The organism is Bacillus sp. SG20033 (assembly GCF_044570195.1).
Classification (GTDB): Bacteria; Bacillota; Bacilli; order Bacillales; family Bacillaceae; genus Bacillus; species Bacillus subtilis.
Genome location: NZ_CP172606.1, coordinates 2,699,460 through 2,812,233, shown reverse-complemented (window position 1 = coordinate 2,812,233; position 112,774 = coordinate 2,699,460). Strand labels below are relative to the sequence as shown.

120 protein-coding genes and 19 pseudogenes (1 of these 139 running past the window's edge) are annotated in these 112,774 nt (G+C 38.6%); 89 read left to right on the top strand and 50 right to left on the bottom strand.

The annotated features are described in order from the left end of the window. Window positions 1-35: 35 nt before the first annotated feature. From yraA to ACFVP7_RS14945, 3 genes are all read right to left on the bottom strand, one after another. Window positions 36-545: a cysteine protease YraA gene (gene yraA, locus ACFVP7_RS14955; RefSeq protein ID WP_003229836.1), complete on the bottom strand. Its 510-nt coding sequence runs from the start codon at window positions 543-545 to the stop codon at window positions 36-38. Between the two features lie 133 nt (window positions 546-678). Continuing rightward, a complete protein-coding gene (adhA, locus tag ACFVP7_RS14950; RefSeq protein ID WP_396582395.1) occupies window positions 679-1,728 on the bottom strand; it encodes a formaldehyde dehydrogenase AdhA in 1,050 nt (349 codons plus the stop codon). A gap of 130 nt (window positions 1,729-1,858) precedes the next feature. Beyond that, the gene (locus ACFVP7_RS14945) at window positions 1,859-2,053 is read right to left on the bottom strand and encodes a carboxymuconolactone decarboxylase family protein (protein WP_041850119.1); all 195 of its coding nucleotides are present in this window, start codon (window positions 2,051-2,053) and stop codon (window positions 1,859-1,861) included. 182 nt (window positions 2,054-2,235) lie between these two features. Here ACFVP7_RS14945 and adhR point away from each other — a divergent pair, with 182 nt between their 5' ends. Beyond that, entirely contained in the window at window positions 2,236-2,658 is a 423-nt protein-coding gene (gene adhR, locus ACFVP7_RS14940; protein ID WP_004398725.1) for an aldehyde stress transcriptional regulator AdhR, read from the top strand. A gap of 262 nt (window positions 2,659-2,920) precedes the next feature. Here adhR and ACFVP7_RS14935 read toward each other — a convergent pair whose 3' ends face one another. The 5 genes from ACFVP7_RS14935 to ACFVP7_RS14915 are packed head-to-tail and all read right to left on the bottom strand — an operon-like array spanning window position 2,921 to window position 5,238. Further along, window positions 2,921-3,220 carry a spore coat protein gene (locus ACFVP7_RS14935; protein WP_003246006.1) on the bottom strand — a complete coding sequence of 100 codons (300 nt, stop codon included), beginning with the start codon at window positions 3,218-3,220 and terminating at the stop codon, window positions 2,921-2,923. A gap of 15 nt (window positions 3,221-3,235) precedes the next feature. Beyond that, window positions 3,236-3,433 carry a hypothetical protein gene (locus ACFVP7_RS14930; protein ID WP_014480384.1) on the bottom strand — a complete coding sequence of 66 codons (198 nt, stop codon included), beginning with the start codon at window positions 3,431-3,433 and terminating at the stop codon, window positions 3,236-3,238. An 18-nt stretch (window positions 3,434-3,451) separates the two neighbouring features. After that, on the bottom strand, window positions 3,452-4,588 hold the full coding sequence (locus ACFVP7_RS14925; RefSeq protein ID WP_077671559.1) for a zinc-dependent alcohol dehydrogenase: 1,137 nt from the start codon (window positions 4,586-4,588) through the stop codon (window positions 3,452-3,454). An 18-nt stretch (window positions 4,589-4,606) separates the two neighbouring features. Then, the gene (locus tag ACFVP7_RS14920; protein ID WP_009967868.1) at window positions 4,607-4,975 is read right to left on the bottom strand and encodes a spore coat protein; all 369 of its coding nucleotides are present in this window, start codon (window positions 4,973-4,975) and stop codon (window positions 4,607-4,609) included. A 17-nt stretch (window positions 4,976-4,992) separates the two neighbouring features. Next, the gene (locus ACFVP7_RS14915) at window positions 4,993-5,238 is read right to left on the bottom strand and encodes a spore coat protein F-like protein YraG (protein ID WP_003229845.1); all 246 of its coding nucleotides are present in this window, start codon (window positions 5,236-5,238) and stop codon (window positions 4,993-4,995) included. A gap of 262 nt (window positions 5,239-5,500) precedes the next feature. On the opposite strand from ACFVP7_RS14915, the gene ACFVP7_RS14910 reads away from it, so the two are divergent. From ACFVP7_RS14910 to ACFVP7_RS14895, 4 genes are all read left to right on the top strand, one after another. Further along, window positions 5,501-5,887 (top strand): VOC family protein, encoded by a 387-nt coding sequence (locus ACFVP7_RS14910; RefSeq protein ID WP_004398984.1) that lies wholly within the window; start codon window positions 5,501-5,503, stop codon window positions 5,885-5,887. A gap of 142 nt (window positions 5,888-6,029) precedes the next feature. After that, a complete protein-coding gene (locus ACFVP7_RS14905) occupies window positions 6,030-6,131 on the top strand; it encodes a hypothetical protein (protein ID WP_119123071.1) in 102 nt (33 codons plus the stop codon). 271 nt (window positions 6,132-6,402) lie between these two features. Further along, complete coding sequence (locus ACFVP7_RS14900) at window positions 6,403-6,762, top strand: SH3 domain-containing protein (protein ID WP_004399021.1); 360 nt, start codon at window positions 6,403-6,405, stop codon at window positions 6,760-6,762. A 52-nt stretch (window positions 6,763-6,814) separates the two neighbouring features. Next, on the top strand, window positions 6,815-7,171 hold the full coding sequence (locus ACFVP7_RS14895; protein ID WP_396582391.1) for an SH3 domain-containing protein: 357 nt from the start codon (window positions 6,815-6,817) through the stop codon (window positions 7,169-7,171). Between the two features lie 406 nt (window positions 7,172-7,577). Here the strand turns inward: ACFVP7_RS14895 and ACFVP7_RS14890 are convergent, their stop codons facing one another. Continuing rightward, window positions 7,578-8,393, bottom strand: a complete 816-nt coding sequence (locus ACFVP7_RS14890) for an alpha/beta hydrolase (RefSeq protein WP_070547575.1) — start codon at window positions 8,391-8,393, stop codon at window positions 7,578-7,580. Window positions 8,394-8,529: 136 nt separating this feature from the next. After that, window positions 8,530-8,793, bottom strand: coding sequence for a CD3324 family protein (locus ACFVP7_RS14885; protein WP_032726262.1), 264 nt, complete (start codon window positions 8,791-8,793; stop codon window positions 8,530-8,532). 443 nt (window positions 8,794-9,236) lie between these two features. Between ACFVP7_RS14885 and csn the strand changes: the two genes are divergently transcribed. Next, window positions 9,237-10,052, top strand: coding sequence for a chitosanase (csn, locus tag ACFVP7_RS14880; protein ID WP_014480377.1), 816 nt, complete (start codon window positions 9,237-9,239; stop codon window positions 10,050-10,052). Between the two features lie 281 nt (window positions 10,053-10,333). On the opposite strand, the gene ACFVP7_RS14875 is transcribed toward csn, so the two are convergent. Next, a complete protein-coding gene (locus ACFVP7_RS14875) occupies window positions 10,334-11,437 on the bottom strand; it encodes a 2-methylaconitate cis-trans isomerase PrpF family protein (RefSeq protein WP_396582388.1) in 1,104 nt (367 codons plus the stop codon). A 142-nt stretch (window positions 11,438-11,579) separates the two neighbouring features. Between ACFVP7_RS14875 and ACFVP7_RS14870 the strand changes: the two genes are divergently transcribed. Together ACFVP7_RS14870 and ACFVP7_RS14865 are read left to right on the top strand one after the other, a co-directional pair. After that, window positions 11,580-12,449, top strand: a complete 870-nt coding sequence (locus ACFVP7_RS14870; RefSeq protein ID WP_015714390.1) for a LysR family transcriptional regulator — start codon at window positions 11,580-11,582, stop codon at window positions 12,447-12,449. Window positions 12,450-12,563: 114 nt separating this feature from the next. After that, window positions 12,564-13,880 carry a citrate:proton symporter gene (locus ACFVP7_RS14865; RefSeq protein WP_049141097.1) on the top strand — a complete coding sequence of 439 codons (1,317 nt, stop codon included), beginning with the start codon at window positions 12,564-12,566 and terminating at the stop codon, window positions 13,878-13,880. A 275-nt stretch (window positions 13,881-14,155) separates the two neighbouring features. Here ACFVP7_RS14865 and ACFVP7_RS14860 read toward each other — a convergent pair whose 3' ends face one another. Further along, window positions 14,156-15,136 (bottom strand): aldo/keto reductase, encoded by a 981-nt coding sequence (locus ACFVP7_RS14860; protein WP_004398762.1) that lies wholly within the window; start codon window positions 15,134-15,136, stop codon window positions 14,156-14,158. Window positions 15,137-15,270: 134 nt separating this feature from the next. Here ACFVP7_RS14860 and sigZ point away from each other — a divergent pair, with 134 nt between their 5' ends. The 3 genes from sigZ (at window position 15,271) to ACFVP7_RS14845 (ending at window position 16,915) form a co-directional block, all read left to right on the top strand. After that, the gene (gene sigZ / locus ACFVP7_RS14855; RefSeq protein WP_021480181.1) at window positions 15,271-15,801 is read left to right on the top strand and encodes an RNA polymerase sigma factor SigZ; all 531 of its coding nucleotides are present in this window, start codon (window positions 15,271-15,273) and stop codon (window positions 15,799-15,801) included. Between the two features lie 133 nt (window positions 15,802-15,934). Then, on the top strand, window positions 15,935-16,690 hold the full coding sequence (locus tag ACFVP7_RS14850) for a metal-binding protein ZinT (RefSeq protein ID WP_396582385.1): 756 nt from the start codon (window positions 15,935-15,937) through the stop codon (window positions 16,688-16,690). 63 nt (window positions 16,691-16,753) lie between these two features. Next, window positions 16,754-16,915, top strand: a complete 162-nt coding sequence (locus tag ACFVP7_RS14845; protein WP_033881351.1) for a hypothetical protein — start codon at window positions 16,754-16,756, stop codon at window positions 16,913-16,915. A gap of 287 nt (window positions 16,916-17,202) precedes the next feature. Here the strand turns inward: ACFVP7_RS14845 and ACFVP7_RS14840 are convergent, their stop codons facing one another. The 4 genes from ACFVP7_RS14840 to ACFVP7_RS14825 form a co-directional block, all read right to left on the bottom strand. Beyond that, window positions 17,203-17,280 (bottom strand): YjcZ family sporulation protein, encoded by a 78-nt coding sequence (locus ACFVP7_RS14840; protein ID WP_072175780.1) that lies wholly within the window; start codon window positions 17,278-17,280, stop codon window positions 17,203-17,205. A 582-nt stretch (window positions 17,281-17,862) separates the two neighbouring features. Beyond that, window positions 17,863-18,570, bottom strand: coding sequence for a YrpD family protein (locus ACFVP7_RS14835; protein WP_032726255.1), 708 nt, complete (start codon window positions 18,568-18,570; stop codon window positions 17,863-17,865). Between the two features lie 379 nt (window positions 18,571-18,949). Beyond that, on the bottom strand, window positions 18,950-19,747 hold the full coding sequence (gene murI, locus ACFVP7_RS14830; RefSeq protein WP_396583266.1) for a glutamate racemase: 798 nt from the start codon (window positions 19,745-19,747) through the stop codon (window positions 18,950-18,952). Between the two features lie 346 nt (window positions 19,748-20,093). Further along, entirely contained in the window at window positions 20,094-21,137 is a 1,044-nt protein-coding gene (locus ACFVP7_RS14825; RefSeq protein WP_396582383.1) for a nitronate monooxygenase, read from the bottom strand. A gap of 395 nt (window positions 21,138-21,532) precedes the next feature. On the opposite strand from ACFVP7_RS14825, the gene aadK reads away from it, so the two are divergent. Continuing rightward, on the top strand, window positions 21,533-22,390 hold the full coding sequence (aadK, locus tag ACFVP7_RS14820; protein ID WP_326353613.1) for an aminoglycoside 6-adenylyltransferase AadK: 858 nt from the start codon (window positions 21,533-21,535) through the stop codon (window positions 22,388-22,390). Window positions 22,391-22,605: 215 nt separating this feature from the next. After that, window positions 22,606-23,109 (top strand): DinB family protein, encoded by a 504-nt coding sequence (locus ACFVP7_RS14815; protein WP_015251612.1) that lies wholly within the window; start codon window positions 22,606-22,608, stop codon window positions 23,107-23,109. Window positions 23,110-23,339: 230 nt separating this feature from the next. On the opposite strand, the pseudogene ACFVP7_RS14810 reads toward ACFVP7_RS14815, so the two are convergent. Beyond that, window positions 23,340-23,465: pseudogene (locus tag ACFVP7_RS14810) on the bottom strand (TetR-like C-terminal domain-containing protein); the annotation flags it as partial. A gap of 506 nt (window positions 23,466-23,971) precedes the next feature. Here ACFVP7_RS14810 and ACFVP7_RS14805 point away from each other — a divergent pair. From ACFVP7_RS14805 to ACFVP7_RS14760, 10 genes are all read left to right on the top strand, one after another. Beyond that, window positions 23,972-24,343, top strand: coding sequence for a YrdB family protein (locus ACFVP7_RS14805; RefSeq protein ID WP_072174161.1), 372 nt, complete (start codon window positions 23,972-23,974; stop codon window positions 24,341-24,343). A gap of 224 nt (window positions 24,344-24,567) precedes the next feature. Continuing rightward, window positions 24,568-25,134: a cysteine hydrolase family protein gene (locus ACFVP7_RS14800; protein ID WP_338730617.1), complete on the top strand. Its 567-nt coding sequence runs from the start codon at window positions 24,568-24,570 to the stop codon at window positions 25,132-25,134. A 681-nt stretch (window positions 25,135-25,815) separates the two neighbouring features. Beyond that, a complete protein-coding gene (locus ACFVP7_RS14795; RefSeq protein WP_338730616.1) occupies window positions 25,816-27,048 on the top strand; it encodes a cytochrome P450 in 1,233 nt (410 codons plus the stop codon). A 272-nt stretch (window positions 27,049-27,320) separates the two neighbouring features. Continuing rightward, the gene (locus tag ACFVP7_RS14790; RefSeq protein WP_124072923.1) at window positions 27,321-27,596 is read left to right on the top strand and encodes a barstar family protein; all 276 of its coding nucleotides are present in this window, start codon (window positions 27,321-27,323) and stop codon (window positions 27,594-27,596) included. A 333-nt stretch (window positions 27,597-27,929) separates the two neighbouring features. After that, window positions 27,930-28,403, top strand: coding sequence for an azlBCD operon transcriptional regulator AzlB (gene azlB / locus ACFVP7_RS14785; RefSeq protein WP_338730615.1), 474 nt, complete (start codon window positions 27,930-27,932; stop codon window positions 28,401-28,403). A gap of 12 nt (window positions 28,404-28,415) precedes the next feature. Continuing rightward, window positions 28,416-29,180, top strand: a complete 765-nt coding sequence (gene azlC, locus ACFVP7_RS14780) for an azaleucine resistance protein AzlC (protein WP_338730614.1) — start codon at window positions 28,416-28,418, stop codon at window positions 29,178-29,180. After that, window positions 29,177-29,509: a branched-chain amino acid transporter AzlD gene (gene azlD / locus ACFVP7_RS14775; protein ID WP_041517953.1), complete on the top strand. Its 333-nt coding sequence runs from the start codon at window positions 29,177-29,179 to the stop codon at window positions 29,507-29,509. The genes azlC and azlD overlap by 4 nt, the downstream gene beginning before the upstream one ends. A gap of 160 nt (window positions 29,510-29,669) precedes the next feature. After that, on the top strand, window positions 29,670-30,992 hold the full coding sequence (gene brnQ, locus ACFVP7_RS14770) for a branched-chain amino acid transport system II carrier protein (RefSeq protein WP_161619578.1): 1,323 nt from the start codon (window positions 29,670-29,672) through the stop codon (window positions 30,990-30,992). Between the two features lie 404 nt (window positions 30,993-31,396). After that, window positions 31,397-32,344 (top strand): CDF family zinc transporter CzcD, encoded by a 948-nt coding sequence (czcD, locus tag ACFVP7_RS14765; protein WP_161986218.1) that lies wholly within the window; start codon window positions 31,397-31,399, stop codon window positions 32,342-32,344. Window positions 32,345-32,431: 87 nt separating this feature from the next. Then, the gene (locus ACFVP7_RS14760; RefSeq protein WP_338730613.1) at window positions 32,432-33,469 is read left to right on the top strand and encodes an NAD(P)/FAD-dependent oxidoreductase; all 1,038 of its coding nucleotides are present in this window, start codon (window positions 32,432-32,434) and stop codon (window positions 33,467-33,469) included. Window positions 33,470-33,589: 120 nt separating this feature from the next. Here the strand turns inward: ACFVP7_RS14760 and czcR are convergent, their stop codons facing one another. Further along, window positions 33,590-34,456: a LysR family transcriptional regulator CzcR gene (gene czcR, locus ACFVP7_RS14755; protein WP_014480355.1), complete on the bottom strand. Its 867-nt coding sequence runs from the start codon at window positions 34,454-34,456 to the stop codon at window positions 33,590-33,592. Window positions 34,457-34,581: 125 nt separating this feature from the next. Between czcR and ACFVP7_RS14750 the strand changes: the two genes are divergently transcribed. The 3 genes from ACFVP7_RS14750 to ACFVP7_RS14740 all read left to right on the top strand — a co-directional run bounded on the left by ACFVP7_RS14750 (window position 34,582) and on the right by ACFVP7_RS14740 (window position 37,293). Beyond that, a complete protein-coding gene (locus ACFVP7_RS14750) occupies window positions 34,582-35,547 on the top strand; it encodes a DMT family transporter (protein WP_038829688.1) in 966 nt (321 codons plus the stop codon). Window positions 35,548-35,564: 17 nt separating this feature from the next. Next, on the top strand, window positions 35,565-35,708 hold the full coding sequence (locus ACFVP7_RS14745; RefSeq protein ID WP_017697705.1) for a YrzO family protein: 144 nt from the start codon (window positions 35,565-35,567) through the stop codon (window positions 35,706-35,708). 280 nt (window positions 35,709-35,988) lie between these two features. Further along, window positions 35,989-37,293, top strand: a complete 1,305-nt coding sequence (locus ACFVP7_RS14740) for a hemolysin family protein (protein ID WP_396582376.1) — start codon at window positions 35,989-35,991, stop codon at window positions 37,291-37,293. 156 nt (window positions 37,294-37,449) lie between these two features. Here the strand turns inward: ACFVP7_RS14740 and bltD are convergent, their stop codons facing one another. Together bltD and blt are read right to left on the bottom strand one after the other, a co-directional pair. Beyond that, on the bottom strand, window positions 37,450-37,908 hold the full coding sequence (bltD, locus tag ACFVP7_RS14735) for a spermine/spermidine acetyltransferase (RefSeq protein WP_283933588.1): 459 nt from the start codon (window positions 37,906-37,908) through the stop codon (window positions 37,450-37,452). 199 nt (window positions 37,909-38,107) lie between these two features. Continuing rightward, window positions 38,108-39,310 carry a multidrug efflux MFS transporter Blt gene (gene blt, locus ACFVP7_RS14730; protein ID WP_338730611.1) on the bottom strand — a complete coding sequence of 401 codons (1,203 nt, stop codon included), beginning with the start codon at window positions 39,308-39,310 and terminating at the stop codon, window positions 38,108-38,110. 116 nt (window positions 39,311-39,426) lie between these two features. Between blt and bltR the strand changes: the two genes are divergently transcribed. The 14 genes and pseudogenes from bltR to ACFVP7_RS14660 all read left to right on the top strand — a co-directional run bounded on the left by bltR (window position 39,427) and on the right by ACFVP7_RS14660 (window position 48,481). Continuing rightward, entirely contained in the window at window positions 39,427-40,248 is an 822-nt protein-coding gene (gene bltR, locus ACFVP7_RS14725; RefSeq protein WP_338730610.1) for a multidrug efflux transcriptional regulator BltR, read from the top strand. Window positions 40,249-40,291: 43 nt separating this feature from the next. Next, window positions 40,292-40,405: pseudogene (locus ACFVP7_RS14720) on the top strand (N-acetylmuramoyl-L-alanine amidase); the annotation flags it as partial. Next, window positions 40,359-40,531 (top strand): annotated as a pseudogene (locus ACFVP7_RS14715) (hypothetical protein). The pseudogenes ACFVP7_RS14720 and ACFVP7_RS14715, both read left to right, overlap by 47 nt. A 222-nt stretch (window positions 40,532-40,753) precedes the next feature. Continuing rightward, entirely contained in the window at window positions 40,754-41,314 is a 561-nt protein-coding gene (locus ACFVP7_RS14710; RefSeq protein WP_029318137.1) for a cupin domain-containing protein, read from the top strand. Between the two features lie 379 nt (window positions 41,315-41,693). Then, window positions 41,694-42,029 carry a sulfurtransferase gene (locus tag ACFVP7_RS14705; RefSeq protein ID WP_124058699.1) on the top strand — a complete coding sequence of 112 codons (336 nt, stop codon included), beginning with the start codon at window positions 41,694-41,696 and terminating at the stop codon, window positions 42,027-42,029. Between the two features lie 3 nt (window positions 42,030-42,032). After that, on the top strand, window positions 42,033-42,293 hold the full coding sequence (locus ACFVP7_RS14700; protein ID WP_003237170.1) for a metal-sensitive transcriptional regulator: 261 nt from the start codon (window positions 42,033-42,035) through the stop codon (window positions 42,291-42,293). Window positions 42,294-42,427: 134 nt separating this feature from the next. Further along, the gene (locus ACFVP7_RS14695) at window positions 42,428-42,910 is read left to right on the top strand and encodes a DsrE/DsrF/DrsH-like family protein (RefSeq protein ID WP_024572226.1); all 483 of its coding nucleotides are present in this window, start codon (window positions 42,428-42,430) and stop codon (window positions 42,908-42,910) included. A 42-nt stretch (window positions 42,911-42,952) separates the two neighbouring features. After that, entirely contained in the window at window positions 42,953-43,321 is a 369-nt protein-coding gene (locus ACFVP7_RS14690) for a rhodanese-like domain-containing protein (protein WP_130572597.1), read from the top strand. Between the two features lie 65 nt (window positions 43,322-43,386). Continuing rightward, on the top strand, window positions 43,387-43,944 hold the full coding sequence (locus ACFVP7_RS14685; RefSeq protein WP_338730609.1) for a sulfurtransferase TusA family protein: 558 nt from the start codon (window positions 43,387-43,389) through the stop codon (window positions 43,942-43,944). 20 nt (window positions 43,945-43,964) lie between these two features. Next, window positions 43,965-44,347, top strand: a pseudogene (locus ACFVP7_RS14680) (DsrE/DsrF/DrsH-like family protein). Window positions 44,348-44,376: 29 nt separating this feature from the next. Beyond that, window positions 44,377-45,511: pseudogene (locus ACFVP7_RS14675) on the top strand (MBL fold metallo-hydrolase). Window positions 45,512-45,544: 33 nt separating this feature from the next. Beyond that, the gene (locus tag ACFVP7_RS14670) at window positions 45,545-45,772 is read left to right on the top strand and encodes a sulfurtransferase TusA family protein (protein WP_012116896.1); all 228 of its coding nucleotides are present in this window, start codon (window positions 45,545-45,547) and stop codon (window positions 45,770-45,772) included. A 59-nt stretch (window positions 45,773-45,831) separates the two neighbouring features. Then, window positions 45,832-46,608 carry a sulfite exporter TauE/SafE family protein gene (locus ACFVP7_RS14665; protein ID WP_024572221.1) on the top strand — a complete coding sequence of 259 codons (777 nt, stop codon included), beginning with the start codon at window positions 45,832-45,834 and terminating at the stop codon, window positions 46,606-46,608. 775 nt (window positions 46,609-47,383) lie between these two features. Further along, window positions 47,384-48,481: a glycosyl hydrolase gene (locus tag ACFVP7_RS14660; RefSeq protein WP_338730608.1), complete on the top strand. Its 1,098-nt coding sequence runs from the start codon at window positions 47,384-47,386 to the stop codon at window positions 48,479-48,481. A 523-nt stretch (window positions 48,482-49,004) separates the two neighbouring features. Here the strand turns inward: ACFVP7_RS14660 and ACFVP7_RS14655 are convergent. Beyond that, window positions 49,005-50,348 (bottom strand): MATE family efflux transporter, encoded by a 1,344-nt coding sequence (locus tag ACFVP7_RS14655; RefSeq protein ID WP_038429355.1) that lies wholly within the window; start codon window positions 50,346-50,348, stop codon window positions 49,005-49,007. A gap of 130 nt (window positions 50,349-50,478) precedes the next feature. Here ACFVP7_RS14655 and ACFVP7_RS14650 point away from each other — a divergent pair, with 130 nt between their 5' ends. Beyond that, complete coding sequence (locus tag ACFVP7_RS14650) at window positions 50,479-51,159, top strand: TetR/AcrR family transcriptional regulator (RefSeq protein WP_043856860.1); 681 nt, start codon at window positions 50,479-50,481, stop codon at window positions 51,157-51,159. A 572-nt stretch (window positions 51,160-51,731) separates the two neighbouring features. On the opposite strand, the pseudogene ACFVP7_RS14645 reads toward ACFVP7_RS14650, so the two are convergent. Both ACFVP7_RS14645 and ACFVP7_RS14640 read right to left on the bottom strand, forming a co-directional pair. Next, window positions 51,732-52,130 (bottom strand): annotated as a pseudogene (locus ACFVP7_RS14645) (sigma-70 family RNA polymerase sigma factor); the annotation flags it as partial. Continuing rightward, a pseudogene (locus tag ACFVP7_RS14640) lies at window positions 52,130-52,492 on the bottom strand (ImmA/IrrE family metallo-endopeptidase); the annotation flags it as partial. The pseudogenes ACFVP7_RS14645 and ACFVP7_RS14640, both read right to left, overlap by 1 nt. Before the next feature lie 316 nt (window positions 52,493-52,808). Between ACFVP7_RS14640 and ACFVP7_RS14635 the strand changes: the two are divergent. Next, window positions 52,809-53,345, top strand: coding sequence for an AAA family ATPase (locus tag ACFVP7_RS14635; RefSeq protein WP_181217211.1), 537 nt, complete (start codon window positions 52,809-52,811; stop codon window positions 53,343-53,345). 195 nt (window positions 53,346-53,540) lie between these two features. Here the strand turns inward: ACFVP7_RS14635 and ACFVP7_RS14630 are convergent, their stop codons facing one another. Next, window positions 53,541-54,083 carry a PadR family transcriptional regulator gene (locus ACFVP7_RS14630; RefSeq protein ID WP_038429351.1) on the bottom strand — a complete coding sequence of 181 codons (543 nt, stop codon included), beginning with the start codon at window positions 54,081-54,083 and terminating at the stop codon, window positions 53,541-53,543. Then, window positions 54,080-54,922 (bottom strand): sialate O-acetylesterase, encoded by an 843-nt coding sequence (locus tag ACFVP7_RS14625; protein WP_338730607.1) that lies wholly within the window; start codon window positions 54,920-54,922, stop codon window positions 54,080-54,082. The genes ACFVP7_RS14630 and ACFVP7_RS14625 overlap by 4 nt, the downstream gene beginning before the upstream one ends. 423 nt (window positions 54,923-55,345) lie before the next feature. Between ACFVP7_RS14625 and ACFVP7_RS14620 the strand changes: the two genes are divergently transcribed. The 5 genes and pseudogenes from ACFVP7_RS14620 to ACFVP7_RS14600 all read left to right on the top strand — a co-directional run bounded on the left by ACFVP7_RS14620 (window position 55,346) and on the right by ACFVP7_RS14600 (window position 57,146). Beyond that, window positions 55,346-55,747 carry a hypothetical protein gene (locus ACFVP7_RS14620; protein ID WP_396582369.1) on the top strand — a complete coding sequence of 134 codons (402 nt, stop codon included), beginning with the start codon at window positions 55,346-55,348 and terminating at the stop codon, window positions 55,745-55,747. 145 nt (window positions 55,748-55,892) lie between these two features. After that, window positions 55,893-56,198, top strand: a pseudogene (locus ACFVP7_RS14615) (ATP-binding protein); the annotation flags it as partial. Further along, window positions 56,189-56,338: a hypothetical protein gene (locus ACFVP7_RS14610; RefSeq protein WP_076458162.1), complete on the top strand. Its 150-nt coding sequence runs from the start codon at window positions 56,189-56,191 to the stop codon at window positions 56,336-56,338. The pseudogene ACFVP7_RS14615 and the gene ACFVP7_RS14610, both read left to right, overlap by 10 nt. Window positions 56,339-56,433: 95 nt before the next feature. Next, window positions 56,434-56,853 (top strand): annotated as a pseudogene (locus tag ACFVP7_RS14605) (RusA family crossover junction endodeoxyribonuclease). A gap of 82 nt (window positions 56,854-56,935) precedes the next feature. After that, window positions 56,936-57,146, top strand: a pseudogene (locus tag ACFVP7_RS14600) (XtrA/YqaO family protein). Between the two features lie 147 nt (window positions 57,147-57,293). Here ACFVP7_RS14600 and ACFVP7_RS14595 read toward each other — a convergent pair. Beyond that, window positions 57,294-57,653: a hypothetical protein gene (locus ACFVP7_RS14595; protein WP_338730605.1), complete on the bottom strand. Its 360-nt coding sequence runs from the start codon at window positions 57,651-57,653 to the stop codon at window positions 57,294-57,296. Window positions 57,654-57,915: 262 nt separating this feature from the next. On the opposite strand from ACFVP7_RS14595, the gene ACFVP7_RS14590 reads away from it, so the two are divergent. The 4 genes and pseudogenes from ACFVP7_RS14590 to cotD all read left to right on the top strand — a co-directional run bounded on the left by ACFVP7_RS14590 (window position 57,916) and on the right by cotD (window position 60,426). Then, the gene (locus ACFVP7_RS14590; protein WP_040082421.1) at window positions 57,916-58,584 is read left to right on the top strand and encodes a hypothetical protein; all 669 of its coding nucleotides are present in this window, start codon (window positions 57,916-57,918) and stop codon (window positions 58,582-58,584) included. Window positions 58,585-58,652: 68 nt separating this feature from the next. Beyond that, complete coding sequence (locus ACFVP7_RS14585) at window positions 58,653-59,105, top strand: hypothetical protein (RefSeq protein WP_338730604.1); 453 nt, start codon at window positions 58,653-58,655, stop codon at window positions 59,103-59,105. Window positions 59,106-59,197: 92 nt separating this feature from the next. Beyond that, window positions 59,198-59,652 (top strand): annotated as a pseudogene (locus ACFVP7_RS14580) (sigma-70 family RNA polymerase sigma factor). A gap of 558 nt (window positions 59,653-60,210) precedes the next feature. Further along, window positions 60,211-60,426 (top strand): spore coat protein CotD, encoded by a 216-nt coding sequence (cotD, locus tag ACFVP7_RS14575; RefSeq protein ID WP_076458314.1) that lies wholly within the window; start codon window positions 60,211-60,213, stop codon window positions 60,424-60,426. 184 nt (window positions 60,427-60,610) lie between these two features. Here the strand turns inward: cotD and ACFVP7_RS14570 are convergent, their stop codons facing one another. Together ACFVP7_RS14570 and ACFVP7_RS14565 are read right to left on the bottom strand one after the other, a co-directional pair. Continuing rightward, complete coding sequence (locus tag ACFVP7_RS14570) at window positions 60,611-60,703, bottom strand: YjcZ family sporulation protein (RefSeq protein WP_029318114.1); 93 nt, start codon at window positions 60,701-60,703, stop codon at window positions 60,611-60,613. A gap of 40 nt (window positions 60,704-60,743) precedes the next feature. Next, window positions 60,744-60,830, bottom strand: a complete 87-nt coding sequence (locus ACFVP7_RS14565) for a YjcZ family sporulation protein (protein ID WP_073991391.1) — start codon at window positions 60,828-60,830, stop codon at window positions 60,744-60,746. 181 nt (window positions 60,831-61,011) lie between these two features. Here ACFVP7_RS14565 and terS point away from each other — a divergent pair. Together terS and ACFVP7_RS14555 are read left to right on the top strand one after the other, a co-directional pair. Next, window positions 61,012-61,587 (top strand): annotated as a pseudogene (gene terS, locus ACFVP7_RS14560) (phage terminase small subunit); the annotation flags it as partial. Between the two features lie 5 nt (window positions 61,588-61,592). Further along, window positions 61,593-61,930: pseudogene (locus tag ACFVP7_RS14555) on the top strand (phage tail tube protein); the annotation flags it as partial. Between the two features lie 366 nt (window positions 61,931-62,296). Here the strand turns inward: ACFVP7_RS14555 and ACFVP7_RS14550 are convergent. Further along, complete coding sequence (locus ACFVP7_RS14550; RefSeq protein ID WP_072592549.1) at window positions 62,297-62,383, bottom strand: putative holin-like toxin; 87 nt, start codon at window positions 62,381-62,383, stop codon at window positions 62,297-62,299. A gap of 176 nt (window positions 62,384-62,559) precedes the next feature. Between ACFVP7_RS14550 and ACFVP7_RS14545 the strand changes: the two are divergent. Then, a pseudogene (locus ACFVP7_RS14545) lies at window positions 62,560-62,731 on the top strand (peptidoglycan-binding protein); the annotation flags it as partial. A gap of 897 nt (window positions 62,732-63,628) precedes the next feature. Here the strand turns inward: ACFVP7_RS14545 and ACFVP7_RS14540 are convergent. From ACFVP7_RS14540 to ACFVP7_RS14530, 3 genes and pseudogenes are all read right to left on the bottom strand, one after another. Next, entirely contained in the window at window positions 63,629-63,919 is a 291-nt protein-coding gene (locus ACFVP7_RS14540; protein WP_338730603.1) for a contact-dependent growth inhibition system immunity protein, read from the bottom strand. A 109-nt stretch (window positions 63,920-64,028) separates the two neighbouring features. After that, a pseudogene (locus tag ACFVP7_RS14535) lies at window positions 64,029-64,607 on the bottom strand (suppressor of fused domain protein). Between the two features lie 206 nt (window positions 64,608-64,813). Next, window positions 64,814-65,125, bottom strand: coding sequence for a hypothetical protein (locus ACFVP7_RS14530; RefSeq protein ID WP_338730602.1), 312 nt, complete (start codon window positions 65,123-65,125; stop codon window positions 64,814-64,816). A gap of 84 nt (window positions 65,126-65,209) precedes the next feature. Here ACFVP7_RS14530 and ACFVP7_RS14525 point away from each other — a divergent pair, with 84 nt between their 5' ends. After that, entirely contained in the window at window positions 65,210-65,434 is a 225-nt protein-coding gene (locus ACFVP7_RS14525) for a hypothetical protein (RefSeq protein ID WP_162868992.1), read from the top strand. 317 nt (window positions 65,435-65,751) lie between these two features. Here ACFVP7_RS14525 and ACFVP7_RS14520 read toward each other — a convergent pair whose 3' ends face one another. From ACFVP7_RS14520 to rapE, 11 genes and pseudogenes are all read right to left on the bottom strand, one after another. Next, entirely contained in the window at window positions 65,752-66,198 is a 447-nt protein-coding gene (locus tag ACFVP7_RS14520) for a hypothetical protein (protein ID WP_250629349.1), read from the bottom strand. A 104-nt stretch (window positions 66,199-66,302) separates the two neighbouring features. After that, window positions 66,303-66,662 (bottom strand): ribonuclease toxin immunity protein CdiI, encoded by a 360-nt coding sequence (gene cdiI, locus ACFVP7_RS14515; RefSeq protein WP_338730601.1) that lies wholly within the window; start codon window positions 66,660-66,662, stop codon window positions 66,303-66,305. A 96-nt stretch (window positions 66,663-66,758) separates the two neighbouring features. Further along, entirely contained in the window at window positions 66,759-66,884 is a 126-nt protein-coding gene (locus ACFVP7_RS14510) for a hypothetical protein (protein ID WP_396582364.1), read from the bottom strand. Next, window positions 66,863-67,210 (bottom strand): SMI1/KNR4 family protein, encoded by a 348-nt coding sequence (locus ACFVP7_RS14505; RefSeq protein ID WP_396582362.1) that lies wholly within the window; start codon window positions 67,208-67,210, stop codon window positions 66,863-66,865. The genes ACFVP7_RS14510 and ACFVP7_RS14505 overlap by 22 nt, the downstream gene beginning before the upstream one ends. A 98-nt stretch (window positions 67,211-67,308) precedes the next feature. Further along, on the bottom strand, window positions 67,309-67,749 hold the full coding sequence (locus ACFVP7_RS14500) for an SMI1/KNR4 family protein (protein ID WP_076458156.1): 441 nt from the start codon (window positions 67,747-67,749) through the stop codon (window positions 67,309-67,311). Between the two features lie 60 nt (window positions 67,750-67,809). Then, window positions 67,810-68,145 carry a tRNA-Val4 gene (locus ACFVP7_RS14495; protein WP_076458155.1) on the bottom strand — a complete coding sequence of 112 codons (336 nt, stop codon included), beginning with the start codon at window positions 68,143-68,145 and terminating at the stop codon, window positions 67,810-67,812. 72 nt (window positions 68,146-68,217) lie between these two features. After that, a complete protein-coding gene (locus tag ACFVP7_RS14490; protein WP_076458154.1) occupies window positions 68,218-68,658 on the bottom strand; it encodes an SMI1/KNR4 family protein in 441 nt (146 codons plus the stop codon). A gap of 12 nt (window positions 68,659-68,670) precedes the next feature. Next, window positions 68,671-70,491 carry a T7SS effector LXG polymorphic toxin gene (locus ACFVP7_RS14485; RefSeq protein ID WP_396582359.1) on the bottom strand — a complete coding sequence of 607 codons (1,821 nt, stop codon included), beginning with the start codon at window positions 70,489-70,491 and terminating at the stop codon, window positions 68,671-68,673. Window positions 70,492-70,859: 368 nt separating this feature from the next. Then, a pseudogene (locus ACFVP7_RS14480) lies at window positions 70,860-71,019 on the bottom strand (hypothetical protein). 108 nt (window positions 71,020-71,127) lie between these two features. Beyond that, window positions 71,128-71,262, bottom strand: a complete 135-nt coding sequence (gene phrE / locus ACFVP7_RS14475) for a phosphatase RapE inhibitor PhrE (RefSeq protein WP_014114495.1) — start codon at window positions 71,260-71,262, stop codon at window positions 71,128-71,130. Then, complete coding sequence (rapE, locus tag ACFVP7_RS14470; protein WP_249849483.1) at window positions 71,252-72,379, bottom strand: response regulator aspartate phosphatase RapE; 1,128 nt, start codon at window positions 72,377-72,379, stop codon at window positions 71,252-71,254. The genes phrE and rapE overlap by 11 nt, the downstream gene beginning before the upstream one ends. Window positions 72,380-72,649: 270 nt before the next feature. Here rapE and ACFVP7_RS14465 point away from each other — a divergent pair, with 270 nt between their 5' ends. The 5 genes and pseudogenes from ACFVP7_RS14465 (at window position 72,650) to ACFVP7_RS14445 (ending at window position 82,109) form a co-directional block, all read left to right on the top strand. Then, entirely contained in the window at window positions 72,650-76,960 is a 4,311-nt protein-coding gene (locus ACFVP7_RS14465) for an NACHT domain-containing protein (protein WP_396582356.1), read from the top strand. 1,005 nt (window positions 76,961-77,965) lie between these two features. After that, on the top strand, window positions 77,966-79,780 hold the full coding sequence (locus ACFVP7_RS14460; protein WP_249849481.1) for an ATP-dependent endonuclease: 1,815 nt from the start codon (window positions 77,966-77,968) through the stop codon (window positions 79,778-79,780). A 245-nt stretch (window positions 79,781-80,025) separates the two neighbouring features. Beyond that, a pseudogene (locus ACFVP7_RS14455) lies at window positions 80,026-80,204 on the top strand (hypothetical protein). After that, window positions 80,162-81,622 (top strand): site-specific DNA recombinase SpoIVCA, encoded by a 1,461-nt coding sequence (gene spoIVCA / locus ACFVP7_RS14450; protein WP_326196131.1) that lies wholly within the window; start codon window positions 80,162-80,164, stop codon window positions 81,620-81,622. The pseudogene ACFVP7_RS14455 and the gene spoIVCA overlap by 43 nt, the downstream one beginning before the upstream one ends. Window positions 81,623-81,689: 67 nt before the next feature. Next, window positions 81,690-82,109, top strand: coding sequence for an NUDIX domain-containing protein (locus ACFVP7_RS14445; RefSeq protein ID WP_249849480.1), 420 nt, complete (start codon window positions 81,690-81,692; stop codon window positions 82,107-82,109). Window positions 82,110-82,130: 21 nt separating this feature from the next. On the opposite strand, the pseudogene ACFVP7_RS14440 reads toward ACFVP7_RS14445, so the two are convergent. Beyond that, window positions 82,131-82,481: pseudogene (locus ACFVP7_RS14440) on the bottom strand (sigma-70 family RNA polymerase sigma factor); the annotation flags it as partial. Between the two features lie 195 nt (window positions 82,482-82,676). On the opposite strand from ACFVP7_RS14440, the pseudogene nucB reads away from it, so the two are divergent. Beyond that, window positions 82,677-83,086 (top strand): annotated as a pseudogene (nucB, locus tag ACFVP7_RS14435) (sporulation-specific Dnase NucB). Window positions 83,087-83,118: 32 nt separating this feature from the next. On the opposite strand, the gene ACFVP7_RS14430 reads toward nucB, so the two are convergent. Continuing rightward, a complete protein-coding gene (locus ACFVP7_RS14430; protein ID WP_396582353.1) occupies window positions 83,119-83,841 on the bottom strand; it encodes a DUF308 domain-containing protein in 723 nt (240 codons plus the stop codon). Window positions 83,842-84,094: 253 nt separating this feature from the next. Here ACFVP7_RS14430 and gnd point away from each other — a divergent pair, with 253 nt between their 5' ends. Further along, window positions 84,095-84,988 (top strand): phosphogluconate dehydrogenase (NAD(+)-dependent, decarboxylating), encoded by an 894-nt coding sequence (gene gnd, locus ACFVP7_RS14425; protein ID WP_396582351.1) that lies wholly within the window; start codon window positions 84,095-84,097, stop codon window positions 84,986-84,988. Window positions 84,989-85,006: 18 nt separating this feature from the next. Here gnd and ACFVP7_RS14420 read toward each other — a convergent pair whose 3' ends face one another. Continuing rightward, window positions 85,007-85,633 (bottom strand): TVP38/TMEM64 family protein, encoded by a 627-nt coding sequence (locus ACFVP7_RS14420; protein WP_181217199.1) that lies wholly within the window; start codon window positions 85,631-85,633, stop codon window positions 85,007-85,009. Window positions 85,634-85,819: 186 nt separating this feature from the next. Between ACFVP7_RS14420 and cwlH the strand changes: the two genes are divergently transcribed. Together cwlH and ACFVP7_RS14410 are read left to right on the top strand one after the other, a co-directional pair. Then, window positions 85,820-86,572: an N-acetylmuramoyl-L-alanine amidase CwlH gene (gene cwlH / locus ACFVP7_RS14415; RefSeq protein ID WP_375059917.1), complete on the top strand. Its 753-nt coding sequence runs from the start codon at window positions 85,820-85,822 to the stop codon at window positions 86,570-86,572. A gap of 251 nt (window positions 86,573-86,823) precedes the next feature. Beyond that, entirely contained in the window at window positions 86,824-87,555 is a 732-nt protein-coding gene (locus tag ACFVP7_RS14410) for an SGNH/GDSL hydrolase family protein (protein WP_003229964.1), read from the top strand. A 305-nt stretch (window positions 87,556-87,860) separates the two neighbouring features. Here the strand turns inward: ACFVP7_RS14410 and ACFVP7_RS14405 are convergent, their stop codons facing one another. Then, on the bottom strand, window positions 87,861-88,001 hold the full coding sequence (locus ACFVP7_RS14405) for a sporulation histidine kinase inhibitor Sda (protein ID WP_003226124.1): 141 nt from the start codon (window positions 87,999-88,001) through the stop codon (window positions 87,861-87,863). Between the two features lie 361 nt (window positions 88,002-88,362). Here ACFVP7_RS14405 and ACFVP7_RS14400 point away from each other — a divergent pair, with 361 nt between their 5' ends. The 8 genes from ACFVP7_RS14400 to ACFVP7_RS14365 are packed head-to-tail and all read left to right on the top strand — an operon-like array spanning window position 88,363 to window position 93,374. Then, window positions 88,363-88,881: a YqeG family HAD IIIA-type phosphatase gene (locus tag ACFVP7_RS14400; RefSeq protein WP_003226126.1), complete on the top strand. Its 519-nt coding sequence runs from the start codon at window positions 88,363-88,365 to the stop codon at window positions 88,879-88,881. A gap of 3 nt (window positions 88,882-88,884) precedes the next feature. Then, window positions 88,885-89,985 carry a ribosome biogenesis GTPase YqeH gene (yqeH, locus tag ACFVP7_RS14395; protein ID WP_003229966.1) on the top strand — a complete coding sequence of 367 codons (1,101 nt, stop codon included), beginning with the start codon at window positions 88,885-88,887 and terminating at the stop codon, window positions 89,983-89,985. Between the two features lie 17 nt (window positions 89,986-90,002). After that, entirely contained in the window at window positions 90,003-90,845 is an 843-nt protein-coding gene (gene aroE, locus ACFVP7_RS14390) for a shikimate dehydrogenase (protein WP_041850031.1), read from the top strand. Further along, entirely contained in the window at window positions 90,839-91,129 is a 291-nt protein-coding gene (gene yhbY, locus ACFVP7_RS14385; protein ID WP_003226133.1) for a ribosome assembly RNA-binding protein YhbY, read from the top strand. Before aroE ends, yhbY begins: the two co-directional genes overlap by 7 nt. Window positions 91,130-91,140: 11 nt before the next feature. Continuing rightward, window positions 91,141-91,710, top strand: coding sequence for a nicotinate-nucleotide adenylyltransferase (locus ACFVP7_RS14380; RefSeq protein ID WP_004398676.1), 570 nt, complete (start codon window positions 91,141-91,143; stop codon window positions 91,708-91,710). Continuing rightward, window positions 91,700-92,260 (top strand): bis(5'-nucleosyl)-tetraphosphatase (symmetrical) YqeK, encoded by a 561-nt coding sequence (gene yqeK / locus ACFVP7_RS14375; RefSeq protein WP_017696284.1) that lies wholly within the window; start codon window positions 91,700-91,702, stop codon window positions 92,258-92,260. The genes ACFVP7_RS14380 and yqeK overlap by 11 nt, the downstream gene beginning before the upstream one ends. Window positions 92,261-92,277: 17 nt before the next feature. Beyond that, entirely contained in the window at window positions 92,278-92,634 is a 357-nt protein-coding gene (gene rsfS / locus ACFVP7_RS14370; RefSeq protein WP_014480315.1) for a ribosome silencing factor, read from the top strand. Next, window positions 92,631-93,374, top strand: a complete 744-nt coding sequence (locus ACFVP7_RS14365) for a class I SAM-dependent DNA methyltransferase (protein WP_396582348.1) — start codon at window positions 92,631-92,633, stop codon at window positions 93,372-93,374. The genes rsfS and ACFVP7_RS14365 overlap by 4 nt, the downstream gene beginning before the upstream one ends. 65 nt (window positions 93,375-93,439) lie before the next feature. Here the strand turns inward: ACFVP7_RS14365 and comER are convergent, their stop codons facing one another. Beyond that, window positions 93,440-94,261, bottom strand: a complete 822-nt coding sequence (gene comER / locus ACFVP7_RS14360; RefSeq protein ID WP_004398597.1) for a late competence protein ComER — start codon at window positions 94,259-94,261, stop codon at window positions 93,440-93,442. Window positions 94,262-94,344: 83 nt separating this feature from the next. Between comER and comEA the strand changes: the two genes are divergently transcribed. The 3 genes from comEA (at window position 94,345) to ACFVP7_RS14345 (ending at window position 97,932) form a co-directional block, all read left to right on the top strand. Then, window positions 94,345-94,962, top strand: a complete 618-nt coding sequence (comEA, locus tag ACFVP7_RS14355; RefSeq protein WP_004398514.1) for a competence protein ComEA — start codon at window positions 94,345-94,347, stop codon at window positions 94,960-94,962. Between the two features lie 66 nt (window positions 94,963-95,028). Then, window positions 95,029-95,598 carry a ComE operon protein 2 gene (locus tag ACFVP7_RS14350; RefSeq protein ID WP_003229978.1) on the top strand — a complete coding sequence of 190 codons (570 nt, stop codon included), beginning with the start codon at window positions 95,029-95,031 and terminating at the stop codon, window positions 95,596-95,598. A 3-nt stretch (window positions 95,599-95,601) separates the two neighbouring features. After that, window positions 95,602-97,932 carry a DNA internalization-related competence protein ComEC/Rec2 gene (locus ACFVP7_RS14345; protein ID WP_396582345.1) on the top strand — a complete coding sequence of 777 codons (2,331 nt, stop codon included), beginning with the start codon at window positions 95,602-95,604 and terminating at the stop codon, window positions 97,930-97,932. Window positions 97,933-97,971: 39 nt separating this feature from the next. Here the strand turns inward: ACFVP7_RS14345 and ACFVP7_RS14340 are convergent, their stop codons facing one another. Next, window positions 97,972-98,106, bottom strand: coding sequence for a YqzM family protein (locus ACFVP7_RS14340; RefSeq protein WP_003229983.1), 135 nt, complete (start codon window positions 98,104-98,106; stop codon window positions 97,972-97,974). 40 nt (window positions 98,107-98,146) lie between these two features. On the opposite strand from ACFVP7_RS14340, the gene ACFVP7_RS14335 reads away from it, so the two are divergent. Both ACFVP7_RS14335 and holA read left to right on the top strand, forming a co-directional pair. Next, window positions 98,147-98,296 carry a hypothetical protein gene (locus ACFVP7_RS14335; RefSeq protein WP_003229985.1) on the top strand — a complete coding sequence of 50 codons (150 nt, stop codon included), beginning with the start codon at window positions 98,147-98,149 and terminating at the stop codon, window positions 98,294-98,296. 39 nt (window positions 98,297-98,335) lie between these two features. Beyond that, window positions 98,336-99,379, top strand: a complete 1,044-nt coding sequence (gene holA / locus ACFVP7_RS14330) for a DNA polymerase III subunit delta (protein ID WP_029317888.1) — start codon at window positions 98,336-98,338, stop codon at window positions 99,377-99,379. A 14-nt stretch (window positions 99,380-99,393) separates the two neighbouring features. Here holA and rpsT read toward each other — a convergent pair whose 3' ends face one another. Beyond that, window positions 99,394-99,660, bottom strand: coding sequence for a 30S ribosomal protein S20 (gene rpsT / locus ACFVP7_RS14325; RefSeq protein ID WP_003229989.1), 267 nt, complete (start codon window positions 99,658-99,660; stop codon window positions 99,394-99,396). Between the two features lie 203 nt (window positions 99,661-99,863). On the opposite strand from rpsT, the gene gpr reads away from it, so the two are divergent. The 12 genes from gpr to mtaB form a co-directional block, all read left to right on the top strand. After that, entirely contained in the window at window positions 99,864-100,970 is a 1,107-nt protein-coding gene (gpr, locus tag ACFVP7_RS14320) for a GPR endopeptidase (RefSeq protein WP_014480309.1), read from the top strand. Window positions 100,971-101,032: 62 nt separating this feature from the next. Further along, complete coding sequence (gene spoIIP / locus ACFVP7_RS14315; protein ID WP_014477383.1) at window positions 101,033-102,238, top strand: spore autolysin SpoIIP; 1,206 nt, start codon at window positions 101,033-101,035, stop codon at window positions 102,236-102,238. Between the two features lie 16 nt (window positions 102,239-102,254). Continuing rightward, window positions 102,255-102,593 carry a YqxA family protein gene (locus tag ACFVP7_RS14310; RefSeq protein ID WP_014477382.1) on the top strand — a complete coding sequence of 113 codons (339 nt, stop codon included), beginning with the start codon at window positions 102,255-102,257 and terminating at the stop codon, window positions 102,591-102,593. A 133-nt stretch (window positions 102,594-102,726) separates the two neighbouring features. After that, entirely contained in the window at window positions 102,727-104,565 is a 1,839-nt protein-coding gene (gene lepA, locus ACFVP7_RS14305; protein WP_003229999.1) for a translation elongation factor 4, read from the top strand. Window positions 104,566-104,617: 52 nt separating this feature from the next. Continuing rightward, window positions 104,618-105,757 (top strand): radical SAM family heme chaperone HemW, encoded by a 1,140-nt coding sequence (gene hemW / locus ACFVP7_RS14300; RefSeq protein WP_029317890.1) that lies wholly within the window; start codon window positions 104,618-104,620, stop codon window positions 105,755-105,757. Between the two features lie 80 nt (window positions 105,758-105,837). Next, window positions 105,838-106,869: a heat-inducible transcriptional repressor HrcA gene (gene hrcA, locus ACFVP7_RS14295; protein ID WP_003246126.1), complete on the top strand. Its 1,032-nt coding sequence runs from the start codon at window positions 105,838-105,840 to the stop codon at window positions 106,867-106,869. A 71-nt stretch (window positions 106,870-106,940) separates the two neighbouring features. After that, window positions 106,941-107,504: a nucleotide exchange factor GrpE gene (gene grpE / locus ACFVP7_RS14290; RefSeq protein WP_003230005.1), complete on the top strand. Its 564-nt coding sequence runs from the start codon at window positions 106,941-106,943 to the stop codon at window positions 107,502-107,504. A gap of 23 nt (window positions 107,505-107,527) precedes the next feature. Beyond that, window positions 107,528-109,363: a molecular chaperone DnaK gene (dnaK, locus tag ACFVP7_RS14285; protein WP_338730591.1), complete on the top strand. Its 1,836-nt coding sequence runs from the start codon at window positions 107,528-107,530 to the stop codon at window positions 109,361-109,363. Window positions 109,364-109,562: 199 nt separating this feature from the next. Beyond that, window positions 109,563-110,690 carry a molecular chaperone DnaJ gene (dnaJ, locus tag ACFVP7_RS14280; RefSeq protein WP_003230010.1) on the top strand — a complete coding sequence of 376 codons (1,128 nt, stop codon included), beginning with the start codon at window positions 109,563-109,565 and terminating at the stop codon, window positions 110,688-110,690. A 24-nt stretch (window positions 110,691-110,714) separates the two neighbouring features. Beyond that, the gene (gene prmA / locus ACFVP7_RS14275) at window positions 110,715-111,650 is read left to right on the top strand and encodes a 50S ribosomal protein L11 methyltransferase (RefSeq protein ID WP_338730590.1); all 936 of its coding nucleotides are present in this window, start codon (window positions 110,715-110,717) and stop codon (window positions 111,648-111,650) included. 22 nt (window positions 111,651-111,672) lie between these two features. After that, entirely contained in the window at window positions 111,673-112,443 is a 771-nt protein-coding gene (locus ACFVP7_RS14270; protein ID WP_326227577.1) for a 16S rRNA (uracil(1498)-N(3))-methyltransferase, read from the top strand. Further along, window positions 112,443-112,774 carry the 5' end (the start) of a tRNA (N(6)-L-threonylcarbamoyladenosine(37)-C(2))-methylthiotransferase MtaB gene (mtaB, locus tag ACFVP7_RS14265; RefSeq protein ID WP_003230017.1) on the top strand. Its footprint extends 1,024 nt past the window's final position, so the window shows 332 of its 1,356 coding nt (coding positions 1-332); the start codon lies at window positions 112,443-112,445; the stop codon falls past the right edge of the window. The genes ACFVP7_RS14270 and mtaB overlap by 1 nt, the downstream gene beginning before the upstream one ends.

The following is a 112,774-nucleotide window of genomic DNA, read 5'->3' as shown; positions in this document are numbered from 1 at the left end:
AAGGCACAGACCCGAACAGTCTGTGCCTTCTCGTTTTATTTTAACAAGTTTAAAGATTCGCGGTTAAATGCTTCCAAATCATCAGGTGTTCTGCTTGTGACAATGTTGTGGCTGACGACTACTTCTGCATCTTTGTAGTTTGCACCGGCATTGATTAAATCTTTGCGGATGCTGCGGTAGCCTGTGATATCTTTGCCTTTTAGAAGATCCGTATCAATCAGTACTTGCGGGCCGTGGCAAATTGCGAAAACAGGTTTTTTGTTTTCGACAAATGCTTTTGCGAATTCACCCGGACGGTCATCTGCACGAAGCAAATCCGGAGAGAATCCCCCAGGAATTAAAAGTGCATCAAAGTCACTTGCATCCACATCTGAGATGGCTTTGTCAATCTTTACTTTCTCGCCATGCTTACCGGTAACTTCTTTGCCGGCTTCCAAATCGATAGCCACAACACTGTAGCCAGCTTCTTCGTATGCTTTTACCGGACTTGTATATTCGATGTCTTCGAATTGGTCTGTAACAAGAACTGCAATTTTTTTGCTCATAAAAAACCCTCCTAATAACTCTCTATTCATAGAATAACAGGAAGATTGACCGACCTTCAAAATATTTGCTTAACGAGATCGTTTTTCGTGAGTTTCAATAAAAGCGGGTCAGCCCCATATAAGGACTAACCTATTACAATGTGGAAATATCAATCACAAATCGATAACGGACATCGCTTCGGAGGATACGTTCGTATGCTTCGTCCACTTGGTCAGCTCCGATGACTTCGATTTTAGGTTCGATGCCATGCTCAGCTGCGAAATCCAGCATCTCTTGAGTTTCTTGAATTCCGCCGACTAGAGAACCTGCAATGCTGCGGCGCCCCATGATTAGGGAAAACACACTGTATGTGTCCGGCTTGGCAGGAGCTCCAACGTTTACAAGTGTCCCGTCTATACGAAGCAATGATAAATAGGCATCTACATCGAGATTTGCCGATACCGTATTTAAGATCACGTCAAAACGCCCGGCCAATGCAGTGAATGTGGCTGGGTCACTTGTTGCAAAGTAATGATTTGCCCCGAGTTCCAGAGCTTCCTCTTTCTTATTCATGGAGCGGCTCAGAACGGTTACCTCTGCACCCATCGCATGTGCAAATTGAATCGCCAAATGTCCAAGGCCACCCACGCCTACAATCGCAACCTTTTTACCAGGGCCAACATTCCAGTGTTTCAGCGGAGAATATGTTGTGATACCTGCACACAACAGCGGACTGGCAACATCCATTTCCAAACGATCTGGGATTCGAACAACAAATCTGTCAGTGACAACGATTTTTTGGCTGTACCCGCCATAAGTGGGGTTTCCGTCGTAGTCTACTGAGTTATACGTTTGAACAACACCCTTCGTGCAGAATTGTTCCTCTCCGTTGAGACAGTATTCGCATTCTCCGCAAGAGTCAACAAAACAGCCGACACCAACGCGGTCTCCGACAGCAAACTTGGTGACTTCTGCTCCAACGGCTGTTACGACACCGGCTATTTCATGTCCAGGCACCATTGGGAAGATGCCACCGCCCCATTCATCAAAAGCGCTATGAATGTCTGAATGGCAAATACCGCTGAATTTAATATCGATTAAGACATCGTGCGGCCGTAATCCTCTTCGCTCAATCGTCGTTTGTTCAAATTTGGCTTTTGCATGTGACACGCTTAATACACGGGTTTGATGTTGATTACACATATGAACCTATCCTTTCTTCATCATAAGTGTTGTAAATAAAAACATGCACTTATTTATGTTTTATGGTGTCTTCAACATAACGATAAACCTTAAAGTCTGCTTTAAGGCAAGGGTTTTTTTAAAAAACCATTTAAAATGAACCTGATTTATAAGGTGAGATACAGTCAGCAATTAATGCAGAAGCTGTAATCATGCTGCGATCCCGGGGTGAAAGTTGTTCCTCTCTTGCCCAAATGCCACCGAATAGAACATCATCATGAAGTTCAGCAAACTTTGGCGTAAATTCTCCTAATTGTTCTCTTCCGGCAGTTTGTTTATTTGCCATTCAGCAATCCCTCCATCTAACCTGTTTTTATTGCATGGAGAAGTATAGAGTTTAAAGTGTGCTTTAAGGCAAGTCCCGAATATATAAACCCAGATTCAGCAGCTAACCACTTGTTTTGAGCTTGACTTAAAGTTAACTTTAAGTGTTACCTTCACAACATACAGGATAGAGAGGTGAAGATCATGAATATTGCTCAGGTGGCAAAGCAGTTTGGCCTGACAGCCGCAACACTCCGATATTACGAACGTGTAGGATTAATCCCGCCTGTAAAACGAAAAGACAGCGGCATTCGCGACTATGATGAAGAAGATATCAAATGGATTGAATTCATTAAATGCATGCGAAATGCGGGACTATCGATAGAAGCGCTAATTGAATATACAACATTATTTACCGAAGGTGACCGTACGGTAGAAGCTCGAAAAAATATCCTGGCTGACGAACGACAGCGGCTGATAGAGAAGCGGAAAGAAATTGATGAAACAATTAAAAGATTAGACACAAAAATTAAAGATTATGATGGGAAATTGCGCGAAAACGAGGCAAAACTCAAAAGCAGGCCTAAAACGGAAAGTCTTCACGGATCAGTGGAGCAAAGAAGGTAGCATTCTTTGCGTGTGAAGAGGGCAGGTCAAAAACGAAGGATTTTGTTTCTGGCCTGTTTTCTCCATCAAGAGATCGCATAAAAAGAGGTGGTTACGATTCCTTATTTGGATTGGAGAATTTGCAAACATTATCGGAGATCAGATGGAGAAAAGCGGTTAATCTATTTACGGTCATAGGACCCGAACAAACAGTGCTCATTTTGAAGCTGAGGAACAGTTGTGGCCAATCAATACTGTTCCTCAGCAAATCAGTCATTGTATGTTAAAGGGTTGGCAATTGAATGGCTGTATCAATATTTTTTAAATTCAGCTTGACTTGTTCGTCAGGGTTCCAAGGATGGTACCAGCCTTTTTCCATCATATAGCTTGAGAGTTGTTCGTGCATATCGAGTGCTTCTTCCAAATGGCGGATAAGGACCTCTTTTACTTCAGGTGTTCCGGCTTCAGTGGCTGCCATCGCATAATTTCTGACTCCGTTCTTTGCTGAAATTAATAAGTCCATAGCAATGATTTGGTCTGTTAGAACATTCATGCCAGTCAGATATTCTATGATAGGATTCATGATTTATTCATCTCCTCATTCGTGCTTTGCATTAGATAAAATAGAGGCAAATTCCTGCAACTGGCGTGTGGTGATATCAACATCTTGCTGCATGATTTCTTTCAGCTTCGGATCAGATACCAGTGCTTTCATTGTTTTAGATTTCGTCAAACAAAGTGTCTTAAATGCAGTCATTTCCTGAACCTCAAGCACTTCGTGTAAGGCGTATTCCATTTCTGTAACCTCCGTTTTTTAAGGCTTTAACACAACTTTGATACAATCATCCATTTTTGAATCAAAAATGTCATAGCCATGCTTGGCTTCACTAAGCGGCAAGACATGGCTGACAACATCTCCCGGATCAATTTTGCCTGTCGATACTAGTTCAAACATGTACGGCATATAGTGGATCACTGGAGCCTGTCCAGAGCGTATATTGACGTTTCGCTGCATAATATCTCCTAACGGAAAACCGTTATATCTGCCTCCATACACACCTGTAATTTGTATGGTTCCTCCTTTGCGAACAGCTTGGGAAGCAATGACCAATGCACTCATCGTTCCGCCATGAAGCTTTAAGCCGCTGGCAAGGAACTCGAGATCGCTCATTTTACCATCCATCCCAACAGCGTCAATGACTACATCCGCTCCGCCTTTCGTGATTTCCTTTAAATAATTCCCTGTATTCTCATGGTCTTCAAAATTAACGATTTCTACTTTGTTTGTACGTTTCGCATGCTGTAAGCGATAGTTTACATAGTCAACTGCTATGACGCGTTTTGCACCTTTTAGCCAACAAAACTTTTGAGCAAACAGGCCGACTGGTCCGCAGCCGAGAACGATAACTGTATCGCCTTTTTTTACGCCGGCATTATCCACACTCCAAAAGCCGGTGGTCATGGCATCGGCAATCACGCTTAATTTCTCATCGGGTTCCTCACAAGATTCAGGGATTTTAAAATGGGTAAAATTCGCAAATGGCACTCTTAAATATTCAGCTTGCCCGCCTGGATAACCGCCAGTTTGCCCTGAATAGCCGAAATAAGCACCCATTTCCCCATTGTCATTAGACTGATCACATTGGCTTTCCAGTTGGTTTTTACAAAAAAAGCATTCACCGCATGCTATATTAAAGGGAATAATTACCCGATCTCCCTTTTTTAGTTTAGTCACACCAGAACCAACTTCTTCGACGATTCCCATCGGTTCATGGCCGATGACATAGTCTTCATGGAGATTAGGAATCAATCCATGGATTAAGTGTAAATCTGATCCGCAAATGGCTGTACTGGTGACTTTGATAATCATGTCATCGGATTTTTCAATCTTTGGATCGGGGACATCTTTGACAACAACATTTTTAATGCCTTGATACGTTACTGCCTTCATGCTGTAAAACCTCCAGTGTTAGTGTTCATCAGGTGTCCGGTCAAACATCCCTTTGCGATTTGTTTCATCAGGAAAAAGGTTCATATTGCCGACCATGATCGTGTTTTTTGCAGAGAGCTGATCCAGCTTATACTGTTCGCTCAGCTCATATGGATGGAACCACTTTTTGCTGATCATCAGTTCCGTAATCTCTTGGTGCATCGCAATTCCTTGCATCAGCTGTTTCCGAAGCAGTGCTCTTACATCTGGTGAAGCGGTTTCTGTCAAAGCTACAGCAGTATTCCTTACGCCTTCCTTAGCTCGTATAAGAAAATCCATCGCGAATGTAGTGTCTGCTAGTTCAGGCACATTCAGCGAATTAATGGGGTCTAAATGATCATTATTCAAAGAGGCTTACCTTCCTTTCAATTGATGATTGGCGTTGGGCGGCTTTGAGGGACAGGGGCCTGAAATGAGGCACGCTCATAAACCGCTTGTAATTCAGTAAGGTCTTGAATGGATTGCTGTACATCTTTTTCCATCAAGTCCTTCAGTTCTTGGTCAAACACAAGCCCTTGCATTAACTTTGATTTCGCTATACAAAGTGTTTTAAAGTTCACGATTTCATGTAAGTCAACAGCCTCATGAGCTGCCAATGTTTGATGATCCATATTGATGTAACCTCCTTTTATCAACGTTACATTTCCCGAAATGAAGTTGAAGCATACAGAAAATACACTCGGTATCATTTTTTGTTTTAAGAATCGCTGTTTTTGCTCGTTCTTATGACATGGACTAAACTGCACTTAAATCTGAAATAAGGGTGAAGTATGGAAATTTATTTATGGAAACTTGACATAGTGCTGTCAGGTTTCTTTGGTATCATTAAATTGGATGACCAGTAAAAGTATGGTTTTATAGGAGGCACTCGATATGAAGCTGTTACAAATTAGACTGTTGGTGAATGATTTTAAGAAAAGCGTCGAGTTTTATAAAGATTCATTAGGACTTCCAATAAGTTGGTTAGAGAATGAAATGGAATATGCACTCTTTGATAATGGGGAAACGAAAATAGAGCTTTTATCTCGAGAAACGATGGCTGAAATCGTTGGAGAGGAAAAAAAGTCCTTGGAAGGAGAAGCTCAATCAAAATTTTTGCTTCAGTTTAAGGTAGAAGATGTTGATAAAACGTATGACGATTTACACGAAAAAGGAGTTAAATGTGAGAATAAACCGCATGATCGCAAGGAATGGAGTGCCCGAGTTGCTCACTTCAGAGATCCAGATCATAATCTGATTGAAATATATAAAATGTTATGATTTTTCGACTCGCAAAATCATAGAATAACGTTTGATAACGTACCTAATCATTTTTATACGCCCTGGTAAAAGAAAGCAAAGTCATAATAGGTTGCGGACACTGAACTTGCAGCATTTACGCTGATTTGTATGGTGTCCGTTTTTGATTGGTGAAAAAGGTGGAGTATCTATGAATCGAGAAGAAGCGTGGATACAAGGAAGCAGTACACTGATTGAGTTAATTGGTGGAAACGAAGCCGCTTGATCCATGTCCTTTTTCCTGATTGTCAATCGTGATTACCGACTGGACAAATGATTAAGAGCCAAATGTAACACACCATCAATATCAAGCCTGACTACCATTTATTTTGTATCCTTAATTGTCGAAAACATAGGAATAATTCCACTTTTGAAAGATCTAGTTTATGGTACATTGATAAATATATGGGAGGGGAGGGGGCATGGTATCTGAAAGTAAATCCTTAACTGGATGTAAGAAAGTCAAACGTACGGCATTTATAAGGGGAGGGTATAAGGTGAATAAGTTAAAGAGGCTAAGTATGCTAACGGTGATGATTGCATCTGTGTTCATTTTTTCTAGCCATGCACTTGCGGCTCAGTATTATACGGTTTCAACAAGCAGCGGTGCTCCTGTCAACATGCGCAGCGGCCCAGGTACAAGTTGGGGAATTGTAACGACCATTCCGAGCGGAACCCGCATCCCGATCTATTGCTACAAAACCGGTACAACTGTAACTGGAAAGTATGGAACGAGTAATATTTGGAATTACACAGAGCGGACGCTTGCCAGCGGGGAGATCGTTCCTGGATTTGTCTCTGATACATATATGTATACAGGCTCAGACGGTCCGGTTGTTCCTAAATGCAGCTGGTAGCCTATGTTCTATCGTTTTTTAAAATGAAGGAATTGAAGAAAGAGGGATGACATTGACTAAACTGAAAATGCTGAGTATGTTAACCGTTATGATTGCATCATTATTTATTTTTTCCAGTCAGGCACTTGCCGTTCAATACTTTACTGTCTCAACAAGCAGCGGTGCGCCTGTCAATATGCGCAGCGGTCCTGGTACAAATTATCCTATTATGCTTTCCATTCCGAGCGGCTCCCGTGTTCCTTATTATTGTTATGCTTATGGAACGACTGTTACAGGGAAGTATGGAACGAGTAATGTCTGGGACCAAATCCAGTGGAAAGATTCCCGGGGTGTCGTGAATATTGGATATGTGTCTGACACATATGTGTACACAGGATCAGACGGCCCTGTCGGTTACAAATGCAATTAGCTAAATACTCCGTACAATAGAATCTCTTCTTAAGGGCCTATCTAGGACGAACCATACCAACTATTGTTGTTGGTATGGTTTTTGTTGCGATGAAGTCTTCCATACCTGCATTTGTGGTGATTTTCAAAAGAGATTCATGATGTTAGACACTGGTTGTTGTTGAGGACAAAATAACGAGCCGCTTTAGAGTTGTATCTAATGGTATAAATACGGAATTAAGATAGGAAATAATCAATAGGAGAACGTAATGTACAAACCTATTTTTCGATGAAATCCCTAATATCACTTTGGTTAGAGATCTCACATTGCGTTCTCGTTAGTGAAAAGTTCTTTTTACGCTTCGTGAAATCTTCTCTAATTCCATAGTTAGTTTTACCTGTCCTATTATGAAAATTTTAATGAATCCTTAACACGTATGTTTCTTTTCTTTTTCTAACATGTCGTGTAACCTCTCAGAAAATTCTTTATGGTATATTGTGTACCCCGTATGATTTCCGGGGAATTCAACCAATTCTGTTTTCAATTGTTCCGCTAGGGCGTTCGCGCAACGATAAGGAAAAAGCTCCCGAGAAGCACTTCCGCCAGCTGGGAGTACCTTCATCGGTGAAGATGTAAACACTGTTTTTAATGCTTCGAAATCTAATGTATAGTTGAGAATTCCTTGAATTTCATACTCAGTGAAATACGTTGAATTGCCGAGAAGCCGCTTTGTCAGCACAGCATTTGATTGTTCGTCTGTCTCTAATCTTGACATTAACTTAATGACTTCACTTCGATGATTTTTCTTAAGGTCTTCCATAAATTGCTCGGCTTGTTTCAGCTCATTTCCATGCAGAAGCTGCAATAAGATTGGTTCGTGTGGGATCATGACATGTACTTGTTCGGGATGGCGTATGCACAGATCAAGCCCGATAACAGCCCCGGAGCTGCTTCCAAATACGTATGCCGGCTTATTGGTGATTTTGGCTAGAAGACGGTGAGCATCGTCACTGTGTGTTTCCACACGGTAATCCTCAATCTGATTGGCGAGATTGCTGCGGGAATGGCCGCGGCGATCATAAGTAACAACCGTGTACCTGTTAGCCAGATGATTGGCAATATGATGGAACTTGTCGGCATCACCGCCTCCGCCGTGGACCAAAAGAATGATGGGACCTGAGCCACGCACTTTATAGTGGATGTTCGCTCCAGGTACTTGCAACGTTCCATTGTTTATCGTCATTTGTAGGACCTTCCTTTCTTCTCATCTCCTTTAACTTTACACAATTGGCCAAAATGTTCATATGCAGGAAATAACTAAGAAACAAACTCGCCATAAAAAAAGCACTGATTATATTTCATCAGTGCTTCCGTTTTGTTTATTTAGAGTAGACAATTTTTTTTATTGTTTCAATAGAGAGGTGATATTCATCAGATAAATTATGAATGGTTTTGCCGTTTTTAAATGCTTTTTTAATAGAAGCGTTTCTGTCATCGATCAGCTTTCTTGTTCCTGAACACGCACCCCATTTTTGATGAGAGGATTCAGATTTAGGGATATATATTGTTTTTCCTTGAACATACTTTTGAATTTCCGATATCAGCTTTTCAGGTAAAATAGCGGTTGCTTTTACATATGCCATTTCTGCCAGCTCCTTATTTTTTTATGTCAAATAAGGTGCAAAGCCACTATATCAGAAAAGCTTACTTGGGCGATCTTTTAGAAAGTCTACCCCATGCAAAGTATCGCCTTCCCAATAGTAGGCTTTGCATGGGACGTTGCGGAATCTGGCATTCTCATCTTGCTTGCCATTTATATCACCTCCCTAACGATTTTCGATGATCACTTCCATTATAAAATAGAGTAAAGCCTTATGGCATCTTGTTAATGAAAGTTGAAGCAGTATGAAAATCAAGGGACCTTCCCAGTGAGAGGGGCTAAGGCTGATTGGCAATGAAAAGAGTAAGATTCAAGCTATATTACTTTAGATTCAAAATATTGACAAATTGATGTATTTTCAACAATAGGGCAGTCTCTTCATGTATACTGAGTCTGTATTTACAATATTTAGAAAGGGGAAGTGCAATGAAAATCAGTATGCAAAAAGCAGCGATCTCATTACTTGTTTTCACTATGTTTTTTACCCTGATGATGAGCGAAACGGTTTTTGCGGCGGGACTGAATAAAGATCAAAAGCGCCGGGCGGAACAGCTGACAAGTATCTTTGAAAACGGCACAACGGAGATTCAATATGGATATGTAGAGCGATTGGATGACGGGCGAGGTTATACATGCGGACGGGCAGGCTTTACAACGGCTACCGGGGATGCATTGGAAGTAGTGGAAGTATACACAAAGGCAGTTCCGAATAATAAACTGAAAAAGTATCTGCCTGAATTGCGCCGTCTGGCCAAGGAAGAAAGCGATGATACAAGCAATCTCAAGGGATTCGCTTCTGCCTGGAAGTCGCTTGCAAATGATAAGGAATTTCGCGCCGCTCAAGACAAAGTAAATGACCATTTGTATTATCAGCCTGCTATGAAACGATCGGACAATGCCGGACTAAAAACAGCATTGGCTAGAGCTGTGATGTACGATACGGTTATTCAACATGGCGATGGTGATGACCCTGACTCTTTTTATGCCTTGATTAAACGTACGAACAAAAAAGCGGGCGGATCACCTAAAGACGGAATAGACGAGAAGAAGTGGTTAAATAAATTCTTGGACGTACGCTATGACGATCTGATGAATCCGGCCAATCATGACACCCGTGACGAATGGAGAGAATCAGTTGCCCGTGTGGACGTGCTTCGATCTATCGCCAAGGAGAACAACTACAATTTAAACGGACCGATTCATGTTCGTTCAAACGAGTACGGTAATTTCGTAATCAAATAAGCAGTAAGGAAAAGAAACCGCTGCGGATTGAACTCAATCTAAAAGATACCAATGATGTATGTTGGTATCTTTTTATTTGCAGTAAAAAGTATTCAATTCTCTATAATGATTAGGTCAGGCTTGAGGCAGATACCTTAAAGGACATTGGCGATTTCATGTAAAACAATAACAATATAGAGGCTTTTTTTAAAGCCATGCCGGATTACAATGGATCTGTGCAAGAAGGCGCCTTCAATCCATCTATTAACGATGGAAAGGGGGAGGCTTTTTGCACAGTCCATCTACATCATTTGATAGTCTCCATGCGTATAAACTGTTCCGTCCATAATACGTCGTGCGGTACGGACGATCTTTATACCAGTGGGCTCCACCATTGTTTCAATAATACCAGAAGAATGAGCTAGCCGAACCTTTGTAGAGTGGTTTTTTGCTATTCTTGCAGGGATTGCACCTTCCACTGAAAGGGCTCTTGTTGTACATATCGCTCCAGTGACAGCCAGTGCTTGATGTGGCTTTTGCATGGACATCATCCTGATGTGTAAGTCCATCTCAACGTTTGAATGCCAAGCACCTGTACTATCCTTATATTTCTCTGGTTTTGATACTATAGCCAGTTTAGGGACAGCCGGCGATAACTTTGTAGCTGAAAATCGACTGGCAAAGCCGCTTTTCTCTGCCGCAATGGATCTTAATTCTTCAAATTGAGCCAACTGTAGATCAGTAAATTCTTCTGCAAGTTCCGTTCCATCCAGGCCGATACTGCTCGCTTCCACAAAAACTAATGGATTTGCATAGTCGATAATAGACACCTCTATTTGGCCTTGACTTGTATCTAAAAACTCCGAACTATTTCCAGTAGGCAATAAATGACCGGTAACTGAACCAGCGGCATCATGAAAGTTTAAATAGATTGGAGATCCAGATCCAGGTACTCCAGATATCGTAACATCTCCGTCATATTTGACCTGACCGTCTTCCACTTGCACTTCCGCAATGATCATTTTATTCGTATTGGTATTCAGGATCCTTACCGCAGTCATTGGTTCTGTCGCTTTTACAAGTCCTTCTTCGATAGCAAATGGCCCAACAGCAGCGGAGATATTTCCGCAGTTCCCCTTAAAGTCCACTTTTTCTTCTGAAATGCTGACTTGACCGAAAGTATAGTGAACATCAATATCCGAGGTATGTGCTTTCTTGATTATCGCCACTTTGCTAGTAAGAGAATTGCCGCCACCCAAACCATCTATTTGTCTTTTATCAGGACTTCCCATGATATCAAGCAAAAAGGGCTCCCATTCGTTTTTATTGTTAGGCATGGCTGATTCATGGAAAAAAATTCCCTTGCTTGTTCCGCCTCTCATGATTGTTACATTCGTCTTGACCATCGTCATCATCCTCATCTGAAAAGTAGTGTTTTATGTTTTTCAGTGTAGAAGGTAAAAAAATAAAAATAAAATATAAGTTTTCTTAATATTCAATAAAAAAACTTTTATAATTGTCAAAAAAGGACTAGAAAGGAAGATGAAAATGGATGAGAAAGATTGGATTTTATTGAAAATTCTTCGCGAAGAACAAAGTGTAACAAAAACAGCAGAACGATTATTTACATCACAGCCTTCCATCACTTATCGGTTGAATAAGATTGAGGAGATTTTCGGAATTGAATTATTCACCAAAAGGCATAAAGGAATTACCTTTACTGCGGAAGGAGAACACTTGGTTGCTTATGCAAGAAGAATGCTACAGGAACTTCAAGATACCAAAGATCATATTTCTAATCTAAGCAAAGAGGTGCAAGGACATCTAAGGCTGGGGGTATCAAGCAATTTCGCTCAATATAAGCTCCCTAAGTTATTAAGGGAATTTTCCACTATGTATCCTAATGTCCAATATAGTGTACAAACAGGCTGGAGCACAGATGTCATGAAATTATTAGATGCTGGTATTGTACAAGTCGGTATACTGAGAGGAAGCCATCGCTGGAAAGGGGTGGAGGAACGGCTGACACGGGAAAAATTACATATCATCTCAAAAAAACCAATAACGATAGAGCAGCTTCCTTTTTTACCTTTTATCAAATATAAAACTGATGCTTCTTTAAAAACGATTATAGAAGATTGGATGCATACGAATCTAAAACAAGCCCCCATTATTGCAATGGAAGTGGATCGACAAGAGACTTGCAAAGAGATGGTAAAGCATGGTCTTGGTTACTCCATAGCACCAGAAATTTGCCTGCAGGAATCTGATCATTTGTACACAATGGAACTGTATAATGCTAAGGGTAAGCCTCTAATGAGAGATACTTGGCTAATGTACGATCAAAAATCATTAGGAATCAAACTCGTTAAAGCATTCATTGATTTTTTAAAGGGTGAACAAATGGTAACCATTTAAAGTTATGATAGAATTTTTTTTGGAACACAGTAAAAAAATATTTATTTAACTTATTACACCGTATAAGATATGTTAATCAAAAGTCATTTGAAAGCGTATTCTTGGAGGTGTAATATGCTTACTATTTTAGGTTTTTCGATGGTAACTGTTTTTACAATATTAATAATGACAAAGAAAGTCTCGCCAATTGTTGCCTTGACCATCACTCCCATTGTTTTTGCTCTTATTGGAGGTTTTGGTAAGGATATTGGCGACATGATTTTAGAAGGAATTCAAACAGTTGCAAGTTCAGCGGCATTACTATTGTTTGCTATTCTTTTTTTCGGAATTTTAATTGATGCAGGTTTATTTGATCCGCTAATAGAAAAAATTTTATCTATAGTAAAGGGAGACCCTGTGAAAATAGCGATAGGGTCTGCCGTCTTGGCAATGCTTATCGCTTTAGATGGGGACGGTACAACAACCTATATGATAACAGTCTCAGCAATGTTACCTTTGTATAAAAGAATTGGTATGAATCCCATGGTTATGGCGACATTAGCAATGCTGTCGTTGAGTATCGTTAGCGGAATGACTCCATGGGGCGGACCAGCTACAAGAGCGATTTCAGTGCTGGGTTTGGATCCTTCAGATTTCTTTGTGCCATTACTTCCGACCATGCTTGGAGGTATTGCTTGTGTGATATTTCTGGCTTTTCTAATGGGAAGGAAAGAGAGGAATCGAATAGGCATCGTTCAATTAGAGCCTAGACATATAACAAAGGACAGCTCTCAATCTTATATGGCTGCTACTTTGGAGAGCGAACAATTGAAAAGGCCACGCTTAATATATCTTAATTTATTCCTCGTTATAAGTATCATGGTGTTTATTGTGCTTGGAACTAAGCATCCGTCAGTTTTATTTTTAATTGGTTTTGTTCTTGCCCTTACTATAAATTATCCGAATGTAAAAATGCAGAAGGAGCGAATCGCCGAGCATTCTGGTAATGCCATAACCGTGGTATTATTGGTATTTTCAGCAGGAGTATTTGCTGGTATATTATCCGGGACAAAGATGGTGGATGCCATAGCAGGATCATTGGTATCCATCATCCCCTCATCAATGGGAGAGTTTTTCCCCATTATTGTAGCACTCACTAGCATTCCGTTTACTTTTGTTTTATCAAATGATGCATATTACTTTGGTATGGTACCTATCTTTGCAGAAGCTGCCTCAGCATATGGTATAGAACCAGTAGAAATAGCAAGGGCTTCTATAATGGGGCAGCCGGTTCATCTGATGAGTCCATTAGTTGCGTCAACACTACTGTTAGTAAGCATGCTTAAAATTGACTTGGGATCATTTCAAAGGTTTGCCGTTAAGTGGGCTGTAATTACATCATTAGTTATTACGTTGTTAGCAATAATTACAGGGGCTATTACTATTTTGTAAAGAAACAATAATAATATTTAGACTGCCAATGAATCATTAGTTTGATTGATTTAAATACAGCTGAAAGGGGTCCCAAGCTGATCAAGCCAGTTGTCTTTCCAGTTACTCTATTGTTTAGGGTTCTTTTTTAGAAGCGGCAGCGTTTTTGTCGATGTTTAGCCAGCATTTTCAGCATGATGTGGAAAAGACAAGAGACAAACAAGCTCTTGTCTTTCCTAATATGATAGTTCAGTATAAATATATAAGAAAAATGTCAGTATTGAGTAATGAATGTATCACCAGGCGTATGCCTCAGGTGTCTCTCCTCCAGGTCCGGGAAAGATATCATTTAACATGCGGAGAATCTCCTTATCCAGACTGATTTCAACGGCTTTTATCGTATCACGCAGCTGCTCAACCGTTCGTGGTCCAATGATCGGCGCAGTTAAAACTGGATTCGCCAGCACCCATGCCAAAGCCACATTTGCTTCTTTTTCTCCTAGTTCTTTGCATAAATCTGAAAACTTCTCGAGTTGCAAACGATGTTTTTCAATTAAATCTGCTCTTTTTGCTGTACGAGTTCCGGCATTGCTTTTCAATGCCTTCCCGCCAAGAAGCCCTCCTGCAAGGGGACTCCACGCCACTACTCCTAAACCAAGATCCCGTGCAGCCGGCAGCACTTCCATCTCAGCTGTTCGTTCTAATAAACTATACTTATGCTGTTCAGTGACGAGTCCCATGAATCGCCGTTTTTCAGCTTCAGCTTGCGCTTTAACTAAATGCCAGCCTGCAAAATTACTGGATCCAATATAGTCTACTTTGCCGGAGCGAACCTGAGTCTCAAAAGCTTCCCATATCTCATCCCACGGTGTCCGCCTATCGATATGATGCATTTGGTACAATTCGATATGATCTGTCTGAAGCCGCTTCAGTGATCCTTCCAGATGACGTCTGATTTTGTATAGAGACAAGCCCCTCATATCATTTGGTCCGTCATTCGGATCAGAAATCGGTTCATATACTTTTGTCGCCAGAACAACTTTCTCGCGGCGCTGTCCTCCTTGTGCAAACCATTTTCCAATGATGCTCTCTGTCAATCCTGCGTTTTTGCCCCAGCCGTAAATATTGGCAGTATCAAAAAATTGAATGCCGTTATCAAGCGCTTCATCCATGATACGGAACGCAGTCTTTTCGTCTGTATCAACTCCAAAATTCATCGTGCCTAAACATAAACGGCTCACCCGCAATCCTGTTCTCCCTAAATAGGTATACTCCACAACAAACCTCTCCTTTATCATTATTTTTGCAACAGCTGCAATACAATTGATTCAACAATTGTTTCGCTCTTTGTTACGATTAAAAAGACGAAGCAAATGTAAAGCAGACGCAAAATTATAGGAGGTTTTTTCAAATGAATATAGAGGATCTATGGGATCAATTTCATCAGCCGTTAAAAACATATATTTCACATAGGGTTAACGATCAATCTATCGTTGATGACCTCTTGCAAATCGTATTTATGAAAATACAAGTGCATCTCCCAAATCTGATCGATGAACAAAAGATCGACAGCTGGATTTATCGGATCACTAGAAATACGATTATTGATTTTTACCGTACAAAAAAAACAAGCGAAATATTGCCTGATGTTCTACATTTTAATGACAGTGCAGAGGAAGAAAATTTCACCAAGGAAGCAACTGTGTGTATTCGATCGACCATCAAACGGTTGCCTGAAAAGTATCGAGAGGCGCTCGAGTTAACTGAATTCCAGGGGTTATCACAAAAAGAGTTGAGTGAAAAGCTCGGCATTTCTTACTCGGGAGCAAAATCAAGGGTACAACGCGGACGGAGAAAATTAAAACAGCTGCTTGAGGGGTGCTGTCATATTGAAGCGGATCGATATGGAAATATCGTAGACTTTCGTATTTTAAAGGAATAACTGATGAACATAGTCAGTTATTCCTTTAAAATAGGCCATCCGCATGAAGAGCATTTTTCCTTTGATGTTTGCAAGAGATGTATGTATAATATAAATCGTAATGTTTTCGATTTAATAAAAAAGGAGTGTTGGAATGAACATTTTATTTTCAAAACAACTAGGCATATTAACGATTGGTTCATTACTCGTATTGGCAGGATGTCAGACTTCCGGTTCTTCTGCAGGTGAGTCTAATCAAACAACATCATCCTCAGCAGTTGAAGAAGACTCTTCCAAAACGCAAGAGCATACATCTGACAGGCATATACACGAACATTCTCACGATCATAGTCATGCGCATGATGAAGAAACAGAAAAAATATATGAAGGCTATTTTAAAAATAGCCAAGTAAAGGATCGCTTACTTTCTGATTGGGAAGGAGATTGGCAATCTGTATATCCATACCTGCAAGATGGTACTCTTGACGAAGTGTTTTCATATAAATCAGAACACGAAGGGGACAAGACAGCTGAAGAATATAAAGAGTATTATAAAAAAGGCTATCAAACAGATGTTGACCGTATTGTAATCCGGAAAGATACTGTAACGTTCTTCAAAAATGGAAAAGAATATTCTGGTAAGTATACGTATGACGGAAACGAAATTCTAACCTATGATGCGGGTAATAGAGGGGTAAGATACATATTCAAACTAGCTAAAAAAGCAGAAGGGCTGCCTCAGTATATTCAGTTTAGTGATCATAGTATTTACCCGACTAAAGCTAGTCATTATCATCTCTATTGGGGGGACGACCGTGAAGCTTTACTTGATGAAGTCAAAAACTGGCCTACCTACTACCCGTCAAAAATGGATGGACACGATATTGCCCATGAGATGATGGCTCATTAAATGATGATTACTCTATGAAAGTTTTTCTGCCATAGCCATTTTTTTCTGTGGAGAATTGATAGAATGGGGAAAAAACTGATTGAGACCACTCAGGATCCGCCACATTATTGTGACGTGGCATACCTTGAGTCATCTCACAGGAAGAGTAGAAGAAACCTATTTCAAAATAAAAAATCATTGGATGTATGGCAGTGGATTACGCTTGAAATCTATTGGCTTATATGAAGCAAAGAAGAGACCCAAAGACCGCAAAGCTTCTTCAAGAAAGCTTTGCGGTTTTTTATATGTCTAAGCCTCGATTCATCTCACCATAAAAAGGTATTTCAACTTTCTCTTTTGATCGACAATAGTCCATAAAGGGAAGGATATTTCCCTCACAAAGAAGTCGTGGCAGTAATCTCCATAGGTGTGTTTGCATGGCCCCACTTTAATGGTTTTGTTTAAATCTAATAAAAAACAGACGCCATAAAGATTTCTTATGGCGTCTGATGGATATGAGGTAAGGTGTGTTCTTAATAGCCACCAAAGAAAGATGTCCCAACGATGATTAATAGGATGAATAGAACTACAATTAATGGAAATGACCTCATAACATCACCTTCCTTAAAAGAGGATAGTACATGATATGCAGATCGAGCTTATTCGATAGTGATGCTAGTTTAATTGATGTAAAAATATTTTTTAGCCTAAGGCTGGACTGCTAACTCATCTTTATTAGTTATTAGATCATACTTATGATTTTGGAATGAATCCGTTTCAAAGTGATGTGTTGTTCTCGGCCAATCGCTGGCTAATCTTCCTGATGCAATCGAGCTATATGAAGCCATCCCTCTTTTATGAAAGTACACCCAAAACTTCTCTCTCTTGCAGACCCTTAATCATTTGATTTGCATATCGAGCGTAAGCATGCCTCATCTAAAAATAAAGTGCACCATCTGCTATTTGTTTTAACATCTTTAAGACAGTGATGCACACCTTTTGCGTTGAGCAAATGGAACAGGCTCAGAAGGGGCGAGCTGCTCCTTACTTCACCCAGATAAAAGACGGGGATAGACGGCATGCACCGAAGCTAACTGAAAGTTAAATTGAAATGAAAAAAGGGGCATGTTAAGCCCCCTTTAAGACTATCGAGAGCTTCTCAATAGCCTAACGCATTGTATGTTTAACATGTTTTAATTTTTCACAACGGATAAACTGACACTGTTGCCTGAGACTGTTACTTTAGCGAAGTCTTGTGTATCAATTACAGGTGTTATTGCTTTGTTGTCGATGGTGATGTTTGTAAAAGATGTTGAAAAATTTGATTTGATAGATTGGCGTGAACCTGTTGTAGCAACTGTAGCAAGCGCTTTCCATTTGGAGATGGAGCCGACATTTGTTTTGCTGATTTCTGAAATGAGACGGCCGTTGTATCCGGCATTGTTCGTGCCCCAGTATGTAGCGCGGGTATTGCCGTTAAGGTTTTTGTAGATGGTAAGTTGTACGGTGCTGCCGGGACGGAAGCCTTTCGTATTCGTGAATTGGCTTCCTCCTTCGAGGTACTGAACCTGATCTTGTCCTTTTGAACCAACTTTCATATATGGTTTCCATACATTATATTTATCACTGTACTGAAGCCCAATATCGGATTCTGTGCCTCCGCTAAAACCAGAGTAGATGTAGGCTGTCCCATTTGAAACCTGAGTGGAGCTAGGAAGCTGGATTTTCGTAACAAGAATGGCACCATTACTGTTCAAGTAAGCCCTCCCGCCGATTCCATCAGTTAGCTGTGATGCAGCTTCTGCGGTTTTTGGACTAATAATACCCGGCACATCTACTGCACATGTGCCAAAAAGCACAGTTGCCGTAAGCGCACCCGCAAGCAGACCTTTTTTCATCATCATTATTTCCCCCTATCATTATAATTAGAAAACGCTATCATCTTGTATTATAAAACATTATGAAAATAATTCCATAATAAACATGCACATAGATACAGAATTTACACATTATGACTTTGTGCATCTGGCAAACGGTCGATTTCTAATCTCGAAAAATCTCCTGTGAAGTGTAAATGTTACGATAACTTTTCAATCGAGACTTGTGTTTTATTGAAATAGAAAAGCTATAGAGAGGGGGAGAAATAAGAGGGGAAAGAGAGAAAACACTGTAATCAGATATGTGTGTATAACTCAATTGTTTGTTAGAAAAAAAGTGGGCTTTTTAAGCCCGCTTCTTAGTTCATGTTTCTCTTCAGGAGATTGTCTTTTTCATTTACATTCAATGTCCAACATGACTCCTTTGAGTTTCATCTAATATTTCAAACAATCTTTTGTACTTTGATATGACTACTTGGTCCACAATTTTATGGCCAGAATTGAAAAAGGTGATTGAGCCCGATCCTTTACCAAGCTGATTACGATCTGCAAGAACTTTTTTCAACTGTTTTGCAGTACCGACACTGCCTGAAATAATATCAACTTTTATCCCAAACAGTTTTTCAAAACTGTTTTTGAAAAACGGAAAATGAGTGCATCCTAACACAATCGTTCCATATTGTTTCAGATCAAAAGAAGATAGTTCGTTCTTTAGATATTTAATGATTTTGTCTTCACTAAAATCAAAGTTCTCAGCAAATTCAACTAGTCCTGGAAGAGCTAAGCAATCAACAAGGTCATGGTGATCAATTTTTTTAACTAGATTATGAAATTTCTCTTCATTAAGGGTCAAATTAGTAGCAACTACCAGAACTCTTTTTCTTTCCTCTGTACATTTATTTATAGCAGGCTTTACAGCGGGTTCGATTCCGATTATCGGAAAGTCGAAGTTTCTCCGAAGATCCTCTATCGCAATGCTAGTAGCTGTATTACACGCAATAACCAGAGCTTTGATATTTTGACTGGCCAGAAATTCAGCTGCATTGAAAATATATTCATTAACTTTAATCTTTGATTTTTCACCGTATGGAACGTTTAACGTATCTGCATAAAAAATGTAATCTTCATAAGGAAGAACTTTTATGGCCTCATACAATACAGTCATGCCACCAATTCCAGAATCAAAAAATCCTATTTTCATCACTTCTCACGCTTTCTGTCTCATTCTTTTTTTATCATATGACTTTATATCATCTGAATCAAACGAAAAACAACCATTTTACTATTCGAATTTAATATGGGAGTTATCGATTTTTCGAATAGATAGCAAAATTTGAGAAGGGGAGATAAGATCGAAATGTTGGTGATGTATTGTGGTTGTGGTGAAATCATTAATATCGCATCGTATCAATGGGATGATTGATAACCCGAATCAATTAGCTTTGAAAATGTAGGAGTATTTAGATTTCCAGAGTCAGAGGATGAAATTACGAAAAAAAGCAAACTGCCTGTCGAAGTTTGCTTTTTGCTCTATCAATGAGGTGCACCTATATTTTTATATCCTCTTGGCAAAGCTGATTTAAAAGCTGCTTAACCGAAATTTCCTCAGTCAATGACCGTATCCCTTGACCTGCCCATAAAGACATCTGATCATGGTTCTTTTGAAGTGAAGCCTGCTGTCTCATTGCCTTCGTTAGTGTATTTTGATAAGGGTACGGAAGGGTTTGTGTCTCAAACTGTTCATTTTCTTCCATCCATTTATTTACGATTCCTCTGGCCTCTTTACCTGAAAATAATGTCGTAAGCTTTGTATCTGCTTCGTTTGCTTCTAGTATTTTCTGTTTATGTACTGGATGTGCGTTACTCTCGTGACAAATTAAAAAGGCAGAACCGATTTGAACGCCTTGGGCTCCAAGGGTTAAAGCTGCTTTTACTCCTCTGTGGTCTATTATTCCCCCAGCAGCTATGACAGGTACGCTCAGTGCATCTGCTGCTTGTGGAATCAGAGCCATTAAACCTACGGCAGATTCACCTTTGGAAGGTAAAAATGCTCCGCGATGTCCACCGGCTTCACTTCCTTGAAGGACTACTATATCCATTCCCCGTTCTTCCATTAACAATGCTTCTTCTACTGTTGAAGCGGTTCCTATTAAACAGCATCCAGCGGTTTTTAGCTCCTTTACTGCGTCTTCAGGCGGCAGATCAAAAGTGAATGAGCAAGCCTTAACCTTGTATTTTAAAATTAGATCAATTTTTTGATAGAAGTCATCCCACTCTTCTTGTACAGATGTGAATTGATTTACTTGATTAGCTAACGGTATGTTTTCTTTCCACTTTTTAATCTGATCTTTTGGTGGCATCTCTAGACCTAGCGGAACAAACACATTAATTTGAAAAGGAGCGTCTGTCAGCTCAAACATTTCTTTTATTTGTTGTTCTAGCAGGTCTGGCGTAAGATACCCCGATGCTAAGCTGCCAAGAGCACCTTGATTCGAAACTGCAGATGCAAGTCGGGGCTTTGTAATACCGCCAGCCATTGGAGCTTGAATAATAGGTTTTGTTAAGGAAAACTTCTTCATAAATTCATTCATACCGAATCCCCCCGTTAAGACATGATTTTTGAAAAAAGTGTCATTTTAAAATTTACTCAAAAACTCGTATTCGCTTAAATATATCGTTTTCCTTCTTTTTGTCAATCTCTCATACCAGTTAACATGAAGATAAATCAGGGGGGATTAAAGTGTGTGAAAGATAGTGTCGTCCCATGGCGGCTCTACAAAAAACTGAATATTCATGTAGTCCTTCATAGTTGATATCTGATTTTGAGATGTCTTGCATCTTAATATTGAATGATATACAGGAGAACATCATGTAAAATAAAGCTAAGAAGAATACATCACATTCAAGAGTAAAAAAATCTATAAGGCGTACAGATCAATATTCGGTTTTACAGTTAGATATTAAGGCTGAAACGGAGGAACATGTAATGCGAAGTGAGCAGGAAATGATGGACATTTTTTTGGACTTTGCTTTGAACGATGAGAGAATCCGATTGGTCACTTTGGAAGGGTCGCGTACAAACAGAAATATCCCTCCTGACAACTTCCAAGATTATGACATTTCGTATTTTGTAACTGATGTAGATTCTTTTAAAGAAAATGATCATTGGCTCGAAATCTTTGGGAAGCGCATTATGATGCAAAAACCAGAAGATATGGAGCTTTTTCCTCCCGAATTAGGTAATTGGTTTTCATACATTATTCTTTTTGAGGATGGCAACAAATTAGATCTAACCCTTATTCCAATTCGTGAAGCAGAAGATTATTTTGCTAATAACGATGGTTTGGTTCAGGTCTTGCTCGATAAGGATTCGTTCATCAACTATAAAGTGACCCCAAATGATCGCCAATACTGGATGAAAAAGCCGACTGCAAGGGAATTTGATGATTGCTGTAATGAGTTCTGGATGGTTTCGACTTACGTAGTAAAAGGACTAGCAAGAAATGAAATCCTTTTTGCCATTGACCATTTAAATGAAATGGTACGTCCTAATTTATTGAGAATGATGGCCTGGCATATCGCATCTCAGAAAGGGTATTCATTTAGTATGGGGAAGAACTATAAATTTATGAAACGGTACCTTTCAAATAAAGAATGGGAGGAACTCATGTCTACATATTCTGTGAATGGGTATCAGGAAATGTGGAAGTCTTTATTTACTTGCTATGCATTATTTAGAAAGTATTCAAAAGCTGTATCAGAAAGTCTTGCATATCAGTATCCTGATTACGATGAAGGCATCACTAAGTATACGGAAGGTATTTATTGCTCAGTAAAGCGATAAGAATATAGGGTTGTCTTCATATGATATTTGATTCTCGCTGACAATGGAGACCAAGGAGTCACCATGTTTGTAAAAAGATGCGTAAATCGTTACGTTTAAGAATGTCTACGCATTTTACTATGATTATTCTTGTCCAAAATTTTTGTTCTTTTTAACGAAACGAGGCATTATAATTAACCTATAGGCACATTGAAAAAACAAAAAGGAGGATTTTTGTGTTTCAAACCTTAGACCATTTTTTGAAATCTTGGGAGTTCGAAGCAGATGCTACACAGAAACTATTAAATAGTCTGACTGATGAATCACTTAAACAAGAAATAACTTCACAAAATTGGACTCTAGGCCGTATTGCCTGGCATACTGTTGCTGCCATTCGCATCATTACCTCAAACACAGACTTAACGTTCCATGCCCCAGCTGAAGATTATCCTGTTCCAACTTCGGCTCAGTTTATAGCTGACAGCTATCATCAAGCCAGTAATGCATTTGTACAGGCATTAAAAACCCAATGGACTGACCATACACTTCAAGAACGTATCAACTTTATCGGACAACAATTGCCTAACGGTTCACTTTTGATGTTTTTAATTCAACATCAAAATCACCATCGGGGACAAATGACTGTTCTTATGAGACAAGCAGGTTTAACTGTTCCAGGTATTTATGGTCCAGCAAAAGAAGAATGGGCAAAATTTGGTTTGGAAGCCCCGAAAATGTAATCAACCTTTTTATAAAAAGTTACGCTATGACAACATATAAGAAGATGTTTTGATCAATCTTTTTTCAAAACATGTTCTTTTTTTGTTCGTTTAACAATGATAAGAACATATTCGAATCATTTTTATTCCAAACCACTTCAAATGACAACGTTCTTCCGCTTTATTGTTGGCCTATTCCCAACGATGTAAGTATAATTTTTAATGCTGTCAAATCTTCTAGATACACATATCTATAGATTCCTCTCTAACAAAACCCCCGCTTTTTCTGCCATCACTCGAGGTGGGTAAGGCATTTCATTTTTCAACCACCATTCGACTACTCCTACGTATGCATTTGCAACAAATTCAGCAGCGATATGGTTCAGAAATTCCAATGAAACATTCAGGTGTTGCTCAATTTCGACTAGAAGCAGCTGCGCCAAAAGGAAGCCTATTGGAAGAGTCTAGCTAAGTTGCAACAAATGGATACAAGAGGGGAACGTCTTCTCAAAAGGGAAGGTAGTTTATTACTGTAATTCATACAATGAGTAAAGTCTCCCAGCGATAAGCGAGGTCAATATTCAGCTTTTATGGTATATTCTTTACTTCGTTCGACAAATTCTGCAAATTGTAGACAACTTCCTGATTATTTGGATAATTAACTGGATAGGAGGGGAAAAGTTGTCATATTTCATTATACTTATCAATCGTTCTATTAATCGGAGCATTGGTAACAGTAGCAGTCGGTATCATCTCTTCAAAAGTAGAGGTAATCTCGCCGAAAACTACAATAGAATCTAAAGAGGAAGAACAGAAAAGTTTTTATACGCTGAAATAAAGCAGAGAAAGAGCATCTCCTACGGGGGTGTTTTTTATAGAGGAGTTGGAAAAACTGAATCAGACTAATTTACTTTTAAGATTCACCCTTGAAATTGCTGCACTAATCTCCTTAGGGGTGTTTGCTTGGATAAGCTTTAATGGTTATTTTAAATATGTTTTAACTTGGGTTTTACCTATTGCAGTTATGATTGTCTGGTCTGTATTTGCAGTACCTAATGATCCTAGTCGAAGTGGACAAACTGTAATAGCTGTAAACGGGGTAACAAGGTTAGTTATTGAATTATTGATCTTTGCAATGGCTGTTGCAGCGCTTTATTTTAGTCATTTAAAACCAGTTGGTATTGTCTTTTTATGTCTAATAATACTCCACTACATCTTTTCAGCTGAGCGTATCAAATGGCTTCTAAATCAATAGTTTTCATTTCGGCACTCGTTATTAGAGTGATTTTTATCATTCTCTGTAGAGCCAGTGATTCTCAGATTATTGAAGGTTAACGGCTTGGGCACAGTTGCAGTTTAGAACGCATTTTCCAATAAAGAAGGCGCTCATTTGAAATTCATCATTAAACAATTGTACAAAAGTAAAATTTGTATTTAGAATGTAGTAATAAATAGAAATTCTACATAGGAGGGTATCTTGTGGAAGAAAAGAAAAAAGCTTTAATCATTGTGGATGTACAAAAAGCCTTCGATGATAAAAAATGGGGGGAACGGAATAACGTAAAGGCGGAAGAAAACATTAGTAAAATACTAAAATTATGGAGAGAAAAAGGATGGACAGTCATATACATACAACACACTTCTGATAAACCTCATTCTTTATTCCATCCAAAGAATGAAGAGTTTGCGATAAAGGAAATAGTTAAGCCTATGGATGAAGAAGTCATTATAACCAAGACAGTAAATAGCAGCTTTATTGGTACGAATTTAGAAGAATTCTTAAAATTAAATGAAATAAACACTGTAGTCATAACTGGTTTAACCACGCCTCACTGTGTATCAACCACCACAAGAATGAGTGGTAATTTAGGGTTTGATACATACCTGATTTCAGATGCAACAGCAGCCTTCGGAATGAGAGACCAAAATCATACATATTATGATGCGGCGACTATTCATAATATATCTCTAGCTACATTGCATGATGAATTTGCCACAATATTGACAACTGATCAATTAATAAATGATTTTATAAAAACTCACTGATGAAAAACATTTTGGCACAGTAAAACGGCAGGCGCCTTTCCAATAGGAAGGGCGCTTTAATTCGATTTTCTGCTTTACTTGCTCAGAGGAGATGTATCAATGTTTCTTTATCGACAAGCTAGGGCAGATGAATAAGCTAAGTGGCAAAGCTACTCCATGAATTTTTCAATTAATATTCTTTTATGGATTTACTCGTAAAACGCGAAAAAAAAAGATCATTCATTTATTTTTGAAATGCATAAAGTACTGACAAGAGCATATTTTAAAAAGCATTTCTTTTTTGTTGACATTCAGAATGGTGAAATGGTTGTTGCTGCTCTATTAAAACATTGTGATAAACCAGACATTAACTTGATCGATTATATAGCAGCAGGGGGGATAACAAAATGGGGGATCCTCAGTATTGAACATGTTGGCGGTGACTAATGAGGCTGAAAAATCTTCCAAATCCTTATAAGAGTCGGCATGGTATTTAGAAGTATTAGGAGTTTCGCCATCTTATCAGGGAAAGAGTTTGGGCAGCAAAATGATTAATGACTGTCTCATATCTTTTATTTCAAAATGCGGGGCGGCATCTTGGCCCTTATCACGAATGCTGATCTCAATAGATCATTTTACAAATCGTATTGATTTTATATTTAAAGATTATCTTAACCTTTCATAAAGATGGAGGTCGAATGAATGTCTTCAAAAGAAAAAAATAGTGTAACCATTTTGACGGAAAGTCAATTGTCTTCGAGAGCATTTAAAGATGAAGCGTATGAATTTTATAAAGAAGTGCGAAAATCACAGCCTCTCTACCCATTATCTTTAGGAGCTCTGGGGAAAGGCTGGCTCATATCGAGATATGATGATGCAATATATTTATTAAAGAATGAAAAATTAAAGAAAAACTATGAAAATGTATTTACCGCAAAAGAAAAACGTCCTGCTCTATTGAAGAATGAAGAGTCTTTAACAAAACATATGCTTAATTCAGATCCCCCTGATCACAACCGCTTGCGAACTCTTGTTCAAAAAGCATTTACGCATCGGATGATTTTGCAGTTGGAAGACAAAATCCAACATATAGCAGATTCTTTATTGGATAAAGTACAACCCAACAAACTCATGAACCTAGTAGACGATTATGCGTTTCCATTGCCGATTATCGTGATAAGTGAAATGCTCGGCATTCCCTTGGAAGATCGTCAAAAATTCAGAGTGTGGTCGCAAGCAATTATTGATTTTTCAGATGCCCCTGAAAGACTTCAGGAGAATGACCACTTGTTAGGGGAGTTTGTTGAATATCTGGAATCCTTAGTTCGCAAAAAAAGGAGAGAACCTGCAGGAGATTTAATCAGTGCATTAATTCAAGCGGAAAGTGAAGGCACACAATTAAGTACAGAAGAATTGTACTCGATGATTATGCTGCTTATCGTTGCAGGTCATGAAACAACCGTAAACTTAATCACCAATATGACATATGCTCTGATGTGTCACGGTGATCAATTTGAAAAGCTCCGCCAGCAGCCAGACTTGATGAATTCCGCCATAGAAGAAGCATTGCGGTTTCACAGCCCTGTTGAGCTAACGACAATTCGCTGGACGGCTGAACCGTTTATACTGCATGGACAGGAGATTAAACGGAAAGATGTGATCATCATTTCTTTAGCATCAGCAAACCGTGATGAGAAGATATTTCCAAATGCCGACATATTTGATATTGAAAGAAAGAACAACCGCCATATTGCTTTTGGCCATGGCAATCATTTTTGCCTTGGTGCACAGTTAGCCCGCTTAGAAGCCAAGATTGCGATTTCCACCTTATTACGCCGCTGTCCAAATATACAGTTAAAAGGCGAAAAGGAACAAATGAAATGGAAAGGGAATTTTCTGATGAGAGCACTCGAAGAATTGCCGCTTAGTTTTTAATTTTTGGGGGATATGTGATTTTCAAACATATCTCGTTTTACTCCTCAATTAGATTAAACGATAGTAAAAGCTATAACATAAAAATTTGATATGATAGCTTTTCAAAAACAAAATTTAGCATTATTTATGCCTACCGGGCATGAAAATGTCTTGCAAACACCAATAGTTTCATCCTATCGGTGTTTTTTATTTGTTTTCAGCCTCATTTGGACAAACAGCTGTTACATAGTAAACGTTTGTTAAGATAAAATAAATGGAGGGCACAGTTTCTAATGAGAAAAATAATGATAGATGGAAGAGACTTTGAAAATATAGAAGTTTTACATGATGTTTTAAAAGATAAATTAGACTTCCCAAACTACTATGGGAGAAATTTAGACACTTTATGGGATTGCCTGACAGGGTGGGTGGATTTGCCGCTCACTTTAGTCTTGATAAATTTTGAGTTTAGTAAAAAGTTTTTAGGTTCATACGCTGATGATGTATTAGAAGTTTTACTAGAGGCTCAAGAGGAATTAGAGGACGAGTTTAAAATAATAATAGAGTAGACTTTCTGTTTTGTGAATTTTAACAATTTTCGTTCGCAGAAAAAGGCAATAGGGCACCACAAATTAAAATTTCGGTGAGACCGCAATAACTTTTTGGCTTCTGATAAGTTTCTTATGATGTTGGTATCAAGTCACACAAGTACATAACTCTCCCATGACTTCTTTCTGATGTAAGTTAATTTCATTATGAGTTAATCGCGAGGATAATTTCAATCTGTGAATAATACTTTAAAAGAATTTAAATTTAAATAATATTTAATTAACGAATAAAAATTCGTTATTATTTAAAATGGATGAAATATAATTCTGTTAAGTTGTATTGGGGGTTATCAAATGAGTATTATGCTTGACGAAACTGATAAGGCCATTTTAAGAGAATTGCAGGAAGATGCTTCAATATCAAATTTAAATTTATCTAAGAAAATTGGGCTTTCACCATCAGCTTGCCTTGTAAGAACAAAGAACCTAGTAGAAGCAGGTATAATTAAAAAGTTTACGACTATTGTTGATGAGAAAAAACTTGGAATCGAAGTCACAGCTCTAGCTCTCATCAATTTATCACCCTTAAATAGGGAGACAATTCATTCATTTTTAGAGGATATAAACAAATTCCCACAGGTTCAAGAATGCTACATACTTACAGGAAGCCATGACTATATGCTTAAGATTGTGGCGAAGGACATGGAGAGTTATCGGAATTTTATCATTGATTCATTAATGCAGAACCCTGCTATTAGTGGAGTTGACACAAGCATAGTCATGAGTACAGAAAAAAGAACTGTCAGTGTGCCAATTGATGAAATGTAGGAGGTTGTTGATTTGAATAAAAATAAAGAATCGTTACATTTAAGCTCTCCTGCTATAAACACTCATATGAATAAGAGAGGTCAAATATGGGCTGCATTTCGTTCTGCATTCCCATATACAATTCCGATTTTTGCGGGGTTTTTATTTTTGGGGATAGCTTATGGAATCTTTATGCATTCTTTGGGATTTAGCGCAATCTATCCAATCATCATGAGTTTTATGATATTTGCGGGCTCAATGGAGTTTGTTGCAGCGAATTTTTTACTTGGTGCGTTCAACCCTATGAATGCTCTTTTTTTGACGTTAATGGTCAATGCCCGGCATTTGTTTTATGGAATTTCCATGTTGGATAAGTACAGGGGGATTGGAAAGAAAAAGCTTTATCTGATTTTCGGAATGTGCGATGAATCATTTTCTATCAATTATACTGCTAATGTTCCGGCGAATGTTGACAAGGGCTGGTTTATGTTTTTTGTGACACTGCTTAATCATTTATATTGGGTCGCGGGGGCAGCGATAGGAGGTATTTTTGGGTCGTACGTGAAGTTTAATACCGAAGGGCTTGATTTTGTGATGACTTCTCTGTTTATTGTGATATTCATAGAACAATGGATGAAAGAGAAAAAGCATTACAGTGCTCTCACAGGACTTGGACTTTCAGTAGCCAGTCTTATCCTTTTTGGCGGAAACCAATTTATTATTCCTGCTATGCTCGCCATTTTAGGGGTACTGACTGTTCTGAGAAAACCATTGGAGAAAGCTGAGGTTTCCGTATGACGATGACTATGATGCAGCAAATGATCACCATTGCAATGGTCGTGCTTGGAACAATGCTGACACGGTTCCTTCCATTCATGATTTTCCCGTCTGGTAAACCGACACCGAAATATGTACAGTATCTTGGTAAAGTGCTGCCATCAGCGGTAATCGGGCTTTTGGTCATTTATTGTTTGAAAGATGTGAGTCTGCTTTCTGGAAGTCATGGCATTCCTGAATTGGTTGGGGCAGCTGCAGTTGTACTGCTTCACTTGTGGAAGAAAAATATGCTTCTTTCCATAGCGGGGGGAACCGTTGTTTATATGGTTTTGGTGCAATTGGTTTTTTAACCGATATCGGAAACTATCAAATCATGCTTTTATTAAACTTGATAAAAATATATAAAACTGACACAAGCTTATTTTGGAATCAACACTGTACCAGTGCAAATAGCATCTGTAATGTTTCCTGGCTATTCAAGAAGTGTCTACTTTAATCGGAGGATATATAATGTCAAAAAAAGTGTCTGCTTCCTATATCATCATTATAGGATTAATGCTATTTGCATTGTTTTTTGGAGCAGGAAATCTCATTTTTCCGCCTATGCTTGGTCAAATGGCTGGAAAAAATGTATGGATCGCTAATGCAGGTTTCTTAGTGACCGGAGTTGGATTGCCATTACTGGCTATAACAGCATTTGTTTTTTCAGGTAAACAAAACTTACAGTCGTTAGCCAGCCGTGTTCACCCGGTGTTTGGCATTGTATTTACGACGATTCTCTATTTGGCAATCGGGCCTTTTTTCGCTATCCCGAGATCAGGAAACGTATCGTTTGAAATTGGGGTAAAACCTTTTTTATCAAATGATGCAGGCCCTGTCTCATTGATCATATTTACAATATTATTTTTCGCATTGGCATGCTTGTTATCACTTAATCCTTCAAAAATCATTGATATAGTTGGAAAATTTTTGACGCCAATTAAGCTGACATTTATCGGATTGCTTGTAGTGGTAGCTCTTATTCGCCCAATTGGAACCATTCAAGCACCATCAAAAGGGTACACATCACAAGCGTTTTTTAAAGGATTTCAGGAAGGATACCTCACTCTGGATGCCCTTGTAGCATTTGTTTTTGGAATTATCATCGTGAATGCATTGAAAGAACAAGGAGCTTCTACCAAAAAACAGCTGATGGTTGTTTGTGCAAAAGCAGCCGCGATTGCAGCTGTACTCTTAGCAGTTATGTATACAGCTCTTTCCTATATGGGGGCTTCCAGCGTTGAAGAACTGGGAATTTTAGAAAATGGAGCAGAGGTTTTGGCTAAGGTTTCATCCTATTATTTTGGATCTTATGGTTCAATCTTATTGGGCTTAATGATTACAGTGGCGTGTCTGACGACAAGTGTCGGACTGATCACAGCGTGTTCTTCATTTTTTCATGAATTATTTCCGAACATTTCTTATAAAAAAATTGCTGTTGTTTTATCAGTGTTTAGTACGCTTGTCGCAAATATAGGATTAACCCAGCTTATTAAGGTGTCAATGCCTGTCTTACTGACGATGTATCCTATTGCGATTTCCTTAATATTTTTAACGTTTTTGCATTCTGTATTTAAAGGGAAGACAGAAGTGTATCAAGGCAGTTTATTATTCGCATTCATCATCAGCTTATTTGACGGTTTGAAGGAGGCGGGAATAAAAATTGAAGTTGTGAATCATATTTTCTCTCAGATTCTCCCTATGTATAACATAGGGCTGGGGTGGCTCATTCCAGCTATTGCAGGGGGTATATGCGGCTATATACTGAGTATATTCCGAACAAAAACAAGTTGATCAATCAACAGCAATATCACTCAGATCTGCAGGAAGGACAAAGTGCTTGTTCGCCGGTTGCATTGCTTATTAAATGTGTTCAACCAAATTTACAATCATCCTTCCTCTAAATTGTAGTTGAATACTACCCTCAAATGCTTGATTTAAGAAAAGGATAGAGAAACTAGGTTAGCGGAGTAAACCATGGGTTTGCTCCGCTTTTTTATGTTTCTAAAAGAATAATTAAGGAGGTATGTGGATTTCTATAAAAAATATTTTGACATTTCAGTAAAGAGCAGATATATTTATATATGAACACATGATCATATATAAATATTATTTGCATCATGTTAGAATGCTTCATAACAGATTTGAAATAATAAATACATATGCATCAATAAACTTTAGGTAAGGAGGAGTTTTTTATGGGTCACAATCATAGTCATAATCATAATGAAGGAGCAAATAAAAAGGTTTTATTGATCTCTTTTATCATGATTACAGGTTATATGATAATAGAAGCTATAGCTGGATTTTTAACAAATAGTCTGGCGCTTTTATCTGATGCAGGCCATATGCTGAGTGATTCAATTTCATTAATGGTTGCCCTGATTGCTTTTACATTAGCTGAAAAAAAGGCAAATCACAATAAGACATTCGGCTATAAACGATTTGAGATTCTTGCAGCTGTGATAAACGGTGCTGCCTTAATTCTTATTTCTCTTTATATCATTTATGAAGCAATCGAACGCTTCTCTCATCCACCAGAAGTAGCAACAACCGGCATGCTTACAATTAGTATCATCGGGTTAGTTGTGAATCTATTGGTCGCTTGGATTATGATGAGTGGCGGAGATACAAAGAATAATCTGAATATAAGAGGAGCTTATTTACATGTAATAAGCGATATGCTCGGCTCTGTAGGTGCCATTTTAGCTGCCATACTTATCATCTTCTTTGGATGGGGCTGGGCAGATCCATTGGCTAGTATCATTGTGGCTATTCTTGTTCTAAGAAGCGGTTACAATGTGACTAAAGATTCCATTCACATCTTAATGGAAGGAACTCCAGAAAATATCGATGTCTCTGATATCATTCGTACAATTGAAGGGACAGAGGGAATTCAAAACATTCATGATTTACACATATGGTCTATCACAAGCGGATTGAATGCTCTTTCTTGCCATGCAGTTGTGGACGATCAACTGACCATTTCAGAAAGTGAAAATATTTTACGCAAAATTGAACATGAACTTGAGCATAAAGGCATTACGCACGTAACCATTCAAATGGAAACCGAAGCGCATAATCACGACAATGCGATCCTTTGTCAGCCCAAAATGGAGAAGCCGCGTGACCACCATCACCATTAAATTTTTTATCTAACTTTATAGTGAGGAGATCAACTAGCATTTTGCAGATTCTGTCTACTGACAATTTGAAATTGGCGGGGTGATAATGTGTACGACACTATCGTAATCGGGGCTGGTCAAGCAGGGATCTCGATAGGATATTATCTTAAGCAGTCCGATCAAAAGTTTATCATTTTGGATAAAAGTCATGAGGTGGGGGAGAGCTGGAAAGATCGGTATGACTCATTAGTTTTATTTACTTCTCGAATGTATAGCTCTTTGCCTGGAATGCATCTTGAAGGAGAAAAACATGGATTTCCTACAAAAAATGAAATTGTTGCTTATCTAAAGAAGTATGTTAAAAAATTTGAAATTCCAATCCAGTTACGGACAGAAGTAATAAGTGTCCTAAAAATAAAGAATTATTTCTTAATAAAAACAAATCGGGAAGAATATCAAACGAAGAATCTTGTCATTGCTACAGGGCCTTTTCATACCCCTAGTATTCCATCAATATCAAAGGATTTAGCTGATCATATTAATCAACTACACTCATCACAATATAAGAATTCAAAACAATTGGCATATGGAAATGTACTAGTAGTTGGTGGTGGGAATAGTGGTGCTCAGATAGCTGTTGAATTATCCAAAGAAAGAGTTACATATTTAGCCTGTAGTAATAAACTAGTTTATTTCCCTTTAATGATCGGAAAAAGAAGCATCTTTTGGTGGTTTGATAAATTAGGAGTTTTACATGCAAGTCATACATCAATAGTAGGCAAATTCATTCAAAAGAAAGGTGATCCAGTATTTGGGCATGAATTAAAACATGCAATAAAACAGAAGGAGATCATCTTAAAAAAAAGAGTCATTGCCGCAAAGCAAAATGAAATCATTTTTAAAGATTCATCTACATTAGAAGTAAACAATATTATTTGGGCTACTGGTTTCAGGAATCCCTTATGTTGGATAAATATAAAAGGTGTTTTGGATCAAGAAGGTCGAATCATACATCATAGAGGTGTTTCACCTGTAGAAGGATTGTACTTTATAGGGCTGCCTTGGCAGCATAAGCGAGGTTCAGCGTTGCTTCAAGGCGTAGGAAATGATGCTGAATACATTGTAAAACAATTGAACGGTGAATAAACGAAGCAGAGCAGTAACTCACATGTTTACTGCTCTATTTTTTGCGTGAATAAGGGTAGCGAAGTGGAGATGCGCTTTCTCTTTTATTTAAGAAGTTAACATAGAAAGAGAAAAAGCACTTTAAGACATACTCATATTTTTATGTTCAACAATGGTCTTAAGGAGGCTGCGCATTGAATTTGTCAGGTACGCATCTTTATGGCGTATAAAAATTGTTGAGATACAGCTGTCTTTCTCAGGTAATGGGTGACAATAAACCTTACCTTGTGCAGCTAGATGCATAACAGCAGATTCCGGTACCACTGTTATACCGAGTCCAAGTGCAACACTATTTAAGATTGTCTCCAGGATGTTAAATTCCATCATTCTGTTTGGGAGCACACCTTCATCTTTGAGCCATTGTTCAAGCCTAGATCGATACCCGCACCCCTGATTAAAAACAAGAATCGGAGTCGTTGAAAAATCCTCTATATTAAACGTTTTGTTACTGGTTACAAGAGTAAGTTTTTCAGTATAAACATCATACTGTTCCAGAATAGAATGTTTCAAAGGACCTGAAATAAAAGCTCCGTCTAATTCGTGATTCATGACCTTTTTAATAAGTTCCTCTGTTAGACCAGCCTGCAATGATAAATCCACATTAGGATACTTTTTATAATAGGAAGCTATGATGGTCGGCAGTATCCTCACTGTTTCCACTGTACCGATTTTTAATATTCCAGATGGTATTTCAGTATCTAGAAAGACCTGCTCCAGTTCTTCAACATCTTTCAAAATTTTGTTAACGTATTCAATCATTTTTCGGCCCTCTGGGCTTAGTGAAACCCCTTTTTTATGGCGATTGAAAAGAGGTGTTTTGAGCTCATTCTCTAATTGCTTAATCCGCGCAGTTACATTAGATTGTACATAATTTAACTCTTTTGCAGCACCGGTAATACTCTTGTGATGGGCTACGCATTTGAAAATTTGTAAGTCTCGCAGTTCCATGAAGATCCCCCCTTCATTAAAGTATCATTATCAATGATGTTTTTCATCACTTTTGTTCATTTTACTTGATGCTTACTTCTTTTTATAATTCTCATTGTAATTTTAAAGAAAAGGAGGGGAATTCAATGAAAAAAAGTCAATTATTCATTGGTGCCCTTACATGTTTAGTGGCAAGTATGTCTTGGGGCGCGATGTTTCCAGTTGCAGATCATGCATTAGAATTTATTGATCCGTTTTATTTTTCATTTATTCGCTACGGTGTGGTAACAATTATGTTAGTGATTTTATTATTAGTGAGAGAAGGAAAAAAATCATTTCATTTAGAGGGTAAAGCAAAATGGATCATTTTATTTGGGGTGATGGCGTTTACTGTATACAATGTTCTTATTTTTTTAGGTCAAAGGTTGATGGGGAAGTCTGGAATTATGACAGCGTCCATTGCCGAGGCACTCATGCCGATGCTTTCAATTGTTATTCTATGGGGATATAAACATGTGAAACCTAAAAAATACACAATGATCAGTATATTGATTGCCTTTTTGGGGGCTTCGATGGTCATAACCAAAGGTAATATAAGTTTCTTTTTTTCATTAGGGGATCATCTATTCTCGCTACTCTTTATATTCATTGGTGTTTTAGGATGGGTTGTCTACACAATGGGGGGACAGTTATTCCAAGAGTGGTCCACACTTCGTTATTCAACATTGACATGTTTATTCGGCACAGCTATAACAGGAATCATGACAGCTATACTTACCGCGCAAGGTTACGTGTCGGTACCGAGTATTAAAGTAGTTGCAGCAATTAAGTATGATTTTTTATTTATGATTACTTTACCAGGTATCATAGCCCTCCTTAGTTGGAACTATGGCATTAAAATCCTATCATCCATTAACGGGATTTTATTTATTAACTTTGTCCCCATCACTACATTGTTAATCATGGTGATCAAAGGATATAACATAACTGCTTTTGATATAGTAGGAACACTGTTTGTCATTATTGGACTCATTTTAAATAACATATATCAGCGTAAGGAAGATTATAAGCAGGTATTGCAAAAAGAAAAAACACATTTGACTATCACTTAGACGGTGGGGGATTTAAAATGTTTGAAGGTTTATTGTTTTTCATTTCAGCTGGAATTGTCTGTGAACTTGCTGCAATTAATAGAAATGGCCGCAAAAATATAAAGCAACAGGCGGAATTGATTCAAATTTTAAGAGAAAACCTTAATAAAGACATCAAATAAATTAAGACGGTTGGGTATTATTGACCACACCAGAAAATTCAGGTGTGTTTTTATTTTGCTTTCTTTTTTAAGCCTTAAAACGTCATCAATCGCTAGTTAAATACTATGGGAACCACTCTTCATACGGAAAAAGATGATTATTTACATCATTCAGAGTTGATTTTAGGTTCTTTTGAACTTATAATGTTATATATACTGTTTTTTGTTTATTCAGAAAAAACGGGTTAGAAAAATAAATATTTATATCGGAGGTGTACACCTTACTAAGTAAGGCAAATCATTGACAACCATTAACCTTATAATCTTTACTATTTTAATTGTCTTAACAGCATTTTTTGTTGCGACTGAATTTGCGATAGTAAAGATCAGGTCATCAAAAATTGACCAACTCATATTAGAGGGAAAAAAAGGTGCCGTATCAGCCAAAAAGGTCATTACTCATTTGGACGAATATTTGTCAGCTTGTCAATTAGGGATCACGGTTACAGCGTTGGGAATTGGCTGGGTTGGAGAATCGACTTTTGAAGTGATTTTGCACCCCTTATTTGCTCATTTTCATGTAAGTGAAACAGTCTCACATGTATTGATCTTAGTGATTGCTTTTGTGATTGCGACTTTTTTGCACGTTGTAGTTGGAGAACTTGCTCCTAAAACACTCGCTATCCAAAAAGCGGAAACCATCACTCTTTTGACTGCAAAGCCAATTATTTGGTTTTACCGCATCCTGTTCCCTTTTATATGGTTTTTAAATGGTTCAGCCCGGTTTATAGTAGGACTCTTCGGTTTGAAACCTGCATCAGAACATGAACTTGCTCATTCTGAAGAAGAACTGCGCATCTTACTGTCTGAAAGCTATAAGAGCGGTGAAATCAATAAAAATGAGTTGAAATATGTAAATAATATTTTTGAATTTGATGAAAGAATTGCCAAAGAAATTATGATTCCGAGAAGAGAGATCGTAGCGATTTCTAGGGAGGATTCTTATGAAACTATTGTTAAGACCATTAAGACAGAGAGTTATACAAGGTACCCAGTCCTAAATGGAGATAAAGATTCAATCATTGGTTTTATCAATGCTAAAGAATTCTTGTCAGCTTATATTGACACAGACCAGAAGATAAAAGAGGATTTCAAGTTAGAAAATCATATCAACCCTGTTATCCATGTTATTGAATCCGTTCCAATTCATGATTTATTGGTAAAAATGCAAAAAGAGCGAACACATATCGCTATTCTTGTGGATGAATATGGCGGCACTTCAGGTTTAGTCACTGCTGAAGATATTCTTGAAGAAATTGTCGGGGAAATCAGAGATGAATTTGATAAAGATGAAGTGCCTGATATTAGAAAAGTAAATGATAATCACTATATCTTAGATTCGAAAGTGCTCATTGAGGATGTAAATGATTTATTGGGAACGGCGTTAGAAAGTGACGAAGTGGATACAATAGGCGGCTGGTTTATGACTCAACAAATAGACGCTGCAGTTGGGTCCGTTATAGAAGCCAATGGGTATATTTTTAAAGTGTACAAAACAGTTGGCCGGCATATTAATTATTTAGAAATTGTCCGGAAAAAAGAATAACATCTGGATAAAACACATGAGATTTTGACTAATAAGATGCTTAAAGCCTGAGATGAAATTTTCATCCAGGCTTTTTTAAACAATGATCTTGCAGTTTAAGTAGGTAATCATGATCGAAGTTCAAACGTTTCTCAGCAAACAAGGAGGCTTGGATATCTATAGCTCTTTTACCATTACCTTCTCACCATTAAAGTCGAGTTCACCATTAAATCGAAAACCAAACCTTTGATAAAGGCGTATAGCATGAATATTATTTTCAAATATACTTAAATAAATTCTCTTGCATTTATATAGCTCAGCAAGGTGCTGAATGAGGGCTTTAAGCATTTTCTTCCCTAATCCTTTTCCCTGATAGCGTTCGTCAATAAAAAATCGGTCAAGCCAGACTCGTCCGTTTTTATTATCTTCATCATACTCGGGAAACAATCCATACATTGCAAAACCGACTAGATCTCCTTCATAGTAAAGCCCGACAGGTTTATAATAGTGACATTCTTTTGCATCCTCTAAACATATTTTTGTAGATTCAATATATGATAATTGATTCTGGCTGACATGCAGATCAAGAATTGCAGCACGATTATCATCAGTTACTGCTTTTATGTTTATACTCATACTACATTCTCCTTTTTTCTTATCCCGGTTAGGCTGCGGCTTAAGGTGATGGCAGATGAAATCCTGATATTGCTAAAACTCAGCATAAACTATTTTCACATCAAGCAACATGTAGCCTATCAAATTAAGTACCTTTTCTTATTGTGCCTAACCAGGGGCATTCCCTGCATCCAAATGACTTTGCTTTATAGAAAATGAATTAATTCAAAGCTGCAGCATCATTCTTTTTTTCTTTCCAAACCATTGTAAGACCAAGGCCGACAATCATAACGAAACCTGCAAAAAGGAAAGGATAATGAATGTTAAGATCAAATAGTATACCGCCTAGAGCAGGTCCAAATATATTTCCCAGGCTGGTGTATGTGGAGTTCATGCCTGCTACGAAACCCTGCTGGTTACCGGCCATATTGGATAAATGAGCGGTTAAGGCGGGACGTAGCAAATCGAACGCTAGAAAAATAAAACAAGTTACAAGCAAAACAGTTAAAAATCCTGACATAACAGTAGACACGAAAGTCAAGATCGCACCGGTTATTAAGCACAGCTGAATCATTCTTTTCTCTCCAAGTTTGTTGACCAATTTCCCGAATAGTAAAACTTGAATAACTACCGCAACAATGGAACTAATCGTAATAATGGCTGCAATATCTTTTGGTGTGAAGCCAAATTTATGATCAGAAAACAAGCTGAATACCGTTTCATAAGCTGATAAACCAAAAGCCATTACAAAGACGATAATAAATGCAATGAAATAGACAGGATGAATGGATCTCTTCAAGTCTTTAATAAAATTTGATTCCTTTGTATGAGATGAGAGTTGATGGCGTTCTTCTGTCGACAATGACTCTTTTAGTATAAAAACGGAAGTGACAGCTGCTATTAACGCGATGGCGGAGGCGAAGAAAAACGGCATGCGGATACCAAAGCCGGCAATAAATCCTCCCGCACCAGGCCCAATAATAAAGCCGGTGCTAATTGCAGCAGAAACATACCCCATAGCCTTTGACCTTTCCTTTAGGGTTGTAATATCAGCTACATATGCTGTTACCGCGGGCATGATAAAAGCCGCACTTATACCACCCAATATCCTCGAGAAATAAAATATTGAAACATGGGTCCCTAATCCGAAAATCAACTCAGATAAACTGAATATAAGCAACCCGAGAATAATCATTTTTTTTCTCCCAAAACGGTCAACCCACCTACCTGCAAAAGGTGAAGTAATTAACTGAGAAATGGCAAAAGCCGCAACAAGATAACCCATTGTGCTGCCGGATAAATGCATGATTTTCATAAAAGAAGGCATAACTGGAATGATTAAACCGATACCAAGAAATGCTACGAAGATGTTGCTTAATAGTATAATGAATATTGTTTTTTGCTCATTTATTGATTTTTTCATCTGAATTCCCCTTTTACTCAATTGAACCCTTTTTACCTATCCTTTTCGCTTGAAGCTTTTTTCAAGTACAATCAAATCATAAGGTATATGGTTACCGTATAGTCAAGGAGGTTTTTATGAGCGAAGATGTTAAGAAGTATTTCACAACAGGGGAGTTTTCGAAGCTCTGCCGTGTAAAAAAACAAACCTTATTTCATTATGATGAGATTGGTCTTTTCTCGCCGGAAATAAAAAAAGAAAATGGGTATAGATATTATTCCTATCATCAATTTGAGATTTTTCAAGTCATCACTCTATTTAAAGAGCTTGGGGTTCCATTAAAAGAAATAAAATGTCTAATAAAAGGAAAAACACCAGACAAGATCCTGCATGTTCTAAAAGAAAAGTCTATTGAGATTGATAAAAAAATAAATGAGCTTAAGCAGTTGCAAACGATCTTACAAACAAAAGTGACGCTTACAGAACAAGCACTTGAGACTGATTTTTCCTCAATTTCTTTTGAATATTTAAATGAAGAAACATTCATGTTAAGCCGAAAAACATTAAACTTACCGGAACGAAAATATGTGGCAGCCATTTCAGAACTCATTCATGAAGTTCAGCAATATGAATTAGATGAAGGATATCCGATAGGCGGAATCTTTGCACGGGAACAAATCTTAGAAAAAGACTTCTACAATTACAGTTACTTTTATATAAAAGTAAAAAATGGGGCAGAGAACATAAATTATCATGTACGGCCAAAAGGCCTGTATGCAGTTGGATATGAAATAGGCGGAAATACTGAAGAGGCGTACCGGAGAATCATTGAGTTCATTGAAAAGAATGGAATGCAAATAGGGGAAAATGCATATGAGGAATATATGCTGGATGAGATGGTAGTTGACGGGTATGAAAATACATATGCAAAAATCCTCCTTCAAGTTAAAGAGGTGTAAGATTATCAAAAGAATATAAACTGGTTTACTAAAAGCGAGCCCACATACAGGTGACGGTACAAACTGCACTGGGAACCGCAAGTCTATCGGCGTTGAAATATGCTATAACGATTCAGCAGGCGCTAAATACTACGCTACTGAAAAGCTGGCCATCAAGGCGCATCCAAAGAGATAAATCTAAAAGAGCTGGGATAGGGGGGGGGCAAACAACAGAATTCCGTATACTCTGTTGTTGTGCTATGTAAATGTTCAAAAGCCATTTAGGATCGTTGACCTTTGGTAATCCATCATATAAAAATGTCATTCGATGTCTTGTTAACAAAGGCTAGTGAAATTCAACAGCCAGAAAACGATTACAAGGTCGGTGATAAATTATTCATCCGTGAATCAAACGGTGATCGAACATTCATTTTTGTGTTTAATATGAGTTTTCTTGATTTAGCACACTCCCTTAATAAATGCATAGGATACTATCACAAAAATTTATAATTGCGGGGATCAAAAAATGTACTATAACCCTTTTTCGCCTCAATGTTATTATTATGTGACTGTACCGATGTATAATGATGGAAGATCTGTTTATTGGACTATTCCAAATGAGATGGAGAACGTACACAGAGGTGCCGATTTGCGCTCTTCATATGAAGATAGAAATCTTCTTTTAAAGGATTATGGACCAAAACCATTTGTTGTAAATATCAATAGAGCCACAAAACAAAACAATACGTTCCGTACTGCTTTATGGACAGGAAAGCATTTTCAAGTTACTTTGATGAGTCTTGGTATTGGAGAAGACATTGGTTTGGAAATCCATCCTAACGTTGACCAGTTCTTACGGATTGAGCAGGGGCGTGGGGTCGTCAAAATGGGAAAGAGCAAAGATCATTTGAACTTTCAAAGAAATGTTTATGATGATTCTGCCATTGTTGTACCTGCCGGCACTTGGCATAACGTGATTAATACAGGAAATACGCCATTAAAACTTTACTCCATTTATGCTCCTCCTAACCATCCATTTGGTACAGTTCATAAAACCAAAGCAGATGCAGTGGCTGCGGAAGATTAGCATAGTTATTCGCAGAATCACATCCAGCATGAAACATGGGGAACCAGTACCTAAGAATTGTTTTTATGCAAATGAAACCCAATGTAATATCCAAGCAGTCTTGTGCTAATTTTAAAAGTAATTGATAAAATAAAGTCGATTTAAAATAAAATCGGCTTATTTCTTTATTCAAGTTACTTTTAGCAGAATTGGCATTATCGAAATGTAAGTATTTTTTCAATTCGCGGATATTGAAATGAATCTATCAGCTCAAAGAAAGTGACTTTCACACTTGACTATATACCTATGGGGGTATATTATAGTTTTGTGAATAACAAAGAGTTAATAAGGTGGTGTAAGTAGTATCAATTATTTAGTTATTGCATTCCTGCTTATTTTTGTGATTATCATTGCAACGTATAGACGTTATTATCCTATAACCGGAATCTCTTGTATCCATAAAGATAAATTAAAGGCTATAGACATGACAATATTAGATATTCGCCATTATAACGATGTACCCAATTTTTCGGATAATATTATTTTAAACATCCCATATGCGTATCTAAAACGTTTTTATTTAGAGATTCCACGTGATAAAATACACATAATAGCTCGTGATCGGGTGGAATTAAATTTAGGAGTGCGTTTTCTAAAGCGCAAAGGTATCCATGTAAACAGTTATGAACTGGCAGCATGTAAATGTAAAAATAAATTTAAGAAAGGATTTCATTGATATATGGAGTATGATCAAAAGATTAAAAACCGTTTACGACGGATAGAAGGACAAATTAAAGGTGTATTGACTATGATGGAACAAGGAAAAGATTGTAGAGAGGTTGTGACCCAATTAGCAGCTTCCCGTAATGCTATCGATCGAGCGATGGGTTTAATTGTGAGCACAAACCTTGAACATTGTGTTCGTGAAAGTTTAGAAAAAGGCGAAGACACACAAAATTTAGTAAAAGAAGCAGTCGACTTATTGGTAAAGAGCCGATAAAAATTCATCAACCTAAGGTTGACGAATTTTTATATGCGTTATATTATACCCCTACTGGTATTTAAAGAGTTGTATAATAGAAAAATTTTTTTGGCTTCAATATACCCATGGGGGTAATTAGTTAGGAGAATAAAATGACAGAACAAACAAAACGCACAACAATTGTTTTATTTAGCGGGGATTATGATAAAGCAATGGCAGCATATATTATTGCAAATGGTGCAGCTGCCTACGATCATGAAGTGACGATCTTCCATACTTTTTGGGGATTAAACGCTTTACGTAAAGAAGAGCTGATTCCAGTGAAAAAAGGATTTCTTGAAAAAATGTTTGGAAAGATGATGCCTCGTGGTGCTGATAAGATGGGTTTATCTAAAATGAACTTTGCAGGTATGGGCCCTAAAATGATTAAAAATGTGATGAAAAAGCATAATGCACTTACATTACCTCAGTTGATTGAGATGGCTCAAGAACAGGGGGTAAAGCTCGTAGCTTGTACGATGACAATGGATCTTCTTGGTTTACAGGAAAAAGAACTATTAGATGATATCGACTATGCTGGTGTAGCAGCCTATTTGGCTGATGCTGAGGAAGGCAGTGTCAACTTATTTATCTAATGTTACTCATTGCTAAATAAATGAAGGGAAGTTATAAACACTATGGATAGTGGCGCCATGTTCATTATCTTACTCATTTTATTTTTACTTTGGTTCGTATTTCGACGTTTTTTATCATTGCAAGGTGTTAAACAAATAACAACTGCTGATTTAAAGTCAGAGCTGAAAAATAAAGACATACAGTTTATAGATGTGCGAACACCTTATGAGTTTCGTACAAAGCATATTAAAGGGTTCAAAAATTTTCCCTTGACTAACTTGCCTCGTCTAACGAATCAGCTTTCGAAAGACAAAGAAGTTTTTGTTATCTGTCAAAGCGGAATGAGAAGTTTAAAGGCAAGTAAAATATTGAAGAAACAAGGATTTAAAAAGATCACAAATATAAAAGGGGGTATGAATACATGGTATTAACTTCTAGGGAGAAACTTTTTGTATATTTATATACCCCCACCCCTATATGAGAAAAGGAGGAAAAAATGATGAAAGCAAATATTGTACTAGACGCTAAAGGTTTGGCGTGTCCAATGCCTATCGTAAAAACGAAGAAGAGAATGAAGGATATAAAAGCTGGTGAAGTATTGGAAATTCATGCGACAGATAAAGGTTCTACAGCAGATCTGGCAGCATGGGCAAAAAGTACAGGCCATGAATATCTAGGTACTGAAGCAGAGGGAGAAATACTTCGTCATTTTCTTCGAAAAGGAGGAGAGCATTCATCAGAAAATGCATCTTCAATTCCTGAGATTTCATTAGAAGCTTTCAAACAGAAAGTGGATAGTGACGAGTCTCTTAACATTTTAGATGTACGAGAGATAGAGGAGTATGAAAAAGCTCATATCCCTGGAGTTGTGCATATCCCTCTTGGTGAAGTGGAAAAGCGCTCTAACGAATTAAACGAAAATGATGAAATTTATATTATCTGCCATTCGGGAAGAAGAAGTGAAATGGCGGCCCGCACTATGAAAAAACAAGGTTTTAAAAAGGTTATTAATGTTGTTCCCGGTATGCGGGATTGGACAGGTAAAACAGAATAAACAAAAAGGATGATGAACAGATAAGTACAAGAGTAGCGATTATTGCGGCAAATGGTGGTCTGTTTGACGCTTATAAAGTATTTAATATTGCGACTGCGGCAGCAGCAAGTGATCAAGAAGTATCTATCTTCTTTACATTCGAGGGATTAAACCTGATCCATAAGCATTCCCATCAACATTTAGAAATGCCGAAAGGAAAAGAACACTTCGCAGAAGGTTGTAAGAAAGCAAATGTGCCTTCTATTCTTAACTGATTGAAATGGGAGTTGCATGAATTGGTTGTCAAATAACGATGGACGTTATGGGTTTAACAAAAGATGATTTTATGGAAGGAATCGAAGTAGGCGGGGCTGTTACCTTTTTAGATTTTACTAAAGATGCTGATGTATCCTTAACATTTTAGTCCCGCTAAAAGATTCGATATAGGAGGTATTGAAACATGACCGTAAAGGCAATGACCCCAAAAGAAGTGACAAAAAAAATCTTTAACAAAGAACCTTTATTTATTTTGGATGTGCGTAATGAAAATGATTTTAACGATTGGAAGATTGAAGGACATGACTTTGACCATTTAAATATACCGTATTTCGATCTTTTAGATGGCGTAGAAGATATCTTGGAGAAAATTCCTTCTGATAAAGAAGTGCTGGTCGTTTGTGCAAAAGAAGGTTCATCCGTCATGGTATCCGAAATGCTATCTGAAGCAGGTCATTCTGTATCCTATCTTAAGGGTGGAATGAAAGCATGGAGCGAACATTTAGAGCCGGTAAAAGTCGGGGATTTAAAAGATGGCGGTGAGATGTATCAGTTTGTTCGAATCGGTAAAGGCTGCCTGTCATACATGGTCATTTCCAATGGTGAAGCAGCAATTATTGATGCGACACGTATGGTAGATTTCTTTATGGATTTTGCGAAGGAGAAGAGTGCAACGATTACTCACGTATTTGATACACATCTTCACGCGGACCATATTTCAGGCGGCAGAGTCATTGCTGAAAAAACAAAAGCAACCTACTGGTTACCGCCTAAAGATGCTGAAGAAGTGGTATTCGATTATCAGCCGTTGGAAGAAGGAAACGACATGATCATTGGAAATACAACGATTAAAATTCAACCGATTTATTCTCCGGGGCACACGATTGGGTCCACTTCTTTCATTGTCGATGATCTGTATCTTCTTTCAGGTGATATTTTGTTTATTGATTCAATTGGCAGACCAGACTTAGCCGGTATGGCAGAAGATTGGGTAGGAGATTTAAGAAAAACGCTTTATAGCCGTTACAAAGCGTTATCAAAGGATTTAATTGTATTACCAGCACACTTTATGATCATTGACGAGCTAAATGAGGATGGAAGTGTTGGTAAAAAACTAAGTACATTATTTAGCGAGAACCATGGTTTGAACATTGCGAATGAAACAGAATTTAGACACCTAGTAACAGATCATTTGCCTCCGCAACCAAATGCATACCAAGAGATTCGAGAAACAAACATGGGGAAAATCAGCCCAGATGAAGAAAAACAGCGTGAAATGGAGATTGGTCCAAACCGCTGTGCAATACGGTAACACAAGTTTCTATTAAAAAGAGGAGAGATGAACATGAAATCAGATAAAGTATTAGACGCAAAAGGCCTGGCATGCCCAATGCCAATCGTCAGGACAAAAAAAGCGATGAATGAACTGGAATCAGGTCAAATATTAGAAGTGCATGCAACAGATAAGGGAGCTAAAAGTGATCTTGCAGCTTGGTCTAAATCAGGCGGGCATGACCTTTTAGAGCAAACTGATGAAGGTGATGTATTGAAATTCTGGATTAAAAAAGGCTAATAATGTGAAAGGGTATCGAATAAAAAGATACCCTTTTCCTTTGAAAGGAGGAAACCAAAGTGGATATTGCCTTTATCACAACTCTTTTCATTATAGGGTTTATTGGTGCCTTTATTTCCGGAATGATTGGTATTGGCGGAGCAGTTATTAATTATCCAATGCTATTGTACATTCCTTCTTTAGTGGGAGTGATGTCATTAACTGCCCATGAAGTTTCAGGGATAGGGGCTATTCAAGTTTTCTTTGCGACACTCGGCGGTGTTTGGGCTTATCGTAAGAGTGGTCTTCTAAATAAAGCATTAATTATTTACATGGGAAGCAGCATCCTTTTAGGGAGTGTATTGGGGAGTTACTTTTCTCATTACATATCTGAAAAAGGAATTAACTTTATATACGGAATTCTGGCTATTTTAGCAGTTATTTTAATGTTGATACCTAAAAAAGGACAAGAACATAGCGAAGACAAAGAAGTGATATTTAATAAATGGTTGGCTTCGTCCCTAGCGTTAATCATAGGTGGTGTATCAGGTATTTTAGGAGCTGGCGGCGCCTTTATCCTGGTCCCCATTATGTTATCGATTTTAAATATTCCTGTTAGAATCACAGTCGCTTCATCTCTTGCGATTACATTTCTTTCATCTATTGGCGCAACAGTTGGAAAAGTAATCACGGGCCAGGTTCTTTTTGTACCAGCTCTGGTTCTTATGATTGCTAGTTTAATTGCTTCTCCTATTGGTGCATCAGTTGGGCAAAAAGTAAATACAAAATTCCTGCAATGGATTTTAGCGCTATTAATAGGTGCGACAGCTATTAAAATTTGGTTAGAGCTTCTTTGATATCAGTCAGCGGGTAAAATGAAAGATTAACAGGTTGATACGGCTGAAGTTTTTGAAAATCAAATGAATATGAAACATCAATTGAGGGTTTTTTATTGAATGGTTTAAAACTATGAGTCAGAGAGAGAAAAAGGCAATAGGGCACCGCAAATTAAAATTCTCAGTAGATCAAAATAACTTTTGGATTGGTATTAGAATCTTGATTATATGCTGCGGAGAAAGTGACGGGTTGGAACTGCTGTTAAGGAAAACATCAGATTATGAAAAACCAAGAAGAAAGAAACTAAGTTAGAGGAGTAAACCATACGTTTGCTCCTCTTTCTGTTTATAAAGGACTTTGTACCAAAAGTAACGTTTGCTGCTATGAATAGGGATCAAAATGATTTGTTTTTTGATTATTTTTTAAAATAATTTAATAGGATAAAAAAGAGAGTGAAAATCATCCACCACTTAATATCGAAAATAATTCGACTTAATGAAATAGGTAATAAGGTTTAAATACAAAAGGGAAAGTTTGCTTTATAGTCTGTGAGGCATACAGTAAAAAATAGGTGAAACGTCTGATGAAAGAAGATATTTTTCGGTTTAATATAATTAATGCCCAAAAAATGGAGATTTACAATGGGTAAATGCAAATATCTCTAAGGAAGGTCTCTCTTATTTTAAATATGAAAGGGGATGAAAAAGCGTAAATGACTTAATAGATTCTGTGCTTTATAAATCTTTAACAGAATAAATGATTAAAATAATAAAAAGTAGAAGACGGAGAATATATATGTATGAAAAAATTGGTGTTTTTATATTACTATCTTTCATAATCGTTTCATCTTTTTCACAGTCGGCTCTTGCTCATACAGTTTACCCTGTGAATCCTAATGCTCAGGCGACAACGAAAGAGTTGATGAATTGGCTAGCTCATCTACCAAACCGATCTGAAAATCGCATACTGTCAGGTGCATTCGGCGGATTCACAAATGCTTCGTTTTCCATGAAAGAAGCCAACCAAATTAAGAATGCTACAGGCCAGCTACCCGCAATTTATGGTTGTGACTATTCCAGTGGATGGTTGGAGAAGCCCTATATTTCTGATATTACTGAGACGATCGACTATAGTTGCAACAGTGACTTAATCTCATATTGGAAAAGCGGTGGAATACCACAGATTAGCTTACATCTAGCTAATCCTGCATCCAGTACTTTTGGGAAAAATGCTTCCCATATTTCAAACAGTGAGTATGAAAAAATCTTAGACTCATCAACTATAGAGGGTAAGCGATTAGAGGCTGTTCTGAGCAAAGTTGCAGATGGCCTTGATCAGTTAAAAAATGAAGGTGTACCTGTTCTATTCAGGCCTCTTCATGAAATGAATGGAGAATGGTTTTGGTGGGGACTAACCGAATATAACAAAAAAGACAGCCAGCGCTTCTCACTTTATAAACAACTTTATCAAAAAATCTATCATTATATGACTGATACAAGAGGTTTGGACAACCTGATATGGGTTTACTCACCGGACGCCAATCGAGACTTTAAGACTGACTTTTATCCTGGATCTTCATATGTTGATATTGTTGGATTAGATGCGTATTTCTCAGATGATTTTACAATTCAAGGATATGATGAGTTAACAGCTCTTAATAAGCCATTTGCGTTCACAGAAATCGGCACACAAAAACAAGATGGTAATTTGGATTATGCTGTGTTTCTTAATACAGTCAAACAAAAATATCCGAAAACCGTGTACTTTCTAACTTGGGATGAGGTTCACAGCCCTTCGGTTAATAAAGGTGGGTCTAATTTTTATAATGACAGCTGGACCCTTAATAAGGGAGAGGTATGGGCTGGTAGTTCACTTACACCAATAGTTGAATAACTGAAATGACAAAGGACATAATGAGTAAACAATTTCTTCATGTGGTTTAGTAAGACTAGCTGAATTTCTTACAGAAAAATTCATCTCATCATAGAAGAAATGGACGTTATGGTTTCCAAAGAAGATACTAGACGTTGTGCAAAGAAAAACGTTAAGACGCAGACATAGGTTTGCTCCTCTTTTTCTGTCCATGAAAAGAGGAGTGGTGACTTTTGCGTAAATCGCAATTTGTGTAAATATCATTATTGTTTTTGATGATTCTAATCGTGTATTTAAAAGGAAGAGAGTAAAAAAGCCCGACGTTTACTGTTTTGAGCTCACCATTTTTTAATATATAAGCTTCATAATCAATGATAGTGAGCGGAATAACTCGTGCGGGTTCAATTCTTCTAAACCACATTAATAATAAAGTGGGAGGATTTGAGAAGGGGATAGTTTAGCCGATTATGAGGGCTAAACTATCTTTTTTTACATATTTGATTAGTTTACAATACGGATTTAAATGTCATATGTTTACTAGCACTTAACTATTCAATTCAGGCTGCAATTTGTTCCTCAAAGCATAAAGCATGATGGCACCTACAAGGAATGCGACTGTATCTGCAATGACAAGTGACCAAACCACCCCATGAAAGCCGTTCACCTGATTGGCGATGAACAATACAGGAATCAGAGTAATTCCTTGAATAAATGACATAACAAAAGCGGCCGTTCCTTGCGCGGTAGCTTGGAAGATACCAGTAAATAATGAGGACATCCCTGTAATAAATATGGATAAAAACGTAACATGTAGAATGTAGCTGCCTATTTTAATTAATTGCGGGTCATTTGTAAATAAACCTATTAGATGGTCGGAAATTAAATAGACGATAACGCCAAACATTACTGCTAGCGTCACAATCGCTTTTAATGTAAATCCAATGGTATTTTTCATGCGTAATTTATCCGCTGTAAAAGAGAATGCAATTAACGGTACGACCCCTTCACATAGTCCCATCAAAATAAATTCAGGAAATTGAAATAAGCGGGATGAAATTCCGTATGCAGCAACGGCTTTGTCCCCATATTCGACAAGAAAATGATTAAAGATAAGAGACATTGCCCCCAAAAAAATACTCATAATAAAGACCGGAATGCCGATTTTTAATACATTGCTCAGAATATCCAGGCCAACCTTGAACCACTTTACGGAGACAGTTAAGAACTGGCTCTTATATCCCATGTGGAAGGCATAGAATGAACTCGCAGCCAAGTTGGAAATGACGGTAGCAGACGCAACTCCGATTACACCCCAATGGCATACGAAGATGACTAACGCATCAAGCATAATATTTACAACAACACTGAGAATCATACCGGTCATCGACGTGATTGCTGAACCCTCTGAGCGCACGATATTCTCCAGCGTGAAAAATAATACGACGAAAGGTGAACCAATAAGCATAACCATGACATAGTCCTTCGTGAAGCCGAAGGAGTCAGATGTTGCCCCCAGGCCATGAACAATTGGATCGATTAAAGGGAGACCCACTGCCATCACAATAAGACCGAGAACTAAACTGCTGTAAAAGGCAAATGAGGATACATGCTTTACATCATCATATTTTTTCTCCCCGAGCAAACGGGAGATGAATGTACCGCTGCCCATGCCAATCAAGTTGCCTAGCGCCATAATGATTGCAAATAACGGCAAGGTTAATGCGAGTGCGGTTAATATGGCGGTATTGTGGAGTGTACCAAGGAAAAAGGCATTTAGAATGGAATATATGACACTCATTGATGTACCTAGCATCATCGGTATAGCGAAGTGAGCAACAGCTTTTGCGATCGGTGCTTTTTCAAAATAATAGAGGTTTTCTGTATCCATTATATTTCACTTCTTTCTTGTTTATATTTAATCTAACACTGTTAGTTTGAGTCTTACAGTGTTAGATGGTATCATCATTTTATAAACCTGTAAAGAAAAACTTACACTGTTAGATAAAAGGACGGATAATATGAAAAAGCAGCAGCCTCAGATTTCAGAGGAAAAGATTTTAGAAACCTCGTGGGAACTTCTTGGGGAGGGAGGCATCGAAACATTCAGCATGAGACGATTGGCCAACAGGCTAGGGATTCAGGCTCCCTCTCTGTACTGGTATTTCAAGAGCAAACAGAAGCTTTACCAGCGTCTGGCTAACCAAGTATCGAGTATGATTCTGGAGGAGTTCCGCTCCGAGGGAGACTGGAAGGAGCAGCTGATGGGGCTTGCGATAACGGTACGGAACGTGCTCAGCCGATATCCTTGCTCTACGCAGCTCATGATGATGACGCTGCCCCATGAACCGGACATCATCCGATTCACGAACCGAATGTTACTCTGCGTGGAATCAACACCACTTAAGCAAGAGCAGAAAATGCAAGTGGTTACTACGCTTGTAAACTATGTCTTCTACTTCGTTTTAGACGATTATCAGCATGAGCGCAATGTCACTGCTATCCTAAAGGACCAAGAAGAGCATCCGGGGGAGGAGATGATACGCCTTCTTGATTCCATGAGCGAGACAGATGCGGGATTATTCCGGAGGATGTTTACGAACGGGCTGTTTGAGTTGATGGGGACTGACAGAGCATTTGAGTTTGGCTTGAAACTGATTTTATATGGGATTGAGAGGGTGATAAAGGAACAGGAGAGGTAATAATTAAGCTGCCCGCCATCGGATGGGCAGTTTTAATGAAATTTTCTCGTCCCTCTATATGTGTCACCGTACTGGAGGAGCACTTATTAGGGATTGGAGTCAACAGAAGAGATTGTGAAGAATTGTACTTAAACGATCAGTGATTTAATTGAAGAAGAAATAAAATGAGTAGTTCTTTAAAACGAACTGCTGCTAACCAATGTTTTTTAACTGATTCTTCATATTCATTAAAAGTCCTCTCATTGTGATAGTCATATATGTAAGGGTATCGACAGCATAGATGAGGCCTCTATAAAGAAAGCAGTGACTAGGAATGTACTGAAGTATACCGATCTAAGGATTTTCTCAGGAGAGCTTTTAGAACGTCCGGCTTAGAATCGCTTGATGGAGGGAAGTAACGCCCCATAAGAGAGAAGCCATCTGCTATGATCCAGACGCTTTTCTCGAAGAGTTTATCAGTGATGACAAAACTGATTTTCATCACTCTTTTATATATTTTTTCTCTATTTTCTTTTTAAAAAAACTTTAATGAAATAGAGAAAGCCGGAATATGAGATCCGGCCTCTTCTGCATTATTTCCCCTTCGCCTTCTTCCGCTTTTCCTTCTCTGCCCGATAAAACTCATGAAACATCTTCATCAGCGCCCGCTTTTCTATCCGCGATACATAGCTGCGTGAGATACCGAGTTCTTTGGCAATCTCTCGCTGCGTTTTTTCCTTCTTCAAATCAAGTCCAAACCGCCCGACAATCACTTCCTTCTCACGGTCATCTAAAATGTCAATGTATTGTTTCACTTTTTCAAGCTCCATATTGAGCTGGATCGTATCTATCACGTCTTCGTTTTCTGATTTCAAAACGTCAATCAGGCTTATTTCATTCCCTTCCTTATCCTGCCCGATCGGATCGTGAAGGGAGACGTCTTTTTTTGTTTTTTTCAATGCACGCAAATGCATGAGGATTTCATTATTAATTACAAAAGGGGGGTGCACAGATTTCCCGTAACTGTTTGATTAAATAAATGTTGAGTCAGTTTCCTGTAATAAATGCTCAAACGTTTCTTAGCAAATGAAGGGGATACCTTAAATAACCAAGCTACATTTTCAATTGCATGTGATTGTATGTACGAAAGATTAATATTACGCAACATGAAAGTTGGAATGCAAAAGTGATATGTAAAATAATTGGACTGCCAATCCAAATAATCAGTCCAAGTTGCAGGCATTGTTTTTTTATCGCCTTCATGTCTATATATATGGCAAAATTCATGAGCAAAATCATACTATTGTTCAATTCGGTTTTTTCGGCTGTCCAAGCATATGTTATAAATTCCGCTGTCTGTATAAGTTTTCAATCCAATCCTCTAAATGACTGTTTGTATACCTCAAGATGAAAAACCTCCTTAAAGAAGACAATCTAAAAATTGGATTCGTTTAAATATTATATGGAAATTAAGACTTTTTTCATAGAAAAATGCGTCTAAGGAGATGGAATATGAATCCGTTTAATAATGACTGTTTTCGTAAGTATGATGATTTTAACACGCATCTGGATTTCTCTAGAAAAGTAAAGGTCTTTAGGGATTTATGTCAAAATAATAGTAAGTACCTTATGCAACAGGGAGTTTGGTTGCTTAATAAGGAGGGGGAAGTATGAAAAAAAATATTCACATATTGGGAGCCTCTGGTGCCGGAACGTCTACATTAGGTGCTGCATTATCAAAGCGTTTGCCTCATACGCATCTCGATACTGATGATTACTATTGGTTAGATAAATTCACTAAAAAAAGAGAAATTCCTGAAAGAAAAAGGTTGCTTGAAAAAGACTTAACAATAAATGAGAAATGGATTCTTTCTGGTGCAGTGTGTGGCTGGGGCGATAATCTAAAAAGTTATTTTGACCTTGTCGTCTTCTTATGGATTCCACAAGATATACGGCTTGAGAGATTAAGGCATAGGGAATTTCAGCGTTATGGAAATGAAGTGTTAGCCGGTGGCAGTAAATATGAACAATCAAAAGCATTTTTAGAGTGGGCTTCTTTATATGATACTGCTGGAATGGAAGTCAGAAGTAGAGCTTTGCATGAACATTGGATGGCAGATTTATCTTGTCCAGTGTTAAAAATTGAAGGCGATTGCTCAGTCAGCGAAAGAGTTCACCGCGTCTTGGATTATTTGAATTCTAATTAAACTAACGGCTAGCGATTGAAAAAGAAGAACACGGAGCTGATTCACTTGCTCTTGTTGGGGGCAAGTGCTGACAACCCTATTACTGGTTTAATTAAAGAAGGAGTATAAAACCTGTATAAAAGATGTTACTAAATATCTACGACACAGGTTTTATATGTAGGTAACTAATATTCTTATTTTTAACTTTGCATTTTTTTATTCTGCAATAGTTGATTCTATTTCTGCTTTCAATTTTTCAAACCACTCTAAATTAACCAAGTGATGTGAACGGGAATTTTCGTTCATACGGCGAAAGTAATCGATTGTGCCGGGAATTTCTTGAGTGATGGACAGGTATTCATCAAGGAGCTCGATTCGAGTTTTAGTCTGATCGATTTGTGATTGGATCAGATCCAGTAATTTATTTTTGTCGAATTCATCTGCAAAGAGTAACGCCCCATAAAATTGCAGGTTCACATATTCCGATTTGGCGCCGTATTTGATCATTAATTTTTCGAATTCTGCCCTTCCCGAATCTGTGACTTTGTAGTTACGGATTTCACGCCCGCTGGTTGAGGGTTTCTGCTCAATCTGTTCAATAAAACACTTTTCTTCAAGCTGCTGCAGATTGTAATAAAATGAACCTTTCGTGAAGTTAACAATGTATTTGTAATGACGTTTTTCCATTAAGGCCAAAAGTTCATAGCCGTGAGCTCCGGGGTTTTGGATTAGCAAGCCAAGGATAAGTAAGGGAATCATGGTTTCATCACCTTCGCCATCCGCGCCTCAAATTCCGCGTACGTAATTTTACCCGAAGCCAAATCCATACTATGAAGGTAAATCTGTTCTGTTTTAGAATAGTCACCATTCACTTTCAGCGATTGCTCCTCTCCCGAAATGGGTTTCAGGATATGGTACTTTTTCGAAAAAGCCTCGAAATAGCGGTAACCGAATTTGCGTTGTGAAGCTGCGTCTAAATGAATGCCATCAGGATTCGCAGTCAAACCTGCTGCAGTAACAAAATAACAATTCTGTTGTTCATTAGCAAAACGCAGCAATTGTTCATTAACCTGTCGAAATTCAGTCGCGTGCTGTCCAAAACCGGTCTTTCCAAGAAAGTCACCAAGCCCTCCAATAATCAACGGTACCTCATCAAGTTCCAACTCGTTTCTTAGCGTCTCGATGATAAGAGTTAATTTCTCGTAATAAGTTTCATGTAGCGAACGATAACTGTCACTCTCACCTTGGTGCCAAAGGATTCCACAAATTTGACTGGACCGGAGGGCGAAGCGGGCTTCGGACAAAGCATGCTGAAAAAGGATGCCTTCCGGATGCCAGTCATTCAATGAACTGTCACCTTCGGCACAAGGGATCAAGCCAATTTCTTCATCAGGATGAGCTTTCGACCAAGCATCTGCAAAAGATGCCGCCAGGCCAACGCCGGAAACCGGACGGTCGTAATTAATCGGCTCTGTCATCATCTGCCACTGTCCATTGCGCAGCATTTTTATTTTTTCATTATAGATCGGGTCTACTTCATTCAAAAATCCACGGCCCGCCATATTCGACTGCCCCAACATTAAAAAAGACTTTATCATCTAATTTTTCACTTCTTTACATCAATATTTTAGTCTAATTAGACTATAGTCGATTCAGTTTGTCTTGTAAAGTTTTAATAAGGTTTTACTTTTATTATTAGTATGTATGAAAAACAAACTAACATTGAACATTTGGTGGATGTATTTGAGAAATAGCAAGTTCTTTTGCTATTTCTTATCACACTATCGGGGGCGATTATTGAACAAAAACTAAAGGAGTGATACATATTAGTCATGTATAATTATGTATCACTCCTTATTTTTTATAGCTTTTTTTGATTTAGATCTTAATAGACAATGAAAAAACAACAAAAACCCTGTCATGTAAGGGTTCCTATGAGCTTCAAAATCATTTTTCATAGGAAATACCTTCGATGATGGGGGTGTATCCCAAATGAAATGGATTGTTAAAAAGGGAGGACTATGTTGAAGAGGTTAAATATCAATAAAAAAGTATTAAAAAGGTTAACGATTGTACCAATTCTATTCATTTGTTATGTTTTATTTTTAAATTCTGAAGTTATACTTGAAGAGCAATGTCCTAATAAGCCTTATAGTTTAACAATCGTAAAGCACGGGACAGGTATATTTGATAAGAAAATTGTTCTAATATATTACAAAATCAACGGAAAAACAGTATCTGTTGGAAATTTGGTGTTTTTTGAGAATTTGGGAAGAGATATAGATGTTACTTGGGATACTAATACTGATGATGGAACTTGGTGGATAGATAAAAGCGTACATTTAACAATGACTTATGCTAAAAATTTTGAGGGAGATTTAGACAAGAAAGATATTGATTTTGATTATGGTACTGTCCAATAATAATGAAGTCAAATAGGAATATATACTAAAAGAACCGCCAGTTGCGGTTCTTTTGTGTTTAGATTAAACGGGTTTAGGAGCAGTTTTCTTTCCTTGCAAGTACCATGATTCCAGAAGATTATCATAAGTATTGCTGGCATAACTTGACAACTTAGTTGTAAAACTCGATGCCATGAGAAAGATCGAAGTTCTATTCATTGATGACTTATTTAAACCAATAAACGGTCATCCAAGGGCAACCGATTGGCAGGTTGAACAAATCCAGTCGGTCATTAATTATCGATACTTGAATCATAAGCCTTTGCTGATTTCTTCTGAGTTAACAGTCGATGAGATTTTGGATATAGACGATGCTCTTGGTTCACGGATTCACCAGATGTGTCGTGATTACATAGTGATTATTAAAGGCGATCGAATGCAATTAAATCATAGGTTAGATGATTGGGAATGAAGGAGGAAACGAATGTGAAAGTAATTGGTGGACTTTATATATTTGGACCTTCAAATCCAACTGAAGGTAAAGATCTTACACCAACAATCCGTTTACTTGAGGAAAAAATAAAGCAAATGGAGCGGATGCTGAGTGCTTAAAGCAGTCGTGTCTCTGCTGGCAATTTTACTCTCCGCACCGAGAATAGAAAAAGAAATTGAGCTATGGGAACAGCTTGACGGGAGGTAAAGAATAGTTGGATTGCATTAAGTTCACTGTTTATGGAGAGCCAGTCGCGCAAGGACAGCCGCGTGGATCAATACGAGAAATGGGAAGGTGCATATGCGAAATCCAGCGAAATCAAAGTATTTTAAGCAGTATGTAGCTTTGGTTGCGTCTCAGCATCGACCAGAAACAATTATTACTGGTCCTGTTTCAAAGTGTACAGACCAATGCCTAAGTCAGTTTCAAACTCAAAAAAGAAGAAAGAGAAAGCTGAAAATGGTCTTTTGCGGCCTACTACAAAGCCTGATGTTGATAACTATGTAAAGGGTGTGAAAGTGCTTTGAATCAGTTGATATACAAAGATGATAATCAGGTGGTGGATTTGAAAGTCAGTAAGTTTTATAGCGAAGAGCCGAGGGTGGAAATCATGTTAAAAGAGGTTTCTGCCTAAAAATAAAACACACCGAAGCGCTTAGCCTCAGTGTTCTCGATATGAACTGGTACTTCTATCAAAACACAGGGGGGACCTTTGAGTGTACAATCCAAGAGAAATAAACATCAAAAAAGACTTCACTATTCAGCAGAAAATTGATCCAGGAAAAGTTAAGATCATTGTTTTAGATGGGAATCAAGGTACAGCACATGTCTTAGATGCTCCTGAGCACGGTAAAACTGTTATTCAAACTGTAAAGGGGGAGCTTTGCGCGGGTTGATCATGAGATTGGGTTTAAGGTGAGGGGATAAATTAAGGAAACATTACTATTAACATAAATAAGCATGAAACTGGTTGTAAGTGAACAGTTAACCGGTTAGAAGTTGGGATTATTAGAACTCTGTATGTTTTTAATAATTGAATATAATTAAAAGCCTCTATAAAGAGGCTCTTAGATCCTATTTTCTAACTGTAACATAAAGGGCTCCTAATAAAGCACCGTTTGATTTATACATCCAAACTTCTGCTTTATTACTACCTGAGTCTTTCAAACCAATAATTTCACGACCAGATACTTCGACATACTGAGACCCCTTAACAACGACAGCCCAAGAAGCATTATCATCGATTGGATAAGATTTGCCTACGTTAATAGTTACGCTTCTAGCCATCGTTTTAAAAGGGGCATCTTCTGATAATGAATTCAAATGCATGGGTTGATTAGATTGAACTGATTCTTGAGCAGATGCTATACCACCAATAGAGAAGGATAAAGCAGAGACCGCAAGCAGGGATGCTACAGATTTTCTTAATTTCATTCTAAAACACTCCTTTAATTTTCTTGTGTGCATTAGTATAGTTCACCATTAGTTAAGTTTTTCCTTGTAAATAAATGTTAATTATTTGTGAACGGTTACTCTGTGATATGGATTGTAATTGTATACTACATTTCGGTATTAAACTTAGAATTTAAATACTCAGTAGAGTGAGTAAAATAAGTTGAAGGAATGGAATGATAGTGTGAAAATTTAAATAAAATGGAATTGTGATTATAATCATGAATAAAAGGGAGTTTTTAGAATGAGGTCGATTACTGTACCCCACAAAGCATATAAATTTATGAAACCATGTTTTTTAAGAAAATTGGAAACAACAAAGAAGATTTTTGTTAATCATTTAAATAACTATCCTGAAAGTCGACATGGAAGTGTGATTGGAGATGATTTAGAGGGACATGCTTCAAAGAACGTCACTCTTAATTCACATATATTTACCGATAATGATTTGAATACACCTCTTGGTGCTCATTTGAGTCAATTTTTTAATTTTGAAGGAGTAAGTAATATCCAACTCACAGGGGGTAATTTTATTACTGAAGAGGTAGATGATAACTGTTACGTCTATTGTCTTTGTGAGGAGTATGATGATTATGTTAAAAAAGAGTTTGGGGGATCATGTCTTATTATAGAAAACTTCCCTCAATTTTTAACCGAACTAAACAAATGCATGTTAAGGAAAAAGAAATTTTTATTGACTGCTGCTAAATGTACATACTTAACTGATCGAGAACTAAAATTCGAAGCTAAAGACCCTAATTTTAATATAATCCCAGGTCTAATTAAAGATATTAGATATAAAAATCAAAAAGAATACAGAGTGTTATGGAAAAATATTGATAATTCTCTTATAGATAAACCATTAGAAATTTATTGTCCTTCAGCATTAAAATATTGCAGGTTTGAGTATTAGTTTTGCGATAGATTTGAATGGTTGTCTATATAAATTTTTATATCAATTAAATGGGAGTGACTTTTTTAATGAATTCAGCTTTAGAAGCAGGGTTAATAAATGCATTAATAAATGCTTCTGCTACAATATTAGTGGGCTTTGGTGTTTATTACTTTGGAGCAAAAAAATTAGAAGCTATTAAATCAGAAGTAAGCATAGAATCACAACAACGTTTAGAGATGCTTAAACGTAAAAGGGAGATATACGAAGATTTGTGCAAGGGACTTCAATTCTTTATTACAGATAGAGTGGAAGATGCAGATAAATCAAAGGTGAGAGCGCTAGCTTTAGAGACTTATGATAAATTGTCACTTTGGGGATCAGATAAGGTATGTGATGCAGCAGATAATTTTTTTAAAGCAGTTAAAAGTCCAGGGAAGGATTCTAAGGAAGAATATAAATTATTGTTGTCTGCTATGCGAGAAGACTTAAACCAAAATGATTCTACCGAGTATAAAAGGGATTACCAAATTGTTTCTTAGTCCAAGATGGAAAGCCTGCGGACACTGAACTTACAGCATTTACGCTGTTTGTTTGGTGTTCTTTTTTATTCGTTAAAAAGGAGGACATATCCATGAATCGAAAAGACATTGAAAATCTTATCAATAGCTATCACTGGATGGTAAAAGAGGTTCATCGATTGCAGAGGGTACTCTATGGTTCAGTAATTCCCATGAAGAATTGGAGTGTTGCACAATATGGATTAGAATCAGCTATGCCAAAAGGAAGTCCCGGGAAGAGTCAGGCAGAATTGCGGCAAATGGAATGAGAGAGGAACGTCTTTTCAAACGTCTTAAGTATTATGAAGAACGAGTCTATGCGGTTGAGTTGGGGGCAGAAAAGATCAAAGGGGAGCAGCACAAAGTTATTTATGATTGCATGATGGAGGGGATGAGTTATCGTGCAATAGGTCTTCATCTTGGCATTTCAAGGGAAACTGTACGCAAAATGAAAGATGAGTTCATCAGCCATTTATGCCAAGATTGCCACTTTGAGCGCTTGTTGAATCTGAATAAATCTGTAGTGTAAAATGGGAGGCAGGATCGGCGCGGCGGATTATTCCTGCGTCACCACTACATTCATGGAATGAGAAAATCCCCCAGCGATAAGCGAGGATCAACTCAACTGGGAGGTTTTATACAGTTAATTCGGGTGATAAAACACCAGCAGTATTGCGTAAAAATTAATATTCCCGACAAAAACAAAATAAAGCCTCATGTTTGATGATGATAAGGGTTGAATGTGCTCTATCAAACGAGGCTTTTAGAGCGAATTCACTAATAACGGGTGCATTCGTTCGTAGGAGGATTATTTCCAAGAAAAATGGGTTCTATTCATATTGAAGAGCGCTTTTCATAATAAAACCCCACGTTGATCATAAAGAGTTGGAGAAACGTGGGGCAGAGCGATGGGATATTTATGTGGAGAGTTGCTCTAATAAGTAATCTATACAGCTTTTGTTGTGATGTGCATGATTTTGTTTGATAAATCCTCATGGAGCAGTAAATAAGGTGGTTGTAATAGTACTATTAGATGCTTCTGAACATAGTTTATAACAGATAAAAAATAATGAAGGGAGAAGAAAATATGCATCATTGCAAAATTTTACCTCCAATTGTGCATCCGACTAAGTGTTGTGAACATCATACGTTCTCAAATACAATTGTTCCTCACATTCATCCGCAGCATACAACTAGCGTGAATCATCAACATTATGAGCATGTTCATTACTTTCCGCATAGTTACTCAAGTTACGATCCTGTCACTGAGCATCATAAGTATTGCGGAAAACCTTGTTGTTAGGGATTTCCGAAAACAATTAATTAAAAGAGAGGTTTTAAAGTGGCCTCTCTTTTTATTGTCTCTCCTATTTTGGCAATTTAAGAGCGTTGTTAATAACATAGCAAAACGCCATAAAAACTTCTTATGGCGTCTTCGTACAGGGAGGTGAAATCCAAAAGGCCGCTTTGGATTAAAGTGCCAAAGACTAATAGAGGAATGCAGCACCAACAATGATTAATAGAATGAATAGCACTACGATTAATGCGAAGGTGCTACCATAACCATTTGTGTTTCCCATATAGTTACCTCCTTTAATAGTAGATTAAAATATTTCAAGACTAATAAAGGAATGAAGCACCCACAATGATTAACAGGATGAACAACACCACAACTAACACGAAGGAGCTATTGTAACCATTTGACATGTTATCACCTCTTTTAGTGGAGTTAGTATAAGATATGTCAAACAATAATTTTCGACATAGATTTAAGTCTAAATAAGAGAAAATGAATATTTTGTCTAAAGGTGTAATAGCAGATACATCAGCAAAAACTATTAAAACAAACACAAACTCAAACATGAGGTCCGGAGGTGGGTAAGATGTAATGCCAAGACCACGAGATCCACGCAGAGACAAAGCTTTTCGTTTGTGGGAAGAGAGCGGCGGGAGTAAGAAGTTAAAAGACATTGCTGAGCAATTAAACGTAACAAGTAGCACTGTCCGAAAATGGAAAACAAACGATAAATGGGAAGAAAAAATAAAAGGGAGCGCTCTTTTACGTCGAGGCGCACCTAAAGGGAACAAAAATGCAAAAGGAAATAAGGGAGGAAGAGCACCGCTTGGAAATAAAAATGCATTAGGAAATAAAGGTGGTGCAGCTCCACTGAGAAATCAAAACGCTGTGACTCATGGTTTCTTCTCTAAATTCTTACCTAAAGACACACTCTCTATAATGGAAGAAATTAAGGATCGCTCACCTGTCGATATGATTTGGAACCAAATACAAATCCAATATGTTGCAATTATAAGGGCACAAAAGATCATGTTCGTTTCTGATAAGCAGGAAATGATTAAAGAATTGAAAAAAAAAACTGTGCTATCTGAGACAAACGAAGTCGAAGAGGAAGAGTATGAATTCAAATTTTCTTGGGGTCGTCATGCAACGTTCTTGAACGTGAAATAAGAATGGCATTAAAAGCGCAAAACACTATTTCTGTTAAAGAGGGCAGGTTGTTTCTTGATGGAGAAGAAATGGCCCTTATAAAACGTTTGAAGCCAACGTGGAGAAAAATAAATCCGAGGTCAATATCATGGGGGCGTCGGATGACAGGGCATAAAACGACTAGAGTAAACGGAACAGGGATAGCCACTTTTTATAAAGTGACTCCTCAATTTGTTCTTATTATGATGGACTATGTGAAAAGGGAAATGGTCTTTACTTCACTTTACAAGCTGTTCTGGATGACGCATCTTCAGGGCGTGGCACTGAACGAGTCATCTTTTATGATGTGGGCTTTGATTCTGCTAAAATTACAGGAAAGGAAATGGTACCATTTACCTTTGAGGACTTCGATGTTCCTGAGCAGTTAAAATCTACATTCTAATCACTTTTACAAAATCACGAAACAGATTACGAAAAGCTTGCGTAAAAAATGACGAAACTCTCACGAGATATTCAAGAAAAAATGTGGTAAGATTACGTTAGAAGTAATCCAACTAGGGTGAAATAGAAATATGTATTTCTTTCAAAAGAAATGCATAAAATAAAAAATACCGGAGTGCGGCAACACTCCGGCTGGTACAAATGCTGGCTCCTTCTTGGAGCGCTGGTTATAGGTGTATTTAGATATGGACCTACCCTAGAAGTTTCCTAGGCCTCAAAGGGTGGTCTATTTCTTTTTGTCTAAATACGTCAACAAAGCGAGAATAAACATCCCAAACGCAAGCATTAAACTAAGAGCTTGAAATGTTGACACAAGGCATCACCCCCTTTCAGGGGATTTAGCCAGCAGTCCACCTTTGAGTTAGCCGTGCAAATGTACAGGAATAATTATACACTAGACAACCATTTTTGTGGTTGTCTTTTTTGTTGGTCTAAATCATTTAATCCTAAATTCAAAGGAGCTAATGAACATGAGCGAAAACAAAACGAAAGAAAATTCAAAAAGCACAGGCTGTACTATACTTCTACCAAGATAAAGGAGCAAAGAATAACGGCATATACGGCATTTATGGTCCGAAAACAGCAGATGCATGAGCTTTCTTTCTGTTGATGGAAACTATGGACCGATACGAGAGCAAAACTTGAAGCATTATTGAAATAAAGGAAGGCCCTCTGTTAAAGGGCCTTTTTTTACCTAAAGAATGTGTATTTGTTATTTGCGTGCCCATTCATTCCACAAAGGTTCTAAGCCGTTTTTTAGATCTATGAACATCCATGGGTAGAGTTAGGAAAAAAGTAATAATAGTAGTATTCCATATACTGAATGTGTATTTAAATAAGTCTATAAGCCAAATTTTAAAAGAGGTGCCTCCTTCAAAATGATCAGCAACTATTTGTAATTCCTGTGATACTGAAACCTTAGAAGAATGCAACATAAAATTATTTGCTGAATAAAATTGATGAAGAATTTACTTTTGTCATATGAGTTTGGTGTAAGCTTTATGGCAATTGAAAAAAGAATGTACTTAATTAATATACCGGGTTATAAAGACAGCCAAAAGAATTGCAACAAACCAATAATATGGAAGCATATGGACTTGTACTCCTATGATTTAAAAAAGAATAAAGATTCAGGGTGATCAAAATGCATAAAATTATTAATTACATCCTAGTGGGGTTATTAGTACTCTACATCATTGTATCTTTTACATTAAATATAAATAATGATACTCCTTATATAACAGTTGCTCTGGTTCTCATCATTGTATCTTTTGTAATAGAAAGAAAAAAGGTACACAAAAATTAGAAAAAACAACCCTCTTCTTATATTGAAGAGGGTCTTTATTTTTAACAACTGTAATACACAAATTATTGATTAAAGTATGTATGAATTATTGTACACAGCGGATATGTTTAATTTCATTTAAATCCATTTTACATGTTTTGTTCTTTGACTTCTCATGCTGACGGCTTTATGGCCCTCAAAGAGATAGCGAAACCGAAGCATCTTTGAATTAAAAAGGCCCTCTCATAAAATGGGGGCCTTTCAGTGTTTCTTTTAAATAGCTTCTTTTAGTTGTTCTATTACACTTTTCAACCATTCTTTTGGTGGTAATCCAATTGCCGGGAAATATATTTCTGTATTACACTTTATAATGTCTTCCTTTTCTTCTTCAGTTAGATTGCTATTTAGAAACTCTTCGCAATACTCTACTGTAAATAGCAAACCTGCTCTACTAATTTCCTCAATAAATTCGTCTAATGCGTGTTCAGGCGATTGGATATCTTGATGAAATGTTCCACCTAAAAAATTTTCTAATTCGTCTAAGAAATCATAACTTTCATCCATGGTACTTCCTCTCTTTTTTATATGGTTGGTTGGAATAAGCCCCCATTAAGAGGGACTTGTATAGTACTCTTCTTTATTAAATAAAACATCAATTTTGAATTAATGTTATTTAAGCAACAGATTCTCTCTTTATATCAAAGATATCAATCTGCTTTGATTCCAAAAGATCTTGTAAATGGTCTGGACTGTATTGTTCAGCTATTTACAATTCTCCTTCTGATATAGGTATAGCCATTAGCCAAGTAACACTTTTGTTGCTAAATTCAAGTAGTTCTAAATCTTCCTCCCAGAGAAATGGGGGAACGAACATCACATGTTTCATATCGGTTTCCTGATCATACATACTAATCACATCTTTAAAAATAACACCTGGTGCACAAGAGAAATTTGAGTTGATTATATTAAAGACGCAAGTTGATAAAACATTAGCATATATGTCTGAAACTGACTCCATTGCAGCTACGATTTCTATCCGTAACGGGGTGCCATTCACCTCATAATTAATAGAATGATCCGACAAGCCTAGAGTTGAGTACGACGTGATATCTTCCTGAGGCTGGTCACTAACCGATAAAATATCTATGCTGCTATTCTTGTTATTGTCCCAATATTTCGTAATTTTCGGTTTTCCTCCAAAAGCTCCTAAAACTGTTCTAGCAATTACTTTATTTTCTTGTGTAACGCCCATTAGACAATCACTCCTAATCACCAAAGTATACTCCTTTAGGACAAAGGTAATTCAGGTTGATAAAGCTCTGGATTTTTGCTGTTAGTTTAGAATTCGTAAACTTGAAAACCTGACCTGGAGTTAAGCTTTTGTTGAATTGTGCTAACACCAAAAGGAACCAACATTTTGTGCTACCGAGGCTCTGTTCTTGCCTTTCTTTGAAGACTTTATATTGCTGGAATAATTTTATTTTCCCAATCTGTATATTTCACATTATCATACTTTTTGGTAGCAACAATTTTGCATGAATTTAAATAATCGCCGGGAAGCCGTTGGATAGTTATATTTTGATTAGACTCTTGGTTTGAAGAACAAGTTGTAATATCATTTTGAGAAAAAGTTGTTGGAACTATTGGTGCTGTAATATCTTTGCTCTGTTCATTGTTATTTTGTTGAGCAGCAAGTATACTGTTCGTAGGAATCAACAAAACAAAAGACATTACTAAAGCTAATACAATTTTTATACTACCTTTCTTCAAAAAACATCCCTTCTTTGGTTATATGGGCCCGTATATAATATACCTCTTATTGGGATTTTTTGTTTAAATTTTGAATTGAATTAAGTGGAAATTAAGAAAGGTATGGATTTTACAGTGAAATTACTAATGAGTTTTGTATTTGGAACTTTAGGGGCATTATTAATGGTAAGTGTGAGAGAAAATTTTTCTTTCACTGTGACATTAATTGTTTTAGTTGTTGTTATTATCGTTGCTTTTATTCTTGATGAGGTATGGAAAAGGCATAAAAAAAGAGAGAAGAAGATTAATTTTCTTCTCCCTCTTTTTTAGTCAATTTGGTTTATTTTGATCTTTGGGTTTAGTGAATTTTGTAGAATATCCAGCGGCTAATAAAAAGATAATGGCAAGAACATACGCTAAAATACCTTGATGAAATACGAATATAGAAATTAAATTAGATGCTATAGCAAGAATAATGAAAATAATTGTATATATGTTTAATCGCAATAGGGAGACCTCCCTTGGTTTCTTTTGAAGAATTTTATCATTTGTAAATAGAAAAATAAAGAAAGCCAAAGTACCCAAAGGATATTTGGCTTTCTTTATTTCGTTTAGTTATTTATTGGGCCCACAATCTTCTAAGCAGTTCATAATCTGTACGCTATATACCAATAAAGGTCCTTCATACAAGCAGCGCAAAGGATGATCGTGCCACAGGTAGCCCCACATAATGCTGCGAAGACTCCAATAGCCCAGTTACTTAGCCCTTGGTTTGCTAAGCAAGTGTTCATACAGCTTAACCATCCTTGTGCAGAAATCTCACCTTCTGAAATTGGTGTAGTCCCCGTAGCAGTCTCTTCATTATCAATATAATATCTGTAGGTAACTGAAGAAGAATCTTGATTTTCAACAATGAGTTCTTGATATCTTAAAAAATCTTTTTCTTTATCAAATACTAAGGTAATTGCACTTGTTTCTTTAATAGATTTTTTAATTTTATATGGGATTGCGACAATATAGTTGGAATCCTCTGTGTTTTTATTGACTACTGCATTATCCCCGAATAAATTATGTCCAGTTATAACCCTTACCATTTGCTGAAGCAGAACCTTCTTGAAATAGAACAAAGCCCCTTAGAAATTTCATGGGGCTTCAAAATAACATAACAATGTACAACATAGAAATATTCAGCTTTTCCTTATAGCTTAATATTATATTTCTCTTTAATGGTTTCCATATATTTTTCTACTTCTAATTTATTGTCTGGGTGTCGTTCTACATATTGACCAACAATTTCATTTAAATAATTATAGAAATTTTCGTAATCTAATATGACTTCTTCATCTTCTTCGACTGCTGGGTAATCGAAATAAAAAGCTATACCCTCATTTCCAAAGTAATCTTCTTCCCACTCTTCGTAGTCATCAGCAAATACACACCAGACATTCTCTATACCATAACCTTCTCCGTTAGAGAAATTCTCTAAAATTCGTATAAATCGTTCATCACCAATAACCTTAAAGAAATAATTAATTAATTCTTTATTTTTATTATCCATTTCATTTTTCCACCGAATTAAAGCCTCTCATAACGAGAAGGGCTTTCCACCTTTTAATACTCTCTTCTCAAAAAGAAGGGGAAAGGCTTTATCCGTTTATCCCTCGTATAGTTTATTAATCAACTCTGTAAATGAATCACAAACATAGCTAATGGAACTTTCCTTATCTTCATAAGCTATCTCATGATCCCAAAAAACAATTACGGGTTCTTGAGCAGACATTCTGTAATCAAAACAAAAGAGGTTTCCCCCTGCATCTGTAGCAAAAGTATGATCTTATCAACTAACCGGTCTTTAACATTATCAATGGTACTAAGGAGATCAATTGGCCGAGTAGGATCTCCTATGCTCAGTAAATTGTTGATTGATTCTCGAGAATCTTGGAATAAAACAACCTTTTTATCTATAGGGGAACATCCATTATGGTCTTTAATGAATTCTTTGTAATCTGTCGGGAACTTGATTTTTAATTTCTCTTCTACCTCTTCGATCTGACTGTTTGTCGCCTCTTGAAAAGTGCGTCGTTTTCTCCATTTAATACTTTGCATTGGTTACCTCCCACTAGTCATATACCGGGCAAAGTTATCCCTTGTATTAAATAAAAAGAGCCTTTCTCTTCAAATAGAAGGGGAAAGGCTTTATCTGTTTATTCCTCGTATAGTTTATTAACCAACTCTGTAAAAGAATCACATACAGGACTTAAAGCTCTTTCAGGATCTTCAAATGCCATTTCATGATCCCAAAATACAATAGAAGGACTACTGAGTCCTTTTCTAAAATCGAAGCAGATTTCATTGCCAAACACGTCATCAGCAATCGGTATTACTTTATCTGGCATTCTGCCGTCTCGATAACGATTAGAAACGTTAACTATATATGATTCACTTTCTTTATGGAAGCTATGTAAGTATCCGAATGCAATTCCTTCCCTATCTTCAAGATCAAAAGTTTCAGGAGAGGGGGTAGCGCCAGAATAGATTTTGACATATTCTAAATAATCTTTTGGGAACTTTACTTGTAACGTGTTTTCTACTTCAATAATTTCCTCGTTACTAACAGGATGCTCTCCGAAATCCCATTCAACCATATGGTATCTCCGCCTCGATATGTAAAACCCTTCTTAATGTAAGAAGGGTTTTAATTTTATTCAACCTTTAAATATATCTGGAATTTTATCTCGCCATATTATTAACAATTCTCTAAATTGATCGGTTTCAATTGAGTTTTCATAGGGTTTTTCTATCCTAAAAGAGTTTTCAACAATTGTCACATCTTTCTTGATGAGAACACTTGTAGCATTTAACTCAATCTCAAAATCTTCATATATCCCTTTTGAAACCTTCTCAATGTAATCTATATATTCGTTGGCTTGTTCTTCTGTAGCGATGTTTTCAATAAAATCAGAGAAAATACTGACTTCTTCTGGCAATACTATTCCTAAATCACCAAATGGATCTTCTTTAAATTTGTATGAATATTTCATATGTTATTTTTTTTATAACGGATAGCAGTTAATGCTTTCTCCTCAAAAAGAAAGGGGAAAGGTCTTATCCGTTTATTCCTCGTATAGTTTATTAACCAACTCTGTAAATGAATCACATATATGACTCAAAGCTTTATCTGGATCTTCATATGCAATCTCGTGGTCCCAGAAAACTACGGATGGATTCTCTTTATTCAGACGATAATCGAAGCAGATTTCGTTACCGAAAGGATCACAAGCAAAAGGAACTATCCCAGGAAGCATCCTTCCATCCTGGTAATCTTCAAAGACCTCTAAAATAAAACTTGAACTATCCTCAGTTAAACCATGTAATCGATTAAAAACCGCGCCTTTTGTATTTTCAAAGTCAAATATCTTTTTACTTGGGCGCGCCCCATTGTTGTTTAATATAGTTGTAATGTAGTCTTTTGGAAACTTAATATCTAATGCCCTTTCGATTTTTTTAACAGTTGTTTCCCCAATTGGCTCTTCGGCAAATCTCCACTCTGTCATATTGTCCAACTCCTATCTGTTCTTACTTCCTCCACCCCAAAGGTGTCGGCCTCCTGTATGGCCTGTTTTCCGATGCACCTTTTGGTCAACTAATTGCATCCTTCCTGGATCTTGGTGATGATGCCAAGTATAACCGTCCGGTGTTTCACCTGCTTTTATCATCTCGATTTGAAGATCATTGAATTGATTTCTAAGTAAAGGATCCGTTTCGATTTCTTCCTTTAATTTTAAGGTTGCATCTTTAAATTGTAAATAATCGCTTTCCTTATAAAGATTAGAATCAATCTTCGTATCAAATTTTGGTTTGAAAATTGGGAAACCGTCTTTATCATATGGAACTCCAGTTTTAGGATGTTTGTCGTTTTTAAGATGACCCATTTTCAAGTTGACTGTTTTGAGGTTTCCGTATTCATCTCTGTAAGTATAAGGTGCGGCTTTAGTAAACAAATCATCCTTTGATTGAACTAATCTCTTTAATAGCGGCGTATTTTTAACATTAATAGTATTCCCGGCGTCTTGTAGAATCCCTTCTAATGCAGGAGTGTATCCATTAACATAAGATTTGACAGATAGATTGCCATTCTTAATCTTTTCACTAGTTGCTTTCCCAACTTTAGCAAGATCCTTCGAGCCTGTTGAGACAGAAGACTTTCCGCCTTTCAATAACAGAAGACTTCCGCCCAAGTAAGTAACATAGTGTAGCCGCGTGTATGCATCTCCGTGAATCATTTTTTTATCCCAATTATCCTTCAATGTGTCAACCATGCTTTGAAAGGCAGCTTGATAGTCGTATTCCAGAACTGTATCCAGCACTTTTTGAGGATCTTTGTTAAGTTTGTCAATTGTCCAACCGATATTCCATCCGAATTGAATAGCTCCTTCACCGGTATCCTTGGCAAGATCGTATACACCAACAATTGCCCCTTTAGCGCCATCACCTATGATTCGCAACACTTCTTTTCCGTTATCCATGAAAGCTTTACGCTGTTCAAGAAATGAAACAAATTCAAGCTGTGCAGGGGTAAGATTCTCATAGCCGACCTTCTTGGCAATTTTTAAGTATTCATCCGGGTCAGTCACTCCGTCAGCTAGCTTTTTCTTTAAATCTTTAATTTCCCGTTCTTTTTCTTCTTTCTTTTTAATCGTCAAATAAGCTTCCGTTCGCTTTTCAATATCGCCTTTTTTCTTATGTATATCACTCTCACGGTACGCCTTGGCGTTGTAGTGGATGGGCGTAGCGTTTTTGCCTTTTCCCGTTGCTTCTTGGAGCTTTTGGAAATCTGACTTGATGAATTGTTCATTAGGTTCTGACAGGGCATATTCTGTCAGTAAATCTTCGTCAAGGTCACCTAGTTTTTCAATTGTTTTTTTGCGTTTATCATTGGCATCTGCAAGCTCATCTTTGAAGGTTTCTGTTGAAAACAAGTCGAGGGGAAGGATGTCGTCGATATCGTTTAGAATATCTTTCATGGCTTTTTTCTGTTCAGACATGATTGACTTTGATTTTTTATGGGCGTTAGCCAGTTCATGTTCTAAAAAAGACTCTTCAATATAAGCATCAGAGAGGCCCTTGTCCTCGACAGCTCCGGCAATGCTGTTAAAAAATGCGATCTTCATGTCAATGTAGTCGATCCATTGATCAGTGACACCAACATGATCGTGATAGAATGCTTTAATGTTATTAGCGCCTTTACCTGAGAATTCGCTGTCGTCAAGTTCAGCGACGCTTTGTAAAGCTTTTCTCAAGTTGACCATTTGCGTCCTTAGTTCTTTATATTCTTTGGCGCGTTCTGTAGCTTCAGACATAAGTGTTTTAGCTTCAAAGACTTTCATAATCATACCCTCTCATTTAATCATATAACAAAATATTACCATGGAAGAATGATGAAACTAATTATTATGTGAATCAAAGGGTGGAAATGAATCATTCGATCTGTGTCATTTTACCTATTTGTTAATCCTTTCAATGAAAGGGGACTTTCCAATTGTAACATCGCTATCATGAAAAAATTCGATAACGTAGCCAGATTCACTAAACATAAAAGTATCTGATCCAACGGCAGTTACATCATCAATTACATTTAATGCATGCTCAATACTGGTTTTTAATGCTGGCTGTTCTCCATAACCCCAAAGGATGATAATGTTTCTATCTTTAAAATGTTTTTTAGCTAGCCAATCGTAAATCTCTTCCTCGTAATCTATAGATTGGTGACAACAAACTTCTTCCCACTTAATTCGTCCCCAAGATGTAAAGGGAAAACTGTTTGAAAGCAGTTCATAATATTTTGCCGTTAATTCCTCTGATAAGATTTCTTTGTTTTTCCCTAGAGCTTCTAAGCATTCATCAAATAAGTCCAAAATGTTCACCTCAAAAGCTTTATGTATGATGGATTTTTTAGTATCAGAAATAAGAAAAAGCCGTTAGGAAACGGCTAAAGGGAATCAGAACTAATGTTGTTTATCGAATCAAACAAGGAATTCATGAGTAGGTGCTAGAGTTACATTCCGGGATGCTTCCTTCATTTCGCCATTAGACATAGATCCGAAAAAGGCAAGTCCAATTAAAACGGCGGATAAACTGATAAACAATTTAGATTTCATACATGCATTCCCCTTTCGATATTTGCTTTTGAGCATATACCATCTTCTTGAAACAGATGATACTATCCTCTATTTTTCCATTATAATCGAAAAGGTTGCCTCCTAACAATGCCAGCTCTTCCAGATAAGGGTATCCTTTGCCGTTCTCTAAACGAGAAAAAATGTTGAGGAGTTTAGGTGTATCGCCATTTCTTATATAAAGAACGTCTAGTGCTTCAAATAAGTTCATAAAAAGTTCGTCTTTAAAATCTACAGCACTTCTGATTCCTTTGCGGAAGCAATCCATTGCCTGTTCTTTTTTGCCTTGTTTAAAATAAATCAATGCTAGATCATGATAAGCTTGCGGAAGTACGTCAGAGTTTATTTTTCTGTATTGAACCAAGGCTTGTTCGATATAACGTGCAGCTTTATTTAAGTTGTCCATTTTGTGATAGCAGTTGCCGAGATTGAAAAATGCAGTGGCATAGATGTGAGTATTTTTACTTTTAAGCAACTCGGCACCTTTTAAAGCTTCTTGAAGGTGAGGGAGAGCCTTTTCGTGATTTTCAAGGTCATCGTAGTTACCGGCAATGACAAAATGGCACTGAATACGCCGAACAGAATAAAGTTCATGTTTTTTATAGATATTGTATGAAAGTTCAGCGTAGTGCATTGAGATATGAGTCATTTTCATATGATAATAGACTTCGGATAACTTAAAATAAAACTCAGCTTTTTCAATCTTGTCGGAGATCGTTGGAATTTTGCGTTCAGCTTTTTTGTAATATGTAATGGCCTTTGTGTATTCACCGTTTCTAAACTCATACATCCCGCGGAAGAAGTTATAATAATATGCCCGCATATTGTCTAGTTTTTTCTTTTGTCCTTCTATTTTCTTTAAATATTCTGAAAGTTCCATTCGGTTTTCATCAGATGGCAGCGTGTATTCCAACATAATTTTATGGCGAAAGGCCATCAATTGATAATAAATAAGCAAATCTTGATCTTCCTCCATAACCTCTATATCACGTTCTATTTCAGCTTTTAACATTTCAGCATCAGTAACGTTGAATTTTTGAATATGCCTATGCCATTCATTAATCTTCATTCCCACTTCAGCTGATGTGATTGATATCAAGATATTCACCCTTCCCTTAACTCTACTAGTAATGTAAATATTAACAAGTTTTCGTTCGCAGAAAAAGGCAATAGGGCACCGCAATTTAAATTTTCGGTGAGACCGCAATAACTTTTTTTAGATCGACTCGTATCTGATTAAATTAAACCTAATCAATTTTTGATGATTTAAGAATAAACAAATTGAATAAATGAAAAACATGCTTCTCCAAGTATTAGGGAGAGATAATTGCTATAATTATCAATAAAACTAAATAATTGGAGGAAGAGTATGATTGAATGGTCAAAATTAAAAGCATATGAAACTGATCAAAAAAAAAGTTTTGAAGAGTTGTGTTATCAAATAGCTAGATTGGAATTTGATGAAAAAGGGACTTTTACATCTGTAGACGATAGTGGTGGGGGAGATGGAGTAGAGTTTTATATGACACTTCCGAATGGAGAACAATGGGGTTGGCAGGCGAAATTTTACCTAGACGGTCCATTATCAATTAGTAGTCGAAAACAAAGTATAAAAGGTTCTCTGGAAAAGGCAATAAAAGTTCATCCGGATTTAAAAAAATGGTATCTATGTATTCCACAGGATCTTACTGTTGGAGAAAAAAAATGGTTTGATACTACATTAAGGGAAGTCATACCTAATGGATTAAAAATTGATTTAGATTTATGGGGAAAGACAGAAATAAATCATTTTATGGGCGATCCAAAATTTTTGGGCAGGAGAAATTATTTTTTTGGTGAGCTGGAATTAACTTTTGATTGGTTTAATACTCAAGTTTTGAAACAATTATCTAACCTAAAAGGGAAGTATAACCCATTAGTCCATACACAAACAGATGTAGACTTTGAGATCAGTTCACTTTTATTAAGTGATGAGTATAAAAAATATCTAAATGAGAATTGCGAATCATTCGTTAAAGAAATTAAATCAATCCAATCTATAAGTAATAAAGAGCTATTACATGATTTTAAGAGTATGATTGATTTAACCTACCAGTTTCTGGGTCTTTTAAAGGAGGAAATCTCATTTCTTGAAGGCGACAGTTATTCTAAAAAAAGTTCTTTGCCGTTTAATGAAGTATTTGAAAGACTACAAAGTTGTATATCTGATATTCAAGAAAAAAGTAATTCAGAAAACAAGGCGTTTCTCAATATAAGCGAATCTGAGGGTGCAGATAAATATAAATTTATTGTTCAAAATGTGATATGGAGATTACTTCATAACAGTAAAAATATTGTTGATGCTATAAACAAAAGTCGCTCAAACCACTTGTATATTTTTGGCGATGCAGGTTATGGAAAGACTCACGTTGCGGCTCACGTCACAAGTAAAACAATTGAAAATAATTTGCCTGCTATATTTATCTCTGGAAAAAATATTGTAGACAGCAGAGTATTAACAGAACAAATATTAGCTATTTTAGACATCCCGAAGAATTATAGTTGGAGTGATTTTTTAAAAGCGTTAGATGTAGCTGGGAAAGCATTTAGAACAAAAATCCCGATATTTATTGACGGTTTAAATGAAGTAAGAGATATCGATGTAGTGAAAAATAGTTTAGTTGGATTGGTTGAGGAAATCTCAAATTATGAAAACATATGTATTATAACTACTTGCAGAAGCACGTATATTGAACCGCTCTTTGGTAAACACCCAATAAATAGTGTTCATTTAATAGGTTTTACAAACGAGAACTTGACGGAAGCAGTACAAACTTACTTTGATTATTATAAACTAAAATCAGATTTTTCTTCTGTTTCGCTTGAAGTTTTTAGACATCCACTTTACTTACAAATCTTTTGCCAAACTAAGAATCCGCAAAGAATATCGAATAAGCATGTGTTTATTAATGAGCAATCGGTGTTTGACATTTTTGACGTTTATCTTAAACAATGTAATAAAAACATTAGTGAAAGTTTAAATCTTAACCCAAAAAGTAAACTCATATTAAATAAGCTTAATAATTTAGGAAATACTTTATGGGAACAAAATACGAGATTCATTTCTATTGATCATGCCGAGGAAATCCTTGAAAACAATCAAGCTCCAAAGTGGAATGACTCCTTCCAAAAAAATCTAATAGATGAAAACTTGTTAATATATAGGGATTGGAATCATGGTGAAGATATAGAAGTTATTACATTTACCTATGATTTGTTAGGTGGTTACGTTATTGCTAAATATTTACTCCACAAGCATGAAAATAATATGGATAGTTTTTTTAGTGATTCTGATACCATCAAACGTCTTTTCGGAGATGATAAACGGAATAGGCACCCTTTACATGAGGACATTTCTAGGTGTATTGCAGCATTATTGCCGGTTTATCAAGGCAAATACATTATTGACTACATTGAAAATAAATTGACAGTAAATCTCACAATTAAATCATTGTTTGAAATGTCACCAGAGATTATAAATGATAAATCTAAGCGTTTAATTTTAAATTACTTTTCAAAACCATCTAACCGAATAAATTTTTTTAGTTTAGCTGAAAAAACTTTTAGACATGTTAGACATCCGTTAAATTTTCATTTTTGGGCTAGTTTATTAAATCAATTAAATATGGCTGATCGCGATGTCTCATGGAGTGAGCACTTAAGAACAAGTCAGTTTAATATCACAGATACGTTTGATGTACTAGAGAGTCAGTCAAAAAAAGGAATCAAAAATCTAGATATCTATATGATTGAATACTTGAATTTGTCAGCTGAGTATACTATGTGGACATTAACAAGTACAGTTAGACATCTTAGGGATAAAGCTACTCGGGCTCTCTATTATTTTGGCAGAACGTTTCCTAAGGAACTTTTTTCGTTATTTCTTAAGTCTTTGAATATAAATGATCCATATGTTTCAGAACGTATGTTGGCGGCATTGTATGGGGTTGCAATGGCTAATCAGAGTGACTTTCATGATGATGGTTTTAGATTGGAAATTCTTCCTGAGTTAGCTAAAGGATTATACAAGTGTATGTTTGCTGAAGATGCCGAATATTTCACAACGCATATTTTAGCAAGGGATTATGGGAGAAGATTTATAGAAATAGCATTAGTACATAATCCTACATTATTAAATGAAATCGAAAAAGAAAACATCAAACCGCCATACACAAATAGAGTTAAATTTAATTGGGGATCTATTGAAGAAGGAAAAAGTATCGATAGTATCAATCCAATTAGAATGGACTTTGGAAATTATACTATTGGTAGGCTGATCAAAAATCGGCCGAATTATGATTATGAGCATGACGATTACAAAAAGGTTAGAGCACAAATATCTTGGCGAATTTATAACCTGGGATATTCAAGTGAATTATTTGAGGATATTGATAATGCTATTGAAAATAGCAATTATCGTTATGATATTACAGAGGAGGGGAGTAAGACAGATCGTTATGGGAAGAAATACTCTTGGATTGCTTTTTTTGAGATGGCTGGTTATCGGGTTGATCAAGGGTTATTAGATAACCACTGGTATTTAGATAATGATCGAATTTCTGAACTGGATATAGATCCAAGTTTTCTGGATGAAATACCTAATTTTCGAATCGTGACAAAAGATTACTTTTTTGATAATCTCCCGATTGAAGAGTGGTTGGCTGATGAAACTTCACCAGATTTTAATGAATACTTAATAATGGATGAGATAAATGGTGAAAATGGCCCTTGGGTTTTATTAGATGGTTTTTTCTCTGATTTTAATAACGATGAAACGAGAAAATGCTTTTTCTTTCCAAGGGGCCTACTTGTTACGAATAAGGACTTTGAAAGAATTACTACTTTATTAAAAGAGCAATCTTTAGCAGGAAGATGGTTACCTGAAATACCTCATGATCAGAACTTATATGCAGGTGAAATCCCTTGGGCTGATACTTTTAGTGAAAATAATTATTCTCTTTTAGAATTTGAGATCAAAAAAAACGAATTGATAAAGACAGAAGAAAAAGTCTTACTCAAGGACGAGAAAAAGTTATCTCCGATTGAAGAACGTGAGTTTATAAAAAGACTATGTGAAGAAGAGAAGATTGGACTTCTTTCTTATATCTCTTATGATATTGGGGGCATAGACACTTTACAAGAAGAAGAGATAAACTTTGAAGAGTATGGAGCTAGAATTGAAAAAGAGATAATCGAAAAAAATGTTGTCAAATTAGAAAAAGAGGATTTCCAGGTTCTCTTACCTGTCAGGGAATATAATTGCGATATTGATAGTGAAGTGATTTCCAATCACACCGAATTGGTACCTTGTAAAGAAATTGCCAGAGCATTTCAATTGGTAAGTCAACCACAAACATTAGATTTATATGAAAAGAACGGAAAAAAAGCCTCGAAAACAGTATCATTCAGAAGTTCTTTCAATAATAGACAAAAATTCACTTATTTGAGAATGGATTTGTTGAATAGATTTCTTGAAGAAAAGGGGTATAAGTTGATTTGGGGATTATGGGGTTCAAAAGAAATTTCCTATAAAAATGAAAAAGACAGGCAACTACTTCTTAATAAAAACAAGAAAATTGATGGGAATTTTCAAAAAATCCTCACATATCAAGAAGAAATTGGAAGTGTTAAATCTCTATAAGGAATTAATCAATTTTAAGAACTGATTCTTTACTAAATATTGAGAAATCCATCAGGTAGATCTATATTAGTATCTGAGAAACAATATTTATATAATTCTTGAAAGGGCATACCATTGATGGAGGATGTCCTTTCATCCAGATAGAAATCAACTTCCAACATTTTTTGTTTTTTAATGAATTGACCAATTTTTAGACGAGGTTCAATTAATATTGATAGTCAACTGCGTTATAGAATGCGGTTAATTATTTGTGATTTAAAACCCCGTTTCTTTTATAAATTGGGGAGACTAGTAATAATTTTTATTCGGTTACTAAATATCTGATGTTATTAAATCATCAGGACAAACAGTTACTACATAGCATTACCCAAGGGCTAATATTGTCTGAACGTCCGCTTTGAATCTTAAGGGTGGATGAAAACTCATAATCAAATTATCTGAATGATTAACTTATCACTTGGTGATAATTAATCAAATTTCATTGAAAGTATGGATAGTAGCATCTTAACTTTTAATCACATTGTAGATGTAGAAAGGGCTTCAAATGTTTGTTGCAAAATTGCCGTAGATCGAGTATGCATAAAGAGGAGAGTCTTCCTTAAATGCTGCGCTTTTGACGATTTTGGGCCAAATAGATGTAATGAAGGACTGAAATTTATGGAAATATTAGGTTTTTTTAACTGACTATATACTTCCACTATAAAGAGGACCTAGTGGGTGAGTCAATTCCTCACACGATCTGAATCCCTGTGCATCAAAGATTTAATCTGTCCATAGTATTCACTTATTTAAAGAGAGAGGATATCGGCGATTATATCGCATCATCTTGTTCTCTATCCATTAACTAGATGAAGGATCAATAGACATAAAGACATATTAATGAGTGATTCTATCGAATCACTCATTTTTTATAGAAAAAACACATCTAATTAACTGTTTTTGTGAAGGGAAATGGCATTTTTTGCAGAAATTTATAATGGTTGTGTAAAAAAATAGGGATAGGGGTTGGCGATTATAAATCTTTCATATTTAAGCGTCAGTAATTTTAGAAGTATAGAAAAAATAGAAGTTGATTTATTTGACTTTACAAGTTTAATAGGGCCTAACAACTGTGGAAAATCTTCATTAATACGAGCAATTGAAATTTTTCTAAACCAATCTAAACCTAGTATTGATGAGTGGAGAAAAGGTTTTGAAAATGAAGAAATAATAATAGAAGGTATATTTGATAATATCTTAGACTGGGAAAGGGATACTCCTGGTGTTGCGGGGTTGGTGAATGATGGTAAAATAAAACTTCGGCTAAGGGCTAGTTTAAAAGATGGCAAGGTGGAAAGTTTCTATGAAGCATACATAAAACAATACGAAATTAATGGATTTCAGGAGAAGTGGAGCGAGAATTCGCATACAATCAAACAAATAGCTACTTCATTAGGAATTGACGGAACAAAATGGAGGACGAAAGCGAATAGAGAAAGAGTTAAAGAGGAGATAAAACAAACAAATCCAGAGTTAGTGACTCTCTCTGAAGAGGATTGGACTTCTGAAAATATTAGTATTGCCCCAGCTTTAAAGCAGGCTTTGCCTAATGCAGTAATAATCCCAGCTGTTAAAGATGCTTCAGATGAACTAAAACCAACCAATACTACGATTTTTGGTACACTTTTAAAACAAATAATCTTACCTGCTATTCAAAATATGAACGAATATAGAAACCTGATGGAAAATGTTGAACTCCTTTCTAAAAAATTATCCGGTGAATTAGAAGAAGAGACACCGATTATCAGTCAATTGACCAACGATATTTCAAATAGAATGTCTTCAATCATTGAATCTAAGATAAAGTTTGCAATGTCCACTCCCGATACAAATAAATTCGTTGGAAATTATACAACCCTATTAATGGACGATGGCGTGGAGACAACGATTGAAAGACAGGGACATGGCTCTCAGAGGGCCTTAATATTTGCCTTAATTGAAGTTCTTGCTAACCATTCTTCAAAGAATACTTCAGAAGAAATGATTAGGTCTACAATTTTACTCTTTGAAGAACCTGAATTGTACCTTCATCCTCATTTAATGATTAGATTGAAAAATGCATTGAAATATATATCAAAGCAAACCCAGTGGCAAGTATTAATCAGCACTCATTCTCCTTTTTTGATTGATGTCGTAGAAAATCCAATGTCACTAGCTATTTTAAATAGAAAAAATTCAAGTGAAGCCCCATATATCAATCAGTTAAAACAAGATCCTTTTGAAAAGGGTATCAATATAAAAAGTGAAAAAAATGCTCTAAGAGCTTCTTTGGATTTTCACCCTACAGTTAATCAAGCTTTCTTTGCAAAAAGAGTTGTTTTAGTTGAGGGCGATACTGAAAAAAGTTTATTTAATCATAGATTAAGGGTTCATGAACATTATGAAATATCTGAGGAAGTATTTAATACTACAACAATTGTTTCTTGTGGAGGAAAATGGACTATTGTGCCTTTTGCAAAATTGCTAAAAGCATTTAAAATTCCATTTAGGATCGTACATGATTGCGACAGAAAGGATAGGACAGATGAAGAATTGGAGTCTATTAGGGGCATAGACCCTTATAAGGCTAATGAACAGATTAGAATTGCAGCTGATGGAGAACAAATTTTCTTAGTTGAAGATACCCTAGAAAATCTCCTTTGGGAGAAGGGGACTAAGATTCCTTCAAAAGATAAACCCTTTCGAACTTGGAAAAGGATAAATGATCTTATGGAAAACCGAGAAGAATTAGAGAAATTTCCTAGGTTGAAGGATTTATTTGATTTTGTATATAAATGGTGAAATTATCTGTGGGTTCATGAAAGGTTTAACCAAACAGCCAATTATCATTCATAGTAATTAGTGTAGTAGAAAGGATTAAGATTATCCAGTGTGAATATCTATACTGAGTATATAAACAAAACACCGATTATTTCATCTTCGGTGTTATTTCTTATTTGCTCTCATATTTACTGTAGTTTAATTTAAAATATCCTCATTTGGACAAACAGCTGTTACATAGCATTACCCAAGGGGTGATGCATTTTATGAAGGTAATAATCATCGAGGGACGGCAAGCTGACAAATGCATTAACGATTGCTATCATTATTTAATAAAACTTTATAGGAAGGAGATCCAGGGTGATAGCAATATATGTAAGGGTATCGACCGAGGAACAAGCGATCAAGGGATCGAGCATCGACAGCCAAATCGAGGCCTGCATAAAGAAAGCAGGGACTAAGGATGTACTGAAGTATGCAGATGAAGGATTTTCTGGAGAACTTTTAGAACGTCCGGCTTTGAATCGCTTGAGGGAGGATGCAAGCAAAGGGCTTATAAGTCAAGTTATTTGTTACGATCCTGACCGTCTTTCTCGGAAATTAATGAATCAGCTTATCATTGATGATGAACTGCGAAAGCGAAACATACCCTTGATTTTTGTAAATGGTGAGTACGCCAATTCTCCTGAAGGTCAATTATTTTTCGCTATGCGTGGAGCAATCTCAGAATTTGAAAAAGCCAAAATCAAAGAACGGACATCAAGCGGCCGACTTCAAAAAATGAAAAAAGGCATGATTATTAAAGATTCCAAACTATATGGCTATAAATTTGTTAAAGAGAAAAGAACTCTTGAGATATTTGAAGAGGAAGCAAAAATTATTCGGATGATTTTCAACTACTTCACTGATCATAAGAGCCCTTTTTTTGGCAGAGTAAATGGTATTGCCCTACATTTAACCCAGATGGGGGTTAAAACAAAAAAAGGCGCCAAAGTATGGCACAGGCAGGTTGTTCGGCAAATATTAATGAACTCTTCCTATAAGGGTGAACATAGACAGTATAAATATGATACAGAGGGTTCCTATGTTTCAAAGCAGGCAGGGAACAAATCTATAATTAAAATAAGGCCTGAAGAAGAACAAATCACTGTGGCAATTCCAGCAATTGTTCCAGCTGAACAATGGGATTATGCTCAAGAGCTTTTAGGCCAAAGTAAACGAAAGCACTTGAGTATTAGCCCTCACAATTACTTGTTATCGGGTTTGGTTAGATGTGGGAAATGCGGAAATACCATGACAGGCAAGAAAAGAAAATCACACGGTAAAGACTACTATGTGTATACTTGTCGGAAAAATTATTCAGGAGCAAAGGACCGCGGCTGCGGAAAAGAAATGTCTGAGAATAAATTGAACCGGCATGTATGGGGTGAGATTTTTAAATTTATCACCAATCCTCAAAAATATGCTTCTTTTAAAGAGATTGAACAATCAAATCACCTGTCTGATGAATTAGAACTTATTCAAAAAGAGATAGAGAAAACAAAAAAAGGCCGCAAGCGTCTTTTAACGCTAATCAGCCTAAGCGATGACGATGATTTAGACATAGATGAAATCAAAGCACAAATTATTGAACTGCAAAAAAAGCAAAATCAGCTTACTGAAAAGTGTAACGAAATTCAATCAAAAATGAAAGTATTAGATGATACAAGCTCAAGTGAAAATGCTCTAAAGAGAGCCATTGATTATTTTCAATCAATCGGTGCAGATAACTTAACTCTTGAAGATAAAAAAACAATTGTTAACTTTATCGTGAAAGAAGTTACCGTTGTGGATTCTGACACCGTATATATTGAGACTTATTAAAGAGGAGATTACATTTTGAAGCTCCTCTACACCAAATAAATGGACAAGTTTAATAGGGGGAGTACATTTGAATCCAATTAAAAAAGCCTATGGTTATGTTACAAGAGATAAAGGTGGAAAAACTCAGGTCTTAGTTTTTCAACATCCAATCAAAGAAGCTGGGATTCAAATACCTAAAGGTACCGTGAAACATGATGAACATACATATAACGCAGTTATAAGGGAAATTGAAGAAGAAACAGGCTTGAAAAACTTTGAGGTAGAAAAGCTTATAGCAGAAGACTTCTGGGAGAATGACGATGGAGCTGTTCACAATAGATTTTTTTATAGAATCAATGTATTAGATGCTCCAGAATGTTGGGATTACAATCCAACAGGTGGCGGTGAAGAGGAAGGATTAACATTTCATTACTTTTGGATTTCTTCAAAAAATGATGTGGAACTTATACGTGGGCATGGTGATTATTTAGATTTAATATTCGTATAAGGTTTTGCACCCCCCTTTTGGAATAACAATCTCATTTTCAATACACCTCGCAGCATACGTCGCCAGCTTTGTCCCTTTACCAGCGGAATAGCTTTCAATTCCTTTTATCAGCCCGATCGTTCCGATGGAGATTAAGTCCTCTGCATCCTCACCTGTATTTTCGAATTTTTTTACAATATGGGCGACCAAGCGCAGATTATGCTCAATCAGCATGTTTCTGGCATGTTCATCCCCTTTAGCCATGAGCTCTAAGTATTTTTTTTCTTCGCTGCTTGAGAGCGGTTGTGGAAAGGCATTGTTTTTCACGTAAGATACTAAAAAGACAAGCTCTTTAACAACAAAGCCGAGCGCTGCGAAAACACCTGTCACCATCGTCACCTCCACAAAAGTATGTAGGCAAAAGCCTATATGTAAATGTATGTGACCGGGAGGCTGTCTGTGTCTGTACCGGGAAATTTCTCGCGGGGGAGTCCGGCTTTTGTAAGCAGCATACTAACTTCAAATGTTAAAAATAATCTTTATCAAGCGCCCATACATTGAAATGAACAAAGGTATGGGGGGATGGGAATGAAAAAATGGATGGCAGGCCTGTTTCTTGCTGCAGCAGTTCTTCTTTGTTTAATGGTTCCGCAGCAGATCCAAGGCGCATCTTCGTATGACAAAGTGTTATATTTTCCGCTGTCTCGTTATCCGGAAACCGGCAGTCATATTAGGGATGCGATTGCAGAGGGACATCCAGATATTTGTACCATTGACAGAGATGGAGCAGACAAAAGGCGGGAGGAATTTTAAAGGGAATCCCGACCAAGCCGGGCTATGACCGGGATGAGTGGCCGATGGCGGTCTGCGAGGAAGGCGGCGCAGGGGCTGATGTCCGATATGTGACGCCTTCTGATAATCGCGGCGCCGGCTCGTGGGTAGGGAATCAAATGAGCAGCTATCCTGACGGCACCAGAGTGCTGTTTATTGTGCAGTAATAAAGAAGAGGCTCTTTCTTGAGCCTCTGTTGTTACAATCCTTCGCCGAGCTGAATTTTCGGGGGATAGGTTTCTGCTTTTCGCCAATATTGGCGTGTGCCTTCGTCCCGTACAACGATGCCCAGCTGTGCCAGTTCGAGACGGAATTCTTCAATATCGTCTTTTTCTTCGTCCTGCAGCGCTTTGTGACGAGCTTTTAATAAGGCATGGGCGCCTTGCGATAGGTCTGGTGCATCAGGAATCCATCGGCGAAATTGATCTTTAAACGGATCACCATCTGCTGCCCATTCGTAATGGTGCTGTCTAAAGGCCTTCTCAACGTTTACTGGTTTTTCATCAATTTCTTCCCGTACCAATTCATATCCGGCTGTTCCCAGGAGGACAAGCCGTTTGTGATCCATAAATACAAGAGCGATGTCATCGGAATGAATTGTTTGTACTTTTTTTCCTTTGATGAATTCCACTGTGTGATCTGTAATTTTGACAGACAGCAGCATTGCAATAACAGAATAAGCGAACCAAATCCCCGCACACATACCGAGAAGAGCAGTGATAAATGAAGCTGTAGATCCCTGAAAAGAGGTAATGAGCCGAAGCGGTCCTTCAAGAGGGATCCAGGGGAGGGATAATGCCCATTTCGCAATCTGCGGAATAAAATACCCGATTGCAAAACCGATGATTGCAAGTGCAGCGTATAAAAAGAATACAGCGGTTTTCGTAACTCCAATAAGAGTATGAGATTGATTCTGCAACATGTCACCTTCTTTTTACTGAAAAAAATCGAATTCCTTCCCATATTTTAACTTAAACTGATGGTAAATCAAGGATAAAGTGATAATTATGGATATAAAGAGGTTCAGTAATAGAACTGGCAGGAGCAGTCGGCCCATGAAAAATAAAATTTACATGCGCAGACGATGTAAGCCCCATTTGTTTTCTGCGTATCACAATACAGTCCAAAGGGAACATAAAGAGTAAAGGCTTTTTAGACAATCAGGAGGAACAGATATGAAAATCGGATTAATCGGCTTAGGGAAAATGGGCATAAACATAGGAAAGCAATTCATTGACCGCAATCATCAAGCGGTTGGATATGATGTAAATCAAGCGGCTGTTGATGAACTGAAAGCATACGGGGCTGAGGGGACAACGAATCTTAAAGAGTTCATTTCTTTATTAGACCCGCCGCGTATCCTATGGGTTATGGTACCGCATGGCATTGTCGATGCTGTTTTGCGTGATGTATCACCTTTATTAAGTAAAGGCGATATGATTATCGAAGCTGGAAACTCTCATTATAAAGAATCAATTCGCCGCTACAATCAAATGAAAGAAGCGGGTATCCATTATCTCGATGCCGGAACGTCGGGCGGAATGGAAGGCGCACGGCATGGAGCCTGTTTTATGGTGGGGGGCGATCATGAAGCATGGGAGATTGTGGAACCGCTTTTTCGTGATACTTCCGTCGAAAATGGTTATCTATACGCTGGTGAAGCGGGAAGCGGACATTTTTTAAAAATGATCCATAATGGAATTGAGTATGGAATGATGGCCGCGATTGGTGAAGGATTCGAAGTGCTTGAAAACAGCCAATTTGATTTTGACTACGAGAAGGTTGCCAGAGTGTGGAATCATGGTTCTGTCATTCGTTCTTGGCTTATGGGACTGACTGAGCGAGCTTTCGCTAAGGATGCGAAACTGGATCAGATCAAGGGCATTATGCATTCCTCAGGTGAAGGAAAATGGACGGTGGAAACCGCGCTTGATCTGCAGACGGCAACGCCGGTCATCGCCATGTCACTAATGATGAGATACCGTTCTTTAACAGACGATACGTTTACAGGAAAGGTGGTTGCTGCGCTTCGAAATGAATTTGGAGGCCATGCGACAGAAAAAAAGTAAGGGGGCCAACAAGCCTCCTTATTTTTTTGGCACCTTCAGAAGATGAGGGAACTTTTTATAAATGACCAGCATGATGATCAGAATATATGTACCGTAAATGCTGATAGACAATAATTTATTGCTGGTGAAATTGGCACCTGCAATAGTGACAACAACAATATTGGGGATTTTCCCTATTAAAGACGCAAAGAAAAAAACATGCCAGCGAACCTGGCTCAGCCCGCAGATCACATTCATTATAAGGGAAGGTATGACTGGTATCAGCCTTCCTAATAAAACAGCGGTAAAAGCGTTTTTGTTGAAGGAAGCCTCGTAGCTTTGTATGGCAGGGTAGGCCTGAACTTTTTTTCTGGCCCAATCTCTAAAACTGTACCTGGCGAGAAAAAACAGCAATATAGTACCAAGCATTGAGCCGGTCAGTGTAATCCAAATTCCATTTGCAGTCCCGAACACTGCGCCATTTAAAGCAGCAACCAAAGCAAACGGCACTATTGGGAAAAAAACATCGGCAGCAATCAGCAGCATACTAAATAAAACGGAAAACATCCCTCCTTCTTTGATTGCATCAAGCCAAGCTTCTTTCTGAAAAAAACCAACTGAAATGATAGCAATAATCACAAGTATACCTATTACTTTTTTTAACATGTCTATGGTCACTCCCAACTTAGGTGATGTCAGGAGTCAAAACCTCCGTCATCTAAATTAGTATAACTGGTGCCATTTCAGCGGTTCAACTGAAAACCAGGTTGAGAACACAATTCTTTTTAACCTTATAAAAAAGGCTGTCCATCTCTCTGTTTTCTGCATTCTTATTAATAGGGAGGGATAGAAATGGTAACCATAAAAAAGGATTTTATACCGGTATCAAATGATAATCGTCCTGGCTATGCGATGACGCCTGCTTATATTACGGTGCATAATACAGCGAATACAGCAAAAGGCGCTGATGCGAAAATGCACGCCAATTTTGTGAAAAACCCGAGCACATCCGAAAGCTGGCATTTTACAGTTGACGATTCAGTCATTTATCAGCATCTCCCGATAGATGAAAACGGCTGGCATGCGGGAGACGGTACAAACGGGACAGGAAACCGCAAATCGATCGGGATTGAAATCTGTGAAAATGCTGACGGCGATTTTGAAATAGCAACATCAAATGCCCAGTGGCTGATCAGAAAGCTGATGAAGGAAAACAATATTCCGTTACATCGTGTTGTTCCCCACAAAAAATGGTCCGGGAAAGAATGTCCGCGGAAACTCTTGGACCACTGGAACTCTTTTCTAAACGGAATTTCTTCCTCGGATACACCTCCAAAAGAATCTTCACCATCATATCCTCTGCCGTCTGGGGTTATAAAGCTCACTTCGCCTTATCGAAAGGGCACAAACATTCTCCAGCTGCAAAAGGCTTTAGCTGCACTTCACTTTTACCCTGATAAGGGAGCCAAAAACAATGGCATAGATGGAGTTTACGGACCGAAAACAGCGAATGCCGTCAAGCGTTTTCAGCTCATGAACGGATTAACTGCAGACGGGATTTATGGGCCAAAAACAAAGGCCAAGCTTAAATCGAAGTTAAAGTAAATGCAGGATTTAACGGATAACCTGTTTCCGGTGCGGATTCAGGTTATTTTCTTTTCTTTGGTTTGTGTGTTTTTCAGATTGGAAAGAAGGGAATTTTAAAAAATCATCAGCTGCGCCGCAATGAAAGCAGAATGATATTCACTGAGGGGGACACGTTAACTATAGGAAAAAACAGTGATAGCGAAAAACTCTTCATTGAACGAAGAGAAACAGAGGTATAACATTAAGGTGAGGCTTTTGGGGGTGTAAAGATGAAACATTTTATCATCCTTTTCCTTCTGCTGTTCGTTACAGCAGGATGCGAGGGAAGGGGATACGAAGACGTTGTAGCATTTGGTGACAGCAATACGCGTGGCTCTAATTGGGATTATCGCGATTATCCAAAAGCACAGCAGTGGGTCAATATATTAAAAACAGCTGAGCGCGGTAACCTTGATATACTCAATGCGGGAATCGGCGGACAGACGACGGAGGATGCCCGTCTCCGATTTCAGACAGATGTGCTGGATCAAAAACCGAAGTATTTGTTTATTATGTTCGGCACCAATGACGCTGCCATACTGACTGAGGGGAAACCGAGAGTGTCGAAGCAGCGTTTTAGAGAAAATCTGGTTTATTTTATTGAAGAAAGCAGAAAACACGGAATCAAGCCTATCTTAATGACATGTATCCCAATTATAGAAGGTAATGGGAAGCATCATCTGTTTTACTATTCCAGATATCAAGCAGCTGCTTTTGAACCAAAAGGCGGAGCAAGGAAATGGCACAACTCATATAACGATATTACAAGAGATGTGTCGAAGCGCCTGGATGTCCCTCTTGTAGATAACTGGAAGCATTTTATAGAAGCAGACGGCGGAAAAGCAACTGATGAAGCGCTTATCCAATCTGGTTTAATAGATCCTTCTGGAAATCATATGACACCTAAAGGGGCAAGGATCGTATATGAAGGAATACAAGATGGGCAGATCCTGCAGCGTTGAGCCGGACAACCGCCTAGTCCGATTTATTTCTCCTACATAGGCTGTTATAAAACCTTATTAAGGAGGCGCTTCACATGTATGGCGCAGGCAGAGCATATGGATACGCTTTTATTGTTGTTTTAGTTGTTGTTCTCCTGGTTGTGGGCGGGATATACTGGTTAGCATAATAACCGGCCCTTTAAAACACCTCTTTTTAGGGGTGTTTTTTGCTGAAAATAGTAGTAAAGCGCGCAGCCAAAGTGATATAATATCAGTCATCTGAGTAAAAAAAGGAAATACGCCCGGAAAAAATAGACAAATTCCTATTAAGAAGATACGGAAATAATATGTCCGAGCGATCTTCTTTTTATTTCGTTTTCAATTAACTCGATAAAGTCACGGTTTAAATTCATTTCGGTGGCTTTGAAATAAGATTCTATTAGTAATTCATCAGACAGTTTTCTCATGCTAGGAACCCAATTAATGGGAGAGGCACCTCCTTAAAAGTTGGAATCATTCATGATTTTAACGCATACAATGATAAGTTGCGTTCATCTGAGGTTGAAGTTATCTTTAATCTACCATGAAATGCATATAAGAACAATCGTTCTGTTATCCACACCAAAAAGTGGATAACTTGTGAGTATCGTGTTTATAATTTGTCTAAAGAGTGATGTAATAAGAGTGGATAGTGTGTGTAAATTTATCCACACCTGGTGAAGAAACCCAATTTTTGTCGAAATTTTTTTGCTCAGTTTTTCTTTAGGCGCAAGTTCGATTTTTTTCGACAATCATTTTGAAAGATAGAAAAAGGGAAGGGTGCGGGTTTTGTTAAAAAAGTTTTTTTTACCTGACGAGTTTGTAAAAAATATTTTTCATATTACACCTGAGAAATTAAAGGAACGAAATGTAAAAGGGATTATTACTGACCTGGATAATACGCTTGTTGAATGGGACAGACCGAATGCGACGCCGCGATTGATCGAGTGGTTTGAAGAAATGAAGGAACACGGCATTAAAGTGACAATTGTCTCTAATAATAACGAAAGAAGAGTGAAACTTTTCTCAGAACCGCTTGGAATCCCATTCATCTATAAAGCAAGAAAACCGATGGGTAAAGCCTTTAATAGAGCGGTGCGCAATATGGAGCTGAAAAAAGAGGACTGCGTTGTCATTGGAGACCAGCTGCTGACCGATGTACTCGGGGGAAACCGAAACGGCTACCATACCATTTTGGTCGTGCCAGTCGCTTCCTCTGACGGATTCATTACGCGCTTTAACCGCCAGGTCGAACGCAGAATACTGAGTGCTCTCAAACGAAAAGGGCACATTCAGTGGGAGGAGTAAGAAATGGAAAAGGTTGTTTGTATCGGGTGCGGAGTTACGATCCAAACCGAGGACAAAACAGGTTTGGGGTACGCGCCGCCTGCATCGCTTACGAAAGAAAATGTGATTTGCCAGCGTTGCTTCAGACTGAAAAACTATAATGAAATACAAGATGTCTCCTTAACTGATGATGATTTTTTGAACATTCTTCACGGTATTGGAGAAACGGACTCTCTTGTCGTAAAAATTGTTGATATTTTTGATTTTAACGGCAGCTGGATTAATGGGCTGCAGCGCTTGGTGGGGGGAAACCCTATCTTATTAGTTGGCAATAAAGCGGATATTTTGCCTAAGTCACTGAAAAGAGAGCGTCTGATCCAATGGATGAAGCGTGAAGCGAAAGAGCTTGGCTTAAAACCGGTTGACGTATTTTTGGTCAGTGCGGGACGCGGCCAGGGAATAAGAGAAGTAATTGACGCGATTGAGCATTACCGCAACGGAAAAGACGTCTATGTTGTCGGATGTACAAATGTAGGAAAGTCAACCTTTATTAACCGGATTATTAAAGAAGTGTCAGGTGAAGAAGATATTATTACAACATCCCAATTTCCTGGCACAACCCTTGATGCGATTGAAATCCCGCTGGATGACGGTTCATCGCTTTATGATACACCGGGAATTATCAACAACCATCAAATGGCGCATTATGTCAATAAAAAGGATCTGAAAATATTATCTCCTAAAAAGGAGCTGAAGCCTCGCACATTCCAGCTTAATGATCAGCAAACACTGTATTTTGGCGGACTTGCAAGGTTTGATTATGTGTCTGGGGAAAGATCTCCTTTTATTTGCTATATGCCGAATGAGCTGATGATTCATAGAACAAAACTTGAAAATGCAGACGCGCTTTATGAAAAGCATGCAGGGGAATTGCTCACACCTCCGGGTAAAGATGAAATGGATGAGTTTCCTGAATTGGTCGCCCATACGTTTACGATAAAAGACAAAAAGACAGATATCGTTTTCTCTGGGTTAGGCTGGGTTACTGTCCATGACGCCGATAAAAAGGTAACTGCATACGCGCCAAAAGGCGTTCATGTATTTGTTCGGCGTTCATTAATTTAAGAAAAGGGGAGAGGAGTATGAAAAAGCTGTACGGGGTTATCGGAAATCCGATTGGCCATTCTATGTCACCTGATATTCATAACGCATCATTGAAAGACCTCGGGCTTGACGGACATTATCATGCCTTCAAGGTAGAAGAGAATGATCTGGAGGATGCGGTAAAAGGAATAAGAGCTCTAGGCGTACAAGGAATCAATGTGACTGTTCCGCACAAGGTTTCCATTATGGATTATCTGGATCATATTGATGAGAGTGCAAAAGTGATCGGTGCCGTAAACACGGTCAGAAGAGAGGGAGATAAGCTTGTCGGATACAATACCGATGGGGAAGGATTCGTGAAGTCATTAATGAAGGTATTAGACAAGCCCATCTCTGAACTGTCATTCTTAATGATCGGCGCTGGCGGAGCGGCGAGAGCCATTTTTACAACAATTGTCCGAAATACCCCGAAAAAATTTGACATTTGCAACCGGACGTTAGAAAAAGCAAAGCGGCTTACAGAAGCTACTCCCTCGTTTCACAATAAAGAAGTATTAAGCATAAAAGAAGCAGAAGAACGTCTTGAGCAGTATGATGTTATCATCCATACAACGTCTGTGGGCATGTATCCGAACGTGGACGATGTGCCGCTTTCATTACAGCGTGCCGCGAGCAGTGCCGTCGTATGTGATATCGTGTATAATCCAATACAGACGGCCCTTTTAAAAGAAGCAAGCCAAAAAGGCTTGAAAACACTCGATGGTGTGGGCATGTTTGTTGAACAGGCAGCATTGTCTTTCCAATTGTGGACTGGACAAGAGCCTGATATTGAAAAAATGAGATCTATTGTAATAGGAAAATTAGGAGGAACAGAATGTTAACAGGTAAACAAAAACGTTTTTTGCGTTCAAAAGCGCATCATTTAACGCCGATTTTTCAAGTAGGTAAAGGCGGAGTAAACGACAACATGATTAAACAAATTGCTGAGGCGCTTGAAGCGAGAGAGCTGATTAAAGTCAGCGTGCTTCAGAATTGCGAAGAGGATAAAAACGATGTAGCGGAAGCTCTTGTAAAAGGAAGCCGCTCTCAATTGGTGCAGACAATCGGCAATACGATTGTGTTATATAAGGAATCAAAGGAAAATAAACAAATCGAGCTTCCTTAAAGGTGGTTGAAATGAAGAAAATCGGAATTTTCGGAGGCACGTTTGACCCTCCGCATAATGGTCACCTCTTAATGGCGAATGAGGTGCTGTACCAGGCGGGGCTTGATGAAATTTGGTTTATGCCTAATCAAATTCCGCCGCATAAACAGAACGAAGACTATACCGACAGCTTTCATCGCGTGGAAATGCTAAAGCTTGCAATTCAATCTAATCCGTCCTTTAAGCTGGAGCTTGTTGAAATGGAAAGAGAAGGGCCATCATATACCTTTGATACCGTTTCTTTACTGAAGCAGCGTTATCCAAATGATCAGCTGTTCTTTATTATCGGCGCTGATATGATTGAATATTTGCCGAAATGGTATAAGCTGGACGAGCTGCTGAACCTCATTCAATTTATTGGAGTAAAGCGCCCCGGTTTTCATGTTGAAACCCCTTATCCGCTTCTCTTTGCAGACGTTCCGGAATTTGAGGTATCATCAACTATGATAAGGGAACGGTTTAAAAGCAAGAAGCCCACTGACTACTTAATCCCTGATAAAGTGAAGAAGTATGTAGAGGAGAATGGTTTATATGAATCGTGAGGAGGCACTTGCATGCGTGAAGCAGCAATTGACCGAACACCGATATATCCATACGGTTGGCGTGATGAACACGGCGATCGAACTTGCGGAGCGTTTTGGAGCCGATTCTAAAAAAGCGGAAACAGCGGCAATCTTTCATGATTACGCCAAATTCCGCCCGAAAGAAGAAATGAAACAAATTATTGCGCGTGAAAAAATGCCTGCGCATTTATTGGATCATAATCCGGAGCTCTGGCACGCTCCGGTCGGCGCTTATTTGGTCCAAAGAGAGGCAGGGATTCAAGATGAAGACATTCTTGACGCCATTAGGTATCATACCTCAGGCCGCCCCGGCATGACACTTTTAGAAAAAGTCATTTACGTTGCCGATTACATTGAGCCAAACCGGGCATTTCCCGGTGTCGATGAGGTGCGTAAGCTTGCTGAGACAGATTTGAATCAAGCGCTGATTCAGTCCATTAAAAATACAATGGTTTTTCTTATGAAAAAAAATCAACCGGTTTTTCCAGACACATTTTTAACGTATAACTGGCTTGTGTCTGGCAGCTGAACAGGAGGAATTTGTGAATGAATCAAAAGTCCATTTTAAAGATCGCAGCTGCGGCTTGCGATGATAAACGGGCAGAGGATATTTTAGCACTGGATATGGAAGGTATTTCTCTGGTTGCTGATTATTTTCTGATCTGCCACGGAAATTCAGATAAACAGGTACAGGCTATTGCCCGTGAAATCAAGGATCAAGCTGATGAAAACGGCATTCAAGTCAAAAAGATGGAAGGCTTTGATGAAGCAAGATGGGTTCTCGTTGATCTAGGCGATGTAATTGTCCATGTCTTCCACAAGGATGAAAGAAGCTACTACAACCTTGAAAAGCTGTGGGGAGACGCTCCGCTCGCAGATCTTGATCTTGGAATGAATCAATGATTTATCAAGGCTTTGCAAGCGTGTATGACGAGTTAATGTCACACGCGCCTTACGATCAATGGACAAATTGGATTGAAGCATCTCTCCCGGAAAAAGGCCGTATTCTCGATCTGGCATGCGGCACGGGGGAAATCTCCATCCGGCTTGCCGAAAAAGGCTTCGAGGTTACAGGCATCGATCTCAGCGAAGAGATGCTTTCTTTCGCCCAGCAAAAGGTATCGAGTAGCCAGCCTATTTTATTTCTTCAGCAGGATATGAGAGAGATTACCGGCTTTGACGGTCAGTTTGACGCTGTTGTGATATGCTGTGACTCATTAAATTATTTAAAAACAAAAAATGATGTGATCGAAACCTTTAAAAGTGTATTTCGGGTATTAAAGCCTGAAGGCATTTTGTTGTTTGATGTTCATTCATCTTATAAAATTGCGGAAGTCTTTCCGGATAGCACATTTGCTGACCAGGACGAAGATATCAGCTATATTTGGCAGAGCTTTGCCGGAAGTGGCGAGCTTTCTGTCATTCATGATATGTCGTTTTTTGTGTGGAACGGAGAAGCGTATGATCGTTTTGATGAGACACACGAGCAAAGAACGTTCCCGGTGGAAGAGTACGAAGAAATGCTTAAGAGCTGCGGCTTTCAGCTCCATCGCGTGACAGCTGATTTTACGGATACCGAGCCATCAGCACAATCAGAACGCCTATTTTTCAAGGCGCAGAAATCAAAAACCATCGTTTCCTAAAACGATGGTTTTTAAAAATGCTTTTTTATGCCTTTGCAGTACAGACGAACGTATGACATACTCGTCTACACATGAAACTGCTTTTTCACTGCGGAAATATCCTCCTCGTACTTCATATGAGTATTTTGAAATACTCGGTGAAACATATCCTGCACACCGCTTTCCAGCGCTTTAATGCCTTCTCCTGTTACACCGCCTTTAACGCAAACCTTTTCCTGTAATGCAGGCAGGGTATACAATTCGGTTTCTAACAGTTTTCCCATTCCGACAAGCATTTCCTTACACATCAAAATCGCGTCCTGTTTAGACACTGATGTTTCCGAAACAGCTGCATCTATAAACCGCTGAATCAGATAGCTCATAAAAGCGGGGCCGCAGCTTACGATGTCTGATGCAACCCTTGTGATGTCACTTTCAATTTGCAACGGATGAGAGATATGCTGCATCAGCTCATTGATTTTCGCTTTTGCAGATTCGCCGCAGCTTGTGCCGAACGTGACAAGAGAAACACCTGCCAGCGCTCTGTTCGTAATACTTGGGATCACTCGCGCCACTTGACACGGCACATATTGTTCGAGCTGTTCGGTTTGAACGGGGCTTGTAATTGAAATGAGAATATGATCTTTTCTTAAATAAGGTAACGCTCTTGCCAGTAAAGGATATATATCAAGCGGCTTAACACAAATAAAAATCATCTCGTTCTCAGAAACGAGCTTTTCGAGACTTTCGGTAACGTTTATGCTGTTGTAGCGGTTTTTTATGTGCAACGCTTTTTCAATTGTGCGGTTTGTGATTGTCATGTTTGAGGGATCGGCTGCTTTTGATTCAATAAATGATTCGATAAGGATCGTACCCATATTTCCTGTGCCGATAAAGCCTATCTTCAATGGTTTCCCCTCCTTTGAGCTATTATCCTCTAAACCATATGTGTTATGAAAATAAAATATGACGAAAGCGGGGAACATGCACGATGAATTGGTTGAATCAGCATAAGAAAGCAATTATTTTAGCGGCTTCTGCGGCTGTTTTCACAGCGATTATGATCTTTCTGGCCACAGGGAAAAATAAAGAGCCGGTGAAGCAAGCTGTACCAACAGAGACAGAAAATACAGTGGTAAAGCAGGAAGCAAACAACGACGAGTCAAACGAAACAATTGTGATAGACATCAAAGGTGCTGTTCAGCATCCTGGCGTTTATGAAATGCGAACAGGGGACAGAGTATCTCAGGCAATTGAGAAAGCGGGCGGGACCAGTGAACAAGCAGACGAAGCGCAAGTAAATTTGGCGGAGATTCTGCAGGACGGGACAGTAGTGTACATCCCGAAAAAGGGAGAGGAAACAGCAGTGCAGCAAGGTGGCGGAGGGTCTGTCCAAAGCGATGGAGGGAAGGGAGCGCTGGTGAATATCAATACAGCAACCTTAGAGGAGTTACAAGGCATCTCAGGGGTGGGGCCATCCAAAGCTGAAGCTATTATTGCATACCGGGAAGAAAACGGGCGTTTCCAAACAATTGAAGATATCACTAAGGTTTCAGGAATAGGTGAAAAGTCATTTGAGAAAATAAAGTCTTCCATTACAGTAAAGTGATTTGACGGTCATGCATTATGATAGGTAAACTAAAGGTCAGGCAACACAACATTTGGAGGGAACAACGTGGAACGAATTTCATGGAATCAATACTTTATGGCTCAAAGCCATTTATTGGCGCTGCGCAGCACATGTCCGAGATTATCTGTCGGCGCTACTATAGTCAGAGACAAACGCATGATAGCAGGAGGCTACAATGGGTCAATCGCGGGCGGCGTACATTGTGCAGATGAAGGATGCTTAATGATAGATGATCATTGCGCAAGAACCATTCACGCTGAAATGAATGCGATTCTTCAATGCTCTAAGTTTGGGGTGCCTACTGATGGAGCCGAGATTTATGTGACGCATTATCCGTGTATTCAATGCTGCAAATCTATTATTCAAGCTGGTATCAAAACGGTTTATTATGCTGAGGATTACAAAACACATCCGTATGCGCAGGAATTATTTGAACAGGCGGGTGTAACTGTTGAACAGGTTGAACTCGATGAAATGATCGTTGATCTGAAAAACAGAGAAAAGCTTTCATTTGTAGCGGGTCTAATAGGGAAATTGGCCGATGCCGGTTTAGCGGAGGAAGAATTGAAAAAGATACATGAACAGGCGAATACACTTTTCACGAGCTACGTGTGATGAATGCGTAATTCGCGTTTGTTATTGCCTATGGCGGCAGCTTCGGCAACGGCTGGAATTACTGCCGCCGCTTATTTCCCCGCTATTTTTCTTTTCATCCTCTTTCTCCTCATCATTTTAATCAAAACGAGGCACGCTTTTCTCATTATTGTTTGTTTCTTCTCTTTTATATTGTTTTTTGTACTGTATGCAGTCACAGATTCTCAGAATGTCTCTTCCTATCGGCAGGGAACTTATCAATTCAAGGCAGTGATTGACACTATTCCCAAAATTGACGGCGACCGTATGTCTATGATGGTTGAGACACCTGATAAGGAAAAATGGGCTGCTGCGTATCGCATTCAGTCTGCTGGTGAAAAAGAACAGCTGTTATACATAGAACCAGGAATGTCATGTGAGTTGACTGGTACATTGGAAGAACCGAATCACGCAACTGTGCCGGGTGCATTTGATTATAACGAGTATCTTTATCGGCAGCATATTCATTGGAACTACTCTATCACGTCTATCCAAAACTGCAACGAACCTGAAAATTTTAAGTACAAGGTGCTCAGCTTGAGAAAACATATCATATCATTCACAAACGGCCTTCTGCCTCCTGATTCGGCAGGGATTGTACAGGCACTTACAGTTGGTGACAGATTTTATGTGGAGGATGAAGTGCTTACCGCGTATCAAAAGCTTGGTGTTGTCCATCTCCTGGCAATATCAGGACTCCACGTGGGGATTTTGACAGCAGGTTTGTTTTATATCATGATTCGCCTTGGTATAACTAGAGAAAAGGCGTCAATTCTGTTGCTGTTATTTCTGCCGCTCTATGTGATGTTGACCGGCGCTGCTCCTTCAGTGCTACGCGCCGCTCTCATGTCGGGTGTTTACTTAGCTGGAAGCCTTGTCAAATGGCGTGTCCACTCTGCAACTGCAATTTGTCTTTCATACATCGTCCTTCTGCTCTTCAATCCTTATCATCTCTTTGAAGCCGGTTTTCAGCTATCGTTCGCCGTCAGTTTTTCTTTAATTCTATCCTCTTCTATTTTTCATCAGGTTAAAACCTCCTTGGGGCAGCTGACAATTGTATCACTCATCGCTCAGCTGGGCTCGCTTCCGATTCTCCTGTATCATTTTCATCAGTTTTCTATCATCAGCGTACCGATGAATATGTTGATGGTACCATTTTATACCTTCTGTATTTTGCCGGGAGCTGTAGCAGGTGTTCTTCTATTAAGTCTTTCCGCTTCGTTTGGGAGATTGTTTTTCAGCTGGTTTGATTTATTGATAAGCTGGACCAATAGGCTAATCACAAACATTGCAGATGTTGATGTGTTCACGATTATGATCGCACATCCTGCACCTGTTTTGCTTTTTTTATTCACGGTTGCGATCATCCTATTGCTTATGGCGATTGAAAAACGCTCCTTGTCGCAGTTGATGGTAACCGGAGGCATTTGCTGCACGGTGCTGTTTCTGCTCTTTATATATCCGTGTCTTAGTTCCGAAGGAGAAGTGGATATGATAGATATTGGACAGGGTGACAGCATGTTTGTAGGTGCTCCGCATCAGCGGGGTCGTGTCTTAATTGATACCGGCGGCACTTTGTCTTACTCGTCAGAGCCTTGGCGCGAAAAACAGCATCCGTTTTCACTGGGGGAAAAGGTGCTGATTCCGTTTTTAACTGCTAAGGGAATCAAACAGCTTGACGCTTTAATTCTGACGCACGCTGACCAAGATCATATCGGAGAGGCGGAGACTCTGCTGAAGCATCATAAAGTAAAGCGCCTCGTGATTCCGAAAGGGTTCGTTTCTGAACCTAAAGATGAGAAAGTGCTGCAGACAGCCAGAGAAGAGGGAGTGACAATTGAAGAGGTGAAGCGAGGCGATGTATTGCAAATAAAGGATTTGCAGTTCCATGTACTGTCACCTGAAACACCTGATCCGGCAAGCAAAAATAATTCCTCTCTCGTTCTGTGGTTGGAGACGGGCGTTCTGAGCTGGATTTTGACGGGTGATCTGGAGAAAGAAGGGGAACAGGAGGTGATGGACGTGTTTCCAAATATTAAAGCAGATGTCTTAAAGGTGGGGCACCATGGGAGCAAAGGCTCTACCGGTGAAGAATTCATCCAACAGCTTCAGCCGAAAACGGCCATTATCTCAGCCGGGAAAAACAATCGGTACCATCATCCTCATCAAAAAGTTCTGCAACTATTACAGAGACATTCTATCCGCGTGCTGCGAACAGATCAAAACGGAACGATCCAATATAGATACAAAAACAGAGTTGGAACCTTTTCTGTCTATCCTCCATATGATACATCAGATATAACAGAGACGAACTAAAAAAGACTGCCGAGAAATCAGCAGCCCGGGCAGTCGCTGTTATGAACCAACTAGGTGAATAACCGTTGCCATGACAAACAAGAAGGCGAAAAATCCGAAGGACACAACAAAACCAACAGCTGAATCTACAGCATCATTTCGTTTGCTTTGAACGTTTTTTTCAAAATCATTCAACTTTATCCCTCCTGACTGACTTAAGTATAATGGAATTGTTTTGAAAAATCTAGAAGCTAAGGTAACGTTTTCTGTTCTGGTGATTATCGCCTTTTTACAAGCTGTCCCGGGGGCTTGCGAACAGGCGTTTAATATAAATGGGGAAGCAGCAGTCAGGCTTCCTCTTTACTATTTTGCAAACTCAATTTAGGATAGAAGGGGATGATGAAAGAGAGGAAGTCGTACAACAATGGTATTTGATGTGTGGAAAAGCCTGAAAAAAGGAGATGTCCATCCAGTTTATTGTTTATACGGAAAAGAGACATATCTGCTGCAAGAAACCGTCAGCAGGATCAGACAGACGGTCGTTGATCAGGAGACAAAGGATTTCAATCTATCCGTTTTTGATCTGGAAGAGGACCCGCTGGATCAAGCGATTGCAGATGCTGAAACGTTTCCGTTTATGGGGGAGCGGCGTCTTGTCATTGTGAAAAATCCATATTTTTTAACAGGTGAAAAGAAAAAAGAAAAAATTGAGCACAACGTCAGTGCGCTTGAATCATATATACAATCACCTGCGCCTTACACAGTTTTTGTCCTGCTTGCTCCGTATGAAAAGCTTGATGAGCGGAAAAAGCTGACGAAAGCGTTAAAGAAGCACGCGTTTATGATGGAGGCGAAGGAATTAAACGCAAAGGAAACGACAGACTTTACTGTCAACCTTGCAAAAACAGAGCAGAAAACAATCGGCACGGAAGCGGCGGAGCATTTGGTTCTGCTTGTGAACGGTCATCTGTCATCGATTTTTCAGGAGATTCAAAAGCTCTGCACGTTTATTGGAGATCGTGAAGAAATTACGCTGGATGATGTGAAAATGCTTGTTGCTAGAAGCCTTGAACAAAATATTTTTGAGCTGATCAATAAAATCGTCAACCGAAAACGAACAGAGAGTCTGCAAATTTTTTATGATTTGCTTAAACAAAATGAAGAACCGATCAAAATTATGGCGCTTATTTCGAACCAGTTCCGGCTGATTCTGCAGACAAAGTACTTCGCGGAACAGGGATACGGACAAAAACAAATCGCTTCTAATCTAAAAGTTCACCCATTTCGGGTAAAGCTGGCGATGGATCAAGCAAGGCTTTTTTCAGAGGAGGAGCTCCGTTCAATTATTGAACAGCTTGCCGTCATGGACTATGAGATGAAAACCGGGAAAAAGGACAAGCAGCTCCTGCTCGAACTGTTCCTTTTACAGCTGTTAAAAAGAAATGAAAAAAACGATCCCCATTATTGAGGATCGTTTTTATATTATGCAGAAAGTCCGTTCACTTTTTTCGCTAGTCTTGATTTGTATCGAGCTGCGGTATTTTTGTGTACAAGACCTGTTTTCACTGCTTTATCAATACGTTTAGCTGCTTCAGTAAGAGCAGTTTTCGCTTTGTCAGCTTCGTTGTTGGCAACAGAAGCTTCAACTTGTTTGATTGCAGTACGCATAGCAGATTTGATTGTCGCGTTATGAACGCGGCGTTCGTTGTTTGTTTTTGTACGTTTAATCGCTGATTTAATGTTTGGCATGTGTTTCACCTCCTAAGATACAACCTGTAGCACAGTGTCTTAAGGTTAAATCTTCTTCACAATAGAACAAATTGTATTCTATCAAACACACCTTTAGATTGCAATATAAATGTAAAGTATTTTTCATTGAAGGTTCTCTTTTTAGCATGATTTATTCAGCAAATGGCAACAATATAGGTACTTAATGTGAAGGAGGCCCCTGTATGAAAAAGAGTGAGCTGGATGTGAATCAGTATTTGATACGGACCGATTTGGCAGTGGAAACGAAGGAAGCAATGGCCAATCAGCAGGCTGTGCCGACAAAAGAAATTAAAGGCTTTATTGAAAAAGAGCGTGATCACGGCGGCATTAAAATCCGCACAGTTGATGTTACAAAGGAAGGCGCGGAGCTTTCGGGAAAAAAAGAAGGGCGCTATTTAACGCTTGAAGCACAGGGAATCAGGGAGAATGATTCGGAAATGCAGGAGAAGGTCTCTGCTGTCTTTGCGGAGGAATTCTCGGCTTTTCTTGAAAACCTTAATATCTCAAAAGATGCGAGCTGTTTGATCGTTGGGCTCGGGAACTGGAACGTGACACCTGATGCGCTTGGACCGATGGCAGTAGAAAATCTGTTGGTAACAAGGCACTTGTTTAAGCTTCAGCCGGAAAACGTACAGGAGGGTTACAGGCCTGTCAGTGCTTTTGCACCGGGTGTAATGGGGATAACAGGAATCGAAACAAGTGACATTATTAAAGGTGTGATTGAGCAATCGAAGCCTGATTTTGTCATCGCCATTGATGCGTTGGCGGCGCGGGCGGTGGAAAGGGTCAACACAACCATTCAAATATCGGATACAGGCATTCACCCGGGGTCTGGAGTGGGGAATAAACGAAAAGATTTAAGCAAAGACACGCTTGGTGTTCCGGTGATTGCTATCGGTGTTCCGACAGTAGTTGATGCCGTGACAATTGCCAGCGACACGGTGGACTACATATTAAAACATTTTGGCAGAGAAATGAAGGATAACAGGCCATCAAGATCGCTTGTTCCGGCAGGCATGACGTTTGGGAAAAAGAAAGTGCTCACTGAAGAAGATCTTCCCGATCAAAAGCAGCGCCAATCGTTCCTAGGTATTGTCGGAACCCTTCAAGAAGATGAAAAACGGCAGCTCATTCACGAGGTGCTTTCGCCTTTAGGGCACAACTTAATGGTTACACCGAAGGAAGTCGATTCATTTATCGACGATATGGCAAATGTTTTAGCGAACGGATTAAACACAGCGCTTCATGAAAAAGTGTCACAAGAAAACAAAGGCTCCTACAATCACTAAACAGTTCTACTTCCTCTAGCTTGTTCATAGAGTAATTACTAGACAAGCGCTGGAGGGATTCAATGAGAAATAAACGCAGAAACAGACAGATTGTTGTTGCGGTAAATGGAGGGAAAGCGGTAAAAGCCATCTTTCTATTTATCGTAAGCCTTATCGTGATTTTTGTTCTATCCGGTGTGCTGACGTCTCTCCGGCCGGAACTTAGGCCGTCGTCTGACTCTTTTTATGGGATTGCTGAAGAATTGCCGGGTGACGTATTTGCACATTTGCTGCGGATGGAAAACCATTATTTCGCTTCTGACCTCTCTCAAACAGACAGCTCATTTCATCTTTCTCGTCTTTCTTTAAAGCTGGCGACGAGCATTAACCTCGAAGATCCGCGGAGCTTTCTCGGTCGGGAGCTGCCGGGGTTTGCACAATTTGATACCGAGATTTTGTTAGCTGGACAAGGGACGGATTATACGAATATGCCTGCGGAATCGCCGCCGCCGTCTAAGGTGATGGAGGAAGAAAGGGAAGCGAATTTGGCAGAGATTGAAAAACAGCAAACGCAATCAGATAATGCGCAAAAAGATCCGCCGAAACAAACAACAGGTGATAAAAAGGTCGTGTTTATCTATCACACGCACAATACGGAATCATATCTCCCTCTATTAAAAGGCGAGACCGATCCTGACATGGCGCGCCATTCTAAAGCCAATGTCACGCTTGTAGGAGATATGTTCGGACAAGCGCTTGAATCCCAGGGAATCGGAGCCACAGTGAATAAAACCGATATACAGTCAAAATTGAATAAAAAAGGCTTAAACTATGCCAGGTCCTATGATGAATCAAGGCCGGTCGTGAAAGACGCCCTCGCTTCAAACAAAAATCTGCAATATATCATTGACATCCACAGAGACTCTCGGCGCAAAAAAGACACAACCGCAACGATTAAAGGGAAAAGCTATGCCAGGGTAGCCTTTGTCGTCGGGAAAAAAAGCAAAAACTTCGAAGAAAACTATAAAATTGCGAGTGAGCTTCATAAACTGATGGAGAAAAAATACCCCGGACTTAGCACAGGTGTCTTTTCCAAAGGCTCGCCAGGCGATAATGGTGTTTACAATCAGGATTTAACCGATAGAGCGCTTTTGCTCGAGTTTGGCGGAGTGGATAATAATCTCGAAGAGCTGCAGCGTGCGGCTAACGCGGCCGCGGACGTATTCAGCGAAATGTACTGGGATGCTGAAAAGGTCAACGCAGCGAGCGGGGAGACGAAAAAACAATAAGAAATAGGTGGTTGATTTGATTGCATACTTTGGAAAGTGCTTACTGCTTGTCACGATCATGTTTTTAGGCGTTCTGTTCGGCATGCAGCAGGCAAACAACGGGATGCTGAGTATGAAAGGCTATCATGACCCTTCACTGAAGGGGGCGTTTACGCTCACCGACGGAAAAGATAATGAAAAAGAAGCCTCAATCCTAGGAGAAACAGTCACGGCAAAAGATTTAGAAGAAAAACAAAAAGAGCTGGAAAAGGTGGAGACATTCAATATGTTTTCAAAAGCCGGAAAAGCGCTTTCGGACACCGTAACCAATACTGCCCAGTCAATGTATGAATGGATACGGGATATGAATCAATAAGTACGTGAAAGAGAAAAGCAACCCAGATATGATAGGGAACTTTTCTCTTTCTTGTTTTACATTGAATCTTTACAATCCTATTGATATAATCTAAGCTAGTGTATTTTGCGTTTAATAGTAGGAGTGATAGATTGTGACAGATAAAGAAAAGCGTTTAGAGAGGCAATCGAGAATACGGAATTTCTCTATCATTGCCCATATTGACCACGGAAAATCGACCTTAGCGGATCGTATTTTAGAAAAAACGTCGGCAATCACTCAACGAGAAATGAAAGAACAATTGCTCGATTCTATGGATCTTGAACGTGAGCGGGGCATAACCATTAAATTAAACTCTGTTCAGCTTAAATATAAAGCAAAAGACGGAGAAGAATATATCTTTCATCTAATCGATACGCCGGGACACGTCGACTTCACGTATGAAGTATCCCGAAGCCTTGCTGCCTGCGAGGGAGCGATTCTTGTCGTGGATGCAGCCCAGGGGATTGAAGCGCAGACGCTCGCCAATGTCTACTTAGCGCTTGACAACGATCTTGAAATCCTTCCGGTCATCAATAAAATCGACCTTCCGAGCGCCGAGCCCGAACGTGTGCGCCAAGAGGTAGAAGACGTTATCGGCCTTGACGCATCAGAAGCCGTGCTTGCTTCAGCAAAAGCCGGTATCGGGATTGAGGAGATTTTAGAACAAATCGTAGAAAAGGTGCCAGCTCCGACCGGAGATCCGGAGGCGCCGCTCAAAGCGCTGATCTTCGACTCGCTTTATGACGCCTACCGCGGTGTCGTGGCTTATATCAGAGTCGTTGAAGGAACGGTAAAGCCGGGACAAAAAATCAAAATGATGGCAACCGGCAAAGAATTCGAAGTAACAGAGGTGGGCGTGTTCACGCCGAAAGCAACTCCGACAAATGAACTGACGGTCGGTGATGTAGGCTTCCTGACTGCCTCAATCAAAAATGTTGGTGACACACGTGTCGGTGATACAATAACGAGCGCTGCCAATCCTGCAGAAGAAGCGCTGCCGGGATACCGCAAGCTAAACCCGATGGTGTACTGTGGTTTGTATCCAATTGATACAGCGAAGTATAATGATTTAAGGGAAGCTCTTGAAAAGCTTGAGCTGAATGATTCCTCCCTTCAATATGAAGCGGAAACTTCGCAAGCGCTTGGATTCGGGTTCCGCTGCGGATTTTTAGGCATGCTTCACATGGAGATCATTCAGGAGCGAATTGAGCGTGAGTTCAACATCGACCTGATTACGACAGCGCCAAGCGTTATCTATGACGTGTATATGACAGACGGCGAAAAGGTCGTTGTCGACAACCCGTCCAACATGCCGGATCCTCAAAAGATCGAAAGGGTTGAGGAGCCATACGTAAAAGCGACGATGATGGTGCCGAATGACTATGTCGGCGCTGTAATGGAGCTTTGCCAAGGAAAACGCGGCAATTTCATTGACATGCAGTATTTAGACGCAAACCGTGTCAGCATCATTTATGATATGCCATTAGCGGAAATCGTATATGAGTTTTTTGATCAGCTGAAATCAAGCACTAAAGGCTATGCGTCCTTTGATTATGAACTGATCGGCTACAAACCGTCCAAGCTTGTGAAAATGGACATTATGCTGAATGGTGAAAAAATCGATGCCCTTTCCTTTATCGTGCATCGTGATTACGCATATGAACGCGGAAAAGTGATCGTTGAAAAACTGAAAGAACTCATTCCGCGCCAGCAGTTTGAAGTTCCGGTACAAGCCGCAATCGGCCAGAAAATCGTGGCCCGCTCCACCATAAAAGCAATGCGTAAAAACGTATTGGCTAAATGTTACGGAGGGGACATCTCGCGTAAACGGAAACTTCTTGAAAAACAAAAAGAAGGAAAACGCCGTATGAAGCAGGTCGGCTCAGTTGAAGTGCCGCAAGAAGCATTTATGGCAGTTCTGAAAATGGACGACAGTCCGAAAAAACAATAGAAGCCGCCGCAGTCTTGTACTGCGGCTTCTTTCTGTAAAGAAGGTGAATCCGTTGAAATCAGCTTATATCCATATCCCATTTTGTGAGCATATTTGCCACTACTGCGATTTCAATAAATATTTTATTCAAAGTCAGCCAGTCGACGAGTATTTAAACGCACTCGAACAGGAAATGATAAATACAATAGCAAAAACCGGGCAGCCTGATCTCAAAACAATCTTTATCGGAGGAGGCACGCCGACCTCCCTGTCTGAGGAACAGCTTAAAAAGCTGATGGACATGATCAACCGCGTGCTGAAGCCCTCAAGCGAATTATCGGAATTTGCGGTTGAAGCGAATCCGGACGACTTGTCCGCAGAGAAATTAAAAATATTAAAAGAAGCAGGCGTAAATCGCCTCAGCTTTGGTGTGCAAACGTTCGAAGACGATCTGTTAGAAAAAATCGGCCGAGTGCACAAGCAAAAAGATGTATTCACCTCTTTTGAAAGAGCGCGGGAAATCGGTTTTGAGAATATTAGTCTTGATCTCATGTTCGGGCTTCCGGGGCAAACCCTCAAGCATCTGGAACATTCCATAAACACTGCTTTATCACTGGATGCCGAGCATTATTCCGTTTACTCCCTTATTGTAGAACCGAAAACGGTATTTTATAATTTGATGCAAAAAGGGCGGCTTCATCTTCCGCCGCAGGAGCAGGAAGCTGAAATGTATGAAATGGTGATGAGCCAGATGGAAGCTCACGGCATTCATCAATATGAAATCAGCAACTTTGCTAAGGCAGGCATGGAATCTAAGCACAATCTAACATATTGGAGCAACGAACAATATTTCGGTTTCGGAGCCGGCGCTCACGGATATATCGGCGGCACACGAACAGTGAACGTCGGACCTGTTAAGCATTACATTGACCTGATAGCTGAAAAGGGTTTTCCGTACAGAGATACACATGAAGTGACAACAGAAGAACAGATTGAGGAAGAAATGTTTTTAGGTTTGAGAAAAACAGCCGGTGTCAGCAAAAAACGATTCGCAGAAAAATACGGCCGTTCCTTGGATGGACTTTTCCCAAGCGTATTAAAAGACCTCGCTGAAAAAGGGCTGATTCACAATTCGGAGTCTGCCGTTTATTTGACTCATCAAGGGAAATTATTAGGCAATGAAGTTTTTGGCGCTTTTTTGGGTGAGTTATAATTGACATTTTTCTTGTGGTTTGATACTTTTGTTATAGAATTAGCACTCGCTTATTGAGAGTGCTAACAGAGGTGATGATGATGTTAACAAATCGTCAGCTGCTGATCCTTCAGGTTATAATCAACGATTTTATTAAATCGGCACAGCCGGTGGGATCAAGAACTCTTTCGAAAAAAGATGAAATCACATTTAGCTCTGCAACAATAAGAAACGAGATGGCTGACTTGGAGGAATTGGGCTTTATTGAAAAAACCCATTCATCCTCAGGACGTGTTCCGTCAGAAAAAGGGTATCGGTACTATGTTGACCATTTGCTGTCACCCGTCAAACTGACGAAAAGCGACCTGGACCAAATCCACTCGATCTTCAAAGAGAAAATTTTCGAGCTGGAGAAGACAGTTCAAAAATCAGCGCAAATTTTGTCCGATCTGACGAATTACACATCCATCGTACTCGGGCCGAAGCTGAGTGAGAATTACCTTAAACAGATTCAAATCATTCCGATTCAGCCTGATATGGCGGTAGCGATTCTCGTTACCAATACGGGGCATGTGGAAAACAAAACGATTAACTTTCCGACCAAAATGGATCTGTCTGATATTGAAAAACTGGTAAATATACTGAACGACCGTTTAAGCGGCGTTCCAATGGATGAACTGAATGAGCGCATATTTAAGGAAGTTGTCATGTACCTAAGACAGCACATTAAAAACTATGACAATATACTCGACGCGCTTCGTTCAACCTTTCATTCCACAAATCACGTTGAAAAGTTGTTTTTTGGCGGGAAAATCAATATGCTGAACCAGCCTGAGTTCCATGATATCACCCGAGTTCGGTCGCTGCTTTCATTAATTGAGAAAGAACAGGATGTTTTAAAGCTGGTTCAATCCCCGCACACGGGAATTTCGATTAAAATCGGAAAAGAAAACGACTATGAAGAGATGGAAAATTGCAGTCTGATTACGGCTTCTTATTCCGTAGACCAGAAGCAGATCGGCTCAATTGCGATCATCGGCCCGACCCGCATGAATTATTCCAGGGTTGTCAGCCTGCTTCAGCATGTGACTTCGGACTTGTCAAAAGCATTAACAAGTCTGTATGATGAATAAGGGAATTTTGGCAAATTTTATCGAAGGGCAGCACCTGTCCTTCTCCTTACACTTTGAGGGAGGTGAACACAATGTCAGAAGAAAAACAAACCGTTGAACAAAACGAAACAGAAGAGCAAGAAATCATTGAAGAACAAGCTGCCGCTGATGAACAGCAGGAAGAAACAAATGAAAGCGAACTTCTTCAAAACCAAATTAACGAATTGCAAGGTTTGCTTGAGGAAAAAGAAAACAAACTTTTGCGTGTTCAAGCAGACTTTGAAAACTATAAACGACGCAGCCGTTTAGAGATGGAAGCGTCCCAAAAATACCGTTCTCAAAATATCGTGACTGATTTACTGCCGGCTCTTGACAGCTTTGAACGAGCGCTTCAGGTTGAAGCCGACAATGAACAGACGAAAAGTTTGCTCCAGGGAATGGAAATGGTCCACCGTCAGCTCGTAGAAGCCTTGAAAAAAGAAGGCGTCGAAGCCATCGAAGCTGTAGGGCAGGAATTTGATCCTAATCTGCACCAAGCTGTTATGCAGGCTGAAGACGAAAACTACGGCTCCAACATTGTTGTTGAGGAAATGCAAAAAGGCTATAAGCTGAAGGATCGCGTCATTCGCCCTTCCATGGTCAAAGTGAATCAATAATTACATAGCAGGAGGTTATTCAAGTGAGTAAAGTTATCGGAATCGACTTAGGAACAACAAACTCATGTGTGGCAGTGCTTGAAGGCGGCGAGCCTAAAGTTATTGCTAACGCTGAAGGAAACCGCACAACGCCATCAGTTGTTGCATTTAAAAACGGCGAACGTCAAGTAGGGGAAGTGGCTAAACGCCAATCTATTACAAACCCTAACACAATTATGTCTATCAAACGTCATATGGGTACTGATTATAAAGTTGAAATTGAAGGAAAGGATTACACTCCACAAGAAGTGTCTGCTATCATCCTTCAACACCTTAAATCATACGCTGAAAGCTATCTTGGCGAAACAGTATCAAAAGCAGTTATCACAGTTCCTGCATACTTTAACGATGCTGAGCGTCAAGCAACGAAAGACGCTGGTAAAATTGCAGGTCTTGAAGTAGAACGTATCATCAACGAGCCGACTGCAGCAGCGCTTGCATACGGACTTGATAAAACAGATGAAGATCAAACGATCCTAGTATACGACCTTGGCGGCGGTACATTCGACGTTTCCATCCTTGAGCTTGGCGACGGTGTATTCGAAGTTCGTTCAACTGCCGGCGACAACCGTCTGGGCGGGGACGATTTTGACCAAGTTATCATCGATCATCTTGTGTCTGAATTCAAAAAAGAAAACGGCATTGATTTGTCAAAAGACAAAATGGCGCTTCAGCGTTTGAAAGACACAGCTGAAAAAGCGAAAAAAGATCTTTCCGGCGTATCTTCTACGCAAATTTCTTTACCGTTTATCACAGCTGGAGAAGCAGGACCGCTTCACCTTGAACTTACATTAACTCGCGCTAAATTCGAAGAGCTTTCTTCTCATTTAGTAGAGCGCACAATGGGTCCTGTCCGTCAAGCGCTTCAAGATGCAGGACTTTCTGCAAGCGAAATCGACAAAGTCATCCTTGTCGGCGGATCAACTCGTATCCCTGCCGTACAAGAAGCAATCAAAAAAGAAACTGGAAAAGAAGCGCATAAAGGCGTAAACCCGGATGAAGTTGTAGCGCTTGGTGCTGCGATTCAGGGCGGCGTTATCACAGGTGACGTAAAAGATGTTGTTCTTCTTGACGTTACACCGCTTTCTCTCGGTATCGAAACAATGGGCGGCGTGTTTACAAAACTGATCGACCGCAACACGACGATCCCAACAAGCAAATCTCAAGTGTTCTCAACTGCTGCTGATAACCAAACAGCTGTTGATATCCATGTTCTTCAAGGTGAGCGCCCAATGTCTGCCGACAACAAAACACTCGGCCGCTTCCAGCTTACTGATATCCCGCCAGCACCGCGCGGCGTGCCTCAAATCGAAGTTTCTTTCGATATTGACAAAAACGGTATCGTAAACGTAAGAGCAAAAGACTTAGGCACAGGAAAAGAACAAAACATTACAATTAAATCTTCTTCAGGTCTTTCTGATGAAGAGATCGAACGCATGGTAAAAGAAGCGGAAGAAAATGCTGACGCTGATGCGAAGAAAAAAGAAGAAATCGAAGTCCGCAACGAAGCAGATCAGCTTGTTTTCCAAACTGAGAAAACATTAAAAGATCTTGAAGGCAAAGTGGACGAAGAACAAGTGAAAAAAGCCAACGATGCCAAAGATGCTTTAAAAGCAGCGATTGAGAAAAACGAATTTGAAGAGATCAAAGCGAAAAAAGATGAGCTTCAAACAATCGTTCAAGAGCTTTCTATGAAGCTTTATGAAGAAGCTGCTAAAGCACAGCAAGCTCAAGGCGGAGCAAACGCTGAAGGCAAAGCGGATGACAACGTTGTCGACGCTGAATACGAAGAAGTAAACGACGACCAAAACAAAAAATAAGTTCTTTTTAGTGTCAGCCCCGCTTCCGGAGCTGACCGAAAAGAACACATTTCATAATCTGATTCAATGATTAGAAAGTCAAAGTCAGGCATCTCTTGGCTTTGACTTTTTTTCTTGCCCGGGATAAAAGGAATTGAAAAATCATAATTCAAAATGATACAATCTAATTTATGTGAGAAATTCGGGAGAGTGAAGCGAGATGAGTAAGCGTGATTACTATGAAGTGCTGGGAGTAAGTAAGAGCGCTTCAAAGGATGAAATTAAAAAAGCTTATCGGAAGCTGTCAAAAAAATATCATCCTGATATTAACAAAGAAGCCGGATCAGATGAAAAATTTAAAGAGGTAAAAGAAGCATACGAAACGCTGTCAGATGACCAAAAACGTGCGCATTACGATCAATTTGGTCACACTGATCCTAACCAAGGCTTCGGCGGCGGAGGTTTTGGCGGCGGAGATTTCGGCGGTTTTGGTTTCGATGATATTTTCTCAAGTATTTTCGGCGGAGGCACAAGACGGAGAGATCCAAATGCTCCGCGCCAGGGTGCGGATTTACAGTATACGATGACCCTGTCGTTTGAGGATGCGGCTTTCGGTAAAGAAACAACCATCGAAATTCCCCGCGAGGAAACGTGCGAGACATGTAAAGGCTCAGGTGCGAAACCTGGAACAAATCCAGAAACATGCTCCCACTGCGGAGGCTCCGGCCAGTTAAACGTGGAGCAAAATACACCGTTTGGAAAAGTCGTTAACAGACGGGTCTGCCACCACTGTGAAGGTACAGGCAAAATCATTAAAAACAAATGTGCGGACTGCGGCGGCAAAGGAAAAATCAAAAAACGCAAGAAAATCAACGTGACAATTCCAGCTGGTGTAGATGACGGGCAGCAGCTTCGTCTCTCGGGACAGGGTGAACCAGGAATAAACGGCGGCCCTGCCGGGGATTTATTTGTCGTGTTCCATGTACGCGCACACGAGTTCTTCGAGCGTGACGGCGATGATATTTACTGTGAAATGCCGTTAACGTTTGCTCAGGCTGCTCTTGGAGATGAGGTAGAAGTGCCGACGCTGCATGGAAAAGTGAAATTGAAAATTCCGGCCGGTACACAAACAGGAACGAAATTTAGATTAAGAGGCAAAGGCGTTCAAAATGTCAGAGGCTATGGACAGGGTGACCAGCATATCGTCGTCCGCGTCGTTACGCCGACAAATCTGACAGATAAACAAAAAGACATTATCCGCGAATTTGCCGAAGTCAGCGGAAACCTGCCTGACGAACAGGAAATGAGTTTCTTTGACAAGGTAAAACGGGCGTTTAAAGGCGATTAATTATTGGATGAGGAGTTGGTAGTTTTGAAATGGTCCGAATTAAGCATTCACACAACACATGAAGCGGTCGAACCTATCTCAAATATATTGCATGAAGCTGGTGCAAGTGGGGTTGTGATAGAGGACCCGCTTGATTTAATTAAAGAACGTGAGAATGTGTACGGGGAAATCTACCAGCTCGACCCCAATGATTACCCAGATGAGGGTGTCATTGTCAAAGCATATCTGCCGGTTAACAGTTTTCTGGGCGAAACTGTAGACGGCATTAAAGAAACGATTAATAATCTCCTTCTTTACAATATTGATTTGGGCAGAAACCACATCACTATTTCTGAAGTAAATGAAGAAGAGTGGGCGACTGCCTGGAAAAAGTATTATCATCCTGTGAAAATTTCTGAAAAGTTTACAATTGTGCCGACGTGGGAGGAATATACGCCAGTCCATACTGATGAACTGATTATTGAAATGGACCCGGGAATGGCTTTCGGCACAGGGACACATCCGACAACCGTACTCTGCATTCAGGCGCTTGAACGCTTTGTGCAAAAGGGTGATAAGGTGATTGATGTCGGCACTGGTTCGGGAATTTTAAGTATTGCGGCTGCAATGCTTGAGGCTGAATCGGTTCATGCCTACGATCTTGATCCCGTGGCTGTAGAAAGTGCACGCCTCAATCTCAAGCTGAACAAAGTCAGCGATATTGCTCAAGTGAAGCAAAACAATTTGTTAGACGGGATTGAAGGGGAACATGATGTGATTGTGGCCAACATTTTGGCTGAAGTCATTCTTCGCTTTACTTCACAAGCGTACAGCCTGTTAAAAGAAGGCGGCCACTTTATTACGTCAGGAATCATCGGTCATAAAAAACAAGAAGTAAAAGAAGCACTGGAACAAGCTGGCTTTACCATTGAAGAAATCCTTTCAATGGAAGATTGGGTCAGCATTATTGCGAAAAAATAACAGTTAGTAGGTGTCACAGCGTATGCAACGATATTTTATCGAGCTCACGAAGCAGCAAATAGAGGAAGCGCCGGCTTTTTCGATTACCGGCGAAGATGTTCATCATATTGTGAACGTGATGAGAATGAATGAGGGAGATCAGATTATCTGCTGCTCTCAAGACGGCTTCGAGGCAAAATGTGAACTTCAATCTGTTTCCAAAGATAAATTGTCCTGCCTTGTGATAGAATGGACGAATGAAAACAGAGAGCTTCCGATAAAGGTCTATATTGCGAGCGGCCTTCCGAAAGGAGATAAGCTTGAATGGGTTATCCAAAAGGGGACTGAGCTCGGAGCTCATGCCTTTATTCCTTTCCAAGCCGCGCGTTCTGTTGTCAAGCTGGATGACAAAAAGGCAAAGAAAAAGCGGGAAAGATGGACGAAAATTGCAAAGGAAGCGGCTGAGCAATCATACCGTAACGAAGTGCCGCGAGTGATGGATGTCCATTCTTTTCAGCAGCTTCTTCAAAGGATGCAGGATTTCGATAAATGTGTCGTTGCATACGAGGAGTCATCGAAGCAAGGGGAAATAAGCGCATTCAGCGCGATTGTAAGCAGCCTTCCGAAAGGATCATCTCTATTGATCGTATTTGGTCCCGAAGGCGGTTTAACAGAAGCGGAGGTTGAACGGCTCACAGAGCAAGACGGTGTGCCGTGCGGCCTTGGACCGAGAATTTTAAGGACAGAAACCGCTCCGCTATACGCGTTGAGCGCGATTTCTTATCAAACAGAGTTATTAAGAGGTGATCAGTAATGGCAACTGTTGCTTTCCATACGCTTGGCTGTAAAGTCAACCATTATGAAACAGAAGCAATCTGGCAGCTTTTCAAAGAAGCGGGCTATGAAAGAAGAGACTTTGAACAAACAGCTGATGTATATGTCATTAATACATGTACGGTTACAAATACGGGAGATAAAAAAAGCCGCCAAGTGATCAGACGCGCCATTCGTCAAAATCCTGACGGTGTCATCTGTGTCACAGGCTGCTACGCGCAAACCTCACCTGCTGAGATTATGGCGATCCCCGGTGTCGACATTGTAGTTGGAACACAGGACCGTGAAAAAATGCTTGGCTACATTGACCA

What these genes read in the sequence shown, in the direction of transcription:
- yraA (WP_003229836.1), bottom strand. Translation starts at nt 545, where the DNA reads ATGAGCAAAAAAATTGCAGTTCTTGTTACAGACCAATTCGAAGACATC.
- adhA (WP_396582395.1), bottom strand. Translation starts at nt 1,728, where the DNA reads ATGTGTAATCAACATCAAACCCGTGTATTAAGCGTGTCACATGCAAAA.
- ACFVP7_RS14945 (WP_041850119.1), bottom strand. Translation starts at nt 2,053, where the DNA reads ATGGCAAATAAACAAACTGCCGGAAGAGAACAATTAGGAGAATTTACG.
- adhR (WP_004398725.1), top strand. Translation starts at nt 2,236, where the DNA reads ATGAATATTGCTCAGGTGGCAAAGCAGTTTGGCCTGACAGCCGCAACA.
- ACFVP7_RS14935 (WP_003246006.1), bottom strand. Translation starts at nt 3,220, where the DNA reads ATGAATCCTATCATAGAATATCTGACTGGCATGAATGTTCTAACAGAC.
- ACFVP7_RS14930 (WP_014480384.1), bottom strand. Translation starts at nt 3,433, where the DNA reads ATGGAATACGCCTTACACGAAGTGCTTGAGGTTCAGGAAATGACTGCA.
- ACFVP7_RS14925 (WP_077671559.1), bottom strand. Translation starts at nt 4,588, where the DNA reads ATGAAGGCAGTAACGTATCAAGGCATTAAAAATGTTGTTGTCAAAGAT.
- ACFVP7_RS14915 (WP_003229845.1), bottom strand. Translation starts at nt 5,238, where the DNA reads ATGGATCATCAAACATTGGCAGCTCATGAGGCTGTTGACTTACATGAA.
- ACFVP7_RS14910 (WP_004398984.1), top strand. Translation starts at nt 5,501, where the DNA reads ATGAAGCTGTTACAAATTAGACTGTTGGTGAATGATTTTAAGAAAAGC.
- ACFVP7_RS14890 (WP_070547575.1), bottom strand. Translation starts at nt 8,393, where the DNA reads ATGACGATAAACAATGGAACGTTGCAAGTACCTGGAGCGAACATCCAC.
- ACFVP7_RS14885 (WP_032726262.1), bottom strand. Translation starts at nt 8,793, where the DNA reads ATGGCATATGTAAAAGCAACCGCTATTTTACCTGAAAAGCTGATATCG.
- csn (WP_014480377.1), top strand. Translation starts at nt 9,237, where the DNA reads ATGAAAATCAGTATGCAAAAAGCAGCGATCTCATTACTTGTTTTCACT.
- ACFVP7_RS14875 (WP_396582388.1), bottom strand. Translation starts at nt 11,437, where the DNA reads ATGGTCAAGACGAATGTAACAATCATGAGAGGCGGAACAAGCAAGGGA.
- ACFVP7_RS14870 (WP_015714390.1), top strand. Translation starts at nt 11,580, where the DNA reads ATGGATGAGAAAGATTGGATTTTATTGAAAATTCTTCGCGAAGAACAA.
- ACFVP7_RS14865 (WP_049141097.1), top strand. Translation starts at nt 12,564, where the DNA reads ATGCTTACTATTTTAGGTTTTTCGATGGTAACTGTTTTTACAATATTA.
- sigZ (WP_021480181.1), top strand. Translation starts at nt 15,271, where the DNA reads ATGAATATAGAGGATCTATGGGATCAATTTCATCAGCCGTTAAAAACA.
- ACFVP7_RS14850 (WP_396582385.1), top strand. Translation starts at nt 15,935, where the DNA reads ATGAACATTTTATTTTCAAAACAACTAGGCATATTAACGATTGGTTCA.
- ACFVP7_RS14845 (WP_033881351.1), top strand. Translation starts at nt 16,754, where the DNA reads ATGGGGAAAAAACTGATTGAGACCACTCAGGATCCGCCACATTATTGT.
- ACFVP7_RS14840 (WP_072175780.1), bottom strand. Translation starts at nt 17,280, where the DNA reads ATGAGGTCATTTCCATTAATTGTAGTTCTATTCATCCTATTAATCATC.
- ACFVP7_RS14835 (WP_032726255.1), bottom strand. Translation starts at nt 18,570, where the DNA reads ATGATGAAAAAAGGTCTGCTTGCGGGTGCGCTTACGGCAACTGTGCTT.
- murI (WP_396583266.1), bottom strand. Translation starts at nt 19,747, where the DNA reads ATGAAAATAGGATTTTTTGATTCTGGAATTGGTGGCATGACTGTATTG.
- ACFVP7_RS14825 (WP_396582383.1), bottom strand. Translation starts at nt 21,137, where the DNA reads ATGAATGAATTTATGAAGAAGTTTTCCTTAACAAAACCTATTATTCAA.
- aadK (WP_326353613.1), top strand. Translation starts at nt 21,533, where the DNA reads ATGCGAAGTGAGCAGGAAATGATGGACATTTTTTTGGACTTTGCTTTG.
- ACFVP7_RS14795 (WP_338730616.1), top strand. Translation starts at nt 25,816, where the DNA reads ATGTCTTCAAAAGAAAAAAATAGTGTAACCATTTTGACGGAAAGTCAA.
- ACFVP7_RS14790 (WP_124072923.1), top strand. Translation starts at nt 27,321, where the DNA reads ATGAGAAAAATAATGATAGATGGAAGAGACTTTGAAAATATAGAAGTT.
- azlB (WP_338730615.1), top strand. Translation starts at nt 27,930, where the DNA reads ATGAGTATTATGCTTGACGAAACTGATAAGGCCATTTTAAGAGAATTG.
- azlD (WP_041517953.1), top strand. Translation starts at nt 29,177, where the DNA reads ATGACGATGACTATGATGCAGCAAATGATCACCATTGCAATGGTCGTG.
- brnQ (WP_161619578.1), top strand. Translation starts at nt 29,670, where the DNA reads ATGTCAAAAAAAGTGTCTGCTTCCTATATCATCATTATAGGATTAATG.
- czcD (WP_161986218.1), top strand. Translation starts at nt 31,397, where the DNA reads ATGGGTCACAATCATAGTCATAATCATAATGAAGGAGCAAATAAAAAG.
- czcR (WP_014480355.1), bottom strand. Translation starts at nt 34,456, where the DNA reads ATGGAACTGCGAGACTTACAAATTTTCAAATGCGTAGCCCATCACAAG.
- ACFVP7_RS14750 (WP_038829688.1), top strand. Translation starts at nt 34,582, where the DNA reads ATGAAAAAAAGTCAATTATTCATTGGTGCCCTTACATGTTTAGTGGCA.
- ACFVP7_RS14745 (WP_017697705.1), top strand. Translation starts at nt 35,565, where the DNA reads ATGTTTGAAGGTTTATTGTTTTTCATTTCAGCTGGAATTGTCTGTGAA.
- bltD (WP_283933588.1), bottom strand. Translation starts at nt 37,908, where the DNA reads ATGAGTATAAACATAAAAGCAGTAACTGATGATAATCGTGCTGCAATT.
- blt (WP_338730611.1), bottom strand. Translation starts at nt 39,310, where the DNA reads ATGAAAAAATCAATAAATGAGCAAAAAACAATATTCATTATACTATTA.
- bltR (WP_338730610.1), top strand. Translation starts at nt 39,427, where the DNA reads ATGAGCGAAGATGTTAAGAAGTATTTCACAACAGGGGAGTTTTCGAAG.
- ACFVP7_RS14710 (WP_029318137.1), top strand. Translation starts at nt 40,754, where the DNA reads ATGTACTATAACCCTTTTTCGCCTCAATGTTATTATTATGTGACTGTA.
- ACFVP7_RS14700 (WP_003237170.1), top strand. Translation starts at nt 42,033, where the DNA reads ATGGAGTATGATCAAAAGATTAAAAACCGTTTACGACGGATAGAAGGA.
- ACFVP7_RS14695 (WP_024572226.1), top strand. Translation starts at nt 42,428, where the DNA reads ATGACAGAACAAACAAAACGCACAACAATTGTTTTATTTAGCGGGGAT.
- ACFVP7_RS14690 (WP_130572597.1), top strand. Translation starts at nt 42,953, where the DNA reads ATGGATAGTGGCGCCATGTTCATTATCTTACTCATTTTATTTTTACTT.
- ACFVP7_RS14685 (WP_338730609.1), top strand. Translation starts at nt 43,387, where the DNA reads ATGATGAAAGCAAATATTGTACTAGACGCTAAAGGTTTGGCGTGTCCA.
- ACFVP7_RS14670 (WP_012116896.1), top strand. Translation starts at nt 45,545, where the DNA reads ATGAAATCAGATAAAGTATTAGACGCAAAAGGCCTGGCATGCCCAATG.
- ACFVP7_RS14660 (WP_338730608.1), top strand. Translation starts at nt 47,384, where the DNA reads ATGTATGAAAAAATTGGTGTTTTTATATTACTATCTTTCATAATCGTT.
- ACFVP7_RS14655 (WP_038429355.1), bottom strand. Translation starts at nt 50,348, where the DNA reads ATGGATACAGAAAACCTCTATTATTTTGAAAAAGCACCGATCGCAAAA.
- ACFVP7_RS14650 (WP_043856860.1), top strand. Translation starts at nt 50,479, where the DNA reads ATGAAAAAGCAGCAGCCTCAGATTTCAGAGGAAAAGATTTTAGAAACC.
- ACFVP7_RS14635 (WP_181217211.1), top strand. Translation starts at nt 52,809, where the DNA reads ATGAAAAAAAATATTCACATATTGGGAGCCTCTGGTGCCGGAACGTCT.
- ACFVP7_RS14630 (WP_038429351.1), bottom strand. Translation starts at nt 54,083, where the DNA reads ATGATTCCCTTACTTATCCTTGGCTTGCTAATCCAAAACCCCGGAGCT.
- ACFVP7_RS14625 (WP_338730607.1), bottom strand. Translation starts at nt 54,922, where the DNA reads ATGATAAAGTCTTTTTTAATGTTGGGGCAGTCGAATATGGCGGGCCGT.
- ACFVP7_RS14620 (WP_396582369.1), top strand. Translation starts at nt 55,346, where the DNA reads ATGTTGAAGAGGTTAAATATCAATAAAAAAGTATTAAAAAGGTTAACG.
- ACFVP7_RS14595 (WP_338730605.1), bottom strand. Translation starts at nt 57,653, where the DNA reads ATGAAATTAAGAAAATCTGTAGCATCCCTGCTTGCGGTCTCTGCTTTA.
- ACFVP7_RS14590 (WP_040082421.1), top strand. Translation starts at nt 57,916, where the DNA reads ATGAGGTCGATTACTGTACCCCACAAAGCATATAAATTTATGAAACCA.
- ACFVP7_RS14585 (WP_338730604.1), top strand. Translation starts at nt 58,653, where the DNA reads ATGAATTCAGCTTTAGAAGCAGGGTTAATAAATGCATTAATAAATGCT.
- cotD (WP_076458314.1), top strand. Translation starts at nt 60,211, where the DNA reads ATGCATCATTGCAAAATTTTACCTCCAATTGTGCATCCGACTAAGTGT.
- ACFVP7_RS14570 (WP_029318114.1), bottom strand. Translation starts at nt 60,703, where the DNA reads ATGGGAAACACAAATGGTTATGGTAGCACCTTCGCATTAATCGTAGTG.
- ACFVP7_RS14565 (WP_073991391.1), bottom strand. Translation starts at nt 60,830, where the DNA reads ATGTCAAATGGTTACAATAGCTCCTTCGTGTTAGTTGTGGTGTTGTTC.
- ACFVP7_RS14540 (WP_338730603.1), bottom strand. Translation starts at nt 63,919, where the DNA reads ATGGATGAAAGTTATGATTTCTTAGACGAATTAGAAAATTTTTTAGGT.
- ACFVP7_RS14520 (WP_250629349.1), bottom strand. Translation starts at nt 66,198, where the DNA reads ATGGTAAGGGTTATAACTGGACATAATTTATTCGGGGATAATGCAGTA.
- cdiI (WP_338730601.1), bottom strand. Translation starts at nt 66,662, where the DNA reads ATGGATAATAAAAATAAAGAATTAATTAATTATTTCTTTAAGGTTATT.
- ACFVP7_RS14510 (WP_396582364.1), bottom strand. Translation starts at nt 66,884, where the DNA reads ATGTCTGCTCAAGAACCCGTAATTGTTTTTTGGGATCATGAGATAGCT.
- ACFVP7_RS14505 (WP_396582362.1), bottom strand. Translation starts at nt 67,210, where the DNA reads ATGCAAAGTATTAAATGGAGAAAACGACGCACTTTTCAAGAGGCGACA.
- ACFVP7_RS14500 (WP_076458156.1), bottom strand. Translation starts at nt 67,749, where the DNA reads ATGGTTGAATGGGATTTCGGAGAGCATCCTGTTAGTAACGAGGAAATT.
- ACFVP7_RS14495 (WP_076458155.1), bottom strand. Translation starts at nt 68,145, where the DNA reads ATGAAATATTCATACAAATTTAAAGAAGATCCATTTGGTGATTTAGGA.
- ACFVP7_RS14490 (WP_076458154.1), bottom strand. Translation starts at nt 68,658, where the DNA reads ATGACAGAGTGGAGATTTGCCGAAGAGCCAATTGGGGAAACAACTGTT.
- ACFVP7_RS14485 (WP_396582359.1), bottom strand. Translation starts at nt 70,491, where the DNA reads ATGAAAGTCTTTGAAGCTAAAACACTTATGTCTGAAGCTACAGAACGC.
- phrE (WP_014114495.1), bottom strand. Translation starts at nt 71,262, where the DNA reads ATGAAATCTAAATTGTTTATCAGTTTATCCGCCGTTTTAATTGGACTT.
- ACFVP7_RS14465 (WP_396582356.1), top strand. Translation starts at nt 72,650, where the DNA reads ATGATTGAATGGTCAAAATTAAAAGCATATGAAACTGATCAAAAAAAA.
- ACFVP7_RS14430 (WP_396582353.1), bottom strand. Translation starts at nt 83,841, where the DNA reads ATGTTGCAGAATCAATCTCATACTCTTATTGGAGTTACGAAAACCGCT.
- gnd (WP_396582351.1), top strand. Translation starts at nt 84,095, where the DNA reads ATGAAAATCGGATTAATCGGCTTAGGGAAAATGGGCATAAACATAGGA.
- ACFVP7_RS14420 (WP_181217199.1), bottom strand. Translation starts at nt 85,633, where the DNA reads ATGTTAAAAAAAGTAATAGGTATACTTGTGATTATTGCTATCATTTCA.
- cwlH (WP_375059917.1), top strand. Translation starts at nt 85,820, where the DNA reads ATGGTAACCATAAAAAAGGATTTTATACCGGTATCAAATGATAATCGT.
- ACFVP7_RS14410 (WP_003229964.1), top strand. Translation starts at nt 86,824, where the DNA reads ATGAAACATTTTATCATCCTTTTCCTTCTGCTGTTCGTTACAGCAGGA.
- ACFVP7_RS14405 (WP_003226124.1), bottom strand. Translation starts at nt 88,001, where the DNA reads ATGAGAAAACTGTCTGATGAATTACTAATAGAATCTTATTTCAAAGCC.
- yqeH (WP_003229966.1), top strand. Translation starts at nt 88,885, where the DNA reads ATGGAAAAGGTTGTTTGTATCGGGTGCGGAGTTACGATCCAAACCGAG.
- aroE (WP_041850031.1), top strand. Translation starts at nt 90,003, where the DNA reads ATGAAAAAGCTGTACGGGGTTATCGGAAATCCGATTGGCCATTCTATG.
- yhbY (WP_003226133.1), top strand. Translation starts at nt 90,839, where the DNA reads ATGTTAACAGGTAAACAAAAACGTTTTTTGCGTTCAAAAGCGCATCAT.
- ACFVP7_RS14380 (WP_004398676.1), top strand. Translation starts at nt 91,141, where the DNA reads ATGAAGAAAATCGGAATTTTCGGAGGCACGTTTGACCCTCCGCATAAT.
- yqeK (WP_017696284.1), top strand. Translation starts at nt 91,700, where the DNA reads ATGAATCGTGAGGAGGCACTTGCATGCGTGAAGCAGCAATTGACCGAA.
- rsfS (WP_014480315.1), top strand. Translation starts at nt 92,278, where the DNA reads ATGAATCAAAAGTCCATTTTAAAGATCGCAGCTGCGGCTTGCGATGAT.
- ACFVP7_RS14365 (WP_396582348.1), top strand. Translation starts at nt 92,631, where the DNA reads ATGATTTATCAAGGCTTTGCAAGCGTGTATGACGAGTTAATGTCACAC.
- comEA (WP_004398514.1), top strand. Translation starts at nt 94,345, where the DNA reads ATGAATTGGTTGAATCAGCATAAGAAAGCAATTATTTTAGCGGCTTCT.
- ACFVP7_RS14345 (WP_396582345.1), top strand. Translation starts at nt 95,602, where the DNA reads ATGCGTAATTCGCGTTTGTTATTGCCTATGGCGGCAGCTTCGGCAACG.
- holA (WP_029317888.1), top strand. Translation starts at nt 98,336, where the DNA reads ATGGTATTTGATGTGTGGAAAAGCCTGAAAAAAGGAGATGTCCATCCA.
- rpsT (WP_003229989.1), bottom strand. Translation starts at nt 99,660, where the DNA reads ATGCCAAACATTAAATCAGCGATTAAACGTACAAAAACAAACAACGAA.
- gpr (WP_014480309.1), top strand. Translation starts at nt 99,864, where the DNA reads ATGAAAAAGAGTGAGCTGGATGTGAATCAGTATTTGATACGGACCGAT.
- spoIIP (WP_014477383.1), top strand. Translation starts at nt 101,033, where the DNA reads ATGAGAAATAAACGCAGAAACAGACAGATTGTTGTTGCGGTAAATGGA.
- hrcA (WP_003246126.1), top strand. Translation starts at nt 105,838, where the DNA reads ATGTTAACAAATCGTCAGCTGCTGATCCTTCAGGTTATAATCAACGAT.
- grpE (WP_003230005.1), top strand. Translation starts at nt 106,941, where the DNA reads ATGTCAGAAGAAAAACAAACCGTTGAACAAAACGAAACAGAAGAGCAA.
- dnaJ (WP_003230010.1), top strand. Translation starts at nt 109,563, where the DNA reads ATGAGTAAGCGTGATTACTATGAAGTGCTGGGAGTAAGTAAGAGCGCT.
- ACFVP7_RS14270 (WP_326227577.1), top strand. Translation starts at nt 111,673, where the DNA reads ATGCAACGATATTTTATCGAGCTCACGAAGCAGCAAATAGAGGAAGCG.